The 112,100-nt window shown below is 67.4% G+C and carries 103 protein-coding genes, 5 tRNA genes, 2 rRNA genes and 5 pseudogenes (2 of these 115 only partly in view); 33 read left to right on the top strand and 82 right to left on the bottom strand.

Features of this window, described 5'->3' with window-relative positions:
• Together LCC91_RS13645 and LCC91_RS13640 are read right to left on the bottom strand one after the other, a co-directional pair.
• Window positions 1–4,369, bottom strand: the 5' portion of a protein-coding gene (locus LCC91_RS13645; protein WP_143898219.1) for a PAS domain S-box protein. The gene continues 1,040 nt to the left of window position 1, outside the view; the window shows 4,369 of its 5,409 coding nt (coding positions 1–4,369); the start codon lies at window positions 4,367–4,369; the stop codon falls past the left edge of the window.
• A 16-nt stretch (window positions 4,370–4,385) separates the two neighbouring features.
• Window positions 4,386–4,784, bottom strand: a complete 399-nt coding sequence (locus tag LCC91_RS13640) for a response regulator (protein WP_143898217.1) — start codon at window positions 4,782–4,784, stop codon at window positions 4,386–4,388.
• Window positions 4,785–5,019: 235 nt separating this feature from the next.
• On the opposite strand from LCC91_RS13640, the gene LCC91_RS13635 reads away from it, so the two are divergent.
• Window positions 5,020–5,529, top strand: a complete 510-nt coding sequence (locus tag LCC91_RS13635) for a TlpA disulfide reductase family protein (protein ID WP_143898216.1) — start codon at window positions 5,020–5,022, stop codon at window positions 5,527–5,529.
• 119 nt (window positions 5,530–5,648) lie between these two features.
• Here the strand turns inward: LCC91_RS13635 and LCC91_RS13630 are convergent, their stop codons facing one another.
• A complete protein-coding gene (locus tag LCC91_RS13630; RefSeq protein ID WP_143898214.1) occupies window positions 5,649–6,092 on the bottom strand; it encodes a c-type cytochrome in 444 nt (147 codons plus the stop codon).
• A 172-nt stretch (window positions 6,093–6,264) separates the two neighbouring features.
• Between LCC91_RS13630 and LCC91_RS13625 the strand changes: the two genes are divergently transcribed.
• The 4 genes from LCC91_RS13625 (at window position 6,265) to LCC91_RS13610 (ending at window position 8,220) form a co-directional block, all read left to right on the top strand.
• On the top strand, window positions 6,265–7,002 hold the full coding sequence (locus tag LCC91_RS13625; RefSeq protein WP_224440960.1) for a cytochrome b/b6 domain-containing protein: 738 nt from the start codon (window positions 6,265–6,267) through the stop codon (window positions 7,000–7,002).
• A gap of 92 nt (window positions 7,003–7,094) precedes the next feature.
• On the top strand, window positions 7,095–7,385 hold the full coding sequence (locus LCC91_RS13620) for a CopG family ribbon-helix-helix protein (protein ID WP_143898580.1): 291 nt from the start codon (window positions 7,095–7,097) through the stop codon (window positions 7,383–7,385).
• Window positions 7,382–7,663, top strand: coding sequence for a type II toxin-antitoxin system RelE/ParE family toxin (locus LCC91_RS13615; protein ID WP_143898582.1), 282 nt, complete (start codon window positions 7,382–7,384; stop codon window positions 7,661–7,663). Before LCC91_RS13620 ends, LCC91_RS13615 begins: the two co-directional genes overlap by 4 nt.
• Window positions 7,664–7,707: 44 nt before the next feature.
• Window positions 7,708–8,220: a GNAT family N-acetyltransferase gene (locus LCC91_RS13610; RefSeq protein ID WP_143898584.1), complete on the top strand. Its 513-nt coding sequence runs from the start codon at window positions 7,708–7,710 to the stop codon at window positions 8,218–8,220.
• Between the two features lie 193 nt (window positions 8,221–8,413).
• Here the strand turns inward: LCC91_RS13610 and LCC91_RS13605 are convergent, their stop codons facing one another.
• The 18 genes and pseudogenes from LCC91_RS13605 to LCC91_RS13520 form a co-directional block, all read right to left on the bottom strand.
• Window positions 8,414–8,938, bottom strand: coding sequence for a peroxiredoxin (locus LCC91_RS13605; protein WP_143898586.1), 525 nt, complete (start codon window positions 8,936–8,938; stop codon window positions 8,414–8,416).
• Between the two features lie 97 nt (window positions 8,939–9,035).
• Window positions 9,036–9,299 carry a 30S ribosomal protein S17 gene (gene rpsQ / locus LCC91_RS13600; RefSeq protein ID WP_043700971.1) on the bottom strand — a complete coding sequence of 88 codons (264 nt, stop codon included), beginning with the start codon at window positions 9,297–9,299 and terminating at the stop codon, window positions 9,036–9,038.
• Window positions 9,300–9,311: 12 nt separating this feature from the next.
• A complete protein-coding gene (gene rpmC / locus LCC91_RS13595; RefSeq protein WP_058615891.1) occupies window positions 9,312–9,509 on the bottom strand; it encodes a 50S ribosomal protein L29 in 198 nt (65 codons plus the stop codon).
• A gap of 14 nt (window positions 9,510–9,523) precedes the next feature.
• A complete protein-coding gene (gene rplP / locus LCC91_RS13590) occupies window positions 9,524–9,940 on the bottom strand; it encodes a 50S ribosomal protein L16 (protein WP_043700966.1) in 417 nt (138 codons plus the stop codon).
• A 2-nt stretch (window positions 9,941–9,942) separates the two neighbouring features.
• Window positions 9,943–10,800, bottom strand: a complete 858-nt coding sequence (gene rpsC, locus LCC91_RS13585; protein WP_058615890.1) for a 30S ribosomal protein S3 — start codon at window positions 10,798–10,800, stop codon at window positions 9,943–9,945.
• A gap of 16 nt (window positions 10,801–10,816) precedes the next feature.
• Window positions 10,817–11,146: a 50S ribosomal protein L22 gene (gene rplV, locus LCC91_RS13580; RefSeq protein ID WP_043700961.1), complete on the bottom strand. Its 330-nt coding sequence runs from the start codon at window positions 11,144–11,146 to the stop codon at window positions 10,817–10,819.
• Window positions 11,147–11,157: 11 nt separating this feature from the next.
• Window positions 11,158–11,433 carry a 30S ribosomal protein S19 gene (gene rpsS, locus LCC91_RS13575; protein WP_043700960.1) on the bottom strand — a complete coding sequence of 92 codons (276 nt, stop codon included), beginning with the start codon at window positions 11,431–11,433 and terminating at the stop codon, window positions 11,158–11,160.
• An 11-nt stretch (window positions 11,434–11,444) separates the two neighbouring features.
• Window positions 11,445–12,269: a 50S ribosomal protein L2 gene (gene rplB / locus LCC91_RS13570; protein ID WP_043700956.1), complete on the bottom strand. Its 825-nt coding sequence runs from the start codon at window positions 12,267–12,269 to the stop codon at window positions 11,445–11,447.
• A gap of 4 nt (window positions 12,270–12,273) precedes the next feature.
• Complete coding sequence (gene rplW, locus LCC91_RS13565; RefSeq protein WP_143898588.1) at window positions 12,274–12,588, bottom strand: 50S ribosomal protein L23; 315 nt, start codon at window positions 12,586–12,588, stop codon at window positions 12,274–12,276.
• Entirely contained in the window at window positions 12,585–13,205 is a 621-nt protein-coding gene (gene rplD / locus LCC91_RS13560; RefSeq protein ID WP_043700948.1) for a 50S ribosomal protein L4, read from the bottom strand. The genes rplW and rplD overlap by 4 nt, the downstream gene beginning before the upstream one ends.
• A gap of 11 nt (window positions 13,206–13,216) precedes the next feature.
• A complete protein-coding gene (rplC, locus tag LCC91_RS13555; RefSeq protein ID WP_143898590.1) occupies window positions 13,217–13,876 on the bottom strand; it encodes a 50S ribosomal protein L3 in 660 nt (219 codons plus the stop codon).
• A 167-nt stretch (window positions 13,877–14,043) separates the two neighbouring features.
• Complete coding sequence (gene rpsJ, locus LCC91_RS13550; RefSeq protein ID WP_058615886.1) at window positions 14,044–14,355, bottom strand: 30S ribosomal protein S10; 312 nt, start codon at window positions 14,353–14,355, stop codon at window positions 14,044–14,046.
• A gap of 11 nt (window positions 14,356–14,366) precedes the next feature.
• Window positions 14,367–15,557: an elongation factor Tu gene (gene tuf, locus LCC91_RS13545; RefSeq protein ID WP_143898650.1), complete on the bottom strand. Its 1,191-nt coding sequence runs from the start codon at window positions 15,555–15,557 to the stop codon at window positions 14,367–14,369.
• Between the two features lie 114 nt (window positions 15,558–15,671).
• Entirely contained in the window at window positions 15,672–17,774 is a 2,103-nt protein-coding gene (gene fusA / locus LCC91_RS13540; RefSeq protein WP_143898600.1) for an elongation factor G, read from the bottom strand.
• 96 nt (window positions 17,775–17,870) lie between these two features.
• On the bottom strand, window positions 17,871–18,341 hold the full coding sequence (rpsG, locus tag LCC91_RS13535; protein WP_043701113.1) for a 30S ribosomal protein S7: 471 nt from the start codon (window positions 18,339–18,341) through the stop codon (window positions 17,871–17,873).
• Between the two features lie 184 nt (window positions 18,342–18,525).
• Window positions 18,526–18,903 (bottom strand): 30S ribosomal protein S12, encoded by a 378-nt coding sequence (gene rpsL, locus LCC91_RS13530; protein WP_043701114.1) that lies wholly within the window; start codon window positions 18,901–18,903, stop codon window positions 18,526–18,528.
• Window positions 18,904–19,091: 188 nt separating this feature from the next.
• Window positions 19,092–19,883, bottom strand: a complete 792-nt coding sequence (locus LCC91_RS13525; protein WP_143898598.1) for an exodeoxyribonuclease III — start codon at window positions 19,881–19,883, stop codon at window positions 19,092–19,094.
• A 10-nt stretch (window positions 19,884–19,893) separates the two neighbouring features.
• Window positions 19,894–20,079 (bottom strand): annotated as a pseudogene (locus LCC91_RS13520) (hypothetical protein); the annotation flags it as partial.
• Window positions 20,080–20,084: 5 nt separating this feature from the next.
• Here LCC91_RS13520 and qhpR point away from each other — a divergent pair.
• Window positions 20,085–21,140, top strand: a complete 1,056-nt coding sequence (gene qhpR / locus LCC91_RS13515) for an AraC-like transcriptional regulator QhpR (RefSeq protein ID WP_143898596.1) — start codon at window positions 20,085–20,087, stop codon at window positions 21,138–21,140.
• 39 nt (window positions 21,141–21,179) lie between these two features.
• On the opposite strand, the gene LCC91_RS13510 is transcribed toward qhpR, so the two are convergent.
• Window positions 21,180–22,079: an alpha/beta fold hydrolase gene (locus tag LCC91_RS13510; RefSeq protein WP_201022735.1), complete on the bottom strand. Its 900-nt coding sequence runs from the start codon at window positions 22,077–22,079 to the stop codon at window positions 21,180–21,182.
• A 535-nt stretch (window positions 22,080–22,614) separates the two neighbouring features.
• Window positions 22,615–23,067: a CopK family periplasmic copper-binding protein gene (locus LCC91_RS13505; RefSeq protein WP_224441089.1), complete on the bottom strand. Its 453-nt coding sequence runs from the start codon at window positions 23,065–23,067 to the stop codon at window positions 22,615–22,617.
• On the opposite strand from LCC91_RS13505, the gene LCC91_RS13500 reads away from it, so the two are divergent.
• Window positions 23,066–24,097 carry an IS5 family transposase gene (locus LCC91_RS13500; protein ID WP_143898648.1) on the top strand — a complete coding sequence of 344 codons (1,032 nt, stop codon included), beginning with the start codon at window positions 23,066–23,068 and terminating at the stop codon, window positions 24,095–24,097. The genes LCC91_RS13505 and LCC91_RS13500 overlap by 2 nt on opposite strands.
• Before the next feature lie 494 nt (window positions 24,098–24,591).
• Here LCC91_RS13500 and LCC91_RS13495 read toward each other — a convergent pair whose 3' ends face one another.
• The 6 genes from LCC91_RS13495 to LCC91_RS13470 are packed head-to-tail and all read right to left on the bottom strand — an operon-like array spanning window position 24,592 to window position 31,102.
• Window positions 24,592–26,949, bottom strand: a complete 2,358-nt coding sequence (locus LCC91_RS13495) for a heavy metal translocating P-type ATPase (RefSeq protein ID WP_143898609.1) — start codon at window positions 26,947–26,949, stop codon at window positions 24,592–24,594.
• A gap of 4 nt (window positions 26,950–26,953) precedes the next feature.
• Entirely contained in the window at window positions 26,954–27,208 is a 255-nt protein-coding gene (locus LCC91_RS13490) for a DUF2933 domain-containing protein (protein ID WP_019562346.1), read from the bottom strand.
• Between the two features lie 19 nt (window positions 27,209–27,227).
• On the bottom strand, window positions 27,228–27,710 hold the full coding sequence (locus LCC91_RS13485; RefSeq protein ID WP_043702089.1) for a DUF411 domain-containing protein: 483 nt from the start codon (window positions 27,708–27,710) through the stop codon (window positions 27,228–27,230).
• A gap of 24 nt (window positions 27,711–27,734) precedes the next feature.
• Complete coding sequence (locus tag LCC91_RS13480) at window positions 27,735–28,247, bottom strand: cupredoxin domain-containing protein (protein WP_026330412.1); 513 nt, start codon at window positions 28,245–28,247, stop codon at window positions 27,735–27,737.
• A 54-nt stretch (window positions 28,248–28,301) separates the two neighbouring features.
• A complete protein-coding gene (locus tag LCC91_RS13475; protein ID WP_390612152.1) occupies window positions 28,302–29,219 on the bottom strand; it encodes a copper resistance protein B in 918 nt (305 codons plus the stop codon).
• Between the two features lie 23 nt (window positions 29,220–29,242).
• Window positions 29,243–31,102 (bottom strand): copper resistance system multicopper oxidase, encoded by a 1,860-nt coding sequence (locus tag LCC91_RS13470; RefSeq protein WP_143898605.1) that lies wholly within the window; start codon window positions 31,100–31,102, stop codon window positions 29,243–29,245.
• A gap of 293 nt (window positions 31,103–31,395) precedes the next feature.
• On the opposite strand from LCC91_RS13470, the gene LCC91_RS13465 reads away from it, so the two are divergent.
• Genes LCC91_RS13465 through LCC91_RS13455 form a run of 3 tightly spaced genes read left to right on the top strand, consistent with a single transcriptional unit; the run spans window position 31,396 to window position 34,950 of the window.
• Window positions 31,396–32,874 carry an IS5 family transposase gene (locus LCC91_RS13465; RefSeq protein ID WP_390612153.1) on the top strand — a complete coding sequence of 493 codons (1,479 nt, stop codon included), beginning with the start codon at window positions 31,396–31,398 and terminating at the stop codon, window positions 32,872–32,874.
• Entirely contained in the window at window positions 32,875–33,567 is a 693-nt protein-coding gene (locus tag LCC91_RS13460; RefSeq protein WP_143898627.1) for a heavy metal response regulator transcription factor, read from the top strand.
• On the top strand, window positions 33,568–34,950 hold the full coding sequence (locus LCC91_RS13455; RefSeq protein ID WP_143898629.1) for a heavy metal sensor histidine kinase: 1,383 nt from the start codon (window positions 33,568–33,570) through the stop codon (window positions 34,948–34,950).
• 199 nt (window positions 34,951–35,149) lie between these two features.
• Here LCC91_RS13455 and LCC91_RS13450 read toward each other — a convergent pair whose 3' ends face one another.
• The 3 genes and pseudogenes from LCC91_RS13450 to LCC91_RS13440 form a co-directional block, all read right to left on the bottom strand.
• Entirely contained in the window at window positions 35,150–35,539 is a 390-nt protein-coding gene (locus LCC91_RS13450; RefSeq protein ID WP_082438493.1) for an EAL domain-containing protein, read from the bottom strand.
• Between the two features lie 256 nt (window positions 35,540–35,795).
• Window positions 35,796–36,692, bottom strand: a complete 897-nt coding sequence (locus tag LCC91_RS13445; protein WP_026330414.1) for a cation transporter — start codon at window positions 36,690–36,692, stop codon at window positions 35,796–35,798.
• 150 nt (window positions 36,693–36,842) lie between these two features.
• Window positions 36,843–37,313 (bottom strand): annotated as a pseudogene (locus tag LCC91_RS13440) (transposase); the annotation flags it as partial.
• Window positions 37,314–37,438: 125 nt separating this feature from the next.
• Between LCC91_RS13440 and LCC91_RS13425 the strand changes: the two are divergent.
• Window positions 37,439–38,918, top strand: a pseudogene (locus tag LCC91_RS13425) (IS5 family transposase).
• Between the two features lie 16 nt (window positions 38,919–38,934).
• Here the strand turns inward: LCC91_RS13425 and LCC91_RS13420 are convergent.
• Window positions 38,935–39,234: pseudogene (locus tag LCC91_RS13420) on the bottom strand (IS3 family transposase); the annotation flags it as partial.
• 114 nt (window positions 39,235–39,348) lie between these two features.
• Here LCC91_RS13420 and LCC91_RS13415 point away from each other — a divergent pair.
• On the top strand, window positions 39,349–40,845 hold the full coding sequence (locus LCC91_RS13415) for an IS5 family transposase (RefSeq protein WP_224440884.1): 1,497 nt from the start codon (window positions 39,349–39,351) through the stop codon (window positions 40,843–40,845).
• 21 nt (window positions 40,846–40,866) lie between these two features.
• Here LCC91_RS13415 and LCC91_RS13410 read toward each other — a convergent pair.
• The 3 genes and pseudogenes from LCC91_RS13410 to LCC91_RS13400 form a co-directional block, all read right to left on the bottom strand.
• Window positions 40,867–41,672, bottom strand: a pseudogene (locus tag LCC91_RS13410) (transposase); the annotation flags it as partial.
• A 197-nt stretch (window positions 41,673–41,869) separates the two neighbouring features.
• Complete coding sequence (locus tag LCC91_RS13405) at window positions 41,870–42,379, bottom strand: PIN domain-containing protein (protein WP_224440957.1); 510 nt, start codon at window positions 42,377–42,379, stop codon at window positions 41,870–41,872.
• A 6-nt stretch (window positions 42,380–42,385) separates the two neighbouring features.
• A complete protein-coding gene (locus tag LCC91_RS13400; RefSeq protein WP_143898359.1) occupies window positions 42,386–43,438 on the bottom strand; it encodes a helix-turn-helix domain-containing protein in 1,053 nt (350 codons plus the stop codon).
• A gap of 212 nt (window positions 43,439–43,650) precedes the next feature.
• Here LCC91_RS13400 and LCC91_RS13395 point away from each other — a divergent pair, with 212 nt between their 5' ends.
• The 4 genes from LCC91_RS13395 to LCC91_RS13380 are packed head-to-tail and all read left to right on the top strand — an operon-like array spanning window position 43,651 to window position 46,146.
• Window positions 43,651–43,869, top strand: coding sequence for a helix-turn-helix domain-containing protein (locus tag LCC91_RS13395; protein ID WP_142805360.1), 219 nt, complete (start codon window positions 43,651–43,653; stop codon window positions 43,867–43,869).
• The gene (locus LCC91_RS13390) at window positions 43,866–44,363 is read left to right on the top strand and encodes a DUF2924 domain-containing protein (RefSeq protein ID WP_143898357.1); all 498 of its coding nucleotides are present in this window, start codon (window positions 43,866–43,868) and stop codon (window positions 44,361–44,363) included. The genes LCC91_RS13395 and LCC91_RS13390 overlap by 4 nt, the downstream gene beginning before the upstream one ends.
• Window positions 44,360–45,718 carry a recombinase family protein gene (locus tag LCC91_RS13385; RefSeq protein ID WP_143898354.1) on the top strand — a complete coding sequence of 453 codons (1,359 nt, stop codon included), beginning with the start codon at window positions 44,360–44,362 and terminating at the stop codon, window positions 45,716–45,718. The genes LCC91_RS13390 and LCC91_RS13385 overlap by 4 nt, the downstream gene beginning before the upstream one ends.
• Window positions 45,715–46,146, top strand: coding sequence for a hypothetical protein (locus LCC91_RS13380; RefSeq protein WP_143898352.1), 432 nt, complete (start codon window positions 45,715–45,717; stop codon window positions 46,144–46,146). The genes LCC91_RS13385 and LCC91_RS13380 overlap by 4 nt, the downstream gene beginning before the upstream one ends.
• Window positions 46,147–46,177: 31 nt before the next feature.
• On the opposite strand, the gene LCC91_RS13375 is transcribed toward LCC91_RS13380, so the two are convergent.
• From LCC91_RS13375 to trpE, 29 genes are all read right to left on the bottom strand, one after another.
• Complete coding sequence (locus LCC91_RS13375) at window positions 46,178–46,765, bottom strand: NERD domain-containing protein (RefSeq protein WP_143898350.1); 588 nt, start codon at window positions 46,763–46,765, stop codon at window positions 46,178–46,180.
• Window positions 46,762–47,250, bottom strand: coding sequence for a hypothetical protein (locus LCC91_RS13370; protein ID WP_024892248.1), 489 nt, complete (start codon window positions 47,248–47,250; stop codon window positions 46,762–46,764). Before LCC91_RS13370 ends, LCC91_RS13375 begins: the two co-directional genes overlap by 4 nt.
• Complete coding sequence (locus LCC91_RS13365) at window positions 47,247–48,173, bottom strand: nucleotidyl transferase AbiEii/AbiGii toxin family protein (protein ID WP_185974921.1); 927 nt, start codon at window positions 48,171–48,173, stop codon at window positions 47,247–47,249. Before LCC91_RS13365 ends, LCC91_RS13370 begins: the two co-directional genes overlap by 4 nt.
• The gene (locus LCC91_RS13360; protein ID WP_024892246.1) at window positions 48,170–48,769 is read right to left on the bottom strand and encodes a type IV toxin-antitoxin system AbiEi family antitoxin domain-containing protein; all 600 of its coding nucleotides are present in this window, start codon (window positions 48,767–48,769) and stop codon (window positions 48,170–48,172) included. Before LCC91_RS13360 ends, LCC91_RS13365 begins: the two co-directional genes overlap by 4 nt.
• 338 nt (window positions 48,770–49,107) lie before the next feature.
• Window positions 49,108–49,183: transfer RNA gene (locus tag LCC91_RS13355), tRNA-Phe, on the bottom strand.
• A gap of 52 nt (window positions 49,184–49,235) precedes the next feature.
• Window positions 49,236–50,006, bottom strand: a complete 771-nt coding sequence (locus LCC91_RS13350) for a response regulator (protein WP_143898348.1) — start codon at window positions 50,004–50,006, stop codon at window positions 49,236–49,238.
• A 15-nt stretch (window positions 50,007–50,021) separates the two neighbouring features.
• Window positions 50,022–52,328 (bottom strand): sensor histidine kinase, encoded by a 2,307-nt coding sequence (locus LCC91_RS13345; protein ID WP_143898346.1) that lies wholly within the window; start codon window positions 52,326–52,328, stop codon window positions 50,022–50,024.
• Complete coding sequence (locus LCC91_RS13340) at window positions 52,325–53,017, bottom strand: DUF4390 domain-containing protein (protein ID WP_185974920.1); 693 nt, start codon at window positions 53,015–53,017, stop codon at window positions 52,325–52,327. The genes LCC91_RS13345 and LCC91_RS13340 overlap by 4 nt, the downstream gene beginning before the upstream one ends.
• Entirely contained in the window at window positions 52,974–54,323 is a 1,350-nt protein-coding gene (gene rsmB, locus LCC91_RS13335; protein WP_185974919.1) for a 16S rRNA (cytosine(967)-C(5))-methyltransferase RsmB, read from the bottom strand. The genes LCC91_RS13340 and rsmB overlap by 44 nt, the downstream gene beginning before the upstream one ends.
• On the bottom strand, window positions 54,298–55,323 hold the full coding sequence (locus tag LCC91_RS13330) for a M48 family metalloprotease (RefSeq protein ID WP_143898339.1): 1,026 nt from the start codon (window positions 55,321–55,323) through the stop codon (window positions 54,298–54,300). The genes rsmB and LCC91_RS13330 overlap by 26 nt, the downstream gene beginning before the upstream one ends.
• A gap of 32 nt (window positions 55,324–55,355) precedes the next feature.
• Window positions 55,356–55,952: a LemA family protein gene (locus LCC91_RS13325; protein WP_143898338.1), complete on the bottom strand. Its 597-nt coding sequence runs from the start codon at window positions 55,950–55,952 to the stop codon at window positions 55,356–55,358.
• 98 nt (window positions 55,953–56,050) lie between these two features.
• Window positions 56,051–60,241, bottom strand: a complete 4,191-nt coding sequence (gene rpoC / locus LCC91_RS13320; RefSeq protein WP_143898336.1) for a DNA-directed RNA polymerase subunit beta' — start codon at window positions 60,239–60,241, stop codon at window positions 56,051–56,053.
• Window positions 60,242–60,265: 24 nt separating this feature from the next.
• The gene (gene rpoB / locus LCC91_RS13315) at window positions 60,266–64,381 is read right to left on the bottom strand and encodes a DNA-directed RNA polymerase subunit beta (protein ID WP_143898334.1); all 4,116 of its coding nucleotides are present in this window, start codon (window positions 64,379–64,381) and stop codon (window positions 60,266–60,268) included.
• Between the two features lie 266 nt (window positions 64,382–64,647).
• Window positions 64,648–65,025 carry a 50S ribosomal protein L7/L12 gene (gene rplL / locus LCC91_RS13310; protein ID WP_043702132.1) on the bottom strand — a complete coding sequence of 126 codons (378 nt, stop codon included), beginning with the start codon at window positions 65,023–65,025 and terminating at the stop codon, window positions 64,648–64,650.
• Window positions 65,026–65,068: 43 nt separating this feature from the next.
• Window positions 65,069–65,587, bottom strand: coding sequence for a 50S ribosomal protein L10 (gene rplJ / locus LCC91_RS13305; RefSeq protein WP_043702134.1), 519 nt, complete (start codon window positions 65,585–65,587; stop codon window positions 65,069–65,071).
• Window positions 65,588–65,873: 286 nt separating this feature from the next.
• Window positions 65,874–66,575, bottom strand: a complete 702-nt coding sequence (gene rplA, locus LCC91_RS13300; protein WP_043702136.1) for a 50S ribosomal protein L1 — start codon at window positions 66,573–66,575, stop codon at window positions 65,874–65,876.
• 1 nt (window position 66,576) lies between these two features.
• Entirely contained in the window at window positions 66,577–67,008 is a 432-nt protein-coding gene (gene rplK / locus LCC91_RS13295) for a 50S ribosomal protein L11 (protein WP_043702144.1), read from the bottom strand.
• Window positions 67,009–67,289: 281 nt separating this feature from the next.
• The gene (gene nusG, locus LCC91_RS13290) at window positions 67,290–67,868 is read right to left on the bottom strand and encodes a transcription termination/antitermination protein NusG (RefSeq protein WP_043702152.1); all 579 of its coding nucleotides are present in this window, start codon (window positions 67,866–67,868) and stop codon (window positions 67,290–67,292) included.
• Window positions 67,869–67,870: 2 nt separating this feature from the next.
• Window positions 67,871–68,251 (bottom strand): preprotein translocase subunit SecE, encoded by a 381-nt coding sequence (gene secE, locus LCC91_RS13285; protein WP_043702146.1) that lies wholly within the window; start codon window positions 68,249–68,251, stop codon window positions 67,871–67,873.
• Between the two features lie 128 nt (window positions 68,252–68,379).
• Window positions 68,380–68,455: transfer RNA gene (locus tag LCC91_RS13280), tRNA-Trp, on the bottom strand.
• 45 nt (window positions 68,456–68,500) lie between these two features.
• Window positions 68,501–69,691, bottom strand: a complete 1,191-nt coding sequence (gene tuf, locus LCC91_RS13275; RefSeq protein ID WP_143898650.1) for an elongation factor Tu — start codon at window positions 69,689–69,691, stop codon at window positions 68,501–68,503.
• Window positions 69,692–69,760: 69 nt separating this feature from the next.
• Window positions 69,761–69,835, bottom strand: a tRNA-Thr gene (locus tag LCC91_RS13270).
• Between the two features lie 60 nt (window positions 69,836–69,895).
• A tRNA-Gly gene (locus LCC91_RS13265) sits at window positions 69,896–69,969 on the bottom strand.
• 82 nt (window positions 69,970–70,051) lie between these two features.
• Window positions 70,052–70,137: transfer RNA gene (locus LCC91_RS13260), tRNA-Tyr, on the bottom strand.
• A gap of 15 nt (window positions 70,138–70,152) precedes the next feature.
• Window positions 70,153–70,722: a hypothetical protein gene (locus LCC91_RS13255; protein WP_043701133.1), complete on the bottom strand. Its 570-nt coding sequence runs from the start codon at window positions 70,720–70,722 to the stop codon at window positions 70,153–70,155.
• A complete protein-coding gene (gene trpC / locus LCC91_RS13250) occupies window positions 70,719–71,522 on the bottom strand; it encodes an indole-3-glycerol phosphate synthase TrpC (protein WP_043701135.1) in 804 nt (267 codons plus the stop codon). Before trpC ends, LCC91_RS13255 begins: the two co-directional genes overlap by 4 nt.
• Complete coding sequence (gene trpD, locus LCC91_RS13245; RefSeq protein WP_043701138.1) at window positions 71,519–72,574, bottom strand: anthranilate phosphoribosyltransferase; 1,056 nt, start codon at window positions 72,572–72,574, stop codon at window positions 71,519–71,521. The genes trpC and trpD overlap by 4 nt, the downstream gene beginning before the upstream one ends.
• A 19-nt stretch (window positions 72,575–72,593) precedes the next feature.
• Window positions 72,594–73,172, bottom strand: a complete 579-nt coding sequence (locus LCC91_RS13240) for an aminodeoxychorismate/anthranilate synthase component II (protein ID WP_143897721.1) — start codon at window positions 73,170–73,172, stop codon at window positions 72,594–72,596.
• Window positions 73,169–74,689 carry an anthranilate synthase component I gene (gene trpE / locus LCC91_RS13235; RefSeq protein ID WP_143897719.1) on the bottom strand — a complete coding sequence of 507 codons (1,521 nt, stop codon included), beginning with the start codon at window positions 74,687–74,689 and terminating at the stop codon, window positions 73,169–73,171. The genes LCC91_RS13240 and trpE overlap by 4 nt, the downstream gene beginning before the upstream one ends.
• 346 nt (window positions 74,690–75,035) lie before the next feature.
• Here trpE and uvrA point away from each other — a divergent pair, with 346 nt between their 5' ends.
• The 3 genes from uvrA (at window position 75,036) to LCC91_RS13220 (ending at window position 81,372) form a co-directional block, all read left to right on the top strand.
• Window positions 75,036–78,008, top strand: coding sequence for an excinuclease ABC subunit UvrA (gene uvrA / locus LCC91_RS13230; RefSeq protein ID WP_043701150.1), 2,973 nt, complete (start codon window positions 75,036–75,038; stop codon window positions 78,006–78,008).
• A 256-nt stretch (window positions 78,009–78,264) separates the two neighbouring features.
• Window positions 78,265–79,674, top strand: coding sequence for a glutathione-disulfide reductase (gorA, locus tag LCC91_RS13225; protein WP_043701152.1), 1,410 nt, complete (start codon window positions 78,265–78,267; stop codon window positions 79,672–79,674).
• A gap of 183 nt (window positions 79,675–79,857) precedes the next feature.
• Window positions 79,858–81,372, top strand: a complete 1,515-nt coding sequence (locus LCC91_RS13220; protein WP_043701154.1) for an AMP nucleosidase — start codon at window positions 79,858–79,860, stop codon at window positions 81,370–81,372.
• Window positions 81,373–81,478: 106 nt separating this feature from the next.
• Here the strand turns inward: LCC91_RS13220 and asd are convergent, their stop codons facing one another.
• The 4 genes from asd to LCC91_RS13200 form a co-directional block, all read right to left on the bottom strand.
• The gene (gene asd, locus LCC91_RS13215; RefSeq protein ID WP_043701156.1) at window positions 81,479–82,348 is read right to left on the bottom strand and encodes an archaetidylserine decarboxylase; all 870 of its coding nucleotides are present in this window, start codon (window positions 82,346–82,348) and stop codon (window positions 81,479–81,481) included.
• Window positions 82,349–82,398: 50 nt separating this feature from the next.
• Window positions 82,399–82,653: a helix-turn-helix domain-containing protein gene (locus LCC91_RS13210; protein WP_043701158.1), complete on the bottom strand. Its 255-nt coding sequence runs from the start codon at window positions 82,651–82,653 to the stop codon at window positions 82,399–82,401.
• An 82-nt stretch (window positions 82,654–82,735) separates the two neighbouring features.
• Window positions 82,736–83,149 (bottom strand): PIN domain-containing protein, encoded by a 414-nt coding sequence (locus LCC91_RS13205; RefSeq protein WP_043701159.1) that lies wholly within the window; start codon window positions 83,147–83,149, stop codon window positions 82,736–82,738.
• Window positions 83,136–83,369, bottom strand: coding sequence for an AbrB/MazE/SpoVT family DNA-binding domain-containing protein (locus LCC91_RS13200; RefSeq protein ID WP_043701161.1), 234 nt, complete (start codon window positions 83,367–83,369; stop codon window positions 83,136–83,138). Before LCC91_RS13200 ends, LCC91_RS13205 begins: the two co-directional genes overlap by 14 nt.
• An 80-nt stretch (window positions 83,370–83,449) precedes the next feature.
• Here LCC91_RS13200 and LCC91_RS13195 point away from each other — a divergent pair, with 80 nt between their 5' ends.
• Together LCC91_RS13195 and LCC91_RS13190 are read left to right on the top strand one after the other, a co-directional pair.
• Window positions 83,450–84,391: an ATP-binding cassette domain-containing protein gene (locus tag LCC91_RS13195; protein WP_043701163.1), complete on the top strand. Its 942-nt coding sequence runs from the start codon at window positions 83,450–83,452 to the stop codon at window positions 84,389–84,391.
• 15 nt (window positions 84,392–84,406) lie between these two features.
• The gene (locus LCC91_RS13190) at window positions 84,407–85,261 is read left to right on the top strand and encodes an ABC transporter permease (RefSeq protein WP_390612127.1); all 855 of its coding nucleotides are present in this window, start codon (window positions 84,407–84,409) and stop codon (window positions 85,259–85,261) included.
• Window positions 85,262–85,270: 9 nt separating this feature from the next.
• Here the strand turns inward: LCC91_RS13190 and LCC91_RS13185 are convergent, their stop codons facing one another.
• The 4 genes from LCC91_RS13185 to LCC91_RS13170 are packed head-to-tail and all read right to left on the bottom strand — an operon-like array spanning window position 85,271 to window position 89,725.
• Window positions 85,271–86,425, bottom strand: a complete 1,155-nt coding sequence (locus tag LCC91_RS13185; RefSeq protein ID WP_058615957.1) for an aminotransferase class V-fold PLP-dependent enzyme — start codon at window positions 86,423–86,425, stop codon at window positions 85,271–85,273.
• A gap of 56 nt (window positions 86,426–86,481) precedes the next feature.
• Window positions 86,482–87,612 carry a YbdK family carboxylate-amine ligase gene (locus LCC91_RS13180; protein ID WP_043701168.1) on the bottom strand — a complete coding sequence of 377 codons (1,131 nt, stop codon included), beginning with the start codon at window positions 87,610–87,612 and terminating at the stop codon, window positions 86,482–86,484.
• Between the two features lie 5 nt (window positions 87,613–87,617).
• Window positions 87,618–88,859, bottom strand: coding sequence for a cation:proton antiporter domain-containing protein (locus LCC91_RS13175; protein ID WP_052231584.1), 1,242 nt, complete (start codon window positions 88,857–88,859; stop codon window positions 87,618–87,620).
• Window positions 88,856–89,725: a class I SAM-dependent methyltransferase gene (locus tag LCC91_RS13170; RefSeq protein WP_043701170.1), complete on the bottom strand. Its 870-nt coding sequence runs from the start codon at window positions 89,723–89,725 to the stop codon at window positions 88,856–88,858. Before LCC91_RS13170 ends, LCC91_RS13175 begins: the two co-directional genes overlap by 4 nt.
• A gap of 138 nt (window positions 89,726–89,863) precedes the next feature.
• Between LCC91_RS13170 and LCC91_RS13165 the strand changes: the two genes are divergently transcribed.
• Window positions 89,864–90,454, top strand: a complete 591-nt coding sequence (locus tag LCC91_RS13165; protein WP_043701172.1) for a hypothetical protein — start codon at window positions 89,864–89,866, stop codon at window positions 90,452–90,454.
• A 12-nt stretch (window positions 90,455–90,466) separates the two neighbouring features.
• Here the strand turns inward: LCC91_RS13165 and LCC91_RS13160 are convergent, their stop codons facing one another.
• Window positions 90,467–91,216, bottom strand: coding sequence for an MgtC/SapB family protein (locus LCC91_RS13160; RefSeq protein ID WP_043701176.1), 750 nt, complete (start codon window positions 91,214–91,216; stop codon window positions 90,467–90,469).
• Window positions 91,217–91,387: 171 nt separating this feature from the next.
• On the opposite strand from LCC91_RS13160, the gene LCC91_RS13155 reads away from it, so the two are divergent.
• Together LCC91_RS13155 and LCC91_RS13150 are read left to right on the top strand one after the other, a co-directional pair.
• Entirely contained in the window at window positions 91,388–91,909 is a 522-nt protein-coding gene (locus LCC91_RS13155; protein ID WP_052231585.1) for a MarR family winged helix-turn-helix transcriptional regulator, read from the top strand.
• A gap of 11 nt (window positions 91,910–91,920) precedes the next feature.
• Window positions 91,921–92,337, top strand: coding sequence for an organic hydroperoxide resistance protein (locus LCC91_RS13150; protein WP_043701179.1), 417 nt, complete (start codon window positions 91,921–91,923; stop codon window positions 92,335–92,337).
• 4 nt (window positions 92,338–92,341) lie between these two features.
• On the opposite strand, the gene htpG is transcribed toward LCC91_RS13150, so the two are convergent.
• On the bottom strand, window positions 92,342–94,279 hold the full coding sequence (htpG, locus tag LCC91_RS13145; protein ID WP_143897717.1) for a molecular chaperone HtpG: 1,938 nt from the start codon (window positions 94,277–94,279) through the stop codon (window positions 92,342–92,344).
• A gap of 264 nt (window positions 94,280–94,543) precedes the next feature.
• Complete coding sequence (locus tag LCC91_RS13140) at window positions 94,544–95,260, bottom strand: Crp/Fnr family transcriptional regulator (RefSeq protein ID WP_143897715.1); 717 nt, start codon at window positions 95,258–95,260, stop codon at window positions 94,544–94,546.
• 214 nt (window positions 95,261–95,474) lie between these two features.
• Between LCC91_RS13140 and LCC91_RS13135 the strand changes: the two genes are divergently transcribed.
• The 9 genes from LCC91_RS13135 (at window position 95,475) to LCC91_RS13095 (ending at window position 107,017) form a co-directional block, all read left to right on the top strand.
• The gene (locus LCC91_RS13135; RefSeq protein ID WP_043701184.1) at window positions 95,475–97,421 is read left to right on the top strand and encodes an AMP-dependent synthetase/ligase; all 1,947 of its coding nucleotides are present in this window, start codon (window positions 95,475–95,477) and stop codon (window positions 97,419–97,421) included.
• A 30-nt stretch (window positions 97,422–97,451) separates the two neighbouring features.
• Complete coding sequence (locus tag LCC91_RS13130) at window positions 97,452–98,237, top strand: ABC transporter ATP-binding protein (protein ID WP_043701187.1); 786 nt, start codon at window positions 97,452–97,454, stop codon at window positions 98,235–98,237.
• A gap of 16 nt (window positions 98,238–98,253) precedes the next feature.
• Window positions 98,254–99,183: a branched-chain amino acid ABC transporter permease gene (locus LCC91_RS13125; RefSeq protein ID WP_058615965.1), complete on the top strand. Its 930-nt coding sequence runs from the start codon at window positions 98,254–98,256 to the stop codon at window positions 99,181–99,183.
• Window positions 99,184–99,198: 15 nt separating this feature from the next.
• Window positions 99,199–100,275 carry a branched-chain amino acid ABC transporter permease gene (locus tag LCC91_RS13120; RefSeq protein ID WP_043701189.1) on the top strand — a complete coding sequence of 359 codons (1,077 nt, stop codon included), beginning with the start codon at window positions 99,199–99,201 and terminating at the stop codon, window positions 100,273–100,275.
• Window positions 100,276–100,324: 49 nt separating this feature from the next.
• A complete protein-coding gene (locus LCC91_RS13115) occupies window positions 100,325–101,662 on the top strand; it encodes an ABC transporter substrate-binding protein (RefSeq protein WP_143897713.1) in 1,338 nt (445 codons plus the stop codon).
• 155 nt (window positions 101,663–101,817) lie between these two features.
• Complete coding sequence (locus LCC91_RS13110) at window positions 101,818–102,627, top strand: ABC transporter ATP-binding protein (RefSeq protein ID WP_058615968.1); 810 nt, start codon at window positions 101,818–101,820, stop codon at window positions 102,625–102,627.
• Window positions 102,628–102,692: 65 nt separating this feature from the next.
• A complete protein-coding gene (locus tag LCC91_RS13105) occupies window positions 102,693–103,958 on the top strand; it encodes a phenylacetate--CoA ligase family protein (protein WP_058615969.1) in 1,266 nt (421 codons plus the stop codon).
• Window positions 103,959–104,028: 70 nt separating this feature from the next.
• Window positions 104,029–105,945, top strand: coding sequence for a potassium transporter Kup (locus LCC91_RS13100; protein ID WP_082007589.1), 1,917 nt, complete (start codon window positions 104,029–104,031; stop codon window positions 105,943–105,945).
• Between the two features lie 91 nt (window positions 105,946–106,036).
• Window positions 106,037–107,017 carry a tripartite tricarboxylate transporter substrate-binding protein gene (locus LCC91_RS13095; RefSeq protein WP_043701202.1) on the top strand — a complete coding sequence of 327 codons (981 nt, stop codon included), beginning with the start codon at window positions 106,037–106,039 and terminating at the stop codon, window positions 107,015–107,017.
• Between the two features lie 122 nt (window positions 107,018–107,139).
• Here the strand turns inward: LCC91_RS13095 and LCC91_RS13090 are convergent, their stop codons facing one another.
• The 6 genes from LCC91_RS13090 to LCC91_RS13065 all read right to left on the bottom strand — a co-directional run.
• Complete coding sequence (locus tag LCC91_RS13090; RefSeq protein ID WP_043701205.1) at window positions 107,140–107,469, bottom strand: DUF1840 domain-containing protein; 330 nt, start codon at window positions 107,467–107,469, stop codon at window positions 107,140–107,142.
• Window positions 107,470–107,888: 419 nt separating this feature from the next.
• On the bottom strand, window positions 107,889–108,752 hold the full coding sequence (locus LCC91_RS13085; RefSeq protein ID WP_224440956.1) for a MinD/ParA family protein: 864 nt from the start codon (window positions 108,750–108,752) through the stop codon (window positions 107,889–107,891).
• Between the two features lie 22 nt (window positions 108,753–108,774).
• Window positions 108,775–109,500 carry a GGDEF domain-containing protein gene (locus LCC91_RS13080; protein ID WP_043701233.1) on the bottom strand — a complete coding sequence of 242 codons (726 nt, stop codon included), beginning with the start codon at window positions 109,498–109,500 and terminating at the stop codon, window positions 108,775–108,777.
• A gap of 77 nt (window positions 109,501–109,577) precedes the next feature.
• The gene (locus LCC91_RS13075; RefSeq protein ID WP_043701213.1) at window positions 109,578–110,639 is read right to left on the bottom strand and encodes a homocysteine S-methyltransferase family protein; all 1,062 of its coding nucleotides are present in this window, start codon (window positions 110,637–110,639) and stop codon (window positions 109,578–109,580) included.
• Window positions 110,640–110,736: 97 nt separating this feature from the next.
• Window positions 110,737–110,850 (bottom strand): 5S ribosomal RNA (rrf, locus tag LCC91_RS13070).
• 238 nt (window positions 110,851–111,088) lie between these two features.
• A 23S ribosomal RNA gene (locus LCC91_RS13065) occupies window positions 111,089–112,100 on the bottom strand (it continues 1,875 nt past the right edge of the window).

The raw sequence follows: 112,100 nt of genomic DNA, 5'->3' as shown, positions 1-112,100 counted from the left end.
CGTGCTCGGCGAGCGTGACCGTGGCGCCCTCGCGCTGCAGGAGGTCTCGCGCCACCTGCTGGTTGATCGCGTTGTCCTCGACCACCAGCACGCGCAGGCCCGCCAGGCGCCGCGCCCCCGCCACCGGGGCCTGCGGCGCCGCTGCGCCCTGGGCCTCGGCACGGGCGCGCATCACCGCCTCCAGCAGCATGCCGGCGGTGACGGGCTTGACCAGGAAGCCGTCGAGCACCGACTGACGCTGCGTGGGCACCTCGTTGAGCACCTCGCGGCCGCTGGCCGTGACCATGATGAGCGCCGACGCGGACGCGGGCGAATCGGCATGGCGCAGCGATTCCGCCAGCGTCAGCCCGTCCATGCCGGGCAGCGACCAGTCGACGAACACGACGTCGTAGGGCTGCTCGGTCTCGCGCACGCGGCGCAGCGCCGCTTCCGCGTCCGGCACCGCGTCCGCCGCCCAACCGAGCTGCCGGACCGCCTCGACCAGCACGTCGCGCGCCATCGGGTGGTCCTCCACCACCAGCGCGCGCAAGCCGCGCAGCTCGCGCGCGACGCCGTCGGCCTGCCACGCAGCGGGCACGTCGCTGGCGACGGGGAAGTCCAGCTCGAACGCGAAGGTGCTGCCGCGGCCGACCTCGCTGTCCAGCGTGATCTCGCCGCCCATCATGCGCACCAGCCGCTGGCTGATTGCCAGCCCCAGCCCGGTGCCGCCGTATTTGCGCGTGGTCGAGGCCTCGGCCTGCGTAAACCCGCTGAAGATGCGCGCCTGCGCCTCCGGCGGGATGCCAATCCCCGTGTCGATGACCGCGAACGCCAGCCGCACGCGCCGCTGCCCGTCGTCGCCCGTCCATTGCTGCAGCTGCCGCACGCGCAGCGTGACGCTGCCGACGCTGGTGAACTTGATCGCGTTGCCGCCCAGGTTGATGAGCACCTGCTGCAGCCGCAGCGCGTCGCCGATCAGCACCGGCGGAATGTGCGCGTCGATATCGAACAACAGCTCGATGCGCTTGCCGCGCAGGTTGGCGGCGTATATCGTCGCCAGATCACGCCAGAGGCGATCCACCGCAAACGGCTCCGGATCGAGCTCCAGTTTGCCCGCCTCGATCTTGGAGAAGTCGAGGATGTCGTTGATGATGCCCAGCAGCGACTTGGCCGCCGCCTCGGCCTTTTCGGCGTAGTCGCGCTGGCGCGCGTCGAGCGGCGTGCCCAGCAGCAGCTGCAGCATCCCCAGCACCGCGTTCATCGGCGTGCGGATCTCGTGGCTCATGTTGGCCACGAACTGGCTCTTGGCGCGGCTGGCCTCCTCGGCGGCGCGCCGCGCCGCCTCCAGCTCGGTGACATCGAAGCGCAGGCCGACGACGCTGCCGTTGGGCAGCCGGCGCTCGACGACGCGCAACACCTGGCCGTCGGGCCGGTACACGACGCGGTCGGTGCGCCCGGCGCGAAAGTCCGCCAGCCGCTCCCGCAGCCACGCCTCGGCGTCGGTGCCCGGGGGGAGCTGGATCTCGCCGCGCTCGAGGCCCGTGCGGATGAAGGTCTCGAACCCCACCCCCAGCTGCAACACGTCACGCAGGCCCGCGTGCAGCTGGTAGAACCGCTCGTTGGCCCACTGCAGGCGCTCGCGCGCGTCGAACACGGTGAGCGACGCGCCCAGCGCCTCCAGCGCGTTGAGCAGCAGTTGTTCTTTTTCCTGCGCGGCGGCGCGGGCGCGCTCGAGCTCGGTGATGTCGATGCGAAAGCCGACGATATAGCCGTCCGGCGTGCGGCGCTCGATGACACGCAGCACACGCCCGTCGCCCAAGTGCTGCACCAGCGAGGTGTTCGCGCGGCGGTGCAGCGCGACGCGCTCGCGCACCCATTCGTCGACGCGCCCGATCGCCTCCGCGTATTCGCCGCGCTCGGCACCGTAGCGCACGATCTCCTCGAACGTGCGCCCCACCTCCATCACCGCCGCGCCGATCGGGTAGTACTGCCGATAACGTTCGTTGCAGTACACCAGCCGGTCCTCGGGGTCGTAGAGCACGAACCCTTCGTCCACCGCTTCGATCGCGCTGCGCAGCAGCCGCTCGGCGCGCGCGGCGGCTTCTTCCGCGTTCTTGATATCGGAGATGTCGAGGTTGTTGCCGTACACCGCACGTGCGCGGCCGCTCGCGTCGCGCTCGTAGGCGCGGGCGCGCGACCGCACCCACACCCAGTGCCCGTCGCGGTGGCGCAGCCGCACGGTCTGCTCGAACGTCTCGCTCACACCGTCGATGAGCGCCTGCAGCGCCAGCTGCACGGTCGGCAGGTCGCCCGGGTGCACCCGCTCGGCCCACGTTGCGACCGACGCGCGCGGACACGGCGCCTCACCCAGCATCGTCCACCAGCGCGCGTCCGTCTCGACGTCGCCGGTGTCGGGGTCGAGCACCCACGTTGCCGCGCCGGTGGCGCGCAGCAGGTTGTCCAGGCGCTGCTGCGCCTCGCGCTGCGCGGCCTCCGCCCGCTTGCGCGGCGTGATGTCGAAGCGGATCGACAGGTAACGCTCGATCTCGCCCTGCGCGTCGAAAATCGGCGCGACGATACTGTCCACCCAATACAGCGTGCCGTCCTTGGCGCGGTTGCAGATCTCGCCGCGCCACGGCTGCCCACTGGCGATCGTGGTCCAGAAATCGCGCCAGAACGCCGCGTCGTGCACGCCGGAGTTGACGATGCGGTGCGGCGCACCGATCAGCTCGTCGCGGGTGTAGCCGCTGATCGCGCAGAAGGCTTCGTTCGCATCGACGATGGTGCCGTCCGGCGCCGCCTGGCTGACGATGGCGTGGCGGTTGATCGTGTCCATCAGTGCCTGCGCCTCGGCGAGCGCCGCGCGCAGCCGCTCCTGCGTGCGCACCCGCTCAGTGATGTCGACCTCCACCGCCATGAAGCCGGTGACCCGCTCGGCCTCGTCGCGCAGCGGGATGAGCTCGATGTTGACCCAGTAGTCGCGTCCGTCCTTCGCGCGGTTGAGGATGTCGACCTCGCAGCCACGCCCCGCCTGCACCGCGGCGCGCAGCGTGGCCACGGCCTGCGGGTCGGTGCGCGGGCACTGCAGCAGCCGCCCCGGCACCTGGCCGATCAACTCGTCGGCGGTGTAGCCGGTGATGCGCTCGCACGCGTCGTTGACCCACGTGACGCGCCCGTCGCGGTCGGTCAGGATGATGGCGTTCTGCGTGTACCGCGCCACCAGCGACAGCCGCTGCACATCGCCCTGCAGCAGCGCGAGCCGCTCGCGCTGCTCGCGCCGCAGGCGAAACACGCCGAGCGTCGCCCACCCCGCGAGCAGCGCCACCGGCAGCGCCCCGACGCCGACTATCCAGGCACCCACTGGGTGCCACTGGGCCTCGAGTGCCGGGGTGCTGCGCACCCCGAGCTGGTAGCGCCGCTGGCCCAGGATCGCCTCGCCCAGCGCCACCACGCGCGCACCGCTGTCGAGCAGCGCGGCCACCGGCGACGTCGGATCGTGCCCGTCCGCGTCGAGCAGCGCCACCCCCGGTAGCGCGTCCGGCGGGTCCAGCGCGAGCGGCTGGCCCGGCGGGCTCGCCGCGGCCGCGCGCGACGCCTCCGGGTCCACCCAGTGCCAGTCGTAGCGCGCCTCGTTCAGCGCCGCCTCGCGCGCCAGCTCCAGCGCCGGCACGCCGAGCACGACGAAGCCCTCCAAGGCCTCCCAGCGCTGCGCGACCGACGCCGGCGTCCAGCCGCCGCGGTACAACGGCAGCACGAACAGCAGGCCGTACTCGGTGCGCTCGGTGTTGGCCAGCCGTACCGGGGCGGTCACCGCCACCTCGCCGGTCTGCGCGGCCTGGCGCATCGCCGCCCAGCGGATCGGGTCGGACGACAGCTCCAACCCCACGAGGTGGTCCTGGCCGCTCGGCTCGATCCAGTCGATCACATAGTGGTCGGGGGTCGGCGGCCCGCCCGGGCGCATCGGCCGCACCCGCACCGCCGCCCCGGGGCGCTGCGCCTGCGCCGCCTGCCAGGACGCGACCGTGTCGGCGGGCAGCCGGCGAAGGTATGCAAAGCCCGTCAGCGCCGGAAAACGCTCCGCGAGCTCCAGCGGACCGGCGTACGCGCGCGCGGCGCGCCAGTCGGCGTCGGGCTGCGCGTGCATCCACGCCCGCACCCCGAGCAACAGGTTGCCGTAGCGGTCGAACGCCGCTTGCAGCCGGCGGCTGGCGGCGTCGAGCTCCTGCGTCAGGTGTGCCTGCAGCGCCGCTTGTGCCTGCCGGTCGATCCAGCGCCCCAGCGCCACGCCCAGCGCCAGCACCAGCACCACGACCAGCAGCGCGATCACGCCGCCGTTTCTTTCCACGGTCGCCGCGGGCGACGCCGGCGGGGTCGGACGCGCGTCGGCCATGCTGCGCTCCGCCCCGTCAGTGACCCATCACCCGGGCCAGCTCGGCGGCCAGCCGCTCGGCGTCGATCGGTTTGGCCACATAGCCGTCCGCCCCCGCCTGCAGCAGGCGCCGCCGGTCTTCCGGCAGGTCGTGCGCCGTGACCATGATTACCGCGGTGCGCGCGGCCCCGCCACGCTCGCGCGCGCGCAGTTCGCGCAACGCCTCGATCCCGTCCATCCCCGGCATCGTCACGTCCAGCAGCACGACGTCGAAGCGCTGCGCCGCCAGCGCCTCCAGTGCCTTCGCGCCGTCCTGCACGAGGACGCCGCTGTGCCCCATCTCGCGCAGGATGCGAGTCGCCAGGCGCAGGTTCAACGGGTTGTCGTCGGCCACCAGCACACGCAGCGGCCGCATGCGAAGGGCTTGAGCGCTCATGGGTCCGATTGTGCCCGCAATCCGCTGAGCGGTGCGAACTTTTGCCGCGGCAGGGCATCGGATCGTTCATGCCCCCCGGTCGGCCCCACGGCCATCGCGTCCCGCGTTGCCGCTCTCGCGTTGCCGGATCGCCGGCGATGTCTTCGTGATGCGCCGGAGTCCGGCGCGCGGATCCCGCTTCCGTGGCGCTGTGGTCCAATCGGGGGATCTGTTTCCTTGCTTTGCTGAGCGTGACATGACGCCCCGTCTTCGCCCCTGGCTGCTCGCCTCGCCCTGGCTGGCCGCGTTCGGCGGCCTTGGCCTCGCCGGGTGCAGCAGCGCCGAACGCGCACCAGCCTCGACCTTCCGGCTGCTCGATGGCAGCACCCTCACGACCGCCGATCTGCAGGGCCGCGTGCTGCTGGTCAATTTCTGGGCCACCACCTGCGTGAGCTGCGTGAAGGAAATGCCGCAGCTCATCGAAACGCACCGGCGCTTTGCGCCGCGCGGCTTCGAGACGGTGGCGGTGGCGATGAGTTACGACCCGCCGGAATGGGTGGCCAACTTCACGCGCACGCGGCAGTTGCCGTTCAAGGTCGCGCTCGACAGCGACGGCGCGCTCGCCCGCGCGTGGGGGGACGTCAAGCTCACCCCGACGACGTATATCGTCGACCGCCGCGGGCGCATCGTCAAACGCTACGTCGGCGAGCCCGACTTCGCGGCGCTGGCCGCGCTACTGGACAAGCTGCTGGCCGAGGCGGCCTGACCGAGGGATCTGGCGTACACGCGCCCCCTGACACCCCCCCCTGGGTGCGCCCCGTGAAGGGCGCACCCAGAAGGGGGCCACGGCCGTGTGCAAGGCCGCGGCACCGCAGCGCCGTGGACTTACTCGCGGTACGCGTCGTGGCACGCCTTGCAGGTCGCGGCGGCGTCGCCGAAGGTCTTTTTCACCGCGTCGAGGTTGCCGGTGCGCGTCGCGGCTTCCAGGTCCGCGACCGCCTTCATCATCTTGTCGGCACCGGCGCGCACCTTGTCCATCTCCCTCCACGCCTCGGGCTTGGTGCGGCTCTTGATCTTCTCCGACTCGGGCGTAAAGCCGGCCCACGGCAGCTTGGACAACGTCACCACGAGCGCGGCGTTTTCCTGCGCGACCTTGGCGTCGAACGGCACGCGCCCCTGCACCATCGCGCCGATACGGCTGAAGTGGTTGCCCATGACGGTGAACGCGCCCTGGCGGTACTTGACCGCATCCTCGGGCTTCTGAAACTGGGCGTGGGCGGCACCGGCGAGCGCGGCGACCACGGTGGCAACGAGCAGACGCTTGGACATGAAGTAACCTCCGGTAGTGAACGGGAACTTGAGTGTATGCTGACGCACGAAAACGTGCACGCCACCCCCGACGGGCCGCCCCCAACGGGTCGGCAACCGCGGCCACCGCAGCCCCTGTGGCCGGTGGACATGGCTGTACGACCGCTCGCTCACGCACCGAAGCCTCGCACCGATGAACACGCCCGACCAAACCCTCCGCCCCGTTGACGCCCCCACCCCCGCGGCACCGGCCGCCGCCCCGCTCGTGCCCGTGCGCGTGTGGGACCTGCCGACGCGGCTGTTCCACTGGCTGCTGGCGCTGGCGGTCGTCGGACTCGTCATCACCGGTAACCTGGGCGGCAACTGGATGACGTGGCACCAGCGGCTGGGCTATGCGGTGCTCGCGCTGCTGATCTTTCGCGTGCTGTGGGGGCTGGTGGGTGGGCGCTGGTCGCGCTTCGCGTCTTTCCTCCACGGGCCCGGCACGCTGCTGGCCTACCTGCGCGGGCGCGCCGACCCGCGCGTCGAGGTCGGCCACTCGCCGCTCGGGGCGCTGTCGGTGTTTGCGCTGCTCGCGGTGCTCGCGGGGCAGGTGGGCACCGGCCTGATCAGCGACGACGAAATCGCCTTCGTCGGGCCGCTGGCGCACTGGGTCGAGTCCAGCACCGCGTATGCGGCCACCGCCTACCACAAGGGCTGGGGTAAGACCCTGTTGCTCGCGCTCGTCGGCCTGCACGTCGCGGCCATTGTCTGGTACCGCATCGCGCGCGGCAAGGCGCTGCTGCCGCCGATGCTGCACGGCAACAAGCCTCTGCCCCCCGACACGCCCGCCAGCGCCGACGGCCCTCGCCAGCGGCTGCTCGCGCTCGCGCTCGCCGCGCTCAGCGTCGCCGCGACCGCCGGCATCGTGCTCGGCCTCGGACAGCCCTGACCCGAGAACCATGGACAGAACCATGGGCACCTCTGGTCTTTTGGCCCGCCGCGCATTACCATGCACTGACCGTGTCACACACGAGGCCCGCAATGAGCGAAAGCACCTTCACGTTCCGGGTCGACCCGGCGCTGAAATCCGCGTTCTCTGCCGCAGCCAAAAAAATGGACCGCAACGCCGCGCAGCTCCTGCGTGACTTCATGCGCGACGTCGTTCGCCAGCAGCAGGAAACCACGGCACACGACGCCTGGTTCCGACGCGCGGTCCAGACAGGGCTGGACTCTGCCAACGCCGGTCGCCTCATCCCCTCGGCGGAAGTCGAAGCACGGTTTGCCGCCAAACGCGCCGCAACCCGCCAACGGCTTGAAGCCGCCGCCGAATGAGGATCCTGTTCTGGACGCCGGAGGCGATTCAGGACCGCGTCGACATCTACGACCACATCGAGGCCGACAATCCGGCCGCCGCACTGGCCCTCGATGAGCGGTTATCCGGGGCGGCGGGTCGCTTGATCGAGCATCCCGGCCTGGGTCGCCCTGGTCGCGTCGCTGGTACCCGCGAGCTGGTGGTCCATCCAAACTATCTCCTGGTCTACGACATCACCGATGACCAGGTGCGCGTGCTGCGCGTGTTGCACGCGGCGCGGCAGTGGCCTTCAAAATAAGCGCTCACACCCGGCTTGCACGCCCCGACCCGTATCATTGCCCCATGGCCGATGCATCTGCCGACGACACCGCGCCGCCCGAGGTGCGGCTGCATACCGTGACCGACGGGCCGCTGCTGAACGCGGCGCGCGAGCTGTTTCTCGACTATCAGGCCGACATCGGCATCGACCTGTGCTTTCAGGGTTTTACCGAGGAGCTGGCGACGCTGCCCGGCCTGTACGCGCCGCCGCTGGGGGCGCTGGTCGTCGCCACCGTCGATGGCGAAGCGGCGGGCTGTTGCGCGCTGCGCCCGCTGTTCGACAGCGACCACGGCAACGCGGCGGAAATGAAGCGCCTGTTCGTGCGGCGGGCGTTTCGCGGCTTCGGGCTCGGCCGCCAGTTGGCGGAGCAGGTCGTGCTGCTGGCACAGCAGGCGGGGTACGACTGCCTGCTGCTCGATACGCTGCGCGAGATGGAGGCCGCGCGCGCGCTCTACCACGAGATGGGCTTCGTCGAGATTCCGCCCTACTACCACAACCCCCTGCCGGGGGCGCATTACCTCAAGCTGGCGCTGTGAGGTGCACCCGCCGCACACGCACCGGTTCGCGCCGGGTGACGCGGGTCACACACCATCACACTCGTGCTGCGAGGCGCGCCCCCTGTTGCTGCGGCACGGTTTTGTCTTGAGTTCCCCGCTTTCCTTACTGGCACGGAACGCCGCGGGGGAGGCAAAACTGCTTGGTGCCGGATCAATAGCGGTACGGTGTGGGTTACCCCTGGGTCGCCGCCAGCTCGCGCGCCTGCGCGAGCAGCGTATCGGCGTCGCTGACCTCGAACTTGCCCGGCGCCTCGACGTTGAGGGTGCGCACGACACCGTCCTTGACGAGCATCGAGTAGCGGTTGCTGCGCAAGCCCAGCCCCCGCGCCGTCAGGTCCAGCGTCAGCCCGGTGGCGCGCGCGAACTCGGCGCTGCCGTCGGCGAGCATACGCACCTTGCCAGCGGTGCCCTGGTCGCGCGCCCACGCGCCCATCACGAACGCGTCGTTGACGCTGACGCACCAGATTTCATCGATTCCTGCCGCGCGCAGCTCGTCATAACGGCGCAGGTAGCCCGGCACGTGCTGCGCGGAGCACGTCGGGGTGAACGCCCCGGGCACGGCAAAGAGCGCAATCGTCTTGCCCGCCGCCGCGGCGCGCACCGACACCGGGTTGGGTCCAATGCTGCAGCCGTTGCCTTCGGTTTCGCAGTACTCCATCAGGGTCACATCGGGCAGGGTATCGCCAACCTGGATCATCGGGGATCTCCTCGTCAACAAGAAAAAAGGGACGACCGCATTGTCGGTCGTCCCCATAGCCCCGGTGGCGCGCCGGGGTTTTGTCGGATCGGGCGCGTCAGACCGCGGAGGCCTTTTGCACCAGGCGCGTCGCGACCCAGTTCTTGGTCTTCGACAGCGGCCGGCTTTCCGTGATCTCGACGATGTCGCCGAGCTTGTACTCGCCGTTTTCGTCGTGGGCGTGGTACTTGCTCGACTTGATCACGATCTTGTCGTACAGCGGATGCTTCACGCGGCGCTCGACCAGCACGGTGATCGTCTTGGCGCGCTTGTCGCTGACCACCTTGCCGATCAGGGTGCGCTTGACTTTGGTTTGCGTCATGGTCGTCTCTCCTTACTGGCCCGCGGCAAGTTTTTCGGCCAGGATGGTCTTGGCGCGCGCAATCGCACGGCGCGTCTGACGCAGCGCGGCGGTGTTGGCGAGCTGTTGCGTGGCCTTCTGCATGCGCAGGTTGAAGTGCGCTTTTTGCAGCGACTTGATTTCGGCCTGCAGCGCGGCGACGTCTTTTTGACGCAGTTCAGCGGCTTTCATGGCGTTCTCCTTCCTCACTGGCCGAGCATGCGCGTCACGAACGTGGTGCGCAGCGGGAGCTTGGCCGCGGCGAGCTGGAACGCTTCACGCGCGAGCTGCTCGGGCACGCCGACGATCTCGTACAGCACCTTGCCGGGCTGGATTTCGGCGACGTAGAACTCCACGTTACCCTTGCCGTTGCCCATGCGGACCTCGGCCGGCTTCTTGGTGATGGGCTTGTCCGGAAACACGCGGATCCAGATGCGCCCACCGCGCTTGACGTGGCGCGAGATGGCCCGACGGGCGGCTTCGATCTGGCGCGCCGTCAGGCGGCCGCGGTCGGTGGCCTTGAGGCCGTAGTCGCCGAACACGACGGTGGTGCCGCTGGTGGCGACACCCGTGTTGCGGCCCTTGTGCTCTTTGCGGTATTTGCGACGAGCAGGTTGCAACATGTTTATTCTCCTTTGCCGTCCGCGGCTGCAGGCGCGGGTGCGTCGGAACGAACGCGCTTAACGGCGGGTTGTGCGGTGGCCTCGGCCGGCTTGTCGCTGCCGTCGGCCGGGGCCGCGTTGCTGCCACGGCGGGCGCCACCACGGGCCGGGCGCGCGCCATCACGGCGCGGGCCACGCGGGCGGCGCTCGTCGTCCGGGCGCGGCGTGCTGTCGAGCGACGGGACGTCGTTGCGGCCCAGGTTGTCGCCTTTGTACACCCACACCTTGACGCCGATGGTGCCGTAGGTGGTCTTGGCCACCGAGGTGCCGTAGTCGATATCGGCGCGCAGCGTGTGCAGCGGCACGCGACCCTCGCGGTACCACTCGGTGCGCGCGATTTCGATGCCGTTGAGACGCCCCGACGACATGATCTTGACGCCCTGGGCGCCCAGGCGCATCGCGTTTTGCATCGCGCGCTTCATCGCGCGGCGGAACATGATGCGCTTCTCGAGCTGCTGGGTGATGCTGTCGGCGATGAGCTGCGCATCGACCTCGGGCTTGCGGATTTCCTCGATGTTGACGGCCACCGGCACGCCCAGCATCGCGGCGAGATCCTTCTTCAGGCGCTCGATGTCCTCGCCCTTCTTGCCGATCACCACACCCGGACGGGCCGAGTAGATCGTGATGCGCGCGTTCTTGGCGGGACGCTCGATGACGATGCGCGAGACGGCGGCGTTTTTGAGCTTGCTGCGCAGGTACTCACGCACCTTGATGTCGTCGGCGAGCATGCCGGCGAAATCGCGGTTGCTGGCGTACCAGCGGCTCGCCCAGTTGCGGGTCACCGACAGGCGAAAGCCCGTAGGATGGATTTTCTGCCCCATGGTCTTCCTTTCCTCGTCAGTTACCCACGGTCACGTAGATGTGGCAGGTCGGCTTGCTGATGCGGTTGCCCCGGCCCTTGGCACGCGCGGTGAAGCGCTTGAGCGTGGTGCCCTGCTCGACGTGGATGGTCTTGACCTTCAGCTCGTCGATGTCGGCACCGTCGTTGTGCTCGGCGTTGGCGATGGCGGACAGCAGCGCCTTCTTGATGATGCCGGCGGCCTTCTTCGGCGTGAAGGTCAGGATCTGCAGGGCCTGGTCCACCTTCTTGCCGCGAATCAGGTCGGCCACCAGCCGGCCCTTGTCGGCCGAGAGGCGAACGCCGCGAACGATACAGCGGGTTTCCATGGATTCAATCCTCACTTCTTGGCTTTCTTGTCGCCGGGGTGGCCCTTGAACGAGCGCGTCAGCGAGAACTCGCCCAGCTTGTGACCGACCATCTGCTCGGTGATGTACACCGGCACGTGCTGCTTGCCGTTGTGCACGGCAATCGTCAGGCCGATGAACTCGGGCAGGATCGTGGAGCGCCGCGACCAGGTCTTGATCGGCTTCTTGTCCTTGGCGGCCTGCGCCTTCTCGACCTTGGCCATCAGGTGATGGTCAACGAAGGGACCTTTTTTCAGAGAACGGGACATGGCTCAACCCTTTACTTCTTGCGGCGCGACACGATCATGTTCTGCGTGCGGCGGTTGTGACGGGTGCGGTAACCCTTGGTCAGGTTGCCCCACGGATCGCGCGGCGGCTGACCGGTACCGGTACGGCCCTCACCACCCCCGTGCGGGTGATCGATCGGGTTCATCGCCACACCGCGCACCGTCGGACGGATGCCCATGTGACGCTTGACGCCGGCCTTGCCCAGCTGACGCAGGTTGTGTTCGGTGTTGGAGACCTCGCCGATCGTGGCGCGGCAGTCCACGTGCACCTTGCGCACCTCACCGGAGCGCAGCCGCACCTGGGCGTAGACGCCCTCGCGCGCCAGCAGCACGGCGGACGCACCGGCCGAGCGGGCCAGCTGCGCACCCTTGCCGGGCTTGAGCTCGATGCAGTGGATGGTCGAACCCACCGGGATGTTGCGGATCGGCAGCGTGTTGCCGACACGGATCGGCGACTCGCTGCCGCTCACCACGGTCTGACCCACTTCGATGCCGCGCGGCGCGATGATGTAGCGGCGCTCGCCATCGGCGTAGCACAGCAGCGCGATGTGCGCGGTGCGGTTCGGGTCGTACTCCAGCCGCTCGACCTTCGCGGGGATGCCGTCCTTGTCGCGGCGGAAGTCGATCAGGCGGTAGTGGTGCTTGGCACCGCCGCCCTTGTGGCGCACGGTGATGTGGCCGTTGTTGTTGCGCCCGGACGTCTTGGCCAGCGGCTCCAGCAGCGGCGCGTAACCGGGGCCCTTGTACAGGTGCTCACGAGTGACCTTCACCATGCCGCGGCGGCCCGGCGAGGTCGGCTTCATCTTGATGACTGCCATGATCTCAGATCCCTTCTGCGCCGAACTGGATCTCCTGGCCCTCGGCCAGGGTCACATAGGCCTTGCGCACGTGGTCACGGCGACCGATGGTCTTGCCGAAGCGCTTGACCTTGCCCTTGCGGTTCAGGACGTTGACGTCCTGCACCTTGACGTTGAACAGCAGCTCCACCGCCGCCTTGATCTCGGGCTTGCTGGCGTCGCGCAGCACCTTGAACAGGACGGTGTTGGTCTTTTCGCCCACGCGGGTGGCCTTCTCCGAGATGATCGGCGCCACCAGCACCTGCATCAGGCGACCTTCGTCGAACTTCGGCTGGCTCATGCGAACATCTCCTTGATCTGATCCAGCGCACCCTTGGTGACGAGCACCTTCTTGAAGTGCACCAGCGACACGGGGTCGGCGTAGCGCGGCTCGACGACCAGCACGTTGGGCAGGTTGCGCGACGCCAGGTAGAGGTTTTCGTCGATTTCGTCGGCGATGATGAGCGCCGAATTCAGGTTCATCGCCTTGAGCTTGCTGGCCAGCAGCTTGGTCTTGGGCGCTTCGACCTTGATCGACTCGACCACCGACAGACGCCCCTCGCGCAGCAGCTGCGAGAAGATGGCGGCCATGCCGGCGCGGTACATCTTCTTGTTGAGCTTCTGGCTGAAGTTTTCGTTGGGGCTGCTCGGGAAGATCTTGCCGCCCCCGCGCCACAGCGGCGACGAGGTCATACCGGCACGCGCATTACCGGTGCCCTTCTGGCGGAACGGCTTCTTGGTCGTGTGCTTGACGGCACCGCGATCCTTCTGTGCGCGCGTGCCCTGGCGGGCGTTGGCCTGGTAGGCGACGACGAGCTGGTGCACCAGCGCTTCGTTGAATTCGCGACCGAAGACGGTCTCGGGCACCTCGACGGTGGAGGCAGCCTGACCCTGGTCGTTGAGGAGTTCGACTTGCATCCGTTCGCTCCTTACTTGGCGGCCTTGACGGCCGGACGGACGGTCACGAAGCCGCCCTTGGCACCCGGAACGGCCCCCTTGATCAGGAGCAGCTGACGCTCGGCGTCGACACGCACCACGTCGAGGTTCTGGGTCGTCACGGTCTCGCAGCCCATGTGGCCGGTCATGCGCTTGCCCGGGAAGACGCGACCCGGGTCCTGCGCCATCGAGATCGAACCCGGCACGTTGTGCGAGCGGCTGTTGCCGTGCGAGGCGCGCTGCGAGCCGAAGTTGTGGCGCTTGATGGTGCCCGCGAAGCCCTTACCGATCGACGTGCCCTGCACATCGACCTTCTGGCCCGGCTGGAACAGCTCGGTCACGGACAGGGTGGCGCCCGGCGCGTACTTGGCCGCGACTTCGGCGCTGACCCGGAATTCCTGGAGGATTTCGCCGGCTTCGACACCGGCCTTGGCGTAGTGACCCGCCATCGGCTTGGTCACGCGCGAGGCGCGGCGCTTGCCGAAGGCCACCTGCAGGGCGTCGTAGCCATCGGTGGCCTGGGTCTTGACCTGTGCCACCCGGTTGTTGGACACATCGACCACCGTGACGGGCACCGCGTCCCCATCCTCGGTGAACAGACGCATCATGCCCACCTTGCGGCCCAACAACCCCAGAGAGTTGCTCAGACTCATGGTTTTCTCCGCTCCCGACTGCAATTGGCCGGGTCTGATGGCCCGCTGACACGACGCCGACACTCGGCACCGCACGCGCGGGCAGGTTGCAACATTGCCTTCGCCCCAAAAGGACGAAGCCCGCAATTGTACATTGCGGGCTTCGCAGCGTCAAGCGACGCGGCCGATCACTGCAGCTTGATCTCGACGTCCACGCCGGCCGGCAGGTCCAGCTTCATCAGCGCGTCCACCGTCTTGTCCGTCGGATCGACGATGTCCATCAGGCGCTGGTGCGTGCGGATCTCGAACTGGTCGCGGCTCGTCTTGTTGACGTGCGGCGAGCGCAGGATGTCGAAACGCTTCATGCGCGTCGGCAGGGGCACGGGGCCCTTGACGATGGCGCCGGTGCGCTTGGCGGTGTCGACGATCTCGGCGGCAGAAGCGTCGATCAGCTTGTAGTCGAACGCTTTGAGGCGGATGCGGATCTTTTGCTTGTTCATGACCGCCCGCCTTACTCGATGATCTTGGAGACGACGCCGGCGCCCACGGTGCGGCCGCCTTCGCGGATCGCAAAGCGCAGGCCCTCTTCCATCGCGATCGGGGCAATCAGCTTGACGGTGATCGTCACGTTGTCGCCCGGCATCACCATCTCCTTGTCCTTGGGCAGCTCGATGGCGCCCGTGACGTCGGTGGTGCGGAAGTAGAACTGCGGCCGGTAGTTGTTGAAGAACGGCGTGTGGCGGCCACCTTCTTCCTTGGAGAGCACGTACACCTCACCGGTGAAGTGGGTGTGCGGCGTGATCGTGCCGGGCTTGGCCAGCACTTGGCCGCGCTCGACTTCTTCGCGCTTGGTGCCGCGCAGCAGGATACCGACGTTGTCGCCCGCCTGGCCTTGGTCGAGCAGCTTGCGGAACATTTCCACGCCGGTGCAGGTGGTCTTGGCGGTGGGACGCAGGCCGACGATTTCGACTTCGTCACCGACTTTGATGATGCCGCGCTCGATACGGCCGGTCACGACGGTGCCGCGGCCGGAGATCGAGAAGACGTCTTCGACGGGCATCAGGAACGCACCGTCGATGGCGCGCTCGGGCGTGGGGATGTAGGTGTCGAGCGCTTCGGCGAGCTTCATGATGGCTTGTTCGCCCAGCTCGCCCTTGTCGCCCTCGAGCGCCTTGAGCGCCGAGCCCTTGATGATGGGGATGTCGTCGCCGGGGAAGTCGTACTTGGAGAGCAGCTCGCGCACTTCCATCTCGACGAGCTCGAGCAGCTCGGCGTCGTCGACCATGTCGCACTTGTTGAGGAACACGATGATGTAGGGCACGCCCACTTGGCGGGCGAGCAGGATGTGCTCGCGGGTTTGCGGCATGGGGCCGTCGGCGGCGGAGACGACCAGGATGGCGCCGTCCATCTGGGCGGCACCGGTGATCATGTTCTTGACGTAGTCGGCGTGACCCGGGCAGTCGACGTGCGCGTAGTGCCGGTTGGCGGTTTCGTATTCGACGTGCGCGGTGTTGATGGTGATGCCGCGCGCCTTCTCTTCGGGCGCCGCGTCAATTTCGTCGTACTTCTTCGCCTGACCACCAAACTTGCTGGCCAGCACCGTCGTGATCGCCGCCGTCAGCGTCGTCTTGCCGTGGTCCACGTGACCAATCGTGCCCACGTTGACGTGCGGCTTGGTCCGCTCGAATTTTTCCTTTGCCATGATCGATTCCTTTGTCTGCAAAGAGCAACGCCCGTGACGGTTTTACGTCTGCAACACGGGCCGGCCACGGGCAGCCGCCCCACCCCGCTGCGGGGTGCCGCAGACGGGTAGGGTTTACTTGGCGCGCGCGGCGATGATGGCTTCCTGCACGTTGCGCGGGGCTTCCGCGTAGTGCTTGAACTCCATCGTGTAGGTGGCGCGGCCCTGCGACATCGAGCGCAGCGTCGTGGAGTAACCGAACATCTCCGACAGCGGCACCTCGGCCTTGATGACCTTGCCACCGCCCGGCAGGTCGTCCATGCCCTGCACCATGCCGCGGCGGGACGACAGGTCGCCCATCACGTTACCGGCGTACTCTTCCGGCGTCTCGACCTCGACGGCCATCATCGGCTCGAGGATGACCGGATTGGCCTTCTTGCAACCTTCCTTGAAGCCGAAGATGGCGGCCATCTTGAACGCCTGCTCGGACGAGTCGACCTCGTGGTACGAACCGAAGTGCAGCGTGACCTTGACATCGACGACCGGGTAGCCGGCGAGCACGCCGGTTTGCAGCGCCTCTTCGACACCCTTTTGCACCGCCGGGATGTATTCGCGCGGCACCACGCCACCCTTGATGGCGTCGATGAACTCGAAGCCTTTGCCGGGTTCGTTGGGCTCGATCTTGAACACCACGTGACCGTACTGGCCCTTACCACCGGACTGGCGCACGAACTTGCCTTCGGCCTCTTCGACGGTGGAGCGGATGGTTTCGCGGTAGGCCACCTGCGGCTTGCCGACGTTGGCCTCGACGCCGAACTCGCGCTTCATGCGGTCGACGATGATTTCCAGGTGCAGCTCGCCCATGCCGGCGATGATGGTCTGACCGGACTCCTCGTCGGTGTAGACGCGCAGCGACGGGTCTTCCGCGGCCAGGCGCGACAGCGCGATGCTCATCTTCTCCTGGTCGCCCTTGGCCTTGGGCTCGACGGCCTGACGGATGACGGGCTCGGGGAACTGCATGCGCTCGAGCACGATCGGCGCCGACGGGTCGCACAGGGTTTCACCCGTGGTCACCTCCTTCAGGCCCACACAGGCGGCTATGTCGCCGGCACGGATTTCCTCGATCTCCTGCCGGTTGTTGGCGTGCATCTGCACGATACGGCCGATGCGCTCCTTCTTGCCCTTGACCGAGTTGAGCACCGTATCGCCCTTGCGCAGCACGCCCGAGTAGACGCGCACGAAGGTGAGCTGACCGACGTAGGGGTCGCTCATCAGCTTGAACGCGAGCGCCGAGAGCTTCTCCTCGTCGTCCGCGCGGCGTGTGGCGGGCTGCTCGTTTTCATCGGTACCGGCCACGGGCGGGATGTCCACCGGCGAGGGCAGGAACTGGATGACGGCGTCGAGCATGCGCTGCACGCCCTTGTTTTTGAACGCGGTGCCGCACAGCATCGGCTGGATTTCCACCGCGATGGTGCGCTGACGCAGGCCGGCGATGATCTCGTCCTCGCTCAGATCACCGGTCTCGAGGTACTTGTTCATCAGCTCTTCGCTGGCCTCGGCCGCGGCTTCGACCATCTTCTCGCGCCACTCCTGGGCCTGATCCACCAGATCGGCCGGAATGTCGCGGTACTCGAACTTCATGCCCTGGGTCGCCTCGTCCCAGATGATGGCCTTCATCTTGATGAGGTCGACGACGCCCTGGAAGTTGTCCTCGGCCCCGATCGGGATGACGATCGGCACCGGGTTGCCCTTCAGGCGGGTCTTGATCTGCTCATAGACCTTGAAGAAGTTGGCGCCAACGCGGTCCATCTTGTTGACGAACGCCAGGCGCGGCACGCGGTATTTGTTGGCCTGCCGCCAGACGGTCTCGGACTGCGGCTGCACACCGCCCACCGCGCAGTACACCATGCACGCGCCGTCGAGCACGCGCATCGAGCGCTCCACCTCGATGGTGAAGTCCACGTGACCCGGGGTGTCGATGATGTTGAAGCGGTGCTCGGGGTAGTTGAGGTCCATCCCGCGCCAGTAGCAGGTCGTGGCCGCCGACGTGATGGTGATGCCGCGCTCCTGCTCCTGCTCCATCCAGTCCATGGTGGCGGCGCCGTCGTGCACTTCACCGATCTTGTGGTTGACGCCGGTGTAGTACAGGATGCGCTCGGTGGTGGTGGTCTTGCCGGCGTCGATGTGCGCCGAGATGCCGATGTTGCGGTAACGCTCGATGGGCGTGGTACGTGCCATGAGAAAACTCCAGATTCGGATGGGCCAAGCCCGCCGGCCTCGGATCGCGGTGACGGCGGGCTTGGACGTGAGGGGCGCAGCCGGGACGCCGACGCGTCAGAAGCGGAAGTGGCTGAACGCCTTGTTGGCTTCGGCCATGCGGTGGACTTCGTCGCGCTTCTTCATCGCGCCGCCGCGGCCTTCGGTGGCCTCGATCAGCTCGTTGGCCAGGCGCAGCGCCATCGACTTCTCGCTGCGCTTGCGCGCGGCCTGCTTGATCCAGCGCATCGCCAGCGCCTGACGGCGCACGGGGCGCACTTCCACCGGCACCTGGTAGTTGGCGCCCCCGACACGGCGGGACTTGACTTCCACCAGCGGCTTGACGTTGTTGATCGCGGTGCTGAACACCTCGAGCGGGTCCTTGCCCGTCTTCTTCTCGATGTGCTCCAGCGCGCCGTAGACGATGCGCTCGGCCACGGCCTTCTTGCCGCTCTCCATGATGACGTTCATGAACTTGGAGAGCTCGACGTTGCCGAACTTCGGATCCGGCAGGATTTCACGTTTGGGGACTTCGCGACGACGTGGCATGTTCGTTACCTCTTTGCTTCAGTTGGCACCCGGGGTGCCTCGAGGGCCGACACGGGACCCTCACTTACTCGACCTCCGGCGCACCGGGGTCACACTGCCGAAACACCCGCCAGCCAGGCATTTCGACACCGATGCGTGACAGCCGCATGACGGCCACACACGCGTGCAGCGGCACCACCGCCGATCAGGCCTTCTTGGGCCGCTTCGCGCCGTACTTGGAGCGCGCCTGCTTGCGGTCTTTGACGCCCTGCAGGTCCAGCGAACCACGCACGATGTGGTAACGCACACCCGGCAGGTCCTTCACACGACCGCCGCGCACGAGCACCACCGAGTGCTCCTGCAGGTTATGGCCTTCACCGCCGATGTAGGAGATGACCTCGAAGCCGTTGGTCAGGCGCACCTTGGCGACCTTGCGCAGCGCGGAGTTCGGCTTCTTCGGCGTCGTGGTGTAGACGCGGGTGCACACGCCCCGGCGCTGGGGGCAGTTTTGCATCGCCGGGCTCTTGGACTTGGCCTTTTCGGCCGTCCGCCCGTGGCGCACGAGTTGGTTGATGGTTGGCATAACGTCCCTAAACGTGAGAAGAAGAGCTCACCCTTTCGGGTCGAGCCCGAAAAGCCCTCAACTGTATCACGAGGCCCAGCGGACTGCAAGCCCACCACGGGCCTACCACCGGCGCACACGGTCGCGCGCGCCCCGCCCGCTGGGTTCAGGGAGCACCAGCGGCGCCTTGACCCGCCGGGCCAGCGGCGTCACAGCCCGAGCGCGTACGTCACCGTCAACGGCGCGTGGTCGCTGAAGCGCTGCGCCTTGTAGATGGTGGCGTCGCGCGCCGCCGCGGCCCAGCCCGGCGTGGCCAGGTGGTAGTCGATGCGCCAGCCGACGTTCTTCGCCCACGCCTGACCGCGGTTGCTCCACCACGTGTAGCCCTCCTCGCCGGCATCCGGGTACAGGCGGCGGTACACGTCGACCCAGGCCCCGTCGGCGAGCAGCCGCGTCATCCACGCCCGTTCCTCGGGCAGAAAGCCGCTGTTTTTCTGGTTGCTGCGCCAGTTTTTCAGGTCCCGCTCGGTGTGCGCGATGTTGATGTCGCCACACACCAGGCACTCGCGCGTCGCGGCCAGCCGCGCCAGCTGCGGCGCGATCTCGTCCAGAAAGCGAAACTTCGCCTGCTGCCGTTCGTCGCCGGAGGAGCCGCTCGGGAAATAGACGCTCACCACGCTGCGCTTGTGCGCGGGCGTGTCGAAGCGCAGCTCGACGTAACGCCCCTCGTCGTCGAACTCGGGCACGCCGATGCCGACGACGACGTCGCTCGGCTCGTGCCGGCTGTAGATCCCGACGCCCGAGTAGCCTTTGCGCGCCGCGCAGTGAAAATGGCCGCGCAACCCGGCCAGCGTGTCGAAGCGCCCGGCCAGGTCCTGCGGCTGCGCCTTGAGCTCCTGCACGCACAGCAGATCGGGGGCGGCGGCAGCCACCCAGTCCGCCAGCCCCTTGCTGGCGGCCGAGCGGATGCCGTTGAGGTTGAGGGTGGTGACGGTGAGCATGGGCGCGATGGTACTCCCGCCCGTCCTGCCGGTAGCGCATCTCCACCTCGCCGCCGAGCACGGCAAACACCTCCTCGCCGTCGTTGACGTGCCACCGGTACGGCTGGCCCGTCCGATGCGGGCGCGTCGTGATGCCGTTCATCCACGCTGTGCACGGCGTGCCGCTTCGGTCTTGGTGTCCTGCGGTTACGATGATGACGCATGAATGCCGCGTTGTCGAACCGATCCCGCGCCGGGCGCCCTCGTGCCGACAACCCCCGGGTCTCGGCCCGCATCGGCGCGCTGATCGTGCAGGCCGCGACGGCGCGCGGCGTCGATGCGCATCGGCTGATGGCCGCATCGGGCTTTGACCCCGCGTGGCTCGCGGACGTGGAGGCACGCATGCCGCTCTCCGTCGAGGAGCGGCTGTGGAACCTGGCGGCCGAGTGGGCGCATGACCCGCTGTTTGGCCTGCGCACCGCGACAACGATCCGCCCCGGGGGTTTCGACGTGTTGGACTATGCCGTGCGCACAGCACCCGACCTGCGCGCCGCGCTGCAGCGCCTCGCGCGCTACAACCGCCTGATGCACGACCTGGCGACGTTCGAGGTATCGATCGACGGCCCTACCGTACGCATCACCCATCGCTTTGCGGACACCGCGCGGCGGCCGTGCCGGCACGCGGCGGAGTTCACCCTCGCCTCGCTGGTGGTGGTGGCGTCGCAGCTCTGTGGCGAACCGGTGCAGGCGCTCGCGGTCGACTTCGCGCATCCCAACCCCGGGCACGCCGAGGCTTACCGGGCCATGTTGGGCGTCGTGCCGCGGTTTGATGCGCCGGCATCGTGTCTGGTGTTGTCGGCCGCGATGCTCGACCGCCCGGTGCCGGCCGCCGACCCGGGACTGTCGCGCATCGTCACGGCCCACGCCGAACAGCGGTTGGCAACCCTCCCGTCCGCGGCCGAGACGCTGACCGCACAGGTGCGCCGCCTGTTGACCGAGCACATGGCCGATGGGCCACCGACCCTCGCGCAGGTGGCGCGGCACCTGCACCGCAGTGAGCGCAGTTTGCAGCGGCACCTGCACGCCGAGGGCACGCCCTACGCCCAACTGGTGGACCAGGTGCGCCACGAGCTCGCCCTGCGCTACCTCGCCGATGAACGGCTGGCGCTGGGCGAGGTGGCCTACCTGCTGGGTTTTTCGGAGCCCAGCGCGTTCCACCGCGCCTTCAAGCGCTGGACCGGCATGACCCCGTCGGCCGCGCGGCGCAGGCGACACTGAGGGCTGCACGGGCGCTCGCATCCAAAACGCATCCCGCGCTCACGGCGCGCACACGCGCGAGAGGAACGCCAGCAGCGGCGGGGCCACGCGCTCGGGCATCTCCAAGTGGGGGTAATGCCCGGCACCGTCGACGATCACCGGGTCGGTGCCCAGCACCGCGCCCAACCAGTGCGCCTCGGCCACGGCATCCGGGAAGTCCGGATCGCGCGACCCCATCACCACCAGCGCCGGCACGCGGCCGCGGGCGACGATGGCCTCGGTGTCGGCCTTGGACAAACCGACCATCGTGCGCAGCGCCTCCATGCGGCCCGGCTCGCGCAGGTTGGCCGCCAGCGCTGCCTTGGCCGCGGCGTGGTCCGCCGGTTGGCGCGCGGGGAACAGGCTGTTCCAATACGCCATCCAGAACGCCACCCGCCACGGACCGCCGAAGCCAACGGCCACGGCCATGCGCGCCAGCCAGGACGGCGGACCATCGCGCACGATCGGCCCCAACAGCACGACACCGCGCACCCGGTCCGGCGCGTCGTGAGCGGCCCACAGTGCCGACCCCGCCGCAAACGAGTTGCCCAGAATCACCGCGGGCCCTGCGCCCAGGTGCTCGATCAGGGCCAGCGCATCGCGGCCGACGGCGTGCGCCGAGTAGTCGCTCCAACGCGCCGACGTCTCCCCGTGGCCCCGCACGTCGAGGGTCACGACGCGATACCCCGCCTGCCACAGCAGCGGCCGCAGCGCGCGGTACTCCGAACGCAAGTCTCCCATCCCGGGGATCGCCACGACCAGCGGGCCCGAGCCGCCCGTGTCGTCGTACGCCAGGCGACCTTCGCCGAGGGTCAGGTAACGCGTCGTCGCGGGCGGTGCCGACGACACGCCGGCCGGCGTGGCGACGACGGGGCTGGCGGCGACCAAGGCACCGAGCATCCAGCGGTTCCAGGTGTTCATGGGCGTGTCCATCCGTTCGTGTGTCGAGAGGACCGCACTGTGGTACGCCGGTCCGCTTGCCGCCATGGCCCCCGGCGCCATCCCGTTGACGCGCTACGCCAATCTCCCGTCGGGAGCGTCTCTCGCACCCCGACGTCGATGGGGATCCTGCCGCCCCGCCGGTCACACCGACCCTTTTGGGCAGCCCGTGCCGGATGACCGGACCGCTTCTTGCCCAGAAACGAAAACGCCCAGCACGACGGCTGGGCGCGATGACTGGTGGTGCAGACGCGACCGGAATCCAACCCACTCTCTCAACGATTGAGCAATCCCGGGCAATCCTGCGGGTTGTTGTGGACGCAATGGCCTCGGCAATGAACGCCGGTCAGTCAGTGCAGGGCGGACTCTCACCTTGTGCGGCGCCGATTGACCGGTAGCGTCGCAGCCTACCATCGAGTGGTTAGCCCCAGCTATGACCGATGGCCCGCCAGCGCGTGTTGGTCAACGAGTTGGCCCGACATCCGCTGGCGTGCAGTTCACGAATTGAATCGAGTAGTCAACCGCCGGAATGACCCTGACGGAGAAGACCATCGAGTCGAGCGACCTCGTTGCCGTTGGCTGTAATCTTCTGGCCATCGACCGTTTCGAGCGATTGCCCCTCTTTCAGGTGGATAGCCCGTCCGAACTTGTCTTCCAGCGCCATCTTGCCGTCCTCGAATACATACAGGGTTCCACCGTCCTTGAGGAGGAACATTTTCTTGGCGCTGGCCGCTGCCGCGTGACCAGCGAACGATGGGGTTACGATGGCGCTCAGCACGGTGGCGGCGACAACAGCGGTAATCCTGGCTTTCATCTCTACACTCCTTTCAATCAAACGTGAAGGCATTTCTGTCAATGCCTTGTGCGACTGCACAGTAGAGACCGTTGCATAACTGGTACATCCCCCGATGGCTGCGCGTGCAGGGTGATGTCCAATACCGGTATCGGACAGCCGCTGCCGCCAGAGCATGACCACCGAGAGCTTCTTCCTGCTGGGCGCACGCCCCCTGATCGAAGACACGCCGACCTACAAGCTGCACCAGCTCATCGATTGGAAGGCGATCGGCGCGCAGCTCAAGGGCCTGTACCGGCGCGAGCTCACCCGCGGTGGCGGCCCCGAGCCGTATGCGCCGCTGTCGATGTTCAAGCTCATGCTCTTGGGTCAGTGGCATGGGCTGTCGGATGCGGAACTGGAGCGGGCGCTCAAGGTACGCATCGACTTCATGGTCTTCTGTGGCTTCGACCCCTCGGCCGGGGAGATGCCCGATGCCAGCACCATCTGTCGCTTTCGCAACCGCTTGGTGCAAGCCAAGCTCGATCAGCGGCTGCTTTGCAGCATCAACCGCCAGCTCGAAGCCATCGGCGTCAAGGTCCAGGGCAGCACGGGCGCGATCGTGGATGCCACCATCATCGAAAGTGCTGCCCGTCCGCGCGTGACCATCGAGGTCAGCGAAGAGGAACCACAAATCACGACCAGCGCCGATGCGGATGCGCGCTGGCTCAAGAAAGGCAAGCAGTCCTATCACGGCTACCGTGGCTACGCCACCACGGACACCGAAGACGGCTATGTGCAACACGTCGAAGTCCACCCGGCCAACGAGGCCGAAGTGAACAAGCTGCCCCAAATCATCGAAGCCCACATCGCCGCCACTGGCGCCACGCCCGATGGGGTGCTTGCCGATAAAGGCTACGCGAGTGCTGCCAACCGGCAGTATCTGCGTGAGCGTGGTATCACTGACTTCATCCAGCACAAGGCCACGCGGGGGCACCCGCTCGATGCGGTGCTCAAAGCCTTGAACCGCCTGATCGGCACTGTGCGCTACAAGGTCGAGCAGTGCTTCGGCACGATGAAGCGGCGCTTCCATCTGGATCGTGCGCGCTACTTCGGGCGGGCGAAGGTGCAGGCGCAGATGTGCTGGGCAGCGATCGGCTTCAACCTGCTCAAAGCTCACCGCAAGCTCATGCGGCTGCAGACACAGGGGGCCAGTGCGCCCGCGTGAGGGCAGAAGCGGGCGAAAGGCCCAACAGAGCCCCGCCTGGGGTGGGGCAAACAGGGAAAACACCGCGCAAGCTGCTCAAAAAAGAGGCATCCAGGCGACGAAAAGGAGAGGAAGCCCCCGCTCGGCGGGGTTGTGCAACGGTCTTCAGTATGTATTCTGCGAAGTCACCGCTGACGGGAAGATGAGACGGCCGTTACGTATATATCAGATCCATTCGGGATGGGATCGGGATTAATCGTGTGCCAATCTCAATGCATTCCTGCTCACCGAGGCGGGGCGCGGACTCATCGCCACATCGGTGCAAGTGCTTATGGCGATGCCGACTGGGCGCCAAGTGCGGTATCGGTGTGAGGCGGCTCAGGTGCCGTGGTCGAGAGCATTCCAGGCCTCGATAGGGATCAGGTGTCCAACGTCGGGTGGCAACCGATACGACAGACCCAGCGATCTGGGAGTGCAACCAGCACCCACCACGGCACGCGCGACGATCCTCGTGTTCAGACAAGACGGACGCCGCGCAAACGCAGCGCATTGCCGATCACCGATGCGGAGCTGAAACTCATCGCCAGGGCGGCGATCAACGGTGAAAGCAGCCAACCGGTGAGCGGATACAGCACGCCGGCCGCAATGGGAATGCCCAGTGCGTTGTAGAGAAAGGCGAACATCAGGTTCTGCTTCATGTTGCGGACCGTGGCCACTGACAAGGCGCGCGCCACCGCAATACCGCGCAGGTCACCCTTGACGAGCGTGATCTGTGCGCTGTTCATCGCCACGTCGGTGCCGGTGCCCATGGCGATACCGACGTCGGCCTTTGCCAAGGCCGGGGCATCATTGATGCCGTCACCAGCCATCGCAACGATACGCCCCTCGCGCTGCAGCCGCTCCACCAGTTGCAGTTTGTCGGCGGGCTTGACCTCGCCATGCACCTCATCGATGCCCAAGCGCGCCGCCACGGCCTTGGCCGTGGTCAGACCGTCGCCCGTGGCCATGACGACGCGCAAGCCCTCCGCGCGCAACGACGCCAGCGCTTGCGGTGTGGTCTTCTTCACCGGGTCGGCGACGGCCAGGACTGCGGCGAGCACGCCATCGACGGCCAGATGCATCACGCTGGCACCCTCACCGCGCAGCGCCTCCGCCCGCTCGGCCAATGGCCGCACGTCCACACCGAGCTGTTCCATCAGCGCGGTGTTGCCCAGTGCCACGGCATGTCCATCGACGCGCCCGCGCACGCCGATGCCTGAGTGCGAGTCGAACTCCTCGGCGCGTGAGAGCACCAGGCCCTGCTCGCGCGCCGCCGTGACGATGGCTTCCGCCAGCGGGTGCTCGCTGCCCTGGTCGAGGCTGGCAGCCAGTCGCAAGGCTTCGCCGGCGGTGAAGCCTTCGGCTGCGATCGTCGTCTGATAGCGCGGCCGGCCCTCGGTCAATGTGCCGGTCTTGTCGACGATCAGGGTATCGACCTGGCGCATTTTCTCGATCGCGGCGGCATCGCGAAACAGCACCCCCTGCGTAGCCCCTCGCCCGGTCGCCACCATGATCGACATGGGCGTGGCCAAGCCCAGCGCGCAGGGGCAGGCGATGATCAGCACAGCCACGGCGTTGATGAGGCCAAAAACCCAACGCGGTTCCGGCCCGAACAGGCCCCAGGCAAAAAAGGTCAGCACGGCGATGGACACCGTCGCGACCACGAAATAGCCCGCCACGACATCGGCCATGCGCTGCATCGGCGCCTTGGACCGCTGCGCCTGCGCCACCATCTGCACAATCTGGGACAGCATGGTCGCCGAGCCGACACGTTCGGCGACCATGACGAGCGCGCCACTGGTATTGAGCGTCGCACCGATGACCTTGTCGCCCACCCGCTTGGTCACGGGCAGGGACTCCCCCGTCAGCATCGATTCGTCCACAGCGCTGCTGCCCTCGATTACCGTACCATCTACCGGAACCTTTTCGCCGGGTCGAATGCGCAGCCGATCGCCGACATGGATGTGCGTCAGGGGCACGTCCTCTTCCGTGCCATCGTCGCGAAGGCGCCGGGCGGTCTTGGGGGTCAGTCCGAGCAAGGACTTGATGGCGGCCGAGGTCTGCGAACGCGCCTTGAGTTCCAGTACCTGCCCCAGCAGGGTCAGGGAAATGATCACCGCCGCCGCCTCGAAGTACACCGCGACCCGTCCCATGGACACGAACGAGTCCGGGAACAGTTGTGGGGCCACGGTCGCCGCCACGCTGTAGACGAACGCCGCCCCGGTGCCCAGCGCGATCAGGGTCCACATGTTCGGGCTGCGATGGACCACGGACTGCCAGCCGCGCACGAAGAACGGCCAGCCCGCCCACAGGACGATGGGCAGGGACAAAACGAGTTCGATCCAGGTCTGTGTGCGCGCCTCGAACCAATGCAACTGGTGGCCGAACATGGCCAGCACAGTGACCATGACGGTCAGCGGCAGGGTGTACCAGAAGCGGCGCTGGAAATCGCGCAGCTCGGGACTCTCTTCTTCTTGGAGATCGGGCAGCACCGGCTCCAGCGCCATGCCGCACTTCGGACAATAGCCGGGGTGATCCTGCCGGATCTCGGGGTGCATGGGGCAGGTGTAGATCGTGCCTGCCGCCAGCGCCGGCGCTTCGACAGACGAAGGCGCGTGGCCGCTGTGGGCATAGCGCGCCGGTTCGGCGACGAACTTCGCCCGGCACTTGGCGCTGCAGAAGTAAAAGAGTCGGCCTGCGTGCTCGACGTGGTGCTCGGACTGCGCGGTCACGTCCATGCCGCAGACAGGGTCCTTCAGACCTTCGGCCCACTGCAGTGCGCTCGGGTGGTCGTGGGCGTGTCGGCGGTGTTCGTGGTCTGATCGCAGGTCCATGACTTCACGCCTCCCTGTTGGCGGGTTTGTCGGGCGGCGCACCATGCCCGCCATCGCCACCGTGGCCATGCAGCAGGTGCATCAGCGGGCACGCCAGCAGCAACAGGTACACCCAATTGCCTGCGACATGGATCCAGTGCTCGCGCAGCAGATAGAAGCCGCCGATGAGGGCAACCATCAGCAACGCGATCCTGACACGCCGGCTCAGGCCGGACGAGCCACGCGTGTCGGGGTGGTGATCATGATGCGTCGCGCTCATCGCCGGGTGAGGGGTTTCTTCATGGATGGGAACTGAACACTTGTGCCGACCCGTCTTTCCCAACCAGCAAGACCTGGTAGGCATCACGTCGGCCGCCATACACCGGCCCGTCCATGCCGGGTGAACCAATGGGCATGCCCGGCACCGCCAAGCCCAGGGCTTGGGGCTTTTCCTTGAGCAGCCGCTGGATGTCCGTGGCGGGTACGTGGCCTTCGATCACATAGCCCTGGATCAGGGCCGTATGGCAGGAACCGAATTTCTGCGGCATCCCGAGGCGAGCGCGGGCCGCGCCGTTGCCCTGGTCGACGGCATTCACGCGGAATCCGCTTTTCTCCAGGTGGGCAATCCAGTCCTTGCAACACCCACAGTTCGGGTCCTTCCACACCTGCACGGCAAGCGTCTGCGGTGCGGCGGCTGGTGCCAGGGAGGGAAGACTCAGCGCAAGCACCGCCAGCAGCAGCCTGCGCCGCCGGGGGAACGGTTGATCAACGGTTTGGTGCATGACAAGGACCCCCGGTGACGCTGCTTATTCGACGACGATCTTGCCCACCATGCCCGCTTCCATATGGCCGGGGATGAGGCAGGCGAAGTCCACCGTACCGGGCTGATCGAACTGCCAAACCAGCCCGCCGCGCTGGCCAGGCTGGAGCGTCACCATGTTCGGCTCGGCATGCTGCATCTGGGGCATCTTGCGCATCATCTCAGCGTGTTCTTTGAGCTCCTGCAAGGAGCCGACCACCATTTCATGCGGCACCTTGCCCGCGTTTTTGACAAAGAAGCGGATCGTCTCGCCCTTTTTGACCGTGATGGTGGCGGGCGTGAACCGCATCGAGTCGTCCATGACCACCTCGATGGTGCGGTCGACCTTGGCGGGATCGCCTGGTTTGCCGACGTTGGAGTGTGATGCGCCACCGTGCATCGAACCGTGCATGCCTTGCATGTCGTGCCCGGCCATGCCATGGCCGCCCTGATGATTGCCGGCGGCCAGCGCCAACACAGGCAACGCGCTCAGCGCCAAAACGCTCAAGGTTTTCTTCATCATCGGTTTCTCCTTAGGGTTGGTGAATAAGATCGGAGTTGCGCGTGGCGGCTTCTAGAACCACAGCCGCACACCCGCCACATAACGCGTTTCCCGGGTACGCTGTCCTTCGGCGCGCGCAAAATCGGCGGTCTGTCCGAACTTGCGAGCCCATTCGACGCCGACGTAGGGCGCGAACTGGCGCGAGAATTCGTAACGCAGGCGCAGCCCTATGGTGGCATCGGCCAGCCCGCTGCCCAGGCCACGCGCTTCATCGCGCCGGCCATACAGATTGACTTCCATGCGGGGCTGCAGAATCAGGCGCTGGGTGAGCAGGAGTTCGTACTCGCCCGACAGGCGCAGTGCCGTGCGTCCCGAGCTGCCGACGTAGGCGGTGGCATCGACGTCGAACCAGTACGGGGCGAGCCCTTGGATGCCCACAGCGAGCCAAGTCCGGTCAGGCCCCGTGCCGCTGTCCAGCCGCACCCCGAGTTGGGTGTCCCAGTACGAGGCGATCGCATGGCCCCACAGGACCTCCGTGCGTGCCTCCTCCAGTTTGCCTTTGGCGACGTCACCCTCGGCCTTGAGGACCAGGCGGTCGTAGGTGCCGCCGAACCAGGCTTGCGCCTCATAGGCGGTGGCGTTGCCGTCCTTCGTGTCGACGCGCTCCAGGCGATCGAGGAGCACGCTGCCAAACGCATGTTCATCGGACAGCCGCAGTTGCCGTGGCCCAGGAAATGCGTACGGGCCCGACTCCAAGGTCAAGCCATTGGCATACGCGTGCGGATCGCGGGCATCGGCGGGGGCGGCTCCGCCTTGCATGCGCATGCTGCCGTGGTCCATGGTGGCGTTCGCGGACGATGGGGCGCGCGTTGGGGCGGCAGCCGCGCCCGAGTGCGCAGCATGGGCGCCGCCTTCCGTCGGTGTTTGCGCCCAGACGGGCGCCGCACCGAGCAGCACCAGCGCCGCCGTGAAGAGAGAGCAGGGTTTCATGGCGAATCTACTTGGGATGAGTTTCATGACACGACCACCACACGGAACATGCCCATGTCCATGTGCAACATCAGGTGGCAGTGCCAGGCCCAACGCCCCAGGGCGTCGGCGGTCACGAGGAAGCTGACGCGCTGCGCGGGCTGCACCGGGATGGTGTGGCGACGCACCAGGAACTGCCCGTCGGGTGTTTCCACCTCGCTCCACAGCCCATGCAAATGCATCGGGTGGGTCATCATCGTGTCGTTGTGCAGGATGATGCGCACCCGCTCGCCATACTTCAGATGCACCGGCGTGCTCTTGCCGAACTCGAGGCCGTCGAGCGACCAGGCATAGCGCTCCATGTTGCCGGTGAGGTGCAGCTCGATCTCGCGCTCGGCCCCGCGTGGGTCGAGAGGACCACCGATCGTCCTGAGATCCGCCAGCGTCAGCACGCGCCGGCCGTTGTTGCGCAGGCCAATGCCCGGATCGTCAAGATTGGTGCGCGGCATGTCCACCCGCATATCCGTGCTTGGGCCGTATTCCGTGCGTGCGTGACGGACCGTGGCGCTGGGCTTGGCCATCGCGCCGCCGGTCATGCCATGCATCGCGTGCTGGCCGTGATCCATGGCCATCGCGCCATGGTTCATGCCGGACATGTCGTGCTTCATGCCCGGCATGTCGTGGCCCATCGCGCCGTGGTCCATCGCGCCCATGGCCGAGCCGCCATGCCCCATCGCGCCGTGGTCCATCGCGCCCATCATGTCGGCCATGGTGAGCCATTCGACGGGATCGAGAGCAGGCACGGCGGCGTTCAAGCCCTCGCGCACCGCGAGCGTGCCGCGGGCGAAGCCGGTTCGATCCATCGATTGCGCGAAGATCGTGTAGGCGTCCTCTCGGGGCGTGACGATCACGTCGTAGGTCTCGCCCGGCCCGAAGCGGAACTCATCGACGGTGACGGGCTCGACGTTCTGCCCGTCGCTTTGCACCACCGTCATCTTGAGCCCCGGGATGCGCACGTCGTAGAAGGTGTTGGCCGCGCCGTTGATGAACCGCAGACGCACGCGCTCGCCCGGCCGAAACAGGCCAGTCCAATTGCCGGCAGGGGTGACGCCGTTCATCAGGTAGGTCAATGTCGCCCCCGAGAGATCGGCCAGGTCGGTCGGGTTCATCCGCATGTGGTTCCACATCGCACGTTTGTCCAGTGCGCGGGAGAGCCCCATGTCGGCCACGTCACGGAAAAAATCGATCGCCGTCGGCTGATTGAAGTTGTAGTAGTCGCTTTGCGCCTTGAGCTTGGCGAGCACCCGCATGGGGTCTTCGTCGGTCCAGTCGGACAGCAGCACGACATGGTCGCGGTCGGCGCGGATGGGGTCTGCCTCACGCGGCTCGACGATCAAGGCCCCGTACATGCCGGTCTGCTCCTGCGTGCCGGAGTGCGAGTGATACCAGTAGGTGCCGGTTTGTTCGAGGCGAAACTGGTAGGTGAAGGTTTCGCCAGGGGCGATGCCCGGGAAACTGACCCCAGGCACCCCGTCCATCTGGTAGGGCAGGATGATCCCGTGCCAGTGGATCGAGGTGGCCTCGCGCAGGCGGTTGGTGACGCGGATGGTGACCGTGTCGCCTTCCCGAAGTTTGAGCGTTGGCGCCGGGATGGAGCCGTTGATGGTGGTCGCCATCCTTGGTGTGCCGGTGAAGTTGACCGGCGATTCGGCGACCACCAGGTCAATATTCGTGCCGCTGAGCACGGGCGCTGCACCCGTGCGCGTGTCGGCCAGCCCCTGTGCCGCAGCACGCACCCAGGGTGACAGGCCGACCATCACGCCGCCGGCGACCAAGCCGCGCACGAAACGCCGCCGCGAGGGCATCAACGGCAATGGCAAATGAAACGGACTCAAAGATGACATGGGCTTCTCGCGATGAGTTACTGAAGTCGTGGGTGAGATGCTATGGAGCCACCCTGTCAGGATGCTGTTCGTTAGATTACATGTTTGTTATCTTCATGTCAGGTGCACCCAAAATCGTCACACTAGCGGCTATTCGATATGGCCGAGCACCCTCATGAAGATACTGAGTCGCCCCTGAAATATTCCTAACCCGTTGATAAAGCGTTCGTTTTTGGCTGTTTTGCGGTACAATTTCTCCCAGCTTTTTGCCACCCTCGACGCGGTTGCTGGGAGTTCTGACCATGGCCGAGTGCATGCACAGCGAGGATTTTTTCCGGCTGCGTCTGGAGCACATGATCGATGTGCGCCACCCACTGGCGGTGCTGGCACAGCGCATGCCGTGGCAGCGGCTCGAGCACGCGATCGCGCAGCGCCTGGCGCGCGCACCCCGCAGCCAGGCTGTCGAGGCGCTGGACGACGCGATCGACCTCTTCGGTGAGCAGCGCGCGCGCACCCGGCGCACCAGCCGCGCGGGGCGGCCGCGCGTGCCGCTGCGCATCATGATCAGCCTGCTGTACCTCAAGCACGCCTTCAACGAGTCCGATGAAGGCGTGGTGCAGCGCTGGAGAGACACGCCCCGCTGGCAGTATTTCTCGGGCTGTGCCTACTACGAGGATCGGCTGCCGTGCGATGCCACGACGCTGGTGAAGTTTCGCCAGTGGCTCGGGGAAGAAGGGGTGGAGGAGCTGCTGGCGCAGACGATCAATGTGGCGGTCGAACTCGAGCTCATCGAGCCGCAGGCGCTCGAGCACCTGGTGGTGGACAGCACCGTGCAGCACAAGGCCATCGCCCACCCCAGCGACAGCCGGCTGCTGGAGGTGGCGCGAGTCAAGCTCGTGGCGGCGGCCAAGAACGCCGGGGTGCAGCTCAAGCAGACCTTTGCGAAGGAGGGGCAGCGACTGCGGCGCAAGGCTGCCGGCTACGCGCATGCCAGGCAGTTCAAGCGGCTGCGCCGCACCATCGAGCGCCAGGCCACGATCGTGGGACGCTTGGCGCGCGAGATCGAGCGCAAAGCCACGGCACTGACGCAGGCTGCACGCGAGGCCCTGGGCGAGTCGCTGGCCAAGGCGCAACAGATCATGGCGCAGAGCCGCCAGCGCAAGGCCAACGCAGGGCATCCCAAGCTGTATGCCTGGCACGCACCGGAGGTCGATTGCATCAGCAAAGGCAAGGCGCGCAGCCCCTACGAGTTCGGGGTGAAGGTCGGTGTGGCCAGCACCCTGCAGCACAACCTGGTCGTGGGTGCGCGCGCCTTTCACGGCAATCCCTACGACGGACACACCCTGTGGGCGCAGCTCGAACAGGCCACCATCCTGATGCAGGACAACGCCGTCGCTCCCACCGAGGTGTACGTGGACCTGGGCTACCGCGGGGTGGAGGCCGACAACCCACAGGTGCGCATCGTGCACCGCGGGCGCTGGCGGTGCCTGAGTCGCTCCGATCGGCGCCGGCTCAAGCGCCGCCAGGCCATCGAACCCATCATCGGGCACCTGAAGGCCGATTGCCGCATGGATCGCTGTCACCTCAAGGGCGAGCGGGGCGATCGGCTGCACGCGGTGCTGTGCGCGGCCGGCTACAACATCCGCTGGCTGCTGCGCATGATCGCCAAGCGGGGCATCGGCCCCCTTGTGGCGGTTCTTTTGCGTCTGCTGCTGCGCCTGCTACAAACCATCGAGCAGGCAAAGCGCGCGCTCACCACCCCCATGCCAGGGACGCTGCGAGCGGTGGGGTGAATTTTTCAGGGGCAACTACTGATCGTTGAAGATGAACCCAAAACGGGCGACTACCTGCGACAAGGCTTGAGCGAAGCGGGTTTCGTGGTCGATCTGGCGCAAGACGGCGCCGATGGTCTGCACCTGGCCTTGCAGGGCGAGTACGACCTGGTCATCCTGGATGTGATGCTGCCCGGCCTCGACGGCTGGCAGGTACTGCAGTCCTTGCGCCATCGCGGCCTGCAGATGCCGGTGCTGTTCCTGACCGCACGCGATCAGGTGGAAGACCGGGTCAAAGGCCTTGAACTCGGTGCGGACGACTATCTGGTCAAGCCTTTCTCCTTTGCCGAATTGCTGGCCCGCGTGCGCACGATCCTGCGCCGGGGGCGCAGTGGCAACGAGAGCACCGTGCTGCGCGTGGCCGATCTCGAACTGGACCTGCTGCGCCGACGCGTTTCACGCGGCGGGCGACGAATCAGCCTGACGGCCAAAGAGTTCGGCTTGCTGGAACTGCTGATGCGCCGTCATGGCGAGGTTCTGCCCCGCTCGCTGATCGCCTCGCAGGTCTGGGACATGAATTTCGACAGCGATACCAATGTGATCGAGGTGGCCATCCGGCGCTTGCGCGCGAAGATTGATGAGGGTCATGAGGTCAAGCTGATCCACACCGTACGTGGCATGGGTTACGTATTGGAAGCACCGGAGGAGCGCTGAATGTTTCGCTCCCTGTCACTGACGACCCGGCTCACCCTCTTCTTTACGTTGGCGGCTGGGGCTGTGGTGTTTGGATTGGCCTTGTTGGTCATCGCTGCATCCGAGCGGCATTTCATCGAGCTGGATCACATGGCGCTGCAGGACAAGCAGCACCTGATCGAGGATATTTTGGCGCGATCCAATTCGACCGAGGACGCCAAGTGGCTGCTGCGTGAGGCATTGAGCCACCATCACGGGCTGTACGTCAGCGTCCACGATTCGAAAGGTGAAACGCTCTTCCAGTCCGAAGGATTTCGCCTCCCGCGCGAACTGTCACCGGCGGATGAAGGCAACGGCAACGACGCGCTGATCCATTGGGCCGACGCAGGGCAGGCGTTTCGCGGGATGCGTGTCCGGGTTATTCCAGCCTATGACGCAACGACGCGGCTGGACATCCTCGTTGCCATGGACACGGCGCATCACACACGGTTCATGCTGGAGTTGCGGCGCACCCTGATGACCTATGCCGTCGTGACGATCGTCATCTGTGGCTTGCTGAGCTGGTTTGCCGCGTACAAGGGGCTGGCGCCATTGCGTGCCATGAAATCCAGAGCCACCACGCTCACGAGCCAGCGGCTGCACCAGCGCATGCCCGTCGAGGCGGTACCCATCGAAATGGCCGATCTGGCTCACGAACTCAACAAGATGCTGGACCGGCTGGAAGACGCGTTCACGCGACTGTCGGAGTTCTCGTCGAATCTGGCGCATGAGCTGCGCACCCCCCTGAGCAACCTGCTGACCCAGACCCAGGTCGCGTTGGCTACCCGGCGCGATGCCGATACCTACCGGGAGATCCTGGCTTCCAATGCCGAGGAACTGCAGCGTCTGGGCCGCATGGTGTCCGATATGCTGTTCCTGGCCAAGGCCGAACGCGGGATGATGCTGCCGAACCGGGAACGTTTCTCGGCAGCCGAGGAAACGCACGCCCTGATTGAGTTCTATGAGGCGGTCGCCGAGGAGAAGGGCGTCAGACTGGCTCAGCGTGGTGAGGGCGAGATCGTCGGTGATCGCTTGATGTTCCGCCGTGCCCTGAGCAATCTGCTTTCGAACGCGCTGCGCCACACGCCGCCACATGGCGAGGTCACGATCGAGATTAGCCAGTCTTCCCAAGCCACCCGGGTGAGCGTCGAGAACACCGGCGAGGACATCGAGCCGAAGATCTTGCCGCGCCTGTTCGATCGCTTTTACCGGGCCGACCCATCGCGGTCACATCCGGAAACCGACGGCGCAGGGCTGGGATTGGCGATTACCCGCGCCATTATGCAAACCCATGGAGGATCGATCAGCGTGACGTCCGCGCAGGGCAGGACCCGGTTCTGCCTGGAGTTCCCAGGCGGAACCTGATGAGGTGAAGCAGTTGGGGCGAGCCAGCCCAAGTGCCTTTGGTCTGTGCGCTTTCGCAGAGGCAATGGCCCCGATCGCTGTTGAACCGACCGGGCTGACGGCTCCCGATCACGGATCAGCGTGAACGCTACGAAGAGTTTGAGAGAACTCGAGGGCGTGATCATGCGCCGGGGCCCGGTGCCATGGAGCGGCTTTGCCGTCATGTACCGAGGTGGCCTTGCTCTTGGCGATCCACGTCCTGACCGAGATCATGACTCGGACATGCGCTTTGCAACCACCTGCGCGCGAAAACCTCGGCCGGCTCCGGACGGGCGAAGTAATACCCCTGTGCTTCGTCGCAACCCAATGCCAGCAAGTGTTCCGCCTGCGCTGCCTCTTCCACACCTTCGGCCAGGGTCTTGAGGCCGAGGCTCTTCGCCATGGCAACGATGGCGGACACAATGGCGAGATCGTTGCGATCGGTCAGCATGTCCCGCACGAACGAGATGTCGATCTTCAGTTTATGAACGGGAAATCGCTTGAGGTAAGCCAGTGAGGAATACCCGGTGCCGAAATCATCGATGGACAGCGCAAACCCGGCCGAGGTCAGGGCGCGCGTGACCCTCCATCACCGAGATCGCGGCAGCCGAGAGCATTGACCGGGGGCATGCAAGTCGGATCGCGCAACTGACCCGGCTTGCACCTGACATCGTCGAGGCGTGCGTGGTGGAAAAGGCAGTCGGCCTTGTGCTGGAGCGCCTGATCCGGCGAGCCTTGCCATTGGATTGGGCAGCGCAGCGTGAAATTCCAGGGCGGGAATTCAGTCGTTGATATTGCCGGGGCGGCATGTCCCGCGCTCGCCTGCTTCAGGCACCGAGGCGCAGGATGCGCCGCGCACCGTTCAATACCAGCAGCGCGATGAGCGAGCCAATCACCAAATCGGGGTAACGCGATCCTGTCCAGGCGACCAACGCCCCGGCCGCGATCACCCCCAGGTTTGCCAGCACGTCGTTCGTGGAGAAAATCCAGCTTGCCTTCATGTGAGCGCCGCCTTTTCGATGACTGGAGATCAAGACAAGGCAGGTAACGTTTGCAATGAGCGCAACGAGCGCGATCCCCATCATGAGCGGTGGCTCGGGCTCGCTACCAAAGACGAAGCGGCGCAGCACCTCGGACATTGCGCCGAGCGCGAGCAACAGTTGCAGCCAGCCTGACAACCGCGCCGCCTTCAGCTGGTGCCCGGTAGGACGGCCGACGGCGTAGAGCGCGAGCCCGTAGACGGCGGCATCCGCGAACATGTCCAGTGAGTCAGCCATGAGCCCCGTGGACTGCGCAATCCACCCGGTCGTCACTTCGACGACAAACATGGCGGCGTTGATGGCAAGCAACCATTTGAGAGCGCGAGACTCTTGCTCGGAGGACGGCTGGCTGTCGCTTTGCCCATCGACAGTGTGCGGGCCATTCGATTCAGTTGACGCAATGAGACGGGCGCCCAAGCCGAGACTTTCAAGCTTGCTTGCAATGGGTTCGACGGGGCCGTCGTGAAAAACACGCAACTCGCGCTTGCCAAGATCGAACTCGAGTGCGGCCAGCCCGCTCGTATTCTCGAGCGCGAGCCGGATCATGCGCTCCTCCGAAGGGCAGTCCATCTTCGGCACCGAGAACAGACTCATCCTTCCCGTCCCGGTCGGCGTGGCACCCGTCATGGACTCCGCCTTCCGCTCGGACGCACATCCGCAGGATTTCTGGCATTCATCAGTCATAGTCATTGGTCCTTGATTCTTCTCGTTCCTGATCCGGCGAGGCTCTTGCAGAAACCAGCAAGCATCCGGAGGGTATTTTGAGATTTAACACTCTATAGCTACTATAGAGTCAAGTCGGCTCCATGTCGTTTCGTGTGGAAAGCAACACTGTCACTGGGGCATCGCCGGCGCGAACGGACTGGCCGGCAGGTGCTTGAGCTTGGACATGCGCAGGTAGGCGATGGCGATGAAGTTCTGGCTCGTCCTGAAGCCGCGCGCGGCGCGCTTGGCCTGCTGCAGCAGCCCGTTCATCGCCTCGACGAAGGCGTTGCTGCGGTGATCGACCATGCCGCGCACCACCGCGTCGAACCGCTCCTTGAGCGTGGCGGCCAGCTTCTTGAACGGCTCGAGCCGACAGCGCCGCGCCCAGCTCAGCCAGGCCCTGAGGTCGGATGCGGCCTGTTCGATGCTGTTGTGCGCTGTGGCCCGCGCGTACACCTCGCGCAGCGCCATCTTCAGCCGCCACGCCCGCGCGCTTTTGAGCGTCGAGCGCTGCAGCCAGTGCATCGCCTGGATCTGGCGGGCGCTCCAGCTGCTGGGGTTGCGCCGCATGCCCCACAGCAGCTGCCTGAGCGTCTTACGTCGCCCCTGAAATATTCCTAACCCGTTGATAAAGCGTTCGTTTTTGGCTGTTTTGCGGTACAATTTCTCCCAGCTTTTTGCCACCCTCGACGCGGTTGCTGGGAGTTCTGACCATGGCCGAGTGCATGCACAGCGAGGATTTTTTCCGGCTGCGTCTGGAGCACATGATCGATGTGCGCCACCCACTGGCGGTGCTGGCACAGCGCATGCCGTGGCAGCGGCTCGAGCACGCGATCGCGCAGCGCCTGGCGCGCGCACCCCGCAGCCAGGCTGTCGAGGCGCTGGACGACGCGATCGACCTCTTCGGTGAGCAGCGCGCGCGCACCCGGCGCACCAGCCGCGCGGGGCGGCCGCGCGTGCCGCTGCGCATCATGATCAGCCTGCTGTACCTCAAGCACGCCTTCAACGAGTCCGATGAAGGCGTGGTGCAGCGCTGGAGAGACACGCCCCGCTGGCAGTATTTCTCGGGCTGTGCCTACTACGAGGATCGGCTGCCGTGCGATGCCACGACGCTGGTGAAGTTTCGCCAGTGGCTCGGGGAAGAAGGGGGTGGAGGAGCTGCTGGCGCAGACGATCAATGTGGCGGTCGAACTCGAGCTCATCGAGCCGCAGGCGCTCGAGCACCTGGTGGTGGACAGCACCGTGCAGCACAAGGCCATCGCCCACCCCAGCGACAGCCGGCTGCTGGAGGTGGCGCGAGTCAAGCTCGTGGCGGCGGCCAAGAACGCCGGGGTGCAGCTCAAGCAGACCTTTGCGAAGGAGGGGCAGCGACTGCGGCGCAAGGCTGCCGGCTACGCGCATGCCAGGCAGTTCAAGCGGCTGCGCCGCACCATCGAGCGCCAGGCCACGATCGTGGGACGCTTGGCGCGCGAGATCGAGCGCAAAGCCACGGCACTGACGCAGGCTGCACGCGAGGCCCTGGGCGAGTCGCTGGCCAAGGCGCAACAGATCATGGCGCAGAGCCGCCAGCGCAAGGCCAACGCAGGGCATCCCAAGCTGTATGCCTGGCACGCACCGGAGGTCGATTGCATCAGCAAAGGCAAGGCGCGCAGCCCCTACGAGTTCGGGGTGAAGGTCGGTGTGGCCAGCACCCTGCAGCACAACCTGGTCGTGGGTGCGCGCGCCTTTCACGGCAATCCCTACGACGGACACACCCTGTGGGCGCAGCTCGAACAGGCCACCATCCTGATGCAGGACAACGCCGTCGCTCCCACCGAGGTGTACGTGGACCTGGGCTACCGCGGGGTGGAGGCCGACAACCCACAGGTGCGCATCGTGCACCGCGGGCGCTGGCGGTGCCTGAGTCGCTCCGATCGGCGCCGGCTCAAGCGCCGCCAGGCCATCGAACCCATCATCGGGCACCTGAAGGCCGATTGCCGCATGGATCGCTGTCACCTCAAGGGCGAGCGGGGCGATCGGCTGCACGCGGTGCTGTGCGCGGCCGGCTACAACATCCGCTGGCTGCTGCGCATGATCGCCAAGCGGGGCATCGGCCCCCTTGTGGCGGTTCTTTTGCGTCTGCTGCTGCGCCTGCTACAAACCATCGAGCAGGCAAAGCGCGCGCTCACCACCCCCATGCCAGGGACGCTGCGAGCGGTGGGGTGAATTTTTCAGGGGCAACCACGTAGTCGCGCTTGAACGTGTTGACGAAGCTCTCGGCCATGCCGTTGCTCTGCGGACTGCACACCGGCGTGTTGATCGGCTTGAGGCCCAGTGAACGCGCCACTGCTCGGGTCTGGGCTGCGATGTAGGCGCTGCCGTTGTCGCTGAGGAATTCCAGCCTGTGATCAGGGGGCAGCGCCTCCACCGAGCCAAAGCGTTTTTCCACCGCCTCGATCAACATCTCGCGCACCGGCTCACCGGGCAGCCCTTTGCCCTCCCATGCCCGCCAGGCGATCACTTCGCGGTCGCAGCAATCTTTGGTCGCCCCTGAAATATTCATAACAGCATGATTTTTCTTGTGTTATTGTCTGTTTGCGAGTACAATTTCCCCCAGATTTGATGGTCTGATGCGCCGTTTTCTGGGAGTTTTGCGATGTTTGCCTGCCCCGCCACCGAGGACTTCTTCCGCGCCCGGCTCGATCAGATGATCGACCTGCGCCATCCGCTGGCGGTGTTGTCCTCACGCATGCCGTGGCAGGAGTTGGAAGCAAGGCTGTCGCACCTGTTCATGCGCAAAGCGCGCGCAGGTGTCGCGATGCCCGATCTGGACCTCTTTGGCGAATCTCCGGTGCGCGCAGCTCGGGCGTCCAACGCAGGCCGACCCCGCGTGCCGCTGCGCGTGATGATCGCGCTGCTGTATCTGAAGCACGCCTTCAACGAGTCGGACGAAGGGGTGGTCGAGCGCTGGGGCGAAACCCCCACATGGCAGTTCTTCTCGGGGCGGGCGTACTTTGAACATCGCCGGCCGTGCGACGCCACGACGCTGGTGAAGTTTCGCCGGCTGCTGGGCGAAGAAGGCGTGGAAGAACTCTTGGCGCAGACCATCAACGTGGCGGTGGAAACCGGACTCATCAAGCCGCAGGAACTCAAGCGCGTGGTGGTGGACACCACCGTACAACCCAAGGCGGTGGCGCACCCCACCGACAGCCGGCTGCTGGAGACGGCACGCACCAAGCTGGTGGAGGCGGCCAAGGCCGCCGGCATCGCCTTGAAGCAGACCTTTGCCAAGGAAGGCAAGGAGCTGGCCCGCAAGGCAGGACGCTATGCGCACGCGCGGCAGTTTGCGCGCATGCGCCGGGTCATCAAGCGCCAGCGCACGATCGTGGCCAGGCTGCAGCGCGAGATCGAGCGCAAGGCCAGCCGCCTGGGGCAGGCCATCCAGAGTGCTCTTGGCCACACCCTCAACAAGGCGGCGCGTCTGGTGGCGCAGACTGCCAACCGAAAGACCGCCGACGGGACTCGAAAGCTCTACGCCTGGCACGCGCCGGAGGTGGAGTGCATCAACAAGGGCAAGGCCCGCTGCCCTTACGAGTTCGGCGTCAAGGTCGGCATTGCCAGCACCCTGAAGCACAGCCTCATCGTCGCAGCCCGGGCCTTCCATGGCAACCCCTACGACGGGCACACGCTGCAAGCGCAGCTGGAGCAGGCCACGATCCTGATGCAGGACACTGGCATCAAGCCCAGCACAGCGTTTGCCGATCTGGGCTACCGCGGGGTGGAAGCCGACATTGCGGATGTGCGCCTGGTGCACCGCGGCAAGATCAAGCGCCTCACGCAGCAGGAGCGCAAGCTGCTCAAGCGCCGCCAGGCCATCGAGCCGGTCATCGGGCACTTGAAGCAGGATCACCGCATGGACAGGTGCCACCTCAAGGGCGAGCAGGGTGACCGGCTGCACGCGGTGCTGTGCGCGGCGGGCTACAACATCCGCTGGCTGCTGCGCATGATCACGAAGAAGGGCGTGCCCTTCTTGAGGCGAGCTTTTTTGCGCCTCATTGCGGCCGTGCGCCTCATCGGCCGGTGGCTCGCCCAGCGGCGGCCAACCGAGTCCAGTGGCGCCAACCCTGCCCAGCTGCGGCTAAGGGCGGCGTGAAAATGAATTTTTCAGGGACGACTCTTTGGTGAACGTGGCGCTCACCGTCTGCCCCGAGTCGCACTTGATCTCCAGCCCATCGGAGCACCAGCGCAGATCGCTGCGCCCCACGGCCACGCTACCCTCGTGCTTGCGGCTGCCATGGCGCCGTCGGGCTGCCTTGGGCAGCAACAGCCCGGCCTGGGCCATCACGCGGTAGACCCGTTTGGGGTTGACCCGTGTGCCGCCCTGTGCGCTGCGCTGAAGGTTGACCAGGGCACAGGCGCGTCGATACCCGTAGCTGGGCAGATCGGCGATCTGCTCCCGGATCTCAGCCAGCAGCTGCGCATCGCCCGCTGGCGTGCGCCCCTGGCGAGCATCGCGCCAGTCCTCGCGGCGGTGGTGCCGCTCATGCACATGCGAGCGCGCCACGCCCAGCGCCCGGCAGACCGTCTTCATTGGTCGTCCCCGGGCAACAAGGGCGAGCGCGCAATCCACTTTTTTTCGGCGGCGTACTCCACGGCCTCCTTGAGGATTTCGTTCTCCAGGGTCTTCTTGCCCAGCACCCGCTGCAGCTTGGCGATCTCGGCTCGGGCAGCCGCCAGTTCCGAGGCCGGAACCACTGCTTCCCCGGCCCTGACGGCCGTCAGGGCGCCTTGGCGATCGAGCTTTCTCCACTGGAACAGCAAGCTGGCTGCGACGCCTTCCTGCCGCGCCACCAGCGACACACTCATGCCCGGCTCGTAGGTGCGCCGCACCAGCGCGGCTTTCTCCGCAGGGGACCAGCGCCTGCGGCGCTGGTCTTTCAAGATGACTTCAACAGTGTCCGTATGCCTAGTCGTACTCACAGTCCTACTCCTATCTTCAAAGATAAGCGATAGGACGGGTCCGGAGATTCAGGGGGCTATCTCATCCTCCGCCATGAAGGCGCGAAACAGCTCGGGCTTCAGGTGCCCGAGCAGCTTGGCCAAGTTTTCAGCATCGTTCATTCGTTCTTGTTCTCCTATGTGACGAAGAATTCCTTTCCCGCGTCAACGCCTGTAGCTCAACCTTGCTTCGTGGTGAGCAGGGCGAGTCGCTTGTTGATCTCGGCATGCGGCAGCCGTGTCCGCGGGTCGTCCAGCATGCCGCGCAGCGCCTTCGCGAGCGTGGGCTTGCGCACGATGCGGTGCTCGGCAAACCGGTCGATGACCCACAAGACGCCGTGCACCTCGAGGTGCTCTTCGTCGGCGAGGGCACGCATGCGCTTGTCACCCGTCAGCAAGGGCCAGTCGTTGGTCACGGCCAGGGTGACGGCAAGGCAGTCGTGGAGGGTGAGCTTGGGCTGGGCCGTCTGATAGGAGACGGCCCGGGCCATGCCTTCCGCATCCAGGGACTCGACCCGCAGGCCCAACCCCTTGAGCTGTTCCCGGTCGATCTCACCGAGGTCGATGAGCTCGTCCTCGTACAGGGCGTCGGGTACCGCAAACTCGAACGGCAGCTTGAACAGCGCCTCCAGGAGGGACCACTTCGCCAGCTCAATCAGAATCGAGGCGTCGCTCACCAATACCCGCACGATAGGTCACTCCGCGGGCCCCGACATGATTCGGCTCACCTCGCCCGTGCTCTTGCGCAGCAGCTCTGCGGCTTTGGGAAGCGAGATGATGTCCTCAGCAAGGGCGCGGAGCACCAGGCGCTGGAAGCGCCGGGGTTCCTCGTTTTCCGGGAGCGGCTCGGGCTCGGCCTTGCGCCAGGTGCGGCCGATGCCGCGAAACACGGCCTGCAAGGTCCCCTCGGTGATGACGCCGAGATCGCGCAGCCGGACGATCAGGGCGGCGGCGCTGACGCCGTACATGCGCTTGATCTCGATGATCTCGGCATAGCCGAAGGCATGGCGGCGCTGCCCGACCTCGAACAGCAGGTCCTCCCGGGGCATCAAGAGGGCGCTGGCGAAGCGCTGGCACGCTTTCTCCTCGTCCAGGTCGCCGTCGATGGCCATCACCATATGGCCGAGCTCGTGGGCCAGGGTGAAGCGCCGGCGTTCCACCGATTTCGCCACCGAACCCACGATGACCGGTACCTTCTCCTGGCCCGGCCGCGCCACCCGGCAGGTCAGTCCGTCGACCGAGAGCGGGAAGTCGAGCTTGAGCACCTTGATGCCGTGCTCTTCGAGCAGCTCGGTAACGTTGGGGATCGCGTCGCCACCCAGGTTCCAGGCCTTGCGGACGCTCTCGGCGGCGGTCTCCGCATCATCGAAGTCGGCGACCTTGAAGGGGGCCCCGTCGGGCTTGTCCCACACATGGCTGCCGATCTCCAGCAGGTCTTCGACGAGCAGGTAGCGGTCGAGGCTGTCCAGGACGGCGGCTTCCACCATGGCGCGCTCCTGGGCCCGGGTCGCAGCGGTCTTGCGAAACTCCACCCCTTCGAGGCGTATTTCCGAGGGGCTGAACAAGTAGCTCAATGGGACGCCGAGCGCCTTGGCGAGCTTCAGGGCGGTGGCCGAACCGGGCAGCATCTCGCCGCGCTCATAGCGGCCGATCGCCTGGGCACTGACCGCATGGTTGATGGCATCGGCCAGTCCCCGAAGGGACAGGCCGGAGCGCTTGCGGGCCAGTTTCAGTCTTTCGCCAAACATTGGGGAGCGTCCTCTTTTGTTTACAGTTTACGTATGAAGCTTTGTTTTGTAAACATCGCCAATTCTGTTCGCTTGGCGCAACCCGATCCCGCGAACTCCTTCGCACCAGCCCCCATCGGTCCGCACCGGCCCGAAACTCCCTGATGGCCTCGGTAGAGGCCTGACCGGACAATCTCGTCATCGAGCGAGTTGGACGTTCAGGACCGATACCGATGTGCACGATCAACCACCTTCCCCCCGACCGGATGACGCCGGAGCAGCGCCGGCAAGAGGTCGCGTCCTTGCTGGCGCGCGGCCTCGTCCGACTGCGCGACGCCGCGGTCGCGCAGTCCGCAGGTCACCCCACGGAGAGCGAGTTTGAGCTTGGCTTCTCCGGCCACCAGCGCCTTCATAGCCACCCCGTCAACAACACTTTGGAGGAGGCTCCATGAAGGCAAGCACCGTCCCACCCACCCCGCCGAGCGTCGCCGCCCGGATCGCCGGGCTCCCGGATCTCTCGATAGAGGAAATGAGGGCGCTTTGGCGAGAACTCTTCGGCAGCGACAACCCGACGCCCAATCGCCAGTTCATGGAGCGGCGGATCGCCTACAAGCTGCAGGAAATCGAGTTCCGCAAGGTCGATCCCAATCTGCTGGAGCGCAACAAGCGGCGCATCAAGTCTTTGATGGAGACCGGCAAGGCGCGCAAGCTCGACCGCGACATTCGGCTGATGCCCGGCACCGTGCTTACCCGCGAGTACCAGGGGGTCGAGCACCGGGCGACGGTCGCCCAGGACGGGCAGTACGAGTTCGAGGGCAGGCGCTACCCGAGCCTGTCCATGATCGCCCGCGAGATCACCGGCACCCGTTGGTCCGGGCCGCTCTTCTTCGGTGTGAAGGCGCCGGCCAAGGCGAAGAATCCGAAGAAGCAGGGAGGCCGGCGATGAGCGAAGCCCTGAAGCGCCGCCTGCGTTGCGCCGTCTACACTCGGAAGTCCACCGACGAGGGGCTCGACCAGGAGTACAACTCCATCGACGCCCAGCGCGACGCCGGCCACGCCTACATCGCCAGCCAGCGCGCGGAGGGCTGGATTCCAGTGGCCGACGACTACGACGATCCCGCCTTCTCCGGTGGCAACATGGACCGGCCGGCGCTCAAGCGCCTACTGGCCGACATCGAGGCCGGCAGGATCGACATCGTGGTGGTCTACAAGATCGATCGCCTGACGCGATCGCTGACCGACTTCTCGCGCATGATCGACGTGTTCGAGCGCCACGGGGTCTCCTTCGTCTCGGTCACCCAGCAGTTCAACACCACCACCTCGATGGGGCGGTTGATGCTGAACATCCTGCTCTCCTTCGCGCAGTTCGAGCGCGAGGTGACCGGCGAGCGCATCCGCGACAAGATCGCGGCCAGCAAGCGCAAGGGCATGTGGATGGGCGGCGTGCCGCCGCTCGGCTACGACGTCGAGAACCGGCGGTTGGTGCCCAACGAGCGCGAGGCCAAGATCGTCCGCCACATCTTCCAGCGCTTCGTCGAACTCGGGTCCTCGACCATGCTCGTGAAGGAGCTGCGCCTCGACGGCGTGACCTCCAAAGCCTGGACCACCCAGGACGGGCGGGTGCGTGACGGCAAGCCCATCGACAAGAGCCTCGTCTACAAGATCCTCAACAACCGCGTCTACCTGGGCGAGATCCGCCACCGCGATCAGTGGTATGCAGGCAAGCACCCGCCCATCGTCGAGCGCAAGCTGTGGGACGCCGTCCAGGCGATCCTCGCGCAGAACTCGCGTGTGCGAGGCAACAACACCCGCGCTCGGGTGCCGTTCCTGCTCAAAGGGATCGTCGTGGGAATCGATGGCCGGGCGCTCACGCCCTGGTCCACGCGCAAGAAGAACGGACGTATCTACCGCTATTACCTGCCGACGCGGGAGAACAAGGAGCACGCCGGCGCCTCCGGGCTGCCGCGCCTGCCGGCCGGTGAGCTGGAGGCCGCCGTGCTGGAGCAGATGCGCCGGGTGCTGCGCGCACCGGACATGGTCGCCGGGGTGGCCGAGCGCGCCACCCGGCTCGATCCCTCCCTGGACGAGGCCCAGGTCACGGTGGCCATGACCCGGCTGGATGCGATCTGGGATCAGCTCTTTCCGGCCGAGCAACAACGCATCGTGCGGCTCCTCATCGACAAGGTGGTCGTCTCGCCGAACGACATCGAGGTGCGGTTCCGGCCCAATGGTATTGAGGTGCTGGCGCTGGAGCTGCGCCCCGAACCTGCCCCGGAAACGCTTGAGGAGGCCATGGCATGAACGAGATCTTGATCGACAAGACCGGCCAGGCCGAGGTGATCACCGCGAGCGACGGCAGCCTCACCGTCTCGGTGCCGATCCGGATCAAGCGGCGCGGCAGCCGCAAGGCGGTGACCCTGCCGGATGGCGAGACCATGCAGCCGCGCCCCTGGGACGACACGCCGACGCCGATCCAGCTCGCGCTCGCCCGCGGCCACCGCTGGCTGGCGATGGTGGAGTCCGGCGAGGCGCGCACGCTGTCCGAGGTGGCCGACCGCGAGGGGATGGATCGGGCCTATGTGAGCCGGATGGTGAACCTCACCACTCTGGCGCCGGACATCGTCGCCGCCATCCTCGACGAGACCCTGCCGCCGGAGGTGACCCTGTTCGATCTGGCGTCGGGGACGCCACTGCTATGGGACGAGCAGCGGGCCATCATCAATCGCTGATTACCGTCGCACGGGCATCCTTCGGGTTGGATTACTTGTCGAGAGACCAGCCTGACGCCTTGATCAGCTGCAGAACCCGTCCAACTTCCGATGAGGCAGGGGTCGTGTCGATGGACGGAAAGAGTTCTTTCAGCATGTCGCCGAAGGTCAGTATCTCGATGGGGTTGCCGCCGAGATTCTCGCGGAACGTCGCGTTGTCCTGCCACTCCGCTCGGCTGCCGACGACTTTCGTGACGGCCGTGATGTAGGTGAACGAGGACGAACCCGTCAGTTCGGCGACCGTCGTCCTGAACGCTGCGGCCCACTTCTCCCTGGTCAGTTCGCGAAACCCGCGCCAGGCCTCACGCCCCGAGACCACCTTGTTCTTGGCGATCGCATCGACCCAGTATTCGGGACGAAAGCCACCCTGCCAGCTCTTGCAGCTCACGACCATCACCCGACGCGCGCCGTCGAGTCGCGGATGGATGCCGATCACGTCGATGTCGCTATGCACGGCATCCTGGCGGGTGTCGTACTCCACATGATCGCCGGCAGGTCGAAACTTGATGTTGTGCCGGGTGAAGTACCCTTTGTGCTGCAGGTACTCGTCCACCATTTGTTCGAGGATGTCCTCTTTCATGCCTGTCCGCCCTCGCGATCGATCCGTTGGCTGGCAAATCCCTCGAACTCAGGCCGGAGGCGGCACTGCAGAAATGCCTCGAGGAGGTTGAGGACGTGGACACCGAGCGACGCATCGAGGATGAAGTTCACCCGATCGGTGTGCTCCCTGATCCAGCCGGGGACGTTCGTTTCGTTCAGGCCGGCGACGCCGATGCGCTCGCCGTGTTTGATCAAGGAGGCTGCCAGAGTGCTCTTCGCGCTGCCGGCGTTGTAGTGTTGAGCCGTGTAGCGAGCAGCGCTGTTGGGGCCGACCTTCCCGACCTTCAGCACATGAGGCCCAAACGAGAAGACGTACACCGCCATGGTGCCGGGCGGTAATGTCTTGGGCGGCACGTGCGGCGCAGGGCACCGCTCGATCGCGATGGCATCAAGCGCCAACGAGACGCCAGCCATGCCGGCGACACGGTGAAAATCCTCCAAGAGCAGATCGGGATTCCAGGTCATCGGCCCGATTCCTCGCCGCTCGACATCCACCCGTTTCCGGCAAGCCATGTTTGCGGAAATGCAGCACCTTGCTGGAGCGCGTCCAGCGGGAATGACAGGAAGGCACGCAGACCGGCAACGACCTCGGAAAGCTGAAGCTCGTCCAAGGCATTCTTCCTCAAGAATGCTTGCCACTGAGTCTGCTTCTGCCGATCCTGCGCGAATTCGTCGCTCAATCCGAAAGGGACGCCATCCGGCAGCGGTGTCCTGCGGCGCTCGAAGGTGGCGTGGATCGCCTTGCACAGGAGCGCGCCGTCGAAGTCGGTGTAGCGCGACAAGATCCAGAGATCGAAGTAATCCTTCATGCGGCTGTTGGCGATGCCGAGCGACACCAGTGCCTCCAGCTTCTCGGCGACAACCGTGTAGCGGGGGTAGGCGCGCAGCTTCGGGGCTGGCATGTCCGGCAGCATTACCGGGTAGTCGACGGCCTCGGGGCCGGGCGTCACGGCGTCGCCGAAACCCACGTCGACCTGCACGTGGCATCGGGCACCGTCCAACAGGCCGATCAGCGTGACCCGGACACCGGAGTAGTTGGCTTCCTTGCGGATCTCCTCCGCGTGTACCGAGTCAGGCTGGAAGCGTATGCCGTCGTCCAGTTCCACCGTACAGATGTCCCGAAACGCCGCCTCGACATGCGGGATCTCGGCCGAGCCGAAGCCCAGCAGATCGGCGTCGCGTGTCGGACGATGCGGGATGTCGAACCACAAGTCGAACAGCAGCGCACCTTTCAGCAGGAACTGGTCGGCGTGGGGGGAGATGCTGAGCCGGTAAAGCAGGCGCTCAAGCGCATAGCGGGTCAAGATCAGATTGAAGTCTTGTCGGGTCTCGCGGGCGCGGTTGAGCAGGCGGGCGCGCACCGAGGCGGCCATGTTGCGCTGGTTCATGACAGGCTTTCCATGTAGGGGCGCATCACATTGGCCACACGGCACAGCGCAGCAAAACGCCAAAGTTCATCCATGCTGACGCGCTTGGCACGCCAGGACTCCTGTAGCGCCTCCAGCGCGACATCGAGGCCGATCTTGTTGCGGAACTTGAAGCAGTCAGCCACGGTCCGGGCGACGTTGGTCACGCGCACCGGCACACCATCGATGAGGTGCTCCTCGACCCCCTCCGTCAGCGCGGCGCCAGAGAAGCGCACGATGCGCAGCGGGGGATAGTCCATCTTTGGCGCGCGTGCCTTGTTGGGAATTGCCAGCCAGACCTCGAACGGCGACTGTGTGGTGAGTTCATGTAGGCGCAGTGCCGACAGCAGGCAGACGATGGCTTGCGGGTGCTTGCGTGCCACCTCGGAGAGTGCGCCGTGTTCCGAGACGGCCCGGTCCGGAATTGCGTACAGGCCCCGTCCCACGCGCTGGAGCAGCCCTTGCCGCACCAGCCGCGTGAGGGCGATCGTGGGCAGCCCACGCTCATTGAGATCGCGTGGGCGAATAAGGCCGCGCTGGGCGGCAAGATCCAGAATGCTCTGGTGCGAACTGTCCATGTCGTCATAATGTTGCGAAACGTCGGTAGCTGTCAAGAACTACCGACAAAACACAACGGCCATGGTTTCCTTTGCCTGCCGATGCCGCAATCCAACCGTTTGATTCGTCAGCACGTAACCCATTGATCTGTATAGGTCCACGTTGCGGCCTCTGCGGACTTCGGCCCTTAGCCGGCGAGCGAGGCTGGAGAGAAGAATGGCCAGGAGAGAGCGAAATGGGGCCGAGATGGGCGAGACGACCGGAGGAAGGAAGTCCGCAGGAATCCGCAGGAGTCCCCGCGAACACGCGGGAGCGCGCAAGAAAAAAGGCCAACAGCGAACTGTTGACCTTTGTGTATTGGTGGCCTGGGGCGGAATCGAACCACCGACACGCGGATTTTCAGTCCGCTGCTCTACCAACTGAGCTACCGGGCCAACGAGCCTCGCATTATAGCGAAAAAAACGCGCGCCACACGCGACGGACCGCTCACGCGGCGCTGCGCTTGTTGCGCGAGAGGTCGACGCCCAGCTGCTTGAGCTTGCGGTACAGGTGGGTGCGCTCCAGCCCCGTCTTTTCGGCCACGCGCGTCATCGAGCCGTGTTCCTTCGCGAGGTGGAACTCGAAATAGGCTTTCTCGAACGCGTCGCGCGCCTCGCGCAGCGGGGCATCCAGGTCCAGCGTCTGCAGCACGCCCCCGGGCGCTGCTGGGACGGTCAGTACACCGGGCCGCAGCGCCGCGGCGCCCTCGGCCGCGGCGGCGTCCGGATCGGGGGTGGCGTCATCGCTCGCCACCGACGACGCCGGGGTGGTGCCCACCAGCGTCAGCGCTGGCGCCCCGCCAGCGGTGGGCGCGGCCGGCCCGGCGGCGTTCGCCCGGCCGTTCGGGCGGACCGGCCCGCGCGCGAGCCCCTTTTCCACGGCCTGCAAGAGTTTCTGCAGCGTGATGGGCTTTTCCAGAAAGGCCATCGCGCCGATGCGGGTGGCCTCGACGGCCGTGTCGATGGTGGCGTGGCCGCTCATCATGATCACGGGCATCGTCAGCAGCCCGGTAGCCGACCACTCCTTGAGCAGCGTCACCCCGTCGGTGTCGGGCATCCAAATGTCGAGCAACACGAGGTCCGGCGCGTAGCGCTGCCGGTGCGCCCGCGCCTGCGCGGCGTTTTCGGCCAGCTCGACGCTGTGGCCTTCGTCGTCGAGGATTTCGAACAGCAGCTCGCGGATTCCGAGTTCGTCGTCGACCACCAAGATGTTTGCCATCGACCACTATCACCCTTACTGGGGCGCCCCCTGTTGAATGTGTTGCATATCTGCAACCCTGAATGATAGCGACACTTGTGCGCCCACGACACGGCCGCCTTCGATGCGGTTGGCCAGCTCGACGCGGCCGCCGTGCTCGTCCATGATTTTCTTGACTACCGCCAGCCCCAACCCGGTGCCCTTGGCCTTGGTCGTGACGTAAGGTTCGAAGGCGCGCTGCAGGATCGCCTCGGGAAAACCCGACCCTTCGTCGATGACGAACAGGCGCACCCACTGGCCGCTGTCGGAGCGCCGCGTGCGCAAGAGCACCGCCGCACCGCTGCCGGCGCTGGCCGTCGCGTCCTGCGCGTTTTGCACCAGGTTGTGCACGACCTGCCGCACCTGCTGCGCGTCCGCCAGCACCGGCGGGCACGCTGGGTCGAGCTCCAGCCGCACCGGCACCGGCGCGGCCTCGTACATCGCGACGATCTCGCGCAGCAACGGCGCGAGGTCGAGCGGCTCCAGCCGCGCCGGGGGCAGCCGCGCGTAGTCGCGAAATTCGTTGACCAGGCGCTTCATGGCCTCGACCTGGTCGACGATGGTCTTGACCGACTTGCGCAGCATCGCCAGCTCCGCGCCGTCGAGCCGGGGTTCGAGCTTGAGCGCGAGCCGCTCGGCCGAGAGCTGGATTGGTGTGAGCGGGTTTTTGATCTCGTGCGCCAGGCGCCGGGCGACCTCGCCCCACGCCTGCGCGCGTTGGGCGGAGATGATGTCGCTGACGTCGTCGAGCACGAGCAGGTGGTCGCCGCCCGGCAGCCGCGCCCCGCGCGCGACCAGGGTGCGCACGGCCCCCGCCGCGCCACCAGCGCCCCCGCCGACATCGGCCTGCCACTCGTAGGGCTGCTGCCAGTGGGCACCGTCGTCCGCACCGTCGCCGTCGGCGATGAAGCGCGCAAACTGCTCGCGCACCCAGCGACCGAAGGCCTCCAGCCCCGGCACCGCGGACAACGGCTGACCGATCCATTGCGCCAGCGGCACGCGCAGAATGCGCGCTGCCCCAGGGTTGGCACTGCGCACCACGCCGTCAGGGGCCAGCACGATGACGCCAGCGGTCAGGTTGTCGAGCAAGGTCTGCAGACTGGCGCGGGCGGCGTCGACCTGCTGCATTGACGTTTGCACGGCGGCGCGCGCATCGGCCAGTTCACGCGTCATCGCGGCGAAGGTGCGCGTCAGCCCCGCCAGCTCGTCGCGCGCGGGCAGCGCGACCTTCGGTCCGAGGTCGCCGCGGGCCACGTCGCGCATGCCCTCGGCCAGCAGCAGCAGCGGCCGCACGAGCTGGTTGCCCAGCAGCACGGCCAGCACCACGGCACCCGCGACGGACAAAAAGAGCGCCAGCGTCAGCGTGCCCAGGTACATGCTGCGCAGCCCCTCGCGCACGAGGGCGCGCTCCTGGTACTCGCGGTTGGCGAGCTGCACCGCCAACGCGTTGGCCACCAGCGCCGCGGGCACCGGTGCCGTCACGGCCACATAGCGCCCTTCCGCCCCGAAGGCGATGTCCCGCGCTGGCACGTAGGCCAGCACGCGCACGCGCGGCAATGCCGCGGTGGGCAGCCCGAGCACCTCCTGCGGATCGGCGAGGGCCTCGAGTTCCTCCAGGCCTTCGATCCAGGTCACCAGCCGCTCGGCGCGCGCGCGGCGCAGCAGCGTCGCGCTCGGCCGCTCGGGCGCGAGGCGAAAGCGCGACTCGCCCACACTCGCCAGTGCACGGCCCTGCGCACTCCACAGCACCACGTCGGTGGCGCCGAGCTGCTCGCGCCAGTTCTCCAGTACGAGCGCCGCGACACCGTCATCGGCGGTGGCGAGGGTGCCGGTGAGCGTGCGCGTCTTTGCCGCCCAGTCGGCGCTGACGGTGTCGAGCGCCGTGCGCCCGAGCTCCAGCCCCGCGCGCAACGCCGTCTCGACGCGCGCGTCGAACCACGTCTCGATGGCGCGGTTGACGAACTGGTACGACACCAGGTAGATGAGGACTCCCGGCACCACGCCCACGAGACCGAAGATCGCGGCGAGCTTGAGCAGCAGCGCACTGCCGAAACGCCGGCGCCGCCAGCGCAGCACCAGGCGCGCGGCCAGCCACACCAGCACCGCCGCCAACACCGCCGCGACGCCGAGGTTGAGCACCAGCAAGCGCGTGTAGGCGCGCGGCTCGACGGCGCGGTGGTCCGTGGCCAGGGTGAGCAGGTAAAAGAGCACCAGCCCAACCCCGAGGATGAACAGCAGGGCCAGCGCGAGGAACCAGCGCAGGTGCCGCACCCGCTGGGCGTCGCGCGTGCGGGCGTCGCTCATTCACGCCCCCCGGCAGCCGGCTCGGGGTCGTCGAGCGCGCCCACCGGCGGCAGTCGCAGCACGGCCCGCCACGCCGACGCCGCCTCATCCCCCCCGGGCAGGATCTGCAGCGGACGCGGCAGCTGGCCGGTGTCGACGCGGAACTCCACCTCCAGCTGCTCGTCACCGCGCAGCTCGATGCCGGCCACGACACGCCAGCGCTGCACGGAGCGCGCCAGCGCCAGCGCCTCGTCCAGCGACTCGAAATGCCGATGCAGCGCCGCGGGCTGCTCAGGGGCAGCCCCGTCGATGACGCTGAGCCGCCAGCGCTGCGTCAGCGGCTGAAAGACCAGCCGCACGGTCCGCGTCACGCTGGCCAGCCGGCGGTCGGTCCAGTACCAGCGCGGCTGACGCAGCACCGCGTGCCAGACGAAATAGACCGGCACGCCGCGGCGCAGCGCCTCCTCCACCCCCGGCGGCAGGGTGAGCGGCACGCGCGCGCTCAGATACAACGCCTCCGCCGTGCGCTCCAGGCGCCAGGAAGCCCCATCGGTGTCGAACCGTGCCGCCACCGCAGGAGCGGCCAGGCCCGCCGCGAGGACGGCACCGAGCGCCGCGCGCAGCAGCGCGCGCCGGCGCCACGCGGCGCTCGCCCGGTACGTGCCCTCATCCTTTGCGGAGCAAGGCGTAGAAAAAACCGTCCATGCCACGGCGCGCATTGTCACCGATCGCGTGCGCGGACACGACGGCCTGCGCCGCCGGCGACGGGTCGGCGACGATGCCGCCCGGCAACAGGTGCCCCGGCGCGGGCAGCGCCTGCGCCTCGGGGTGCGCGGCGCAAAACGCCGCGACGACGTCCGCCCCCTCGGCCCGGAACACCGAACACGTCGCATACAGCAGCCGCCCGCCGGGCGCAAGCAGCGGCCACAACGCGTCGAGCAGCCGCCGTTGCGTCGCCGCCAGGCGCGCGATGTCGTCCCCGCGGCGCAGCCAGCGCACGTCCGGGTGACGCCGCACGATGCCCGAGGCGCTGCACGGCGCATCCAGCAGGATGGCGTCGAACGGACGCCCATCCCACCAGTCCGCCGGGGAGCCGGCGTCGGCCGCGAGCACCCGCACCTCGGCCCCTGGCGTGGGCAGCCGCAACCGGCGCAGCGTCTCGTGGATGCGCTCGCAGCGCCGGGGGTCGGCGTCCAGCGCCCACAGCGTCACGTCGGCGCGCTCCAGCAGGTGGGCGGTCTTGCCTCCGGGCGCGGCGCAGGCGTCGAGCACGCGCGCGCCGGCCGGCAGGCCATCGCCGAGCAACAGCGGCGCGGCAAGCTGCGCCGCGCCATCCTGCACCGCCACGTCGCCGTCCGCCCACCCGGGCAGGCGCTCCACCGGCACCGCCTCGGCCAACACGAGGCCATCGTCGCCGATGGGATCTGCTACCCACCCCTGCGCCGCCAGGCGTTCACGGTAGGCATCGCGCGAGACGCGCCGGCGGTTGACGCGCAGCACCAGCGGGGCGGGCTCGCCGTCGGCGGCCAGCGCTGCGGCCCAGTGCGCCGGGTGGTCGCGCTGCAGGCGCTGCACCCACCACGCCGGGTGGTTCCAGCGGCCCACGGGGCCCGCGTGGGCGCGCGCGAGCAGCGCGTCGCGCTCGCGCAAAAAGCGGCGCAAGCAGGCGTTGACGAAGCCCGCCAGCCCCGGCGTGCGCAGCGCGCCGAGCGCGCGCACCGCCTGGTCGACCACCGTGTGGGGCGCGTAGCCCGCGCCGGCGTCGATCAGCAGCGCCAGCGCCGCTTCCAGCAGGGCCGCCACCGGCGCGGGCGGCGCGCGCCGTGCCAGCAGTGCGAGCAGCGCCTGCGTCTCACCGCCGTGGCGCAAGGCCAGAAACGTCAACGCCTGCACGCCCGGGCGCAGGCGCGCGTCGACGCCAGGCAGCACGTCGGCAAGCGACCGCCCCTGTCGCACCGCGGCCACCGCACGCGCCACCGCGGCCAACTGTTCAGCGAGCGCCACCGGGGCGGCCATCGGGTTCCTCGCGTCCATCGTCCAGGGAAAGGGGCGGCATTTTGCCACCATAGAGGCGCTCGATGCGCCGCTCCAACGGGGGATGGGCATCGAACCAGCGGCCCACCGCGGACGATGCCGCCGACACGAGCAACAAGTGCTGCACCTGCGGCATCTGCAGACCATCGGAAGCGTCGGGGGTGCCCGCGCGGTGCAGCCCCAGCACCTTGCGTAGCACGCGCCCCAGCCCGTCGCGCTGACGCGTCCACTGCACCGCGCGCGCATCGGCCAGGTACTCGCGCTGGCGCGCCACGGCCGCCTGCAGCGCATGGCCGGCCAGCCAGCCGAGCCATCCCACGGCCCGCAGGGCCAGCCCGAAGAGCGCCCCCGCATGCCGCCGTCCGCGGGCGTCCGGCGCCATGAGCTGCTCGCCCAGCCGGTACAGCAGCTCCAGCCCGAACACCATGCCGGCGAGCCGCATGTTCAGGCGCGTGTCGCCCTCCCGGATGTGGCTCAGTTCGTGCGCCACCATCCCCTGCAGCTCCTCCCGCGTCAGGTGGTCGAGCGCCCCCTGCGTCACCGCCACCACCGCGTCGTGCTCGTCCCACCCGGTGGCCAGGGCGTTCAGCCCGGCGTCGCGGGGCAACACCATCGCGGTGGGCGGACGCATGCCGGCGGCGATCGCGAGCTCCTGCACCACGTTCGCGTAGCGCTGCTCGTCGAACCGATCGGCGCGCACGGGCCGCGCGCCCAGCCGCTGCGCCAGCGCCACGCCCCCGCCGTGGCGCAGTGCACTGCTCTCCAGCCACCAGCCGCCCAGCACGAAGAGCAGCACGACGGCGGTGTTGACCTCGAAAAAATAGCGCGGGTACCCGATCCATGCACCACCGATCATCAGCCGCCACGCCAGCGCCAGCGCCGCGTTGACCGCGAGCACCAGAAACACGAGCATCAGCGCAAAGAGCAGCAACAGCCGCAGCGTCTGCGCACGTGCTTCGCGCTGGGACTCGAAGAACCGCATCGCCGTCGGCCTGCGCGGACGTCGGCAGGGCCTCAGAGCTGCACGCGCGGGGCCTGCCGCTCGGCGTCGGACGCGGTCGCCTGCAGCGGCGCGAGCACCCCGAAGCCGAACAGCCGTGCCACGATCACGGTCGGAAAATGCCGCACGCGGTCGTTGTACGCGAGCACCTCATCGTTGTAGGCCTGCCGCGCAAACGCGATGCGGTTTTCCGTATGGGCCAGCTCCTCGCGCAGTTCACGCAGCGTCTGGTCCGCCTTGAGCTCCGGGTAGTCCTCCACCACCGCCATCAGCCGCCCGAGGGCCCCACCGAGCGCGGCTTCGGCTCCCGCCAACGCCACCAGCGCCGCGCCGTCGGTTGGACGCTCGGCCGCACGCGCCTCGGTGGCCCGGGCCTGGTTGCGCGCGGCGATCACCGCCTCCAGCGTCTGCGCCTCGTGCGCCAGATACTTGCGCGCCACCTCGACGACGTTGGGGATCAGGTCGTAGCGACGCTTGAGCTGTACGTCGATCTGGCCAAACGCATTGGCCACCCGGTTCTGCAGCCTCATCAAGCCGTTGTAGGCCCCGATGGCCCACAGCCCAACGACCGCCACGGCGGCCAGCGCCCACCCGTACCACGGGATTTCCATGGTGTGCACCTCCTGCGCGCACTGTAGCGCAACGGGGCACAAAAAACCCCGGCCGCGGGCGCGGACCGGGGTGGATTTGAGCGGTAAGAGTCGTCGGATTACTCGGCGGCCGCGTCGGCGTCGGCCGACAGCGCGTCGGCCTCCGCGATCGCGCGGCGCTCCTCTTCATCCAGGCGCTCCTTCGCGCGGCGCGCCTCGTGGAACGCCATGCCGGTGCCCGCCGGGATCAGGCGGCCGACGATGACGTTTTCCTTCAGGCCGCGCAGCTCGTCGCGCTTGCCCATGATCGCCGCCTCGGTCAGCACGCGCGTCGTCTCCTGGAACGACGCGGCGGAGATGAACGAGTCGGTCGACAGCGACGCCTTCGTGATGCCCAGCAGCAGGTTGCGGTACGTCGCCGGCGTCTTGCCCTCGGCGCGCAGCGCGTCGTTGGTGTTGAGGATCTCGGAGCGCTCGACCTGCTCGCCCGCGATGTAGTGGCTGTCGCCGGGGTTTTCCACCTCGACGCGGCGCAACATCTGGCGCACGATCACTTCGATGTGCTTGTCGTTGATCTTCACACCCTGCAGGCGGTAGACGTCCTGCACCTCATCGACGATGTAGCGCGCGAGCTCCTCGATGCCCAGCAGGCGCAGGATGTCCTGCGGGTCGGCCGGGCCGTCGACGATGAGTTCGCCCTTGTTGACGACCTGCCCTTCGTGCACGAGGATGCTCTTTTCCTTCGGCACGAGCTCTTCCCACACCTTGCCGTCCGGGTCGGTGATCTGCAGGCGCACCTTGCCTTTGGTTTCCTTGCCGAAGGAGACCGTGCCGGTGATTTCGGCCAGGATTCCCTTGTCCTTGGGCGAGCGGGCCTCGAACAGCTCGGCCACGCGCGGCAGACCGCCGGTGATGTCGCGGGTCTTCTGGCCCTCGACCGGGATGCGCGCCAGCACCTCGCCGGGGTGGATGGTCTGGCCGTCGCGCACCTGGATCAGCGCGCCCACCGGGAAGGTCACGGTCACCGCGTGGTCGGTGCCCGGGATCTTGACCTCCTTGCCCTCGGCGTCGATGAGCTTGACCTGCGGACGCACGACCTTGGTCGCGCCGCGGCGCTTCGGGTCGATGACCACCAGCGTCGACAGGCCGGTGACCTCGTCGACCTGCTTGGCCACGGTCAGGCCTTCCTCGACGTTTTCGAACTTCACCACACCGGCGAACTCGGTGATGATCGGGCGCGTCAGCGGGTCCCAGTTGGCCAGGATCGTGCCTGCCGTGATGCGCTGGTCGGCGCGCACCGCCAGCGTCGCGCCGTACGGCACCTTGTGGCGCTCGCGCTCGCGGCCGTTGTCGTCGTGGATGACGACCTCGCCCGAGCGGGAGATGACCACCAGCTCGCCCTTGGCGTTGGTGACGTAGCGCATCGTGCTGTTGAAGCCGACGATGCCGTTGGACTTGGCCTCGACGCTGGAGGCCACCGCCGCGCGCGACGCCGCGCCACCGATGTGGAAGGTGCGCATCGTCAGCTGCGTGCCGGGCTCACCGATCGACTGCGCCGCGATCACACCAATCGCCTCGCCGACGTTGACCAGCCCGCCGCGGCCCAGGTCGCGCCCGTAGCACTTGGCGCACACGCCATAGCGCGTGTCGCAGGTCAGCACGGTGCGCACGCGCACCTCGTCGATGCCGGCCTGTTCGATCAGGTCGACCGCATCCTCGTCCAGCATCTCACCCGCCTTGACCAGCACGCGCTGCGTCTCGGGGTCGACGATGTCTTCGGCCGTCGTGCGGCCCAGGATGCGCTCGCGCAGGCTCTCGATGACCTCGCCGCCCTCGACGATCGCGCGCATCAGCGTGCCGTTGGCGGTGCCGCAATCCTCCTCGGTGACGACCAGGTCCTGCGTCACGTCCACCAGACGGCGCGTGAGGTAACCCGAGTTCGCGGTCTTGAGCGCCGTGTCGGCCAGGCCCTTGCGCGCGCCGTGGGTCGAGATGAAGTACTGCAGGACGTTGAGCCCCTCGCGGAAGTTCGCGGTGATGGGCGTTTCGATGATCGAGCCGTCGGGCTTGGCCATCAGGCCGCGCATGCCGGCGAGCTGGCGGATCTGGGCAGCGGAACCGCGCGCGCCCGAGTCGGCCATCATGTAGATGGAGTTGAACGACTCCTGCTCGACCACGTTGCCGTGGCGGTCGACGACCTTCTCCTTCTTCAGGTGCTCCATCATCACCTTGGAGATCTCGTCACCGGCCTTGCCCCAGATGTCGACCACCTTGTTGTAGCGCTCGCCCGCGGTCACCAGACCCGACGCGTACTGCTGCGCGATTTCCTTGACCTCGGCCTCGGCGCGCTCGATGATGGCGGGTTTTTCCGCCGGCACCAGCATGTCGTCGATGCAGATCGAGATGCCGGCCTGGGTGGCCAGGCGGAAGCCGTTTTGCAGCAGCTTGTCGGCGAAGACCACCGTCTCCTTCAGGCCGCACTTGCGGAAGGAGGCGTTGATGAGCTTGGAGATCTCCTTCTTCTTCAGCGGCTTGTCGATCAGCTCGAACGGCAGACCCTTGGGCAGGATGCGCGACAGCAGCGCGCGGCCGACCGTCGTGTCGCGCAGCTTCGTCACCGCCTCCAGCTCGCCGGTTTCCTTGTTCTTCAGCCACTCGGTCAGGCGGACGCTGACGCGGCTGGTGAGCTCGACCACACCGTTGGCCAGCGCGCGCTCGACCTCATCGACGTCGGCGAAGACCATGCCCTCGCCCTTGCCGTTGACGCGCTCGCGCGTGGCGTAGTACAGGCCCAACACCACGTCCTGCGACGGCACGATGGACGGTTCGCCGTTGGCCGGGAAGAGCACGTTGTTCGACGACAGCATCAGCACGCGCGCTTCCATCTGCGCTTCCAGCGACAGCGGCACGTGCACGGCCATCTGGTCGCCGTCGAAGTCGGCGTTGAACGCCGCGCACACCAGCGGGTGCAGCTGGATCGCCTTGCCCTCGATCAGCACCGGCTCGAACGCCTGGATGCCCAGGCGGTGCAGCGTCGGCGCCCGGTTGAGCAGCACCGGGTGCTCCTTGATGACGTCTTCCAGGATGTCCCACACCACCGGCGTGCCGGCCTCGACTTCCTTCTTGGCCGCCTTGATGGTGGTGGCGATGCCCATCTGCTCCAGCCGCGCGAAGATGAACGGCTTGAACAGCTCCAGCGCCATCAGTTTGGGCAGACCGCACTGGTGCAGCTTGAGCGTCGGACCCACCACGATGACCGAGCGGCCCGAGTAGTCCACGCGCTTGCCCAGCAGGTTCTGGCGGAAGCGCCCGCTCTTGCCCTTGATCATGTCGGCGAGCGACTTCAGCGCGCGCTTGTTGGCGCCGGTCATCGCCTTGCCGCGGCGGCCGTTGTCCAGCAGGCTGTCCACCGCCTCCTGCAGCATGCGCTTTTCGTTGCGCGCGATGATCTCGGGGGCCTTGAGCTCCAGCAGGCGCTTCAGGCGGTTGTTGCGGTTGATGACGCGGCGGTACAGGTCGTTCAGGTCCGACGTCGCGAAGCGCCCGCCATCGAGCGGCACCAGCGGCCGCAGGTCCGGCGGCAGCACCGGCAGCACCTCCAGGATCATCCACTCGGGCTTGATGCCGGACTTCTTGAACGCCTCCAGCACCTTCAGGCGCTTGGCGTTCTTCTTGACCTTCATCTCCGAGCCGGTCAGGTCGTTGCGCAGCCGCTCGATCTCGGTGTCGAGGTCGATGCTCTGCAGCAGCTCCTTGATGCCCTCGGCGCCCATCTTGGCGACGAACTCGTCACCGTACTCGCGGCGCTTGGCGTCGTAGTCGTCCTCGGACATGATGCTGAACTTTTTCAGCGGGGTCATGCCCGGGTCCACCACCACATAGGCCTCGAAGTACAGCACGCGCTCGATGTCGCGCAGCGTCATGTCGAGCACCAGACCCAGGCGGCTGGGCAGCGACTTCAGGAACCAGATGTGCGCGCACGGCGCGGCCAGCTCGATGTGGCCCATGCGCTCGCGGCGCACCTTGGTCTGGGTCACCTCGACGCCGCACTTCTCGCAGATCACCCCGCGGTGCTTCAGGCGCTTGTACTTGCCGCACAGGCACTCGTAGTCCTTGATGGGGCCGAAGATCTTGGCGCAAAACAGCCCGTCGCGCTCCGGCTTGAACGTGCGGTAGTTGATGGTCTCGGGCTTCTTCACCTCGCCGAACGACCACGACCGGATTTTCTCCGGGGAGGCCAGACCGATCTTGATGGCGTCGAAGTGCTCGTCGGGCGTGAACTGCTTGAACAGGTCGAGCAAGGATTTCATGGCTTGCGTCCTCGGTTGGCTCTATCAGTTGCGTTCCAGCTCGATGTCGATACCGAGCGAGCGGATTTCCTTGACCAGCACGTTGAACGACTCGGGCATGCCCGCGTCGATCGAGTGCTCGCCCTTGACGATGCTCTCGTACACCTTGGTGCGGCCCTGCACGTCGTCGGACTTGACGGTGAGCATCTCCTGCAGCACGTAGGACGCACCGTAGGCCTCCAGCGCCCACACTTCCATCTCGCCGAAGCGCTGACCACCGAACTGCGCCTTGCCGCCCAACGGCTGCTGCGTGACCAGGCTGTAGGGGCCGGTCGAGCGCGCGTGCATCTTGTCGTCCACCAGGTGGTGCAGCTTCAGGTAGTGCATATAGCCCACCGTCGTCTTGCGCTCCAGCGGATCGCCCGTGCGGCCGTCGTAGAGCTGCGCCTGCGTGCGGCTCTCGGTCAGGCCCTTGGCCTTGGCGACCTCGTCCGGGTAGGCGAGCTTGAGCATCGCGCGGATCTGCTCTTCGCTGGCACCGTCGAACACCGGCGACGCGAACGGCACGCCCTTGGTCAGCTCGCGCGCCATCGCGATGATCTCATCGTCCGACAGGTCGTCGAGGTTTTCCTTGCGGCCGGTCGAGTTGTAGATCGTGTCGAGGAAGGCGCGCACCTCGGCCACCGCGGCCTGGCGCTCCAGCAGCTCGGCGATGCGCTCGCCCAGCCCCTTGGCGGCCCAGCCCAGGTGGACTTCGAGCACCTGCCCGATGTTCATCCGCGAGGGCACGCCCAGCGGGTTGAGCACGATGTCGATCGGCGTGCCGTCGGCCATGTAGGGCATGTCCTCCACCGGCACGATCTTGGACACCACGCCCTTGTTGCCGTGGCGGCCGGCCATCTTGTCACCGGGCTGCAGACGGCGCTTGACGGCCAGGTACACCTTGACCATCTTCAGCACGCCCGCCGGCAGCTCGTCGCCCTGCGTGAGCTTCTTGCGCTTTTCCTCGAACGCCTGGTCGAAGCGGTGGCGCGTCGCCTCCAGCGCGTTCTTGATCGACTCCATCTGCGCGGCCAGGTCGTCGTCCGCGACGCGGATGTCGAACCAGTGGTGCTTGTCGACCTCGGCCAGGTATTCCTTGGTCAGCACCGTGCCCTTGGCGAGTTTCTTCGGCCCGCCGTTGGCGACCTTGCCGATCAGGAGTTTTTCCAGCCGGTCGTAGGCGTCGGCCTCGACGATGCGCAGCTGGTCGTTGAGGTCCAGGCGGTAGCGCTTGAGCTCGTCGTCGATGATCTGCTGCGCACGCTTGTCGCGCTGGATGCCCTCGCGCGTGAAGACCTGCACGTCGATCACGGTGCCCTGGCTGCCCTGCTCCACGCGCAGCGAGGTGTCCTTCACGTCGGACGCCTTCTCACCGAAGATCGCGCGCAGCAGTTTTTCTTCCGGCGTCAGGGTCGTCTCGCCCTTGGGCGTGACCTTGCCGACCAGCACGTCGCCCGGCTGCACCTCGGCGCCGACGTAGATGATCCCGGACTCGTCCAGCCGGTTGAGCTGCTGCTCCGACAGATTCGGGATGTCGCGCGTGATTTCCTCGGGGCCCAGCTTGGTGTCGCGCGCCATCACGACCAGCTCCTCGATGTGGATGCTGGTGTAGCGCTCTTCGGCCACGACGCGTTCGGAAATCAGGATCGAGTCCTCGAAGTTGTAGCCATTCCACGGCATGAACGCGATCAGCATGTTCTGGCCGATCGCGATCTCGCCCAGGTCGGTCGACGCCCCGTCGGCGATCACCGCGCCCTTGTGGATGCGCTCGCCCTTCTTGACGATCGGGCGCTGGTGGATGTTGGTGTTCTGGTTGGAGCGCTGGTACTTGATGAGGTTGTAGATGTCGACCCCGACCTCACCGGCCACCGCCTCGTCGTCGTTGACGCGGATCACGATGCGCGTGGCGTCCACGTAGTCCACGACGCCGCCGCGCTTGGCGACCACGACCGTGCCCGAGTCCACCGCGGCCACGCGTTCGATGCCCGTGCCGACGAGCGGCTTCTCCGGCCGCAGCACCGGCACCGCCTGGCGCGACATGTTGGCGCCCATCAGCGCGCGGTTGGCGTCGTCGTGCTCGAGGAACGGCACCAGCGACGCCGCCACCGACACGATCTGCGCCGGCGAGACGTCCATGTATTGCACGCGGTCGGGCGTGGTCAGGACCGATTCGCCCTTCTCACGCGCCGACACCAGCTCACCGACCAGGCGGCCTTCGGCGTCCAGCTCGGCGTTGGCTTGGGCGATGATGTACTTGCCCTCCTCGATCGCCGACAGGTAGTCGATCTGGTCGGTCACCTTGCCGTCGACCACGCGGCGGTACGGCGTCTCGATGAAACCGTATTCGTTCAAGCGCGCGTACAGCGCCAGCGAGTTGATCAGGCCGATGTTCGGGCCTTCCGGCGTTTCGATCGGGCACACGCGGCCGTAGTGCGTCGGGTGCACGTCGCGCACCTCGAAGCCGGCACGCTCGCGCGTCAGACCGCCCGGGCCCAGCGCCGACACGCGCCGCTTGTGCGTGATCTCGGCCAGCGGGTTGGTCTGGTCCATGAACTGCGACAGCTGGCTCGCGCCGAAGAACTCCTTGAGCGCCGCGGAAATCGGCTTGGAGTTGATCAGGTCGTGCGGCATCAGCGGTTCCTGCTCCGCCTGACCCAGGCGCTCCTTGACCGCCTTCTCGATGCGCGCCAGACCCGTGCGGAACTGGTTTTCCGCCAGTTCACCGACGCAGCGCACGCGGCGGTTGCCCAGGTGGTCGATGTCGTCGACCTCGCCCTTGCCGTTGCGCAGATCGACGAGGATCTTGACCACCGCCATGATGTCCTCGTTGGTGAGGACCATCGGGCCGTCCGGCGACTCGCGGCCGACGCGGGCGTTGAACTTCATCCGGCCCACGCGCGACAGGTCGTACGTCTCCGGGTTGTAGAACAGGCGGTGGAACAGCGCCTGCACCGCGTCCTCGGTCGGCGGCTCGCCGGGGCGCATCATGCGGTAGATGGCCACGCGCGCGGCGTACTCGTCCGGCGTTTCGTCGATGCGCAGCGTCTGGCTGATGTAGGGGCCCTGGTCCAGCTCGTTGGTGTAGATGCAGGGCAGCTCCTGGATGCCGGCGGCGCGCAGCTTCTTCAGCAGCGTCTCGGTCAGCTCGTCGTTGGCGCGGGCGATGATCTCGCCGGTGTCCGGGTCGACGATGTTCTTTGCCACCACGCGGCCGATCAGGTAGTCCTCCGGCACGCTGATGTGCGTCGTGCCGGACTGCTCCAGTTCACGCACGTGACGCGCGGTGACGCGCTTGTCCTTCGCGACGACGACCTTGCCGTTCTTGTCGGTGATGTCGAAGCGCGCCACCTCGCCCTTGAGCCGCTCGGGCACGAAGGCCATCAGCGCGCCGCTGTCCATCAGACGGAAGTGGTCGTTGACGTAGAAATTGGCCAGGATCGCTTCCGGCGTCAGGCCGATGGCCTTCAGCAGGATCGTCACCGGCATCTTGCGCCGGCGGTCGACGCGGAAATACAGCAGATCCTTCGGGTCGAACTCGAAGTCCAGCCACGAGCCGCGATACGGGATGATGCGGGCCGAGAACAGCAGCTTGCCCGAGCTGTGCGTCTTGCCCTTGTCGTGCTCGAAGAACACCCCCGGCGAGCGGTGCAGCTGCGAGACGATCACGCGCTCGGTGCCGTTGATGATGAAGGAGCCCTTGTCGGTCATCAGGGGCACTTCGCCCATGTAGACCTCCTGCTCCTTGACCTCCTTGACCACCTTGGACTGCGGCGTAGAGGCTTCGCGGTCGTAGATGATGAGCTGCACGCGCGCGCGCACCGCGGCGGCATAGGTCAGGCCGCGGATCTGGCACTCGCGCACGTCAAACACGGGCTTGCCGAGCGTGTACTCGACGAACTTCATCTCGACGAAGCCGTTGTGCGACACGATCGGGAAGGCGGACTCGAACGCCGCCTGCAGCCCGACCGGCTTGCGCTCGCGCGGCGGCACGTCGGCCTGCAGGAACGCGGTGTACGCGTCCTTTTGCATCTGCAGCAGGTAGGGGATTTCCAGCACGCTGTCGCGGCTGCCAAAGCTCTTGCGGATGCGCTTGCGTTCGGTGTACGAATAGTGGGCCATGAGATCTCCGGGCATGAGGTCTGTGGCGACTGGTGGCGCTCACCCGTGGGTGTGGCCTTCAGGGGTTCTTGGCGACCGGCCCCTACCGGTCTCTGGGCTGACGATCCGCGCGCGGGGGTGCGGATCCGAACCAAGCGGTCTTGCTGCAGTCGGGGTCAGAAGACACGGCAAAGCGGTTGGCGGCGGACCGCTTTGCCGTGCGCTCTGTCAAGCGGCAAAGGCTGGAGGCCTGCGACAGGCGCTCCAGCCCTTGGACAGCGGGCCGATTACTTGAGTTCGGCCTTCGCGCCGGCTTCTTCCAGCTTCTTCTTGGCGGCTTCGGCGTCGGCCTTGGGCATGCCTTCCTTGACGGTCTTGGGCGCGCCATCGACCAGGTCCTTGGCCTCCTTCAGGCCCAGGCCGGTGATTTCGCGCACGACCTTGATCACGCCGACCTTGTTCGAACCGGCTTCCTTCAGGATCAGGTCGAAGTCGGTCTTCTCTTCCGCGGCCGGGGCAGCGGCGCCACCGCCAGCGGCGGCCGGCGCGGCCATCGCCGCGGCGCTCACGCCGAACTTCTCTTCGATCGCCTTGACCAGGTCGTTGAGCTCCATCACCGTCATGGTGTCCAGAGCGGCCAGGAATGCGTCTTTGTCGAATGCCATGATGATTTCCTACGAAACGGGTTGATTGGGGACGACGGCCGGATCAGGCGGGCTGCGCCTCGGCCTCGGGTTGCGCCTCGCCGCGCTTTTCGGCCAGCGCCGCCACGACGCGCGCCAGGCGCGAGATCGGCGACTGCATGAGGCCCAGCAACTGCGACAGCAGCACTTCCTTGGAGGGAATGCTCGCCAGCGACTTCACGCCGTCGACATCCAGCGACTTGCCGGCGTAGACACCGCCGCGCAGGACCATCTTGTCGTTGGTCTTGGCGAACTCGACCACCACTTTCGCGGCGGCCACGGCGTCTTCCGAGAAGCCGTAGATGAGCGGACCGGTCATCTGCTCGGCGGCGACCTCAAAGGGGGTGCCCGTGACCGCGCGACGCGCCAGGGTGTTCTTCAGCACGCTGATGGACACCCCGGCCTTGCGGGCCTCGACACGCAACTTCGTGAGGTCTGCCACCGTGATGCCGCGGTACTCGGCCATCACCAGCGTCTGCGCTTTGGCGGCGAGTGCCGCCACCTCGTCGATGACGGCTTGCTTCTCACTGCGGTTCAGACTCAAGGTTGACTCCTTCAAAACACGACCCCCGTGACGGAGGCCATGCACCAGTTGCAGCGATCAGCCGTCTGTCCGGAAACCGCACACCGGTTCGACCCGGCACCCGATTCCTTCCGCGGCGGGATCGCCATCTGCGCTGGCCGCCGGCCCGTGGGCCGGCATTTAGGCGAACCGGGGTTCGCACCAGCGGTCTCGGATGGCCCCGTCAACCCCCCGGGGGAGAAGACGGACCCACCACAGGCCCACCGCCCCGGCACCCGCAGGCACCCGGGCGGTGCGCCGATTCCGATCAACCCGCGACCGTGATGGTCTGCGGATCGACACGCACACCCACGCCCATGGTCGACGACACCGCGACCTTGCGCAGGTATTGACCCTTGGCGGCGGCGGGCTTGGCCTTGTTGAGCGCCTCGATCAGCGCGGCCAGGTTGCCCTGCAGCTTGTCGGTGTCGAACGAGCGGCGACCGATCGTCGCGTGCACGATACCGGCCTTGTCGACACGGAACTGCACCTGACCCGCCTTGGCGTTCTTCACCGCCGTGGCGACGTCGGGGGTGACCGTGCCGACTTTGGGGTTCGGCATCAAGCCGCGCGGACCGAGGATCTGGCCCAGCGTGCCGACCACGCGCATCGCATCCGGCGCCGCGATCACGACGTCGAAGTCGATGTTGCCCGCCTTGACCTGCGCGGCGAGATCCTCGAAGCCGACGACGTCAGCGCCGGCGGCCTTGGCCTCCTCGGCCTTAGCGCCCTGGGCGAAGACGGCCACGCGCTTGGTCTTGCCGGTGCCGTTGGGCAGCACCACCGCGCCACGCACGACCTGATCCGACTTGCGCGGATCGACGCCGAGCTGCACCGCGACGTCCACCGACTCATCGAACTTGGCGGTGGCGCACTCCTTGACGATCGCCAGCGCCTCGGGCAGCGGATAGAGTTTGGTCGAATCGACCTTGCCCTGCAGGGCCTTTTGCTTCTTGGTCAGCTTCGCCATCTCACACGCCCTCCACGATCACACCCATCGAACGCGCCGAGCCCGCGATCGTGCGCACCGCCGCGTCCAGATCGGCCGCGGTCATGTCCTTCATCTTGGTCTTGGCGATTTCCTCGAGCTGGGCACGCGTGATCTTGCCGACCTTCTGCGCGTGCGGCTTCGACGAGCCCTTGTCCAGCTTGATCGCCTTCTTGATCAGCGTCGTCGCCGGCGGGGTCTTGATGATGAAGGTGAAGCTCTTGTCCGCATAGGCGGTGATGACCACCGGCAGCGGCAGACCGGGCTCCATGCCCTGGGTCTGGGCGTTGAACGCCTTGCAGAACTCCATGATGTTCAGACCGCGCTGACCCAGCGCCGGACCGATCGGGGGAGAGGGGTTGGCTTTACCCGCTGGCACCTGCAGCTTGATGAAGCCGACGATTTTCTTGGCCATTGAAACACTCCTGCGAGTTCCGACGGTGCCATCCCGAGTGCCACGCACCCCGGAACAGCACCTCCTCGCGCCACAGACCCGATTGCATCACCCCTGCGGGGCGCACCGTCGCCGGGCCGACGCCGACAGCGCAAAACCCGCGCCACGGGCGCGGGTCCGAAGAACTTTATATTGTAGCCGTTTTTCGCGACGCCGTCCAACGCGGGGCGTTGCGATGGCGACCGTCCCCGGCCCCATCCACCGCCGCACCCCGGACACCTCGTCCGGGCTCGGGCGTTGGCTCAGGCCTTTTCGACCTGGTTGAATTCCAGCTCCACGGGTGTGGCGCGCCCGAAGATCGTCACCGACACGCGCAGCTTGTTCTTTTCGTAATTGACCTCTTCGACCGTGCCGTTGAAATCCGCAAACGGCCCTTCCTTGACGCGCACCAGCTCGCCGACCTGAAACTCGATCTTGTGGCGCGGCTTTTCCGAGCCTTCCTGCATCTGGCCGATGATCTTTTGCACCTCCTCTTCGGAGATGGGCGTGGGCCGGTTGCGCGCCCCGCCGACGAAGCCGGTCACCTTGCTGGTGTTCTTCACCAGGTGCCAGGTGTCGTCGTCCATGACCATTTCCACCAGCACGTAGCCGGGGAAGAACTTGCGCTCGGTGGTGCGCTTGACGCCGTTCTTGATCTCGACCACTTCCTCGGTCGGCACGAGGATGCGGCCGAACTTGTGCTGCATGCCCGCGCGCTGCACGCGCTCGATGATGTTGCGCTCGGCCGCCTTCTCCATCCCCGAGTAGGCGTGCACGACGTACCAGCGCATCCCCTCGGCGGGCGCGGCACTCATCGGCGGCGTTGCGTTCGTTTCGCTCATCTTCACCTCCATCCCAGAATGAGGCCGTAGAGCACCCACTCCAGCAGTTTGTCCGTCAGCCACAGGAACAACGCCATGACGACGACGAACGCAAAGACATAGCCGGTGACCTGCATGGCCTCTTTGCGCGTCGGCCACACGACTTTTTTCGCTTCCTTGACCGCGTCGCGTCCGAAGCCGATCAGGCGCTGCCCCGGCGTCGCGGTGGCGCCCACGCCGAGGGCCGCCGCCACGGCGACCAGCAGCACCGCCCACTGCACCCAGGCACCGTGCGCCGCGAGCAGATAAAAACCCACGAAACCGAGCAGCACGAGCACGGCGACGGCGGCCAGCTTGGCTTTGTCCGCCCCGGTGCTGACGGTTTCGACTTCCGTTGAGGCCATCGTCCTCACACCTTCCGAATCGTTCGCCACCACCCAGCGGCGGCGCCCCAGAAACACAAGCCCGCAACGGTCCGAAGACGCGGGCGGGCTTGAACCAAGCGGTCGATGGAACGACCTTTATACGCGGCTGGCAGGGGCAGAGGGAATCGAACCCCCAACCTTCGGTTTTGGAGACCGACGCTCTGCCAATTGAGCTATACCCCTGCAGCGATCGACCCCGACACAGCGGGGCCGACGGTACCTATCGTATCACTCGATGATCTTGGAGACGACGCCGGCGCCCACGGTGCGGCCGCCTTCGCGGATCGCAAAGCGCAGGCCCTCTTCCATCGCGATCGGGGCAATCAGCTTGACGGTGATCGTCACGTTGTCGCCCGGCATCACCATCTCCTTGTCCTTGGGCAGCTCGATGGCGCCCGTGACGTCGGTGGTGCGGAAGTAGAACTGCGGCCGGTAGTTGTTGAAGAACGGCGTGTGGCGGCCACCTTCTTCCTTGGAGAGCACGTACACCTCACCGGTGAAGTGGGTGTGCGGCGTGATCGTGCCGGGCTTGGCCAGCACTTGGCCGCGCTCGACTTCTTCGCGCTTGGTGCCGCGCAGCAGGATACCGACGTTGTCGCCCGCCTGGCCTTGGTCGAGCAGCTTGCGGAACATTTCCACGCCGGTGCAGGTGGTCTTGGCGGTGGGACGCAGGCCGACGATTTCGACTTCGTCACCGACTTTGATGATGCCGCGCTCGATACGGCCGGTCACGACGGTGCCGCGGCCGGAGATCGAGAAGACGTCTTCGACGGGCATCAGGAACGCACCGTCGATGGCGCGCTCGGGCGTGGGGATGTAGGTGTCGAGCGCTTCGGCGAGCTTCATGATGGCTTGTTCGCCCAGCTCGCCCTTGTCGCCCTCGAGCGCCTTGAGCGCCGAGCCCTTGATGATGGGGATGTCGTCGCCGGGGAAGTCGTACTTGGAGAGCAGCTCGCGCACTTCCATCTCGACGAGCTCGAGCAGCTCGGCGTCGTCGACCATGTCGCACTTGTTGAGGAACACGATGATGTAGGGCACGCCCACTTGGCGGGCGAGCAGGATGTGCTCGCGGGTTTGCGGCATGGGGCCGTCGGCGGCGGAGACGACCAGGATGGCGCCGTCCATCTGGGCGGCACCGGTGATCATGTTCTTGACGTAGTCGGCGTGACCCGGGCAGTCGACGTGCGCGTAGTGCCGGTTGGCGGTTTCGTATTCGACGTGCGCGGTGTTGATGGTGATGCCGCGCGCCTTCTCTTCGGGCGCCGCGTCAATTTCGTCGTACTTCTTCGCCTGACCACCAAACTTGCTGGCCAGCACCGTCGTGATCGCCGCCGTCAGCGTCGTCTTGCCGTGGTCCACGTGACCAATCGTGCCCACGTTGACGTGCGGCTTGGTCCGCTCGAATTTTTCCTTTGCCATCGTTACCGCTCCGAATGGATGTTTGCCGAACTCACTCACACGCCCCAACGCGGGGCCCGACATCAACGGTGGTGCCCATGGGCAGGATCGAACTGCCGACCTCTCCCTTACCAAGGGAGTGCTCTACCACTGAGCCACATGGGCCTGCGACCGCTTTGCAGCGACCACAACAATCGTTCGCTCGACCAGTCACCGATGCCGTGCTGGAGCGGGAGACGGGAATCGAACCCGCGTCATCAGCTTGGAAGGCTGAGGTTCTACCATTGAACTACTCCCGCGAACCTTCCCTGCTCCCACCCTGCTTGCCGGTGGACGCGGGCCGATGCTTGCCTTCTGTCTGGTCAACACGACCGGTTTCGCTGGTGGAGGGGGTTGGATTCGAACCAACGTAGGCGTAAGCCAACAGATTTACAGTCTGCCCCCTTTAGCCACTCGGGCACCCCTCCGGCGAGAGCCCCAAATTATGCCACGTTTTCCGCGCCGTTTTCGGCCGACGCGCAAAATTGTTGGGCGACGTCCGCCGCCCACAGCGCGATGCGGCCGGGCGTGTCGGTCGCGCCGCGCAGGGTGTTGATCGCGCGCTGGCTCAGGTGGCGCCCGTACGCCACCTCGGCCGCCAGCGCACCGCTCGCGCGCAGCGCGCGCACCGCCTCGTGCGCCTGCGCGCCACACGCGACCACGGTGCGCAGGCCCGCCAGCTCCGCCGCGAGCCGCGCGAGATTCTCCGACTGCAGCACCTCGGCCACCGTCGGCACCGAGCGACCGGTGAGCGCGGGGTACTCCACCTGGGGCCAGGCGTTGGTGATCACGTAATCCACCCGGTACGGGGACGGAAAACGCTGCGGGTCCAGCCCGTGCAGCGCGACGAGCACGCGCGCGAGGTTGGCCCCGGTGCCCGCGGCGCAGGGGTAGCCGCGCTGCGCTTCAAAGCGCCCCGGGCAGATGAAGACGAAGCCGGTGCGCGCCCCGGGGCAGGGCTGGTGGTGCACCGTGGTGGCGGCGCCCCGCAGCAGGTCGGCGGCCCCGCTCATGCCAGCGCGAACAGGTCGGCGAGCGCCGCGCCGGGATCTGGCGCGCGCATGAACGCCTCCCCGACGAGGAACGCGGGCACACCCGCGTCGCGCAGGCGGCGCACGTCGTCGCGGGTGAGGATGCCGCTCTCCGCCACGAGCAGCCGGTCCGGCGGCAGTTGCGGCAGCAGGCGCAGCGTCGTCTCCAACGACACCTCGAAGGTGCGCAGGTCGCGGTTGTTGACGCCGATGAGCGGCGTGCGCAGGCGCAGCGCGCGCTCGAGTTCCGCCGCATCGTGCACCTCCACCAGCACGGCCATGCCGAGCTCGTGCGCCAGCGCCTCGAAGTCGGCCATCTGCGCATCGTCCAGGCAGGCGGCGATCAGCAGGATGGCGTCCGCCCCCCACGCGCGCGCCTGCCAGACCTGGTAGGCGTCGACCAGAAAATCCTTGCGCAGCGCCGGCAGCCCCGCCGCGTCGCGCGCCTGGGCGAGATACGCCGGATCCCCCTGGAAATACGGCCGGTCGGTGAGCACCGACAGGCACGCCGCGCCGTGGCGCGCGTAGCTCGCGGCGATGGCCGCGGGGTCGAAATCGGCGCGCAGCACGCCTTTGGAGGGGCTTGCCTTTTTGACCTCGGCGATGACGGCGGGACGCCCCGCCTCGGCCGCGGTGCGCAGCGCGCCAGCAAAGTCGCGCGGCGGGTCGTCGCGCCGTGCGGCCTCGGCGCGCGCGCGCATCGCCGCGTCGGGCAGCGCCGCGCGTGCGGCGGCCACTTCGTCGCGCTTGGTCGCGCAGATGCGCTGCAAGATGTCACTCATGTCGCCGCCTCCGCCGCCAGCCGATGCGCCGTCGTGATGAGCTGCTCCAGCTTGGCCTTGGCCGCGCCGCTGGCCAACGCCGCGCGCGCGCGTTCGATGCCCGTGCCGATGTCGGGCACGACATCGGCCGCGTACAGCGCCACACCGGCGTTGAAGACGACGATATCCGCCGCCGGACCGGGCTCGCCGTCGAGCACCGCCAGCAGCTTGGCGCGCGACGCCTCCGGCGTGGCGACCTGCAGCGCCCGGTGGCTGGCCATCGCGAGGCCAAAGTCTTCCGGGTGGATGTCGTACTCGAGGATTTCGCCGTCCTTGAGCTCGCCGACCATCGTCGCCGCACCGAGGCTGACCTCGTCCATGCCGTCGCGCCCGTAGACGACCAGCGCATGGCGCGCCCCGAGGCGCTGCAGCACACGCACCTGGATGCCCACCAGATCGGGGTGAAAAACCCCCATCAGGATGTTCGGCGCCCCCGCCGGGTTGGTCAGCGGCCCGAGGATGTTGAAGATGGTCTTGACGCCCATTTCGCGCCGGATCGGCGCGACGTTCTTCATCGCCGGGTGGTGGTTCGGCGCGAACATGAAGCCGATGCCCACCTCGTCGATGCAGCGGGCGATCGCCGCCGGTGTGAGGTTGATGGGGACGCCCAGGCTCTCCAGCACATCGGCGCTGCCGCTCTTGCTGCTGACGCTGCGCCCGCCGTGCTTGCTGACGCGCGCGCCCGCCGCCGCCGCGACGAACATTGCGCAGGTGGAAATGTTGAACGTGTGCGCGCCGTCGCCGCCGGTGCCGACGATGTCGACGAGGTGCGTCGTGTCCGGCACGTGCACGCGGGTGGCGAACTCGCGCATCACCTGCGCGGCGGCGGTGATCTCACCGATCGTTTCCTTCTTGACGCGCAGCCCGGTGATGATCGCCGCCGTCATCAGCGGCGAGATCTCACCGCTCATGATCAGGCGCATCAGGTGCAGCATCTCGTCGTGGAAGATCTCGCGGTGTTCGATGACGCGCTGCAGCGCCTCCTGCGGCGTGATTTTGTGGGTATGGGGCATGGGCGGTCTCCTTCGGCGGTCAGGGGTGTTCCAGAAAATTGCGCAGCAACGCGTGGCCGTGCTCGGTGAGGATGCTCTCCGGGTGGAACTGCACGCCCTGCACGGCGAGTTCGCGGTGGCGCACGCCCATGATCTCGCCGTCGTCGGTCCACGCGGTGATGGCCAGCGCCTCGGGCAGCGTCGCGCGCTCGATGGCCAGCGAGTGGTAGCGGTTGACGGTGAACTGGCGCGGCAGTCCGGCAAAGACGCCCTCCTGCGTCGTGGTGATGACGCTGGTCTTGCCGTGCATCAGTTCGCGCGCGCGCACGATGCGCCCGCCAAACGCGGCCCCGATGCTCTGGTGCCCCAGGCATACGCCCAGGATCGGCACGCGGCCTGCGAATTGCTGGATGGCCGCCACCGAGATGCCGGCCTCGGCCGGGGAGCACGGCCCGGGCGAGATGACCAGCCGGTCGGGTGCCCGCGCGGCAATGCCCTCCAGCGTGATCTCGTCGTTGCGAAACACCTCGACCTGCGCGCCGAGTTCACCGAAGTACTGGACCAGGTTGTAGGTGAACGAGTCGTAGTTGTCCACCATCAGCAGCCGGATGCGACTCATTGCAGCCCCTCCTCGACGCGCTCGGCCGCGCGCAGCAGCGCGCGCGCCTTGTGCTCGGTTTCCTTCCACTCCAGCGTCGGCACCGAGTCGGCCACGACCCCGGCGGCCGCCTGCACGTAGAGCGTGCCGTCGTGTACGACGCCGGTGCGGATCGCGATCGCCAGGTCCATGTCCCCCGCGTAGCTGAGGTACCCCACCGCGCCCCCGTAGATGCCGCGCTTGGTGGGTTCGAGCCGGTCGATCCATTCCATCGCGTGCACCTTCGGCGCACCGGTGAGGGTGCCGGCCGGAAAGCTCGCGCGCAGCACGTCCATGCTGCTCAGCCCCGGGCGCAGGATCCCTTCGACGTTGCTGACGATGTGCATGACGTGGCTGTAGCGCTCGACCGTGAACGCCTCGCTCACGCGCACGCTGCCCACCTCCGCGATGCGGCCGATGTCGTTGCGCGCCAGATCGATGAGCATCACGTGCTCGGCGCGCTCCTTCGGGTCGGCGAGCAGCTCGGCCTCGGCGGCGCGGTCCTGCTCGGGCGTCGCGCCGCGCGGGCGGGTGCCCGCGAGCGGCCGGATCGTGACCTTGGTGCCCGCGTCGGTGCGCTCCTGCCGCACCAGGATCTCGGGCGACGCGCCCACCACGTGCAGGTCGCTGCCGCGCGCGTCCGCCCCGGCCAGGTTGTAGTAATACATGTAGGGGCTCGGGTTGAGCGAGCGCAGCGCGCGGTAGAGGCTCAGCGGGCTGTGCGGAAAGCGCTTGTGCACGCGCTGGCCGATGACGATCTGCATGAAGTCGCCCTGCTGGATCAGGGCCTTGGCCTGCGCGACGGCGGCCTCGAAATCGGCCTGGGTGCGCTCGTGCTGCACCGGCTCGCTCGTGCCCGGCGGCTCCACCGGGGCACTGACCGAGTAGCGCAGCCGCTCGGTCAGCTCGCGCAGGCGCCGCCGCGCACTGGCATACGCCTCCGGCTCCGCCGGGTCGGCGTAGACGATCAGGTACAGCTTGCCCGAGAGGTTGTCGATGACCGCCAGCTCCTCGGTCTGCAGCAGCAGGATGTCCGGCAGTCCGAGCGGATCCGGCGGGCAGGAGCCGACCAGCTTGCGCTCGATGTGGCGCACGGTGTCGTAGCCGAAGTACCCGGCCAGCCCGCCGCAAAACCGCGGCAGCCCCGGCGAGAGCGCCACGCGAAAGCGCTGCTGATACGCCGCGATGGCGTCCAGCGGATTACCGGGGATGGTTTCGATGACGGCGCCGTCGCGCACGACCTCGGTGTGGGCGGCGTCGCCAAAGCCGCTGGCGCGCAGCCACGTGCGCGCGGGCAGCCCGATGAAGCTGTAGCGCCCGAACCGCTCGCCGCCCACCACCGACTCGAGCAGGAAGCTGTTGCGCCCGCCGTTCGTGGCGTGGGCGAGCTTGAGGTAGAGCGACAGCGGGGTTTCGAGGTCGGCGAAGGCCTCGACGATGAGCGGGATGCGGTTGTAGCCCTGGGTGGCGAGGTGGCGGAATTCCAGTTCGGTGATCACGGCAATCGGGCTCCTGGCGGGGCAGGCCGGCGGGCGGATCGGTGCGGTGGAGCCGCTCGGACCTGCGGTTTTCCAACGGGGCCGGTCGTGGCGCACGACCGGCGGGGCGGGCGGCACGGCAACCGAGCTGCGCGGCGGCAGCGGTGCGTGCGCGCGAGGGAGATCAGGCGCGCGTCGTTGGCTTGCGCCAGGGCCAGGCCTCCCGGCGGCCGGTCTTGAGCGCGGCAGCCAGGCGGGCGTCGAAAGTGCAGCGCACGGAGGACATGGGGCTAGTGTAGCAAAGGCGTCGCGCCGCGCGCCCGTTCTATGATGGCGGGTTTCCCTGCCCGACGCCCCACGCGCTTCTATGGCCACGCCGAACCCTGCTCCCGAGCGCTGCATCCGCATCCGCGGCGCGCGCACCCACAACCTGCGCAACATCGACCTGGACATCCCCAAGGACTCGCTGGTCGTGATCACCGGGTTGTCGGGCTCGGGCAAGTCGAGCCTGGCCTTCGACACGCTGTACGCCGAGGGGCAGCGGCGCTACGTCGAGAGCCTGTCGGCGTACGCGCGGCAGTTCCTGGAGCGCATGGACAAGCCGGACGTGGACCTGATCGAGGGCTTGAGCCCGGCGATCGCGATCGAGCAGAAGGCCACCAGCCACAACCCGCGCTCCACCGTCGGGACGGTCACCGAAATCCACGATTACTTGCGCCTGCTGTTCGCCCGCGCGGGCGTGCCGCACTGCCCGCAGCACGATCGTCCGCTGCAGGCGCAGACCGTCAGCCAGATGGTGGACGCGCTGCTGGCGCTGCCCGCGGACACGCGGCTGATGGTGCTGGCACCGCAGCCGGCGGCGGCGGACCCCGCGGCCGCGCTGCGCGACCTGCAGGCGCAGGGCTACGTGCGCTTTCGCATCGGTGGCAGCGTCGCCGACGCTGACGAGGCCGCCGCGCTGCTGCAGCCCGGTGCCCCCTGGGAGGTGGTCATCGACCGCCTGAAGGTGCGCCCCGACGCGCGCCAGCGGCTGGCCGAGAGTCTGGAGGCGGCGCTGCGCCTGGCCGACGGCCGGGTGCAGGTGCTGCAGATGGACGACGGGGCGCTGCACGCCTTCACCACGCGCTACGCCTGCCCGGTGTGCGACCACACGCAGCCCCCGCCGGAGCCACGGCTGTTCTCGTTCAACGCGCCGCAGGGGGCCTGCCCGCGCTGCGACGGGCTCGGTCACGTCGAGCAGTTCGACGCGGCGCGCGTCGTCGCCTTTCCGGAACTGAGCCTGGCCGGCGGCGCGATCAAGGGGTGGGATCGGCGCAATGCCCACTACTACGCGCTGATCGAAAGCCTCGCGGCGCACTACGGCTTCGACCCGGAGACCCCGTGGCAGGACCTGCCGGAGCGCGTGCGCCACGTGCTGCTGCACGGCAGCGGAACGGAAGCGATCGCCTTCCAGTACGGGGCCGATGGCGGGCGGCGCGTCACCAAACACCACCCCTTCGAAGGCATCCTGCCGAACTTCGAGCGGCGCTGGCGCGACACCGACTCGCCCGCGGTGCGCGAAGAGCTGGGCCGCTACCGCAGCACGCACGTCTGCCCCGCTTGCCACGGCAGCCGGCTGCGGCCGGAGGCCATGCACGTCTTCATCGGCGAGGGCGCACAGCGCCGCACGCTGCACGACATCGCGCAGATGACGCTGGCCGAGGCGCTCGCGTACTTCGACGCGCTGCGGCTGCACGGCGCGCGCGCTGAGATCGCCGAGCGCATCGTGCGCGAAATCCGCGCGCGGCTGCGCTTCCTCAACGACGTGGGGCTGCCGTACCTGACGCTTGCCCGCAGCGCCGACACCCTCTCCGGCGGCGAGGCGCAGCGCATCCGCCTGGCCAGTCAGATCGGCTCCGGCCTTAGCGGCGTGATGTACGTGCTGGACGAACCCAGCATCGGCCTGCACCAGCGCGACAACGACCGGCTGATTGCGACGCTGCAGCGGCTGCGCGATCTGGGCAACACGGTGATCGTCGTCGAACACGACGAGGACATGATGCGCGCGGCGGATCACCTGATCGACCTGGGGCCGGGCGCCGGCGTGCACGGCGGGCGCGTGGTGGCGCAGGGCCACTGGACCGCGGTGGCGGCGGAACCGGCGTCGCTGACGGGGCAGTTCCTCTCCGGCCAACGGTGTATCCCCGTCCCGCGCCAGCGCACGCCATGGCGGTCAGCCGACGCCACCGGCGCAGCGGCGAACGCCGATGCGCCGCCTCGGCGCGGTGGGTGGCCCGCGCGTCGCGCCGCAGCCGATCCCACCCACGCCACCCGCACCGACGGCCCCGCCCGCGCGGGCGCCGCGGCCCTGCGCCTCGTGGGCGCGCGCGGGCGCAACCTGCGCCACGTCACCGTGGACTTTCCCGTCGGGCTGTTCACCTGCGTCACCGGGGTCAGCGGCTCGGGCAAATCCACCCTCGTCAACGACACGCTGCTGCGCGCGGTCGCGCGCCACCTCTACCGCAGCCACGACGAGCCCGAGCCGTACGACGCCATCGAGGGCCTGGAGCATTTCGACAAGGTCATCGCCGTCGACCAAAGCCCGATCGGACGCACGCCCCGCTCCAACCCCGCCACCTACACGGGGCTGTTCACCACCATCCGCGAGCTGATGGCCGAGACCCCCGCGGCGCGCGAGCGCGGCTACGGCCCCGGGCGCTTCAGCTTTAATGTGCCGGGCGGGCGCTGCGAGGCCTGCCAGGGCGATGGCGTGGTGAAGGTGGAGATGCACTTCCTGCCGGACGTGTACGTGCCGTGCGACGTCTGCCGCGGCGCGCGCTACAACCGCGAGACGCTGGAGGTGCGCTACAAGGGCAAGCACATCGCCGAAATCCTGGACCTGACGGTGGAGCAGGCGCACGCGTTCTTTTCGGCGGTGCCGGCGCTGCAGCGCAAGCTGCAAACCCTGCTGGACGTCGGACTGGGCTACGTGCGGCTGGGACAGAGCGCGACGACGCTCTCCGGCGGCGAGGCGCAACGCGTCAAGCTCGCACAGGAGCTGGCCAAACGCGACACGGGGCGCACGCTCTACATCCTGGACGAACCGACCACCGGCCTGCACTTCGGCGACATCGAATTGCTGCTGCGCGTGCTGCACCAGCTGCGCGACGCGGGCAACACCATCGTCGTCATCGAGCACAACCTCGACGTCATCAAGACCGCCGACTGGGTCATCGACATGGGGCCCGAAGGCGGCGCCGGCGGCGGCACCGTCGTGGCCTGCGGCACGCCCGAGGACATCGCCACCCACCCCGACAGCCACACGGGGCGTTATCTGGCGCGGGTGCTGGCGCCGCGATGACCGCCGTTGGCGGGGGCTACGGGACATCAGGCCGGCGCTGCCCGCTGCCTTAGGCGGGCGACCGGTGCCCTTCGATCACAAGCCCGCCGCGGCCACCCGGCGCGCCCACGAGGGCGCGTGTCGATGCGTGCGATGATCCGTCATGATGCGGCCTCCTGAGGTTGGCATCATACGGCGCGTGCGGCGCGGCCCGACGGTGACAAGCGGCCGCCCAACGTGACGCCGGTCACCAACGGTAACGGCAGGATCCCCCACCATGAGCAGTTTGGGTTTCGACTTCGATCTCTTCGTCATCGGCGGCGGCAGCGGCGGCGTGCGCGCGGCGCGCATGGCGGCGCAGCGCGGCGTGCGCGTGGCACTGGCCGAGGCGCGGGGCCTGGCCGGGCTGGGCGGCACCTGCGTCACCCTCGGCTGCATCCCGAAAAAGCTCTACCACTACGCGGCCCACTACGCCGAAGCGTTCGAGGAGGCCCCCGGCTACGGCTGGCAGGTCGGGGCGGCCACGCTCGACTGGGCCACCCTCAAACAGCGCCGCGCCGCCGAGATCGCGCGCCTGAACGGCGTGTACGACCGGCTGCTGCGCGCCAGCGGGGTCACCGTGCTCGACGGCCGTGCGCGGCTGCTGGACGCGCACACGGTCGAACTGGCCACCCCCACCGCCGACGGATCGACGACGCACCAGCGCTGGCGGGCACAGCGCATCCTCGTCGCCACCGGCGGCACGCCGCACGTGCCGCACTTTCACGGGCGGGAGCACGTGATCACGTCGGACCAGTTGTTCGACATTGACCCCTTCCCGCGACGGCTGGTCGTGGTCGGCGGCGGCTATATCGCGTGCGAGTTTGCGTCGATCTTCAACGGACTGGGCGCGCACGTGACGCAGCTGTACCGCGGTGAGCAGATCCTGCGCGGCTTCGACGACGAAGTGCGGCATTTCCTGGCCGCCGAGATGCGCAAAAAGGGCGTGGACCTGCGGCTGCAAACCGGCGTGGTCGCGGTGCACCGCGAGGCCGATGGGCTGCACGCGGTGCTCGAGGACGGCAACCGGCTGGTGGCGGACGCGATTCTGTACGCCACCGGCCGCGTGCCCAATGTGCAGGGGCTCGGGCTCGAGGCGGTCGGCGTGGCCCAGGGGGCTCTGGGTGCCATCGTGGTGGACGAACACTTCCGCACCAACGTGCCCAGCGTCTACGCGATCGGTGACGTCACCGCCCGCCTGCAGCTCACCCCGGTGGCCCTGGCCGAAGCGATGGCGCTGGTCGATCACCTCTATGGCCCCGCGCCGGGGGCCGCGCCGCGCCAGGCGACCTACGACCTCATTCCGACCGCCGTCTTCACCTCGCCCAGCGTCGGCACCGTCGGCTGGACCGAAGCGCAGGCGCGCGAACGGCTGGGCCGCGTGCGCGTCTACCGCAGCGAATTCCGCGCGCTGCGCCACACGCTCAGCGGCAGCGACGAGCGCACGCTCGTCAAACTGGTGGTGGACGACGCGAGTGACCGCGTCGTCGGCCTGCACTACGTCGGCCCGGAGGCCGGCGAGGTCGTGCAGGGCTTCGCGGTGGCGATGCGCTGCGGCGCGACCAAGGCGCAGTTCGACGCGACGCTGGGCATCCACCCGACGATTGCCGAGGAGTTCGTCACGCTGCGCGAGCCCGTTGGCCGTTGACGCAGGTGCCGCACGAACCTTCCATCCCGTCGCTCGCATCGCGATACCGCCATCGTTGCCGGATGTGCCCGCCGACGGACGCTGGGCTCACCGCAACACCCGCGGCGGAACCTTTGTGCTCCATTCCAACACCTGACCCCGCAACAGATGACCCCGACGGCCCAGCCGCCGCACCACCCGCCCATGCAGACCCCGCCATTCGTTGCGCCCCGTTCCTTCACCGACCCAGATGCCGCCGTCGACCACGTGCGCGCGCTGTACGACGGTGCCGCCGCCTTTTTGCGTGAGGCCCTGCGGGCGTACATCCACGCACCACTGGACCCGGATGGCCCGGTGGAGCGCGTGCGCGCCACCTACCCGTTCGTGCGGCTGCAGGTGCAGCGACAGCGCCTCCTGGGGCCAACGGACCAGCGGCGGTTGAGCTACGGCTTCGTCGCCGGCCCCGGTCGGTATGAGACGACGCTCACGCGGCCGGATCTGTTTGCCGACTATTGGCGCGAGCAGTTCACGCTGCTGCTCGCCCACCACGGCGAGCCGCTCGAAATCGGTCTGAGCAGCGAGCCGATCCCGGTGCACTTCGCGCTCGGCGAGGACACCGCCTTCGAGGGCGAGCTCGACGCCGTCCACCGCGCCCGGCTGGGCGAGGTGTTCGACCTGCCGGACCTGTCGGCGATGGACGACGGCATCGCCAACGGCACGCACTGCCCGCCGCCCGGCGCGCCGCAGCCGCTGGCGCTGTTTCGCGGCGCGCGCATCGATTATTCGCTGCAGCGCCTGCGCCACTACAGCGGCACCTCGCCCGCCTGGTTCCAGAACTTCGTGCTCTTCACCAACTACGGCTTTTACGTCGACGAGTTCGTGCGCCTGGGGCTGGCGGAAATGGCACGGCCCGACAGCGAATACGTCGCCTTCGTCGAGCCGGGCAATGTCGTCACCTGGCGCGCCGGGCTGAGTGCCGACCCCCGCCCTGCGTGGGCCGGGCCCGAAGGCAGCGCGCCGCCGCGCATGCCGCAAATGCCGGCCTACCACCTGGTGCGCGCCGACCGCAGCGGCATCACGCTGGTCAACATCGGCGTCGGTCCGAGCAACGCCAAGACCGCCACCGACCACATCGCCGTGCTGCGGCCGCACGCGTGGCTGATGCTGGGCCACTGCGCGGGACTGCGCACCAGCCAGCAGCTGGGCGACTACGTGCTGGCGCACGCCTACGTGCGCGAGGACCACGTGCTGGACGAAGAACTGCCGCTGTGGGTGCCGATCCCCGCGCTCGCCGAAATCCAGCAGGCACTGGAAGGCGCGGTGGCGGACGTGACCGGATGGGAGGGCGCCGCGCTCAAGCGCGTGCTGCGCACCGGGACGGTGGCCAGCACCGACAACCGCAACTGGGAGCTGCTGCCGGACAACCTGCCGCAGCGGCGCTTCTCGCAGTCGCGCGCGGTGGCGCTGGACATGGAGTCGGCCACCATCGCCGCCAACGGTTTTCGCTTTCGCGTGCCCTATGGCACGCTGCTGTGCGTGAGCGACAAGCCGCTGCACGGCGCCATCAAACTGCCGGGCATGGCCGACCGCTTCTACCGCGAGCGGGTGGACCAGCACCTGCGCATCGGGCTGCGCGCCATCGAGCGGCTGCGCACCGCCGGCGTCGAACAACTGCACAGCCGCAAGCTGCGCAGCTTTGCCGAAGTCGCGTTTCAGTAGCCAGTCACCAACGTCCCCCAACCCTCGTCCGCTCGGGGACACCCGATCATCGATCCCGCCCGGCCACGGGTTGTGGGCGTGATGTTGGGCACCCAGCGCGAGAATCTCAGCACCAACGCCCCATCGCCTCGCCCATGCGCACCGGACGCCCCGGCACCCAGTCCGGCGCCAGCGCCACCGTCTTCGGCGGGAACAACGCCACCACGGTGGAGCCGAGCAGGAAACGCCCCATCTCCGCCCCCTGCGCCAGCGTGATGTCGCGGTCGTCGTAATCCCAGCGGCGCACGATGCCGGGCCGCGGCGGGTTGACTACCCCGTGCCACACCGTGGCCATGCTGCCCACGATCGTGGCCCCCACCAGCACCAGCACGAACGGAAAGCGCTGCCCGCCGCGCTCGCCCTCGAACAGGCACACCACCCGCTCGTTGCGCGCAAACAACCCCGGCACCCCGCGCGCCGTCGACGGGTTGACCGAAAACAGGTCGCCCGGCACGTGCACCATGCGCCGCAGCCGCCCCGCACACGGCATGTGGATGCGGTGGTAGTCGCGCGGACTCAGGTACAACGTGGCAAACGTCCCGTCGGCAAACGCCGCCGCGAGCGCCGTGTCCCCCCCGAGCAGCGCCGCGACCGTGTAGTCGTGCCCCTTGGCCTGCAGGATGCGATCGCCCGCGATCGGCCCGCACTGGCTGATCGCCCCGTCGACGGGACACACCACGTCGGCCGCCGCCAGCGGACGCGCCCCGGGCCGCAGCGCGCGCGTAAAAAAGTCGTTGAACGTCGCGTACGCCGCCGGGTCCGGCTGCGCCGCCTCGGTCATGTCCACGCCGTAGCGCACGATGAACCGCCGGATGGCAGCTCGCGTCACCGGCCCCAGCCGGCGCCGCGCCAGCGCACCCGCGGCGGCGGTCATCGCCTGCTTGGGCAACAGATACTGCAGCCAGACGGCCACTTGCTCGGAAACAAACAACGGCATGTGCAACAGACCGCAGCCCAACAGTACGGGGGCGGTTCCCGCCGCCCCGCTTACCCCGGCCCCGGCTCATTCGGTAGGGGCACGGATCGTAGCACCGCCGCCGGGTCGATCGCGAGGCAGTGACACCAATCGACGAACACCAGCACGTCGATGAAGGCCTCGCCGCGCTCCATCTTGGAGACGAACGGTTGCCCGACCCCCAAACGCGACGCGACGAACCCCTGCGTGACGCCTCGCGCACGCCGTGCCTGCACCAGCGCCTGGCGCAATGCGTCGTATCGGGGGTCATAGAGCGAAGCCGCCACACGCGGAGTCGCGTTCTACGGTGAAAAGTTGAACGACGGAACGGCTGGGCTCGGCGGAACGCTCACCAAGATGTCGTGAGCGTCAGTTGTCCACCGCGAACGGGTTGACCACCTGCAGCCGGCCGTCGATGACGAGGCCCGGCTGCAGGTCTTCGGTGTACAACACCTGCGCGCCGGCGGCCAACGCCGCGGCGACGATCAGCGCGTCGTAAAATGCCAGGGCGTAGCGTTCACACAGGCGCAGCGCCTCGTCATGCTCGGCGACGGTGAGGGGCACCACCGCGCAACACGCGCGCACCGCGGCCAACCACTCCCGGATTTCCGCCAGCGGCATCTGCAATTTGCGGCGCGCCACGGCTGCCGCTTCATTGAGCACCTGCACCGACACCGTGCCGCCCCGTTGGATCAGGGTCTCGGCCACGTCGGCTTTGCGGGCGTCGGCGGAAAGCAGATACAAGACGACGTTGGTATCCAGAAAGACGTCAGCCGCGCGCATGGATCTGCTCGCGCTCGAAATGGAAATCGGCCGGCAGGCGCCCGCGCAGGCGGCGCAGCGCCTTGAGCGCGTCCACCGGCGTCACCGCGGGATGCACCCCCCAGCGCTGCCGGTCGAGGGCGACGATCTCGATCTCGTCCCCCTCACGCAAACCCAGTTCGCGAACCACCGCGACGGGCAGTCGGATGGCCAGGCTGTTGCCCCAACGAGCGACTTGCACGACGAAATCTCCTCAAGATATACGTTTTAGAGAGTATATCCTTGTGCAACGCACGCTTGCACCCATGCACAATCGGGCAAATGCACCCCCCACTCTTCCAGGTCGAAGGCCTGACCAAGCGCTACGACGGCCGCCCCGTGGTCGAGGACCTGTCGTTTTCGATCGCACCGGGCGAGTGCGTCGGGCTGCTCGGGCCCAACGGCGCGGGCAAGACCACGACGCTGCGCATGGCGCTGGGCCTGACCGTGCCGGACGCGGGCCGTATCCGCATCCTTGGGCAGGAAATGCCCGTCGAGGCGCGCGCGATCAAGGCGCGGCTCGGCGTGGTGGCGCAGTTCGACACGCTGGATCCCGACTTCACCTGCACCGAAAACCTGCTCGTGTACGGGCGTTATTTCGGGTTGCCTGCCGCGGCGTTGCGCGCGCGCATCCCGGCGCTGCTGGACTTCGCGGCGCTGGCGCACAAGGCGGACAGCCGCCCGGGCGAGCTGTCCGGTGGCATGCGCCGGCGCCTGAGCCTCGCCCGCGCGCTCATCAACGACCCGGCGCTGCTGCTGCTGGATGAGCCGACGACGGGGCTGGACCCGCAGGCGCGGCACCTGATGTGGGAGCGGCTACAGCGGCTGCTGCAGCAGGGCAAGAGCATCCTGCTGACCACGCACTTCATGGACGAAGCCGAGCGGCTGTGCCACCGGCTGGTCATCATCGACCACGGCCGCAAGATCGCCGAGGGCCACCCGCGCGAACTGATCGCACAGCACCTGGAGCCCGAAGTCATTGAAGTCTACGGCGAGGCGGGCACCCCGATGAGCGCGCTCGACACCCTGCTCGACCCCGCGCTGCAGCGGCTGGTCAGCCGCACGGAAACCAGCGGCGAGACGTGCTTCTTGTACACCCACGACGCGCGGCCGCTGTTGGCGCAGCTGGGTGAGCGGCCGCGGCTGCGCATGCTGCACCGCCCAGCCAACCTGGAAGACCTGTTCCTCAAACTCACCGGCCGCCAAATACGCGACGACGGATGAGAGATTTGCACCGCCATGTCGATGCCGTCCATTCCCACCGCCACTGCTGGCCGCTCGGCCGCAAGCCGCCTCTTTTACCCACCACGCATGTCGCGTCACTTCGCCGCCGTGTGGCTGCGCAACCTGCTGGTCTGGCGCAAGCTGGCGCTGCCGAGTCTGGTTGGCAACATCGCCGAGCCGCTGATCTGGCTGGTGGCGTTCGGCTATGGCATGGGGGCGCTGGTGGGTGCCGTCACCGTGGCGTGGCCGAACGGGGAGGCGCAGGCCGTGCCCTACCTGGTGTTTCTGGCCAGCGGCAGCATCTGCATGAGCGCGATGAACGCCGCCACGTTTGAGGCGCTGTACTCGGCGTTCTCGCGCATGCACGTGCAAAAGACGTGGGACGGCATCCTCAACACCCCGGTGACGCTGGACGACATCGTGTTGGCCGAGATGTTGTGGGCGGCGTTCAAGGCGCTGTTCACCGCGACCGCGATCCTGGCGGTGATGCTGGCGCTGGGCATCAGCCACAGCCCCAAGCTGCTGCTGGCGTGGGGCGTGCTGGGGCTCACCGGCATCACCTTCGCGGCGCTGGCGCTGATCTTCAACGCGCTCGCCAAGGGCTACGACTTCTTCACGTACTACTTCACGCTGTGGTTGACCCCGATGACCTTCGTGTCCGGGGTGTTCTTTCCGCGCGAGCAGTTGCCGGGCTGGGTGCAGGTAATCGGTGACCTGCTGCCGCTGACCCACGCGGTGCAGTTGGTGCGGCCGCTGTTCCTCGACCGCTGGCCGCCCGACGCAGCGCTGCACATCGCCGTGCTGCTCGGCTACGCGCTCGGCGCCTACGGCGTGGCGCTGGTGCTGACACGGCGGCGCTTTGCGCGCTGACGCCGCCGCTCAGGCCGCGACCGTTTCGCGCACCGTCAGGCCCAGCGCATCCAGCGCCTGGGTCAGGTGGCCGACGGTGCGCTCGATGTGCAGCAATTTTTCCAGGCCGAAGAGGCCCACGCGGAAGGTGCGGAAGTCCGCCGGCTCGTCGCACATCAGGGGCACGCCCGCGGCGGTCTGCAACCCGACGGCGGCGAACTTCTTGCCGTTGGCGATGTCGGGGTCGTCGGTGTAGCTGACGACCACGCCCGGTGCCTGATAGCCCGGCGCCGCGACGCTTACCAACCCGCGCGCCTCGAACGCCGCGCGCACACGCCGCCCCAATTCGGCCTGTGCCGCCCGCATCACGCCAAAGCCGTGCGAGCGCGTCTCCTGCATCACGTCGCGCAGCCGCGCCAGCGCATCAGTGGGCATGGTCGTGTGGTAGACGTGCCCGCCCTGCTCGTAGGTTTCCATCACCTGCAGCCACTTCTTCAGGTCGCAGGCGAAGCTCGTGCTGGTGGTGCCGTCGATGGCCTGGCGCGCCCGCTCGGACAGCATCACCATCGCACAGGCGGGCGAGCCGCTCCAGCCCTTTTGCGGTGCCGAGATCAGCACGTCCACGCCGCTGTCGCGCATATCGACCCACATTGCGCCGGACGCGATGCAGTCCAGCACGAACAGGCCATCGACGCCGTGCACCGCGTCGGCCACCGCGCGCAGGTAGTCGTCCGGCAACATCATGCCGGCGGCCGTCTCCACGTGCGGGGCGAACACCACCGCCGGGCGCTGGGTCTGGATCGTGCGCACCACCTCGTCCAGCGGCGCCGGCACCCACGGTGCCTGCGGGCCGTCGTGCACGCGCCGGGCCTTGAGCACGGGCGCCTCGGCCGGGATGCGCCCCATCTCGAAAATCTGCGTCCACCGGTAGCTGAACCAGCCGTTGCGCAGCACCAGCACGCGCCGGTCGGCGGCGAACTGCCGCGCCACCGCCTCCATGCCGAAGGTGCCGCTGCCGGGCACCAGAGCGACCGCGTGCGCGCCGTACACCTCTTTGAGGATGCCGCCGATGTCGGTCATGACGCGCTGGAAGCGCTTGGACATATGGTTGAGCGCGCGGTCCGTGTAGACGACCGAAAACTCCAGCAGTCCGTCAGGGTCGATGTGGGGCAACAATCCGGGCATGACAGCACTCCAGGGGGCATCGTGCGCCAACATGGCGCACGTGCATACGTGCATGCTCAGCTTAGCACGCCCGTGCGCAGCGCGTCGACCGCCGCGTGCACCACCCCCTGGACGCTGCCGCTGCGCGCGTACACCCCGCGCAGATACGTCGCGTGGTTGCCGCCCTCACCGGCCACGCGCTCGATGTCGGCCAGCGCGGCCTCGCTGCCCAGCGCCTGCGCGTGCGGGGTCAGCCGCCGCAGCGTCGCCAGGATGTCCTCGCGGATCGACAGTGTCTCGCGCGTACGCGGGTGCACGAGAGTGCCATTCAGGCCGAAGCGGCACGCCTGGAAGCGGTTGTAGGTGTAGACGAGGTAGTCGTCCTCCTCGGGGGCAGGATCGCCGCCCTCGAGCAGATGGCGGCACAGCGCCTGCAAATAGCCCGCCAGCGCCGCGGCGCGCTCCACCGTCAGTGGTGTATCGCACACGCGCAGCTCGATCGTGCCGTATTCGGGCTTGGGGCGGATGTCCCAGTAAAAGTCCTTCATGGACTTCACCACCCCCGTGGCCTCCATCTTACGGAAGTACCCCTGCTCGAAGTCGTCCCAGCGCAGCACGAAGGGCGCGCGGCCGCTGAGCGGAAAGGCGAACACCGCGTTCAGCCGCGCCGAGTCGAACAACGTGTCCACCCCCTGAAAGAACGGCGACGACGCCGACAGCGCGATGAAGTGCGGCACGTAGCGATTGAGCGCATGCAGCAGAAACAGCGCCTCGTCCGCCGAGCGGCAGCCGATGTGCACGTGCTGGCCGAACACCGTGAACTGCTTGGCCAGATAACCGTACAGCCCCGACAACTGTTGAAAGCGCGGTTTGTCGAAGATGCGCTGCTCGAACCAGCGCTGGAACGGGTGCGTGCCGCCACCGGCGAGCGCCACGTTCAGGCGATCGGCCGCCGACACGAGCGTATCGCGGATCGCCCGCAGCTGCGCCAGCAACTCGCCGTGGCGTGTGTGCACGCCGGTGGCGACCTCGATCATGCTCTGCGTCATCTCGGGCGTGACGGCGCCCGGAAACGGCGCGCGCTTGAGCAACGCCAGCAGATCGTCGGCGCCGCTCGCCAGATCCTGGTCGTAGGTGTTGACGATCTGCAGCTCGAGCTCCACGCCCATCGAGAGCGCGTCAGACGTCTTGAACGGCTCCAGCGGCATCGGGTTCAACCTCCACTCGAGGGTGCGGGAGGGACTGGAGGCGCAGAACCCGGGGTGGCCGGGCGCGCGACGGCGGCCTCACGCGCCGCGACCAGTGCCCACTGTGTCACCCAGGGGCCGAGCAGCTCCAGCCACAGCAGCGCGGCCGTCAAGTGCCACAGCGCCTGCGCCGCGGGCGGCAGCCCGAGCGCGATGCTGCGCTCGAGCAGCAGCAAGGTCATCGCCGACATCGGCAGCAGCGCCACACCGGTGAGCGCTCCCTTGCGTACGGTGGTGCCACTGGGCACGGCCAGCACCGCGTTGAGCGCGACCGGGATCGCCACGCGGGCGGCGAGCACCACCGCCGCCGCGGCCCACACGTTGGAATGCGCCAGCGCCTCCCACGACATGCGCGAGCCCACATACACGAACAGGAACACCCCCAGCAACCACCCGAGCGAGCCGAAATCGCGCTGCGCGTTGGCGACGAACACGCGGCGCTCGCGCAGCAGCACACCGAAGCTCAGCGCGGCCAGCAGCGGCGACAGCCGCAGCGCATCCGCCACCACGGTCAGCCACACCAGCGCCAGCGCGTAGCCGACCGTCGGTGCCGTCGCCCCCTCGAACGGGCCGCGCACCACGGCCGCGACCACCACCGCCAGCGCCACCCCCAGCGCGACCGACAGGCCCGCGGCGTACACGCTGGTCAGCAGCGCCTGCGTCCAGTCCCCCGCGGCACTCAAATACCAGTGACCGGTCACACCCTTGACCAACAGCACCGCCAGTACACATTGGATCGCGGCCAGGTGCAACACGCGCTCGGCGACCTGCCCGGCGGCACGCAGGTCGTGGGTGACCCGCAGCAGGCTGGCGGGCGACGCCGCCACCGCCACCGCCGCGACGAGCGGCCGCCATTGCGCGCCCACCCCCACCGCACCCAGCGCCCAGTACACCGCACCGAAGATGGCCAGCGACTGCACCACCCCGATCAGCAGCACCCAGGGGTTATGGCGGAACCACCCCAGGTGGATACGGCAACCCAGCTCGAACAACACGAGCGACAGCGCAAACTGCGCCAGCAGGGCCAGCGCACCGCCCGTTGCCGGCTCCGGTGCAAACCCCACCGCGCTGCCCGCCAGCCCCACGGCGACATACACACTCACACGCGGCACGCCGCGCGGCTGCAAGCGCTCTCCCGACCACCATGCGAGCCACAACAGCGCGGGCCAGACGGTGAGGGTCGCCAGGTTCGCATCCCAACCGTTCATGTGAGTGCGACCGCGAAACGCGCCTGCAGTTCCGCCAGGCCCAACTCGTCCAGCATGCGCGCCAGCCGCTCGGCCGCGCTGCGCTTGCGCCGGCCGGTGCGGCGCGCAAGGATGAGTTCGTTCTTCATCGAGTGTTCCCAGCCCACCAGTTCGGTCACGGTGACGTCGTAACCCGACGCTTCCAGCCGCAGGCAGCGCATCACGTTGGTGACCTGGCTGCCGAACTCACGCGTGTGCAGCGGGTGGCGCCACAGCTCCGCCAGCGGCGTGCGCGCCAGCTGCAGCGCCTTGTGGCGGCGCAGCACCGCGGCGACCTCCGCCTGACAGCACGGCACGAGCACGATCGAGCGCGCCTGCCGCTGCAAGGCGAAATCGATGGCGTCGTCGGTGGCCGTGTCGCAGGCGTGCAGCGCGGTGACGACATCCACCGTCGCCGGCAGCGCCGCCATCGCCTCGCGCACCGTCGCGGCGACGAAACGCATGCGCGCAAAGCCCAGTTGCTGCGCCAGCGCCGCCGAGCGCTCGACCAGCTCGGTGCGCGCCTCCACCCCCCACACCGTGCCGACGGGGCGGGACGCAAAAAACCGGTCGTACAGTAAAAACCCCAAATACGACTTGCCCGCGCCGTGGTCGACCAGCGTCACGTCACCGCGCGCCTCCAGCGCCTCGTGCAGCAGCGGCTCGATGAACTGCAGCAGGTGGTTGACCTGCTTGAGCTTGCGGCGCGAGTCCTGGTTCAGCCGCCCGTCGCGCGTGAGGATGTGCAGCGCCTTGAGCAGCTCGACGGACTGGCCCGGCTGCAGTTCGGCCAGCACCTCGGGCGGCGCAGGCGGTTCGTCGGCAAAGGGGTGTCGACGGCGACGCATGGCGCGGCATCATATAAGACAAACACAACGGTGGGCGACGGTGTTAACATGCCCGTTATGGGGCCGGCGACCGCGGCGCAGCCCGTCGCCCATCACGACCGCCCCGTTGTGCCACACATCTGGTCAGGAGGGCACGCCATGGGCACCATCGTCGGTTACGTCACGCCCAAACCCCCGGGGAGCCGGCTGCGGCGCTACCCGACAAAGGTCATCAATATCATCGGCGGCCCGGGCTGCGACAAGTCGCTTTTTTCCTCCGCCATCGTCCTCAAACTGCACCTGATGCAGCGCACCGTGGAGCACATCCCTGACGTGGCCAAAATGCTCGTTTGGCAAGAGGACTGGGACGCCTTGCGCAACCAATATGCGATTGCGCTGCAGCAACACCGGCTGCTGCAGACCTTGGATGGCCAAGTGCACTACTTGGTCACCGAGGGCGGCCTGCCGCAGCTGCTCTACTACAACGCGCATTACGCAGATAACATTTGCGATATCGAAAAAACCCGGCGGCAGATTCTGGAGTGGTACCGGCAGTTCGACAACATCAATATCTTTGCCCAGCGCGACCCCGAGAAACCCTACATACAGGCGGGCCGACTGCAAGATGAAAACCGTGCCCGCCAGATCGACCACGAGTTGCGCAACACCCTCGCCGGCGAGGGGATACACTACACGCTGCTGCCGGCGGAACACCGCAAAATCATTGAGTGGGCAGGCTCCCTGCCCTGAGTGCCCATCGGTTCAGTTGCGGGCGTGCGCAATTTCGACTCCCTGCACACCCACACACGCGCGCAGCCGCCGTGCGACCTCGGGCAGCACCGCCCCAGCTCGCGCGCGGTCGGCCTCCGCCACGAAATACCATCGCGTCGCCGCCGGCAGCGACTGGATGCGCAACGACCCCTCGACCACGGAAAAGCCCAGCTCCTTGAGTACGGCGAACATCGCCTCCTCGGCGAGTGGAACTTCGTCGCCCGAGGTCACCGTCACGGCGAGTGTGGCGCGGGCAGGCAGATATCCCTCCCAACGCGCCCCCCACAACATCAACACCGCGGTCATCCCAGTGGCTACGATCGCCGCGCCGTACAGCCCCACCCCCACCAGCACGCCAATGGCCGAAGTCGCCCAGATGGACGCCGCCGTCGTCAGCCCGCTGATGGTCAAACCATCGCGCATGATGACGCCAGCGCCCAAAAACCCGATGCCCGTGACGATCCCTTGGATCACCCGGGTCGGATCAGCCCCGAACAAGGGGCAGGCTTGCGCTTGACCCCACCAGGCCTGCGGATAGCCAGCAAAGACGGTCAATGCCGCCGAGGCCATGCACACGATGCCATACGTGCGCATACCCGCCGCGCGCCCGCGATACGTGCGCTCGTACCCGACGACCAGCCCCAACGCCAAGGCTCCGAGCAGGTTCGCCAGAATCAATCCGTTGACCTGCAACATCGGCCAGGACCAGTACCGCTCCCACAAACCCAGCCAGATCTCCATCGTCACTGACCTCCGTGTGCGAAGGGGCCACTGGCAGCCGCACGCGCAGCCCCAAGTGGGAGCCAACCCACGGTGCCGCCCCCCGACAAATCATAGTTCCCCGTTAGCTCTTGCGGATTGGCCGCGCCACATTGATTGCGCGCAATTTAATTGTGCGGTAATATTTTGCGTATGCGAAGCGCCAGACCCGTGCCCCCCGCCGATACCACAGCGCTACCGGATACTCTACGGCTGGACCATCAGCTGTGCTTTGCCCTGTACGCGACCTCCCTGGCCATGACACGGCTGTACCAGCCGCTGCTGGCCGAGCTGGGACTGACCTACCCGCAATACCTCGTGCTGCTGGCGCTGTGGGAGCGCGATGATGTGACCGTCTCGGCGCTGGGAGAGCGGCTGGGGTTGGACTCGGGGACGCTCACCCCGCTGCTGAAACGGCTGGCAGCGGCCGGGCACGTGCAACGCGTGCGCGATGCCGCTGACGAGCGGCGCGTGCGCATCCGTCTGACGGCACCAGGACGCGCCCTGCAAGCGCGCGCCCGTGCCATCCCCGGCTGCCTGCTGGCCGCCACCGGCTGCTCGCTCGAAGAGGTGACAGGATTGACCCGCGAGCTTCAGGACCTGCGGCAGCGCCTGCTGGCCAGCCCTCCGCCCTCGTTTTCCCAACCGGCCGCAGCAGCGGCCGCACAACCCTGAAAGGACCGCATATGCCCGCTCTGGACAAAGTGCTCTACACCGCGCGCGTACACACCACGGGAGGCCGCGACGGCACCTCACGCGCCGACGATGGTCGGCTCGATGTGCGCCTGAGCCCCCCGGGCACCGCTGGCACCGGAACCAACCCGGAACAGCTGTTTGCCGCGGGGTATTCCGCCTGCTTCATCGGCGCGCTCAAGGCAGTGGCGGCACGGCAGAAGATCCCCTTGCCAGCCGATGTGGCCGTGGACGCCGAAGTGGACCTCGGCCCGATGGGCGAGGCCTACGGCATCGCAGTGCGCATGACCATCCACCTGCCGGGCATGGATCGTTCGCAGGCCCAGGCCCTGGTCGACGCCGCGCACCGCGTCTGCCCCTATTCGAATGCGACGCGCGGCAACATCGACGTCACGCTGACACTGGCTTGACCGATCACACCAGCAACGCGGTGACCCGGCGAACATAGCCCGCCGGGTCCTCCGGCAGGCCGCCTTCGGCCAGCAGCGCCTGGTCAAAAAGGATCTGGGCGTAATCGTCGAAGCGCTCGCCCGCGTCGGCCAGCTTTTTCACCAGCGCGTGCTCCGGGTTGACCTCGAGGATGGGCTTGACTTCGGGCGCTTTTTGCCCCGCGGCTTTGAGCAGCCGCGCCAGCTGCAGCGAGTATTCGCCATCGTCCACCACCAGGCACGCGGGCGACTCGACCAGGCGGCTGGTCACGCGCACATCCTTCGCGCGATCCTTGAGTGTGGCGCGCAAGCGCTCCAGCACCGGCTTGAACGCCTCGGCCGCCTCTTCGGCGGCTTTCTTCTCCGCCTCGTCCTGCAACTCGCCCAGGTCCACCGCGCCCTTGGCGACGCTCTGCAGCGGGGTGCCGTCGAACTCGTGCAAGAAGGACAGCGCCCACTCGTCGACGCGGTCGGTCATCAACAGCACTTCGATGCCCTTGCGGCGGAAGACTTCGAGCTGCGGGCTGTGCTTGGCCGCGGCCAGGGTTTTGGCGGTCCGGTAGTAGATCGCCTTCTGCCCCGGTTTCATGCGCGCCTTGTAGTCGGCCAGGCTCACCGTGGGCGCGTCGCTCACCGTCGACGCAAAGCGCAGCAACTTGGCGATGCGCTCGCGGTTGGCGAAATCCTCGCCCAGGCCTTCTTTGAGCACGGCCCCGAACTCGGCCCAGAAGCGCGTGTACTTACCGGCGTCGGCCTGCGCACGGGCCTTTTCCTCGTCGGAGAGCTGCTCCCACGCCTCGCCCTCGGGCAGGCGGTCGCGCGCGGCCAGCTCCTCCAGCATCGACAGCACGCGGCGCGTGTTGCCGTCGCGGATGGCCTTGACGTCACGGCTTTCCTGCAGCAGCTCGCGGCTGACGTTGAGCGGCAGGTCGGCCGAATCCACCACGCCCTTGACCCAGCGCAGGTACAGCGGCATCAGCGACTCGGCGTCGTCCATGATGAAGACGCGCTTGACGTAGAGCTTGACGCCGGCCTTCTTGTCGCGGTTCCACAGGTCGTACGGCGCCTTGGCCGGGATGTAGAGCAGCTGCGTGTACTCGGTGCTGCCCTCGACGCGGTGGTGCGCCCAGGCGAGCGGCGCTTCGTCGTCGTGCGCCAGGTTCTTGTAGAACTCGATGTACTGCTCGTCGGTGATGTCCTTCTTCGGCCGCGTCCACACGGCGCTCGCAGCGTTGACCTGCTCCCACTCTTCCAGCAGCACATACTCGCCTTTGTCCTTGTCCCATTGCTCCTTGGGCATCAGGATGGGCAGGCTGATGTGGTCGGAGTACTTGCCAATGATGGACTTGAGCTTCCAGCGGTTGAGGTACTCCGTCTTGTCGTCGCGCAGGTGCAGGATGACGCTGGTGCCGCGCGCCGCGCGGGTGATGGTCTCGGTCTCGAACGCGCCGGTGCCGTCGCTGCTCCAGCGCACGCCCTGCTCCGGCGGCAGCCCGGCGCGGCGGCTCTCCACCGTGATGCGGTCGGCGACGATGAAGCCCGAGTAAAAACCCACCCCGAACTGGCCGATGAGCTGCGCGTCCTTTTGCTGGTCGCCCGAGAGGCGCTGCAGGAAGTCGCGCGTGCCGCTCTTGGCGATCGTGCCCAGGTGCTCGATGGCCTCGGCCTCGCTCATGCCGATGCCGTTGTCGGTGATGGTCAGCGTCTTGGCCGCCTTGTCGAAGGTGACGCGAATCTCCAGGTTCGGGGCGTCTTCGTACAGCGACGCGTCGGCCAGCGCCTCGAAGCGCAGCTTGTCACACGCGTCCGACGCGTTGGAGATCAGCTCGCGCAGAAAAATGTCCGGGTTGGAATAGAGCGAATGCGTGACCAGGTGCAGCAGCCGGGCCACCTCGGCCTGGAAAGCGTGGGTGTGTTTGCTCATGGACGGTCGTATCGGCAAAGACAGAAACAGGACGGTCAGCGGCGGCCAGGCCTCGCCCGGGGGTGAAGGTGCGCCGCCGCGCCACGACCGGCTCAGATCGGGGCGATCCGCGCGAATTCAAGCCCCCTTTGGCTGCGCACTGGACACGGGGATACGCCCGCGCGCCCCACGCCGGCACGACGCCCCGGCCGCGGTGATCCGCCCCCGCCCCCGCCCGGTGCGCACAATGGCACGCGCACGGCGGCGCGAGGACCGCCGCGTCCGTCATAGCCGGTCGCGCCCCGCCCCGCGCAGGGTTGCGAGATCCAGCACGCGCAAGCCCCCGTACTCGACGCGGATCGCACCCGCCTGCTCCCAGCGCGCCAGCGCCCGGTTGACGCGCTGGCGCGACAACCCCACCAGATACGCCAGCTCCTGCTGCGTGATGCGCAACACCTCCCCGACGCCCGGGAACAGGCCCGGGTGGAACAGATTCGCCAGGCTGCGCGCGACGCGCACGTCCGGGTCGGCGATGCGGTCGATCTCGCGCGCCGCGATGAACTGGCCCAGGCGCTCGTTGAGCTGGTTCATCACGGAGCGGTTGAAGGCGATCGAGTGATCCAGCAGCCAGTGAAACGTCTCCACCGGCAGCCCCGCGACGCGGCTGCGGCGCAGCGCCTGGATGTTGTAGCGGTAAGCCTCGCGCTTGAGCGCCGTGCCCTCGCCGAACCAGCCGCCCGGGGCCACCCCCGTGAAGGTCATGATCGGCCCCTGGCTGTCGTCGTTGCTCATTTTGAGCAGCCCGTCGATCAACCCGAACCAGTATGTCACCGGGCGCCCGACGCGGCAGATGTAGTCCCCGGGCTCGGCCTCGCTGACCATGAGGGCGCGCTGCGCGCGTGCACGTGCCTCTTCCTCGAGGCGCGCCAACCATGGAATGCTGGCCAGTTCTTCCTCGGTCAGCGGGCGGGCACGTTGACGCAGCCGGTTGACCACAGACATCCGGATCACCTCCACACGCGACTCATCGAGCAAGGGGCAAGCACCAATGGTCGCAGCCTCGCGCGATCGCCCGATGAGGGAAAACCCGATTAGGAAAAATCCCAGCGGGAATTGTCAACGGATGGACAGAAAGGCGTCAAATCTCGCCGTACAGTGGCACCCAAGACGTGGCCAGGGCCATGTCCGCACGGCCCGCCGCAGCAGAGGAGACCCCATGCGCACCACCTTTCCCCGCCTGCTGATCCAGCACGCGAGCGCCCGCCCCGACGCCCCGGCGATGCGCGAGAAGGAATACGGCATCTGGCAGACGACCAGCTGGCGCCAGATGCTCGACCGCGTTCGCCACCTCGCCGCCGGGCTGCACCAACTCGGCCTGCGCCGCGGCGAGCACCTGGTGGTCATCGGCGCCAATCGCCCGAGCCTGTACGCGACGATGCTCGCCACGCAGTCGCTCGGCGCCATCCCGGTGCCGCTGTACCAGGACGCGGTGGCGGCCGAATGCGTCTTCCCCATCAACAACGCGGAGGTGCGCTTCGCGGTGGTGGAGGACCAGGAGCAGGTGGACAAGATGCTCGAGATCCGGACGCAGTGCCCGCAGCTCGAGCACATCCTGTTCGACGACCCGCGGGGGCTGCGCAACTATGACGCGCCGGGGCTCGCGGGCCTGAAGGAGATCGAGGCCGCCGGCGCCGTCTTCTGCCAGGAACACCCGGACTTTTTCCAGGAAGAGGTCGACAAGGGCCAGCCCGACGACGTCGCGGCGATGTTCTTCACCTCCGGCACCACCGGCAACCCCAAGGGGGTCGTGCACACCCACTACACGCTGCTCAACCGCGCGGAGGTGGGGGCGAAGTTCGACAAGCTCACCGAGAAGGAGGAAGTGCTGGCCTACCTGCCCCCGGCGTGGATTGGCCAGAACATCTTCAGCTACGCGCAGTGGCTGTGCTGCGGCTACGTGGTCAACTGCCCCGAGTCGTCGAACACGGTGATGATCGACCTCAAGGAGATCGGGCCGACCTACTACTTCGCGCCGCCGCGCATCTTCGAGGGGATGCTCACCAGCGTGATGATCCGTATGGAGGACTCCGGCGCCCTCAAGCGCAAGATGTTCCACTATTTTATGGACGTCGCGCGCCGCGTCGGGCCGCAGCTGATGGACGGCAAACCGGTCGGCCTGGGTGACCGGCTGCTGTACGCGATCGGCAACCTCCTCGTCTACGGCCCGCTGCGCAACAACCTGGGCTTCTCGCGCGTGCGCGTCGCCTACACCGCGGGAGAAGCGATCGGCCCCGACCTGTTCACGTTCTACCGCTCGATCGGCATCAACCTCAAGCAGCTCTACGGCTCGACCGAGACGGCCGTGTTCGTCTGCCTGCAGCCGGACCACGAGGTGCGCGCCGACACGGTCGGCGTGCCATGCGAGGGGGTGGAAATCAAGCTCTCCGACGCGGGGGAAATCCTGGTGCGCTCGCCGGGGCTGCTCAAGGAGTACTACAAAAACCCCAAGGCCACCGCCGAGGTGCTGGACGCCGACGGCTGGTACCACACGAGCGACGCGGGCTTCATCGACGCCAGCGGCCACCTCAAGATCATCGACCGCGTCAAGGACGTCGGGCGCCTCAAGGGCGGCCCGCACGACGGCGCGATGTTCGCGCCCAAGTACGTCGAGAACAAGCTCAAGTTCTTCTCGTACATCAAGGAGGCGGTGGCGTTCGGCGACGGGCGCGAGAAGGTATGCGCGATGATCAACATCGACTTCGAGGCGGTGGGCAACTGGGCCGAGCGACGCGGCCTGCCCTACGCCGGCTACACCGACCTCGCCGGCAAACCCGAGGTGTACGCACTGATCCAGGAATGCGTCGAGAAGGTCAACGCCGACCTCAGCCGCGACGCCATGCTCTCGGGCAGCCAGATCCACCGCTTCCTCATCCTGCACAAGGAACTCGACGCCGACGACGGCGAGCTCACCCGCACCAACAAGGTCCGCCGTGGCTTCATCGGCGAGAAGTACGCGGTGCTGGTCGACGCGCTCTACGGCGGCAAGACCGAGCAGTACATCGAGACCCAGGTGAAGTTCGAGGATGGCCGCACGGGCCTCATCAGCGCGACGCTGCGCATCGTCGACGCCAAGACCTACGCCCCCGTGCAGGCCGCTGCCTGAGCCCGCCCCGACGCATTTTCAGGACGCTCCATGGCCCACAAGCAAATCGGTGACGTCATCCTCGACGTCCAAAACATCAGCCTGCGCTTCGGCGGCGTCAAGGCGCTGACCGACATCAGCTTCAACGTACGCGAGCACGAGATCCGCGCCATCATCGGCCCCAACGGCGCCGGCAAGAGCTCGATGCTCAACTGCATCAACGGCGTCTACACCCCGCAGGAGGGCACGATCACCTTCCGCGGCCAGACGTTCAAGCACATGAACTCGCGCCAGGTCGCCGAGATGGGCATCGCGCGCACGTTCCAGAACCTGGCGCTGTTCAAGGGCATGAGCGTGCTCGACAACATCATGACCGGGCGCAACCTGCGCATGAAGAGCAACCTCTTCCTGCAGGCGCTGCGCATCGGCCCGGCCGAGCGCGAGGAGATCGCGCACCGCGAGGTGGTCGAGCGCATCATCGACTTCCTCGAAATCCAGGCCTACCGCAAGACGCCCGTTGGCCAGCTCCCCTACGGGCTGCAAAAGCGCGTGGACCTCGGCCGCGCGCTGGCGATGGAGCCGCAGATGCTGCTGCTGGACGAGCCGATGGCCGGCATGAACGTCGAGGAAAAGCAGGACATGTGCCGCTTCATCCTCGACGTCAACGACGAGTTCGGCACCACGATCGTGCTGATCGAGCACGACATGGGGGTGGTGATGGACATCTCGGACCGCGTCGTCGTGCTCGACTACGGCAAGAAGATCGGCGACGGCACGCCGGACGAGGTGCGCAACAACGAAGACGTCATCCGCGCCTATCTCGGCACGAGCCACTGACCCAGGAGCCTCGACGATGGCCTTTTTCCTCGAAACCCTGTTCGGCGGCCTGATGACGGGCATGCTGTATTCGCTGGTGGCACTCGGCTTCGTGCTGATCTTCAAGGCCTCCGGCGTGTTCAACTTCGCGCAGGGCGCGATGGTGCTGTTCGCCGCGCTGGCGATGGCGCGCTTTGCCGAGTGGTTTCCGCAGTGGTTCGGCTTCGAGAGCCTGCTGCTGGCCAACGTGCTCGCCTTCCTCGCCGCGGCGCTGTTGATGTTCCTCGTCGCGTGGCTGATCGAGGCGCTGGTGCTGCGGCACCTGGTCAACCAGGAGGGGGCGACGCTGCTGATGGCGACGCTGGGCATCACCTACTTCCTCGACGGCCTGGGGCAGACGATCTTCGGCAGCGACATCTACCAGATCAACATCGGCATGCCCAAGGACCCGATCTTCATCCTCGAGGACACGTTCGAAGGCGGCATCCTGCTCAACCAGGAAGACCTGATCGCCGCCGGCATCGCTGCCGTGCTGGTGGCCACGCTGTCGCTCTTCTTCCAAAAAACCGCCACCGGCCGCGCGCTGCGCGCGGTGGCCGACGACCACCAGGCCGCGCAGTCGATCGGCATTCCGCTCAATCGCATCTGGGTCATCGTCTGGACGGTGGCGGGGATCGTCGCGCTGGTCGCCGGGATGATCTGGGGTTCCAAGCTGGGGGTGCAGTTCTCGCTCGCCACCGTCGCACTGCGGGCGCTGCCGGTGATCATCCTCGGCGGCCTGACCTCGGTGCCGGGCGCCATCATCGGCGGCCTCATCATCGGCGTCGGCGAGAAGCTGTCCGAGGTGTACCTCGGCCCCTACGTGGGCGGCGGCATCGAAATCTGGTTCGCCTACGTGCTGGCGCTGGTGTTCCTGCTGTTCCGTCCGCAGGGACTGTTCGGCGAAAAAATCATCGACCGCGTCTGAGGGGGAGGCCACACCATGTTCTACCGCGAAAACGGCCAGTTCAAGACCAGCTACCGCGCCGACCAGCAGATCTTTCCGATCGCGCAGGACCGCTGGGCCATCCTCGCCCTGGTTGCCTTCGCGTTCATCGGGGTGCCGCTGCTCGCCGACGAGTACCTCTTTCGCGCGATCCTGATTCCGTTTCTGATCCTGTCGCTCGCGGCGATCGGGGTCAACATCCTGGTCGGCTACTGCGGCCAGATCTCGCTCGGATCGGGCGCGTTCATGGCGGTGGGCGCGTACATGGCGTACAACGTCTTCGTACGCATCGAGGGGATGCCGCTCATCGCCGCGCTGCTGATCGGCGGCCTGTGCGCGACGCTCGTCGGGATGTTCTTCGGTATCCCGAGCCTACGCGTCAAAGGTCTGTATCTGGCGGTCGCGACACTGGCGGCGCAATTCTTCTGCGACTGGGCGTTCCTGCGCATCGGCTGGTTCACCAACTACAACCCCTCGGGGTCGGTGTCGGTTTCCAACCTCAACGTCTTCGGCTGGAGGATCGACACGCCGCAGGAGAAATACCTGCTGGCCCTGACCTTCGTCGTGGTGTTCGCGCTGCTGGCCAAGAACCTGGTGCGCTCGGCGATCGGGCGCGAGTGGATGGCCATCCGCGACATGGACGTGGCCGCGGCGGTGATCGGCATCCGGCCCGTGTACGCCAAGCTGTCGGCCTTCGCGGTCAGCTCCTTCATCGTCGGCGTCGCCGGTGCGCTGTGGGGCTTTGTGCATCTGGGCTCGTGGGAGCCGGCGGCCTTTTCCGTCGACCGCTCGTTCCAGCTGCTGTTCATGGTGATCATCGGCGGCCTGGGCTCGATCATGGGCAGCTTCTTCGGTGCCGCGTTCATCGTGATCCTGCCGATCTTCCTGAACCAGTTTCTGCCCTGGCTGGGCGGGTTGTTCGGGATTGACGTCTCCACCGCCGCGGTATCTCATGCCGAGTACATGATCTTCGGGGCGCTGATCGTGTGGTTCCTGATCGTCGAGCCGCACGGTTTGGCCAAGTTGTGGAGCATCGGCAAGCAAAAGCTGCGCATCTGGCCGTTCCCGCACTGAGACCGACGATTTTTCCCCACCCGTGCTTCCAACCTGAAGGAGACAGACCATGAAGCTACGTTCCACCGTCCTCGCCGTGGCTGTCGCGGCGGCCGCCCTGTCCAGCGCGCTGGTGGGCACCGCCGCACACGCGCAGGCCAAAGAACAGTTTTTCCCGGTGCTGGTGTACCGCACCGGCGCTTACGCCCCCAACGGCGTGCCGTGGGCCAACGGCTTCGTCGACTACCTGAAGCTCACCAACGCGCGCGGTGGCATCAACGGCGTCAAAATCATTTGGGAGGAGTGCGAAACCGGCTACGCCACCGACCGCGGGGTCGAGTGCTATGAGCGCCTCAAGGGCAAGCACGGCGGCGCCACGATGTTCCAGCCGCTGTCCACCGGCATCACCTTCGCGCTGACCGAAAAGGCCCCCATCGACAAGATTCCTGTGATGACGGTGGGCTACGGCCGCAGCGAGTCGCAAGACGGGGGCGTTTTCAAGTGGAACTTCCCCCTGGCCGGCACCTACTGGGTGGCGGCCGACGTGCTGATCCAGCACATTGCCAAAAAAGAAGGGGGCTTCGACAAACTCAGGGGCAAAAAGATCGCGTTGGTCTACCACGACAGCCCGTTCGGCAAGGAACCGATCCCGCTGCTGCAGGAGCGCGCGGCGATGCATGGCTTCCAGCTCAGCCTGCTGCCGGTGGCGCCTCCGGGCGTGGAGCAAAAATCCACGTGGCTGCAAGTGCGTCAATTGCGGCCGGACTACTTGCTGCTGTGGGGCTGGGGCGTGATGAACTCTTCTGCCCTGAAGGAAGCCCAGGCTGTCGGTTATCCGCGCGAGAAGATGTACGGCGTCTGGTGGGCCGGCGCCGAGCCCGATGTCAAGGACGTCGGTGCGGGTGCCAAGGGCTACAACGCCGTCACCATGCAGCACGGTGCCGAGCCCAACGCCCCGTTCGTCAAGGAAATCCTGGAGAAAGTCCACGCCAAGGGCCAGGGCACCGGACCGAAGGACGAAGTCGGCTCGGTGCTGTACGTGCGCGGGGCGATCAGCGCGATGCTCGCCGTCGAGGGCGTGCGCGCCGCGCAGGAGCGCTTCGGCAAGGGCAAGGTCATGACCGGCGAGCAGGTGCGCTGGGGCCTGGAAAACCTCAACCTGACGCAGGCCAAGCTGGACGCGCTCGGCTTCAAAGGTGTGATGCGGCCGATCTCCACCAGCTGCCAAGACCACATGGGGGCAGCCTGGGCGCGCATCCACACCTGGGACGGCAGCAAGTGGCAGTTCACCAGCGACTGGTACCAGGCCGACGAGCAGATCCTCAAGCCGATGGTGCGGGCCGCGGCCGACAAGTACGCGGCCGAGAAGAAGCTGCAGCGCCGCACGCCGCAGGACTGCCAGTCCTGATGCAATCGGGCGTTCATCCGGCGCCGGCCGCCGGGTGAACGGGACAGGCACGGGGACCGCCCCCGTGCCACCCCTGCCGCCGCCATCCGCCAGCGCCGCCGTGCGGTGCTGACGCGTGGTGCCCGCGCCCCCGTCCAACGTTACCGAGGTTTTCCATGACGACACCCGCTCCCGTCCTCACCGTCAACGGCATCGAGGTCATCTACAACCACGTCATCCTCGTCCTCAAGGGCGTGTCGCTGCAGCTCGCCGAGGGCGACATCGCGGCCATCCTGGGCGGCAACGGCGCTGGCAAGACGACCACGCTGCGCGCCGTCTCCAACCTCCTCAAAGGCGAACGCGGCGAGGTCACCAAAGGCTCGATCGAGCTGCGCGGCGAACGCATCGACAACCTCACCCCCGCGGAACTGGTCAAGCGCGGCGTCGTGCAGGTGATGGAGGGCCGGCACTGCTTCGCGCACCTCACGATCGAGGAAAACCTCCTCACCGGCGCCTACACGCGCAAGGACAAGGGCGAAATCGCCGCCAACCTGGAGAAGGTCTACACCTACTTTCCGCGCCTGAAGACGCGCCGCAACAGCCAGGCGGCCTACACGTCCGGCGGCGAGCAGCAGATGTGCGCAATCGGCCGCGCGCTGATGGCCAACCCCAGCGTCGTGCTGCTCGATGAGCCGTCGATGGGCCTGGCGCCGCAGATCGTCGAGGAGGTGTTCGAGATCGTCAAGGACCTCAACCAGAAGGAGCGCGTCTCCTTCCTGATCGCGGAGCAGAACACCAACATGGCGCTGCGCTACGCCAACTACGGCTACATCATGGAGTCCGGCCGCATCGTGATGGACGGTAAGGCCGAGGACCTGCGCAACAACGAGGACGTCAAGGAGTTTTACCTCGGCATGGGCGGCGGCGAGCGCAAGAGCTTCCGCGACGTCAAGAGCTACAAGCGCCGCAAGCGCTGGCTCGCCTGACACACGGTACGCACCGGCTTCTATTTTCCCCTCCGGTTCGATCTGACCCGCCACCCCGCATCGCCATGCCCGCCCACTTCGACACCCTCGAAACCCGCTCCCCCGCCGAACGCGAAGCCGCGCTCTTTGCGGCGCTGCCCGGCCTGATCGCCCACGCCCGCGCGCACGGCGCTGCCTGGGCACGGCGGCTCGCCGACATCGATCCCGCGACGATCACGTCGCGCGCCGCGCTGGCGCGCGTCCCAGTGCTGCGCAAGCACGACCTGATGGAGCAGCAGCAGGCCGCGCGCGCCGCCGGTGGCGATCCGTTCGCGGGCCTGGCCACCATCGGCTGGCGTGGGCTTTTGCGCGAGCGCGGCGCCCGGCGCGTCTTTCAGTCGCCCGGGCCGATCTACGAACCGGAAGGGTACGCCACGGACTATTGGCGCAGCGCCCGGGCGCTCGTCGCCGCGGGCTTCGAAGCGGGCGATCTCGTGCACAACGCCTTCAGCTATCACCTGACGCCCGGCGCGTGGATCATGGAAGCGGGCGCGCAGGCGATCGGCTGCACCGTCTTCCCCGCCGGCGTGGGCAACACGGAGCAGCAGCTCGCCGCGATCGCCGACCTGCGCCCCGTCGGCTACACCGGCACGCCCAGTTTTCTGCGCATCCTCGCCGAAAAGGCCGAAGCCGCCGGCACACGCCTACCCATCCGCAAGGCGCTGGTCTCCGGCGAGGCTTTTCCGCCCAGCCTGCGTGATTGGCTCGCCGAGCGCGGCATCGCCGCGTACCAGGCCTACGCCACCGCCGACGTCGGCCTCATCGCCTACGAGACCAGCGCGCGCGAGGGGCTGGTCGTCGACGAGGGCGTGATCCTCGAAATCGTGCGCCCGGGCACCGGCGACCCCGTGCCCGACGGCGAGGTCGGCGAGGTCGTCGTCACCGTCCTCAACCCGGACTATCCGCTGATCCGCTTTGGCACCGGCGACCTGTCGGCCGTGCTGCCCGGCCCCTGCCCGACCGGGCGCACCAACACGCGCATCCGTGGCTGGCTCGGGCGCGCCGACCAGACCACCAAGATCAAGGGGATGTTCGTGCACCCGACCCAGGTGGCCGAAGTCGTGCGCCGCCATGCCGAAGTGCGGCGCGCCCGGCTGGTGGTAAGCGGCCGCATGGCCGACGACCGCATGACGCTGCGGGTCGAGACCGATGCCCCGTCGGAAGCCCTGCAGCGCGCGCTGCAGGAATCCCTGCGCGCCGTCACCAAACTGCACGGCGAGGTAGAACTGCTCGCCGTCGGCACGCTACCCAACGACGGCAAGGTCATCGAGGACGCGCGCGTCTACGATTGAGCGGCCCGCCGGGCCGCCGCCGTTGCTGCAACGCAACATCCCGCTGCATGCCCGGCGGGACAGGCGCACAATGGAGGCCTCGCAACCTCCCCGGCGACCCTTGGCGCGTCCTTCCTCCCCCGCGACCGGCGGCTCGAAGCTGGCGGCGCTCACGCTCGGCGCAATCGGCGTCGTGTACGGTGACATCGGCACCAGTCCGCTGTATGCGCTCAAGGAAGTCTTCACGCACGGCAACCTGTCCGTTACGCCGGACAACATCCTCGGCATCCTATCGCTGGTGTTCTGGACGCTGACGGTCATCGTCTCGCTCAAGTACGTGACGCTGATCCTGCGCGCCGACAACAACGGCGAGGGGGGGCTGGTGGCGATGCTCGCCCTGGCCTCGATGGCGGTGGAGCATCGGCCGCGGCTGCGGCGGCGACTGCTCGTGCTGGGCATCTTCGGCACGGCCATCTTCTTCGGTGACGCCATCATCACCCCCGCGATCTCGGTGCTGTCGGCCGTGGAAGGCCTGGAAGTCGCGGCCCCGGGGCTCGAACCCTTCGTGGTGCCGGTGACCCTCGTGGTGCTGACCGCTCTGTTCGCGGTGCAAAAGCGCGGGACCGCCAGCGTCGGCAAGCTGTTCGGACCGATCACCGCGGTCTGGTTCGTGGTGCTGGCGCTGCTGGGTCTGATGCACCTGGTGCGCAACCCGGCGGTGCTGCAGGCGGTGCTGCCGCACCATGCGCTGCGCTTCATCCTCGACAACCCCGGCCTGGCCTTCGTTTCGCTGGGGGCGATCGTGCTCTGCGTCACCGGGGCCGAGGCGCTCTATGCCGACCTCGGCCACTTCGGCAAGCGGCCGATCCGGCTCGCCTGGTTCGGGCTGGTGATGCCGGCCTTGCTGCTGAACTACTTCGGGCAGGGGGCGATGTTGCTGCAGCACCCGGAGAACGTCAGCAACCCGTTCTACGAGATGGCGCCCACTTGGGCCCTGGTGCCGTTGATCGGCCTGGCCACCTGCGCCACCGTGATCGCATCGCAGGCGCTGATCTCGGCGGCCTACTCGGTGACCAAGCAGGTGGTCCAGCTCGGCTACCTGCCGCGCCAGCGCATCCTGCACACCTCCGTGCGCGACACCGGCCAGATCTACGTCCCGTCGGTCAACTGGGCGCTCTACGGCGGCATCGTCGGCGCCGTGCTGCTGTTCGGCTCCAGCAGTGCGCTGGCCTCGGCCTACGGCATCGCGGTGACGATCAATATGCTGATCACGACGGTGATGACCTTCTTCGTCGTGCGCTACGCCTGGCGCTATCCCTGGCTGCTGTGCGTGGCGGCGACCGGCGTGTTTCTGGTCGTGGACGCGCTGTTCTTCACCGCCAACGCGGTCAAGGTGTTCAACGGCGGGTGGTTTCCGCTGGCCATCGGGGCCGTCATGTTCACGCTGATGACCACCTGGCAGCGCGGGCGCCAGCTGCTCGCGGAACGGCTGCGCGACGAGGCCATCGACCTCAAGCCCTTTCTCGACTCGGTCTTTCTGAGCCCGCCGGTGCGCGTGCCCGGCACGGCGGTGTTCCTCAATGCCGAGACCGGGGTAACCCCGAACGCGCTGCTGCACAACCTCAAGCACAACAAGGTGCTACACGAGACGAATCTGTTCGTCTCCGTGCGCCACCACGAGGTGCCCTGGATCGGCTTCGACAAGCGGGTAGAGGTCGAGCCCCTCGGCCACGACTGCTGGCGCGTGGTACTGCACTTCGGCTTCAAGAACGATCCAGACGTACCGGAGGCCTTGCAGCTGCTGCGCGGCCACGGGGTGCAGCTCGACGACATGGAGACGTCGTATTTCCTCTCGCGCGAGATCGTGCTGCCCAGGGGGGGCGGCGGCATGATGCCCTGGCGCAAAAAGCTGTTCGCAGGCATGCACCGCAATGCGGCGTCGGTGGCGGATTTCCTGAACCTGCCCGCCAACCGGGTGGTCGAGTTGGGCGCCCAGATCGAGATCTGATCCCCGGGGGTGTGGTTTCCCCGATGGCGCGGCGCATACGCCGCGGCTAGCATCGCCGGGTGTCCATCCATCCGACCGGAGACCCTCCCCGATGAAAGCGCTTCTCGCCCTGACGCTGTCGACCGTCGCCTTCGCGGCGGCCGCCCAGGAGTTCCCGTCCAAGCCCATCACCATCGTCGTGCCGTTCGCCGCCGGGGGCCCAACCGACACCGTGGCCCGCCAGTTGGCCGAATCGATGCGCAAGCAGCTCAACAACGCCACCATCGTGGTGGAAAACGCCGCGGGGGCGGGCGGCACGATCGGCGCCAACAAGGTCGCGCGCGCGGCGCCCGACGGGCACACGCTGCTCGTGTGGCACATCGGCATGGCCGCCTCACCGGCGCTGTACCGCAAGCTGCCGTTCAAGCCGCTGGAGGACTTCGAATACCTGGGCATCATCAACGACGTGCCGATGACGCTGGTGGGCAAGCCGCAACTGCCAGCCAACACCTACCGCGACTTCGAAAACTACATCCGCGCCAACCAGGGCAAGCTCAACCTCGGCCACGCCGGCCTCGGGTCGGCGTCGCACCTGTGCGGCCTGATGTGGCAGTACGCGGTCAAACTCGACAAATCGATGACCACGGTCGCCTACCGCGGCACCGGACCGGCGATGAACGACCTGATCGCCGGCACCATCGACGTCATGTGCGACCAGACCACCAACACGGCGCAGCAGATCGAGGCCGGCCGCATCAAGGCCTTCGCGGTCACGACCGCCAAGCCGCTGTCCGATCACCCAACACTGAAACACTACCCGACGCTGCAGGAGATGGGGTTGAAGGATTTCAACCTCACGATCTGGCACGGCATGTACGCCCCGAAGGGCACGCCCGCGCCGGTGCTCAAGCGCCTGAACGACGCGCTGCGCGCAGCCCTGCGTGACCCCGACTTCATCCAGAAGCAAAAGGCGCTGGGCGCGATCGTCGCCAACGACCAGCGCACCACGCCCGAGGGCCACAAGGCCTTCGTCGCGAAGGAAATCGCCAAGATCAAGGCGGTCGTGGACGCCGCCGGTCAGTACGCCGACTGACCCGGCCGGATCGGGCGCGGCGGGGCCCGGGCGGTCCCGCACGCGGCCGCCCCCTTCCGCCGCGCGTGCGGACACGCAAGCCGAGGCGGTGCCGCCGCCGCAAGCGCCCTGCGGCGCGGGCGTCAGACGCCCCAGACCACTTCGGTCTGCTCGCGCAGGCTGTGCCGCAGCATGTCGATGAACGGCGCCACGCGCGTGCGCAGCGGCACACGCTCCTCGCACGGCACGGGCGGCGCCTCGCCGCGCGCCTGCGCCTCCTGCCGCTGCCGCTCGGCTTCGGCCTCCTCCGCGGCGACGGCCGCCTGCAGGGCCTCGATGGCCGTCGGCATCTGTTCCGGCAGGATGATGCCGGGGCCGTCCGGATCCTTGCCCAGGATCTCGAGCACGCGCCGCCCCGTCGGCTCCAGCATCACCACGTCACCACAGGCCTTGGACTTGAAACGGTACAGCATCGTCGTGGGCTCCGTCAGGCACCCCGCGCCAGGGCGGGACGGTATTTATGCCATTGTGACCGCCCCGGCCCCGAACACGCAACCCGGGACACGGGATAGATAGCGTCGTTTTGACGGCGATCAAGCCGTGGGTACGTCCGCGGGCCAACAAGGTCCGGCGAACGGCGCCCACGCGGATCAGCTGCTCGAAGGTGCGCAACAAGCGCCGGTCGGTCTCGGTCAGCGCCGCGGACCCGACCTGCGGGTCATCGACGTACACCTACCCCACGAGCTCCTCTGCCCGCGCAGCGACACGACCAGCAGCTTGCCCCCCTGTGGCTGCGGCGCGCGGCACGAACGGCTCGAGCGTGGCGAGGCTGTCGTTCGGCGCGGGGGATGCGGCAGTGGTGGCGGCCGGAGAGCCCACGTGCAGCACAGTCTTATGCGATCGCTTTCAAGACCGTGTCGACGAGACGTCCGGCGATCTGCCCCACCGCCAGTGCCGCGGGACAGCCGGGCGTGTGCAGCAGCAACAACTGCCGCCGCATGACCGCCTCCTTCACCGCTTTGTCCACAGGGATGTCGCCCATGTGGATCAGGCGCACCGCCGCCCCGCCGGCAGAACGCTCGCCGCCGAGCGCGGCACCGACGAAGCGGTTGAGCACCGCCTGCAGCTGCGCGGTGATCGCGCGTCCATCCCCGGGGCGCACCGCCTGATTGACCACCAACCGCACCTGCTGGCGGCCCTGTTGGGTGGCCAGCACCTTGATGGTGGCGTAGGCGTCGGTCAGCGATGTCGGCTCGGGCGTGGCCACCAGCAGGATTTCACTCGCCAGCGACAGGGTGAACAGCACCACGTCCGAGATCCCCGCCCCCGTGTCGAGCAGCACCACGTCGTAGCGCGGCACCACCTGTTCCATGAGGCGCAGGAAATCGTCGCGCACCTCCGGCGTCAGGCGCGAATACTCCACCATGCCGGAGCCCGCGAGCAGCACCGAAAAGCCGCCCGGCGCTTTCAGGATGGCGTCGTCCAGCGCGCATTTGCCCGTGAACACGTCGTGCAGCGTGAGCTTCGGGTACAGGTTGAGCACGACGTCCAGGTTGGCCAGCCCCAGATCGGCATCGAGCACCAGCACCCGGAGCCCTCGGCGCGTCAGCGCCGCCGCGAGGTTGGCCGAAAGAAACGTCTTGCCCACACCACCCTTGCCGCTGGTGATCGCGATGACCCGGCCGCGGCTGGGCTGCAGCAACACGCCGCCGGCGGGTGCAGCGGCGGGGGCGGCTGGGGTCATGGGTGTGTTCATGATCTCGGACATCGTCGGGCGTTCAGACCGCGTCGGCGGGGTCGATGATAAGGCCGTCCGGATCGCTCCACGCGAACAGCGCCTGCTTCTCTTCGGCACTAACGTCGCTCACCGGCACGGCCTCGATCATCACCCGGTTGCGGCCCTGCCGTTTGGCCTCGTAGAGCTGGCGGTCGGCCCGCTCGAGCCAGTGCTCGACCGTCGAGCGCACCCACGCCGGCGAATACGCGCCGCCGATGCTGACCGTGACGTGCAGCGCCGAGCGTCCGTCGGGCAGGGCGATGGCCTGCTGGGCGACGGCCTGCCGCAGCCGCTCGGCCAACATGACGCCGGCACCGGGCCCGCAGTTCGGCAGAACGATCCCGTACTCCTCGCCCCCCAGGCGGGCAACGGTGTCCATCGGACGCACCTGCTCCTGCAGCGTGCGCGCAACGGCGCGCAAAACGGCGTCACCGGCCAAGTGGCCATGGCGGTCGTTGACGGACTTGAAGTGATCGATATCGAGCATCAGCAGCAATGCCGTCTCGCCCGCCCGGCTGGAACGGTCGAGTTCCTGCGCCAGGCGCCCCAAAAACGCGCGGCGGTTAGGCAACCCGGTGAGTGCGTCGCGCTCGCTCAACTCGCACAACGCGTCGATGATCGCCTGCAATTCCTGCGCGGTTGGGACATCGCCCGCGACGGGCACGTCCACCCCCGAACGCCGCAACAGCGCGCGTGCATGGTCGAGACGCAGATCGGCCACTCGCATGGTCATCACCGGGGCCGTGACGTGGACACAGACCCCCAACGGGCCAGAGTATATGCGGACACCGCCGCGGTGCCGGATCAGGCCCCGCGCGGCCAGCGCAGCGCGCGCGGCGCGCAGCCGCCGACGGCCACTCCGATCGCGGCGATGTGATCGGGCGTCGTCCCGCAGCAGCCGCCGATGATGTTCACCAGCCCTTCCGCCGCAAAACCGTGGAGCAGCCGCGCAGTGTCGGCGGGCGTCTCGTCGAACCCTGTTTCGCTCATTGGATTCGGCAGGCCCGCGTTCGGGTAGCAGCTGATGTACGTTCCCTCCGCCACGCGGGCCAGTTCCTGGATATAGGGCTTCATCAGCGCCGCGCCCAGTGCGCAATTCAAGCCCACTGCGAGCGGTCGCGCATGGCGAACACTGGCCCAGAACGCCGTTACCGTCTGGCCGCTCAGGAGCCGCCCCGACGCGTCCGTCACCGTCCCGCTGATCAGCACGGGCAAACGCTCCCCCGTCTCGTCGAACGCTCGCTCGATCGCAAACAGCGCGGCCTTCGCGTTGAGCGTGTCGAAAATCGTCTCTACCAGCAGCACGTCCGCGCCCCCCTCGATGAGGCCGAGCGCCTGTTCGTGGTACGCCTGTTCCAGCTCGTCAAACGTGACGTTGCGCGCGCCCGGATCATTGACGTCGGGGCTGATGCTCGCGGTCCGCGGCGTTGGGCCCAGGGCGCCCGCGACGAAACGCGGGCGCTGCGGCGTCGCATAGCGGTCACACGCCTCACGCGCGAGGCGGGCCGACGCCACGTTCATCTCCCGCGCCCACGCCTGCAAGCCGTAATCGGCCTGCGCGATCGAGGTGGCCCCGAAAGTATTCGTCTCGATGATGTCGGCCCCGGCCGCCAGGTAGCCCTCATGGATCTGCTGAATCACGTCGGGCCGCGTCAGGCTCAGCAAATCGTTGTTGCCTTTGAGGTCCACCGGATGCGAAGCGAAGCGCGGATCGACGGCCTGTCCGCGATAACCCGCCCCCCGGTACTGCGCCTCATCCAGGCGAAAACGCTGGATCATCGTCCCCATCGCCCCGTCGATCAGGACGATGCGCTGCGCCAACAAAACGGCCAGGCCCTGGCCACGCGTGTAATGCTGTACCGTCATGCCTCGATTGTGCCGTGGCGGGATGTTCCACCACGTACGCACAAAGCAAAACCCCCGAAACATCGCTTGATGCCTCGGGGGTCTTGGGTTGTATAAAGCCTGACGATGACCTACTTTCACACGCGAGGAGCGCACTATCATCGGCGCGTGGGCGTTTCACTGTCCTGTTCGGGATGGGAAGGAGTGGGACCACCCAGCTATGGTCGTCAGGCGTAACCGGTCGGGGTGGCCGGCTGCCCGGGGGCAGCGGCCACCTTCACAGAGTCGAAGTCAGCGCGCGTCGGATTTGCGCGGCGCATTATTTGTTCGTTCATCGAGCTTCGCGCCCGAGTTGTCGGACGGCTGCTGACGCTGATCATCGGTGCTCACGACAGCGCTCTTTTCGTTGGCTTTTGCTTCGAGGAGCGCCACGTGGCGTGCGCTTGTGTTGCTTTGCACCACAAAGCTATAGGGTCAAGCCTCACGGGCCATTAGTACTGGTTAGCTCAAGCGATTGCTCGCCTTCCACACCCAGCCTATCAACGTCGTGGTCTACGACGACCCTTCAGGGGGGTCGAGCCCCCAGGCAGATCTCATCTTGGGACGAGTTTCCCGCTTAGATGCTTTCAGCGGTTATCTCTTCCGCACATAGCTACCCGGCGATGCCACTGGCGTGACAACCGGTACACCAGAGGTGCGTCCACTCCGGTCCTCTCGTACTAGGAGCAGGCTCCCTCAAATCTGCAGCGCCCACGGAAGATAGGGACCAAACTGTCTCACGACGTTTTAAACCCAGCTCACGTACCTCTTTAAATGGCGAACAGCCATACCCTTGGGACCGGCTACAGCCCCAGGATGAGATGAGCCGACATCGAGGTGCCAAACACCGCCGTCGATATGAACTCTTGGGCGGTATCAGCCTGTTATCCCCAGAGTACCTTTTATCCGTTGAGCGATGGCCCTTCCATACAGAACCACCGGATCACTTAGACCTGCTTTCGCACCTGCTCGACTTGTCAGTCTCGCAGTCAAGCACGCTTATGCCTATGCACTACCAGCACGATGTCCGACCGTGCCTAGCGTACCTTCGTGCTCCTCCGTTACGCTTTGGGAGGAGACCGCCCCAGTCAAACTGCCCACCATGCACTGTCCCCAACCCCGATTCAGGGGCCCAGGTTAGAACCTCAAACGCACCAGGGTGGTATTTCAACGTCGGCTCCACGGCACCTGGCGGCACCGCTTCACAGCCTCCCACCTATCCTACACAGGCCCGTTCAAAGTCCAATACAAAGCTGCAGTAAAGGTTCATGGGGTCTTTCCGTCTTTCCGCGGGGAGATTGCATCATCACAAACATTTCAACTTCGCTGAGTCTCGGGAGGAGACAGTGTGGCCATCGTTACGCCATTCGTGCAGGTCGGAACTTACCCGACAAGGAATTTCGCTACCTTAGGACCGTTATAGTTACGGCCGCCGTTTACCGG

This window comes from Tepidimonas taiwanensis, assembly GCF_020162115.1.
Taxonomy (GTDB): domain Bacteria; phylum Pseudomonadota; class Gammaproteobacteria; order Burkholderiales; family Burkholderiaceae_C; genus Tepidimonas; species Tepidimonas taiwanensis.
The sequence above is the reverse complement of the archived record's forward strand: the minus strand, read 5'-3'. Positions and strand labels throughout refer to the sequence as shown.

Bases quoted from the DNA above. Each gene is read 5' to 3' on its own strand.
- LCC91_RS13625 (WP_224440960.1), top strand. From the start codon at position 6,265: ATGAACACGCCCGACCAAACCCTCCGCCCCGTTGACGCCCCCACCCCC.
- LCC91_RS13345 (WP_143898346.1), bottom strand. From the start codon at position 52,328: ATGAGCGACGCCCGCACGCGCGACGCCCAGCGGGTGCGGCACCTGCGC.
- rplC (WP_143898590.1), bottom strand. From the start codon at position 13,876: ATGAGTCTGAGCAACTCTCTGGGGTTGTTGGGCCGCAAGGTGGGCATG.
- LCC91_RS13510 (WP_201022735.1), bottom strand. From the start codon at position 22,079: ATGAACACCTGGAACCGCTGGATGCTCGGTGCCTTGGTCGCCGCCAGC.
- rplL (WP_043702132.1), bottom strand. From the start codon at position 65,025: ATGGCATTCGACAAAGACGCATTCCTGGCCGCTCTGGACACCATGACG.
- nusG (WP_043702152.1), bottom strand. From the start codon at position 67,868: ATGAGCGAAACGAACGCAACGCCGCCGATGAGTGCCGCGCCCGCCGAG.
- tuf (WP_143898650.1), bottom strand. From the start codon at position 69,691: ATGGCAAAGGAAAAATTCGAGCGGACCAAGCCGCACGTCAACGTGGGC.
- fusA (WP_143898600.1), bottom strand. From the start codon at position 17,774: ATGGCACGTACCACGCCCATCGAGCGTTACCGCAACATCGGCATCTCG.
- LCC91_RS13120 (WP_043701189.1), top strand. From the start codon at position 99,199: ATGTTCTACCGCGAAAACGGCCAGTTCAAGACCAGCTACCGCGCCGAC.
- rpsS (WP_043700960.1), bottom strand. From the start codon at position 11,433: ATGTCCCGTTCTCTGAAAAAAGGTCCCTTCGTTGACCATCACCTGATG.
- rpoB (WP_143898334.1), bottom strand. From the start codon at position 64,381: ATGGCCCACTATTCGTACACCGAACGCAAGCGCATCCGCAAGAGCTTT.
- LCC91_RS13620 (WP_143898580.1), top strand. From the start codon at position 7,095: ATGAGCGAAAGCACCTTCACGTTCCGGGTCGACCCGGCGCTGAAATCC.
- LCC91_RS13255 (WP_043701133.1), bottom strand. From the start codon at position 70,722: ATGAGCGGGGCCGCCGACCTGCTGCGGGGCGCCGCCACCACGGTGCAC.
- LCC91_RS13160 (WP_043701176.1), bottom strand. From the start codon at position 91,216: ATGGAGATCTGGCTGGGTTTGTGGGAGCGGTACTGGTCCTGGCCGATG.
- uvrA (WP_043701150.1), top strand. From the start codon at position 75,036: ATGGCCACGCCGAACCCTGCTCCCGAGCGCTGCATCCGCATCCGCGGC.
- LCC91_RS13095 (WP_043701202.1), top strand. From the start codon at position 106,037: ATGAAAGCGCTTCTCGCCCTGACGCTGTCGACCGTCGCCTTCGCGGCG.
- LCC91_RS13485 (WP_043702089.1), bottom strand. From the start codon at position 27,710: ATGCACCAAACCGTTGATCAACCGTTCCCCCGGCGGCGCAGGCTGCTG.
- rpsQ (WP_043700971.1), bottom strand. From the start codon at position 9,299: ATGACGCAAACCAAAGTCAAGCGCACCCTGATCGGCAAGGTGGTCAGC.
- LCC91_RS13445 (WP_026330414.1), bottom strand. From the start codon at position 36,692: ATGACTGATGAATGCCAGAAATCCTGCGGATGTGCGTCCGAGCGGAAG.
- rsmB (WP_185974919.1), bottom strand. From the start codon at position 54,323: ATGGCCGCCCCGGTGGCGCTCGCTGAACAGTTGGCCGCGGTGGCGCGT.
- LCC91_RS13165 (WP_043701172.1), top strand. From the start codon at position 89,864: ATGGGCACCATCGTCGGTTACGTCACGCCCAAACCCCCGGGGAGCCGG.
- LCC91_RS13155 (WP_052231585.1), top strand. From the start codon at position 91,388: ATGCGAAGCGCCAGACCCGTGCCCCCCGCCGATACCACAGCGCTACCG.
- rplA (WP_043702136.1), bottom strand. From the start codon at position 66,575: ATGGCGAAGCTGACCAAGAAGCAAAAGGCCCTGCAGGGCAAGGTCGAT.
- LCC91_RS13630 (WP_143898214.1), bottom strand. From the start codon at position 6,092: ATGTCCAAGCGTCTGCTCGTTGCCACCGTGGTCGCCGCGCTCGCCGGT.
- tuf (WP_143898650.1), bottom strand. From the start codon at position 15,557: ATGGCAAAGGAAAAATTCGAGCGGACCAAGCCGCACGTCAACGTGGGC.
- LCC91_RS13100 (WP_082007589.1), top strand. From the start codon at position 104,029: ATGGAGGCCTCGCAACCTCCCCGGCGACCCTTGGCGCGTCCTTCCTCC.
- rpsL (WP_043701114.1), bottom strand. From the start codon at position 18,903: ATGCCAACCATCAACCAACTCGTGCGCCACGGGCGGACGGCCGAAAAG.
- LCC91_RS13110 (WP_058615968.1), top strand. From the start codon at position 101,818: ATGACGACACCCGCTCCCGTCCTCACCGTCAACGGCATCGAGGTCATC.
- LCC91_RS13505 (WP_224441089.1), bottom strand. From the start codon at position 23,067: ATGCTCTGGCGGCAGCGGCTGTCCGATACCGGTATTGGACATCACCCT.
- LCC91_RS13390 (WP_143898357.1), top strand. From the start codon at position 43,866: ATGAAGGCAAGCACCGTCCCACCCACCCCGCCGAGCGTCGCCGCCCGG.
- LCC91_RS13455 (WP_143898629.1), top strand. From the start codon at position 33,568: ATGTTTCGCTCCCTGTCACTGACGACCCGGCTCACCCTCTTCTTTACG.
- LCC91_RS13090 (WP_043701205.1), bottom strand. From the start codon at position 107,469: ATGCTGTACCGTTTCAAGTCCAAGGCCTGTGGTGACGTGGTGATGCTG.
- LCC91_RS13240 (WP_143897721.1), bottom strand. From the start codon at position 73,172: ATGAGTCGCATCCGGCTGCTGATGGTGGACAACTACGACTCGTTCACC.
- rplP (WP_043700966.1), bottom strand. From the start codon at position 9,940: ATGTTGCAACCTGCTCGTCGCAAATACCGCAAAGAGCACAAGGGCCGC.
- LCC91_RS13130 (WP_043701187.1), top strand. From the start codon at position 97,452: ATGGCCCACAAGCAAATCGGTGACGTCATCCTCGACGTCCAAAACATC.
- LCC91_RS13370 (WP_024892248.1), bottom strand. From the start codon at position 47,250: ATGACCTGGAATCCCGATCTGCTCTTGGAGGATTTTCACCGTGTCGCC.
- LCC91_RS13375 (WP_143898350.1), bottom strand. From the start codon at position 46,765: ATGAAAGAGGACATCCTCGAACAAATGGTGGACGAGTACCTGCAGCAC.
- LCC91_RS13470 (WP_143898605.1), bottom strand. From the start codon at position 31,102: ATGTCATCTTTGAGTCCGTTTCATTTGCCATTGCCGTTGATGCCCTCG.
- rplD (WP_043700948.1), bottom strand. From the start codon at position 13,205: ATGCAAGTCGAACTCCTCAACGACCAGGGTCAGGCTGCCTCCACCGTC.
- LCC91_RS13475 (WP_390612152.1), bottom strand. From the start codon at position 29,219: ATGAAACCCTGCTCTCTCTTCACGGCGGCGCTGGTGCTGCTCGGTGCG.
- LCC91_RS13170 (WP_043701170.1), bottom strand. From the start codon at position 89,725: ATGCGTCGCCGTCGACACCCCTTTGCCGACGAACCGCCTGCGCCGCCC.
- LCC91_RS13220 (WP_043701154.1), top strand. From the start codon at position 79,858: ATGCAGACCCCGCCATTCGTTGCGCCCCGTTCCTTCACCGACCCAGAT.
- LCC91_RS13175 (WP_052231584.1), bottom strand. From the start codon at position 88,859: ATGAACGGTTGGGATGCGAACCTGGCGACCCTCACCGTCTGGCCCGCG.
- secE (WP_043702146.1), bottom strand. From the start codon at position 68,251: ATGGCCTCAACGGAAGTCGAAACCGTCAGCACCGGGGCGGACAAAGCC.
- LCC91_RS13140 (WP_143897715.1), bottom strand. From the start codon at position 95,260: ATGTCTGTGGTCAACCGGCTGCGTCAACGTGCCCGCCCGCTGACCGAG.
- LCC91_RS13380 (WP_143898352.1), top strand. From the start codon at position 45,715: ATGAACGAGATCTTGATCGACAAGACCGGCCAGGCCGAGGTGATCACC.
- LCC91_RS13400 (WP_143898359.1), bottom strand. From the start codon at position 43,438: ATGTTTGGCGAAAGACTGAAACTGGCCCGCAAGCGCTCCGGCCTGTCC.
- rplV (WP_043700961.1), bottom strand. From the start codon at position 11,146: ATGGAAACCCGCTGTATCGTTCGCGGCGTTCGCCTCTCGGCCGACAAG.
- LCC91_RS13480 (WP_026330412.1), bottom strand. From the start codon at position 28,247: ATGAAGAAAACCTTGAGCGTTTTGGCGCTGAGCGCGTTGCCTGTGTTG.
- LCC91_RS13105 (WP_058615969.1), top strand. From the start codon at position 102,693: ATGCCCGCCCACTTCGACACCCTCGAAACCCGCTCCCCCGCCGAACGC.
- LCC91_RS13180 (WP_043701168.1), bottom strand. From the start codon at position 87,612: ATGCCGCTGGAGCCGTTCAAGACGTCTGACGCGCTCTCGATGGGCGTG.
- LCC91_RS13490 (WP_019562346.1), bottom strand. From the start codon at position 27,208: ATGAGCGCGACGCATCATGATCACCACCCCGACACGCGTGGCTCGTCC.
- rpoC (WP_143898336.1), bottom strand. From the start codon at position 60,241: ATGAAATCCTTGCTCGACCTGTTCAAGCAGTTCACGCCCGACGAGCAC.
- LCC91_RS13075 (WP_043701213.1), bottom strand. From the start codon at position 110,639: ATGACGGTACAGCATTACACGCGTGGCCAGGGCCTGGCCGTTTTGTTG.
- trpC (WP_043701135.1), bottom strand. From the start codon at position 71,522: ATGAGTGACATCTTGCAGCGCATCTGCGCGACCAAGCGCGACGAAGTG.
- LCC91_RS13465 (WP_390612153.1), top strand. From the start codon at position 31,396: ATGCACAGCGAGGATTTTTTCCGGCTGCGTCTGGAGCACATGATCGAT.
- LCC91_RS13115 (WP_143897713.1), top strand. From the start codon at position 100,325: ATGAAGCTACGTTCCACCGTCCTCGCCGTGGCTGTCGCGGCGGCCGCC.
- LCC91_RS13195 (WP_043701163.1), top strand. From the start codon at position 83,450: ATGCACCCCCCACTCTTCCAGGTCGAAGGCCTGACCAAGCGCTACGAC.
- trpD (WP_043701138.1), bottom strand. From the start codon at position 72,574: ATGCCCCATACCCACAAAATCACGCCGCAGGAGGCGCTGCAGCGCGTC.
- LCC91_RS13080 (WP_043701233.1), bottom strand. From the start codon at position 109,500: ATGCGAGTGGCCGATCTGCGTCTCGACCATGCACGCGCGCTGTTGCGG.
- rpmC (WP_058615891.1), bottom strand. From the start codon at position 9,509: ATGAAAGCCGCTGAACTGCGTCAAAAAGACGTCGCCGCGCTGCAGGCC.
- LCC91_RS13365 (WP_185974921.1), bottom strand. From the start codon at position 48,173: ATGAACCAGCGCAACATGGCCGCCTCGGTGCGCGCCCGCCTGCTCAAC.
- LCC91_RS13135 (WP_043701184.1), top strand. From the start codon at position 95,475: ATGCGCACCACCTTTCCCCGCCTGCTGATCCAGCACGCGAGCGCCCGC.
- LCC91_RS13325 (WP_143898338.1), bottom strand. From the start codon at position 55,952: ATGGAAATCCCGTGGTACGGGTGGGCGCTGGCCGCCGTGGCGGTCGTT.
- LCC91_RS13640 (WP_143898217.1), bottom strand. From the start codon at position 4,784: ATGAGCGCTCAAGCCCTTCGCATGCGGCCGCTGCGTGTGCTGGTGGCC.
- LCC91_RS13395 (WP_142805360.1), top strand. From the start codon at position 43,651: ATGTGCACGATCAACCACCTTCCCCCCGACCGGATGACGCCGGAGCAG.
- LCC91_RS13185 (WP_058615957.1), bottom strand. From the start codon at position 86,425: ATGCCCGGATTGTTGCCCCACATCGACCCTGACGGACTGCTGGAGTTT.
- rplK (WP_043702144.1), bottom strand. From the start codon at position 67,008: ATGGCCAAGAAAATCGTCGGCTTCATCAAGCTGCAGGTGCCAGCGGGT.
- LCC91_RS13150 (WP_043701179.1), top strand. From the start codon at position 91,921: ATGCCCGCTCTGGACAAAGTGCTCTACACCGCGCGCGTACACACCACG.
- rplW (WP_143898588.1), bottom strand. From the start codon at position 12,588: ATGAGCCAGCCGAAGTTCGACGAAGGTCGCCTGATGCAGGTGCTGGTG.
- LCC91_RS13205 (WP_043701159.1), bottom strand. From the start codon at position 83,149: ATGCGCGCGGCTGACGTCTTTCTGGATACCAACGTCGTCTTGTATCTG.
- rplB (WP_043700956.1), bottom strand. From the start codon at position 12,269: ATGGCAGTCATCAAGATGAAGCCGACCTCGCCGGGCCGCCGCGGCATG.
- LCC91_RS13350 (WP_143898348.1), bottom strand. From the start codon at position 50,006: ATGGCAAACATCTTGGTGGTCGACGACGAACTCGGAATCCGCGAGCTG.
- LCC91_RS13500 (WP_143898648.1), top strand. From the start codon at position 23,066: ATGACCACCGAGAGCTTCTTCCTGCTGGGCGCACGCCCCCTGATCGAA.
- LCC91_RS13085 (WP_224440956.1), bottom strand. From the start codon at position 108,752: ATGAACACACCCATGACCCCAGCCGCCCCCGCCGCTGCACCCGCCGGC.
- rpsC (WP_058615890.1), bottom strand. From the start codon at position 10,800: ATGGGGCAGAAAATCCATCCTACGGGCTTTCGCCTGTCGGTGACCCGC.
- LCC91_RS13495 (WP_143898609.1), bottom strand. From the start codon at position 26,949: ATGGACCTGCGATCAGACCACGAACACCGCCGACACGCCCACGACCAC.
- LCC91_RS13605 (WP_143898586.1), bottom strand. From the start codon at position 8,938: ATGATCCAGGTTGGCGATACCCTGCCCGATGTGACCCTGATGGAGTAC.
- LCC91_RS13525 (WP_143898598.1), bottom strand. From the start codon at position 19,883: ATGCTCACCGTCACCACCCTCAACCTCAACGGCATCCGCTCGGCCGCC.
- LCC91_RS13385 (WP_143898354.1), top strand. From the start codon at position 44,360: ATGAGCGAAGCCCTGAAGCGCCGCCTGCGTTGCGCCGTCTACACTCGG.
- LCC91_RS13190 (WP_390612127.1), top strand. From the start codon at position 84,407: ATGTCGATGCCGTCCATTCCCACCGCCACTGCTGGCCGCTCGGCCGCA.
- rpsG (WP_043701113.1), bottom strand. From the start codon at position 18,341: ATGCCACGTCGTCGCGAAGTCCCCAAACGTGAAATCCTGCCGGATCCG.
- LCC91_RS13415 (WP_224440884.1), top strand. From the start codon at position 39,349: ATGTTTGCCTGCCCCGCCACCGAGGACTTCTTCCGCGCCCGGCTCGAT.
- LCC91_RS13635 (WP_143898216.1), top strand. From the start codon at position 5,020: ATGACGCCCCGTCTTCGCCCCTGGCTGCTCGCCTCGCCCTGGCTGGCC.
- gorA (WP_043701152.1), top strand. From the start codon at position 78,265: ATGAGCAGTTTGGGTTTCGACTTCGATCTCTTCGTCATCGGCGGCGGC.
- rpsJ (WP_058615886.1), bottom strand. From the start codon at position 14,355: ATGAACAAGCAAAAGATCCGCATCCGCCTCAAAGCGTTCGACTACAAG.
- LCC91_RS13610 (WP_143898584.1), top strand. From the start codon at position 7,708: ATGGCCGATGCATCTGCCGACGACACCGCGCCGCCCGAGGTGCGGCTG.
- htpG (WP_143897717.1), bottom strand. From the start codon at position 94,279: ATGAGCAAACACACCCACGCTTTCCAGGCCGAGGTGGCCCGGCTGCTG.
- asd (WP_043701156.1), bottom strand. From the start codon at position 82,348: ATGCCGTTGTTTGTTTCCGAGCAAGTGGCCGTCTGGCTGCAGTATCTG.
- LCC91_RS13330 (WP_143898339.1), bottom strand. From the start codon at position 55,323: ATGCGGTTCTTCGAGTCCCAGCGCGAAGCACGTGCGCAGACGCTGCGG.
- LCC91_RS13360 (WP_024892246.1), bottom strand. From the start codon at position 48,769: ATGGACAGTTCGCACCAGAGCATTCTGGATCTTGCCGCCCAGCGCGGC.
- LCC91_RS13615 (WP_143898582.1), top strand. From the start codon at position 7,382: ATGAGGATCCTGTTCTGGACGCCGGAGGCGATTCAGGACCGCGTCGAC.
- LCC91_RS13125 (WP_058615965.1), top strand. From the start codon at position 98,254: ATGGCCTTTTTCCTCGAAACCCTGTTCGGCGGCCTGATGACGGGCATG.
- qhpR (WP_143898596.1), top strand. From the start codon at position 20,085: ATGAATGCCGCGTTGTCGAACCGATCCCGCGCCGGGCGCCCTCGTGCC.